Source organism: Brooklawnia cerclae (assembly GCF_011758645.1).
GTDB classification, from domain to species: Bacteria; Actinomycetota; Actinomycetes; order Propionibacteriales; family Propionibacteriaceae; genus Brooklawnia; species Brooklawnia cerclae.
Genome location: NZ_JAAMOZ010000001.1, coordinates 2,637,910 through 2,752,219, shown reverse-complemented (window position 1 = coordinate 2,752,219; position 114,310 = coordinate 2,637,910). Strand labels below are relative to the sequence as shown.

The window sequence follows — 114,310 nt, the reverse complement described above, 5'->3', positions numbered from 1 at the left end:
CCTCCGGTGAGGTTGGGCCACAGGCTGACGTCGCCGGGCACGTATGCCAGCCGGCGGTGCAACTCGGGAGCCTGCGCCCACGGGTCGCCGCCGAGAAGACGGGCTGTGCCGGAATCGGCGCGCAACAACCCGAGCAGCACCCGGATGGTCGTGGACTTCCCGGCGCCGTTGGGCCCGAGGTAGCCGTGGATGACGCCGGTCGGTACCTCCAGATCGAGGCCGTCCAGCGCGCGGACGCTGCCGAACGTCTTCACGAGGTCACCGATGAGGATGGCTGGCTCGCTCATCTATTCTCCTTGGTCGCTTTGAAGAGTCGTGTTCTTCAGGAGGGTGAGGTACTCCTCGGTGAACACCCCGTGGGTGAACAGGTCGGAGGCCACCGCGGCATAGCGCTGGACGACGTCCGGTTCCTCGAAGCTGGTCGCACCCAGCCGTTCGGCGAACTGGTCGGCGACCAGCAGGAAGCCGACCGACATCGAGACCAGGAGGGCGATCGTCGCCTCCCGGTCGTCCGGCAGGTGGGCGAATCCGAGTGCCTCGGCCTGGGCCATCAGGTCGTCGGTGAGGTCGCACAGCTTCGCGAACACGTGACCGGCGACCTCGCCGCCCTCCCGCAGTGCCTGGACGAGGTAGTCGAACACCCGGAGCATCTCCGGATGGGTGTCGAGATACGTGCGCATCCGAGGTGTCGGCGCACCGATCGTGAAGAAGAACTCCCGCTCCTGCCCGACCAGTTCCATGACGTAGGTGTCGCACGCCTCGCGCAGGCCGTCCTTGCTGCCGAAGTGGTGGATGACGAGCCCGGGGGAGACGCCCGCACGCGAGGCGACCTGGCGGATCGTCGTCCGGTCGAATCCCTGGCGGCCGAATAACTCCAGGGCAGCGATGCGGATGCGCGCCTGAGGCAGTAGATCGGCCGGGTTTGAACTCATGTATAAATTCTTGAACGTATGTTCAATCATGTCAAGCGGATGTACGAGGCGAGGCGTGACCGACGTTCGCCCACCCCGCGTTGAGCGTTCCGTCCGCGCCGAACACTCCGGACGATCCGCGGCGCCAGGAGCCGACCAGGTGGTCGTCGACCATGCCGATGGCCTGCATGGTCGCGTAGGCGGTCGTGGGCCCCACCCACTGGAAGCCGTGCCGTTTCAGTGCCTTGCTGAGCGCCATGGCTTCGGGCGATGTGGCGCGCAGGTCGGCGAGCGATTCCGGTGCCGGGGTGCGTTCGGGGAGGAACGACCACACCAGGGCGGGAAGCCCTCCCTGCTCCCGCAACCGCACCGTGGCTCGCGCGTTGCCGATCGCCGCCTCGATCTTGCGCCGATTGCGGATGATGCCGGCGTCGGCCATCAGCCGGGCGACGTCGTCGTCCCCGAAGGCGGCCACCGCATCGGGGTCGAACCCGCTGAAGGCCGCCCGGAACGCCGGGCGCTTCGCCAGGACGATCGCCCAGCTCAGGCCGCTCTGGAACCCTTCGAGGGTGAGTCGCTCGTACAGGCCGGCCTCGTCGCGGACGGGTTGGCCCCATTCATTGTCGTAATAGTCGATGTACAACGGGCTGGAGGTCGCCCAGCGAGGACGCGCTCTGCCGTCCTCGCCGATGACCAGGTCGGGGTTGTGATCTGCCATGACACCCATCATCAACGGAGCGAATGACAGTCGATCGAGTTATCCACAGGCCTGTGGTGGGTTTCCACTCCGGTTGCCGACCGCCGCAGTGAGAAATGGCTGCCAATCTGTGGGCCATGATCTCTTCTCCGACGGGTGACTGGCCATTTCGAGCCAATACCGCCGGACATGGCGGCCATCGTCCCCCATGGTGTGAACGGTGGTGATCCCAAGACGGAAAACAGCTGGTCAGGTCGTATAGGATCGCTTGACCTCCCAAGCCAGACGGACATAGGGTACGCGCCAGGACACCCGTCCTGAAGCCGAATCAACGGCTCCGGCATCGCTGCCGGGACGAGAGAAAGAGGTATCCGATGGGCACTGACGCCTATGCCACACGCCCAGCAGACGCCGTGAACGACGGCGGCGGATCGGCACCCCGGCAGTCGATACTGCCCAGGGCCCATGCCATCAGCTGGCTGACGCTCCTTGTCACCACCTTGGCCATTCTGATGACCGCCGTCGACGGCGGCATCCTGCCGGCCGTGCTGCCGGCCATCAAGGACGAGTTCGGCCTGAACGACGCTCAGGCCGGCCTGATCAACTCCGTCTTCTTCGCCGGCCTCATCGTCGGCGCGGTGCTGTTCGGATGGATCGCCGATCGCATCGGATCCGGTTACATGCGCACGTGGACCTGGATCATCGCCATGGCGCTGGGCACGATCGGAGGCCTGCTCACCTGGGGATTCTCGGGTGCGTTCGCGTCCTTCCTGCTGCTGCGCATCCCCATGGGCATCAGCCGCGGCGGCTCCGAGCCGGTCAACGTGGCGCTGGTCGGGGAGTGGTGGCCCCGCGAATACCGTGGGTTCGCCGTCGGTGTCCACCACACCGGGTTCCCCCTCGGCCAGTTCGCCACCGGTGCCCTGATCGCCCTTGTCCTCGGAGTCGGCGGCTGGCGCGAGGCGTTCCTGGTGATTCCCCTGATCGGTGTGCCGATCATGATCGCCCAGGCGTTCATCGGCACCAAGAAGCACCAGCAGACGGTCTACGACTGGATCGACGCGAACGGCCTGACGTGCCCGACCCACGAACTCAGCGTCCGCTCGCCCGGCAACCTGATCGCTCCCGTCAAGCAGGTGCTCAAGAGCGGGAACGCTCGCTGGTGCGTCATGCTGGTCTTCCTGTTCCTCTGGGCCGAGACCGGTGCGACGACCTTCCTCACCAGCCAGCTCACCGAGCGTGGTGTGTCGCTGACGGACGCGGCGCTGGTCTCCGGAGCCTCCGGCCTGACCGGCTGGATCGGTCAGGTCGGCTGGGGCTGGGCGTCCGACCGCACCGGCAGGAAGTTCGCTCTTAGGTTCCTGACCGTCGGCTGGGCAGTCGCCGTGATAGCCATGCTGGGCATCAACTCGATGACGACGGCGTGGGTGATCCTGATCCTGTGGGGCTTGGTGCGCAACGCGCCGTTCCCGGTCGTCTACGCACTGCTGATCGACTCGCTGCCGCGCTCGGCCGGCACGGCCATGGGCCTGATGATCGGCATCGCCGTCGGCGTGTCCGGCGTCATCGCGGCACCGGTGCAGGGCGCCATCATCGACCACTTCGGGTATCCGGTGCACTACATCGTCCTGACCTTCATCTGCTTGCTGGGGCTCCTCCCGCTGGCCAAGATCAGGGAGACGGTGCCGGAGGACCACGTCTGGCACGAGGCGGAGATCGATGATGCCGTCATGTGACTTCCTGGAGCCCGGCGCGGAGCTCAAGCTGCTCATCGGGGGCATGGACTGGCCCGAGGGCCCCGCGTGGCTGGACGACCGCCAGGTCGTCATCTTCAGCGACATCCACAACGACCGGATCATCCAGTACTCGGAGCGCACCGGCGAGGCGTCCTCGTTCGCGACCAACGTCGACTACACCAACGGACGGACCATCGACCTGGCCGGGGACATCATCGAGTGCAGCCATGGACGCCGTGCGGTGCAGCGGCGGCGGACGGCCGACGGTGAGGTGCAGGTGCTCGTCGACCACTTCGCCGGCGTGCGCCTGAACTCGCCGAACGACGTGGTGGTGAAGTCCGACGGGACGATCTGGTTCACCGATCCCGCCTACGGCATCGAACTGCCGCACGAGGGACATCCCGGCGTCCGGGAGTACGGGGACCGGTGGGTCTTCCGCTTCGACGAGCGCGACGGGAGCATCTGGCCCGTGGTCACCGACGTGATGGCCCCGAACGGGCTGGCCTTCTCGCCGGACGAGAGCGTGCTCTACGTGTGCGACACGTCGTCGTCCGGTGGCGAGGACGGGCCGGGACGCCACGTCCGCGCCTACGACGTGGTCGACGGCCGGCTGGCCAAACGTGGCCGGTCGCTCATCGAGATCGACTCCGAGGTGCCCGACGGCATGAGGGTGGACGACCAGGGCCGGATCTGGGCCTCGTCGGGCAACGGTGTACGCGTCCACGACCCGGATGGCACCGAGGTGGGACGCATCACCACCCCGGTGCGGGTGGCCAACCTGTGCTGGGGCGGAGCCGACGGGCACACCCTTTTCATGTGTGCCACCGACCGGCTCTACAGCATTCGCACGACAACGACGGATGCCACCTGGGCGCGGATCCACTGATCACACCCCCGGTGAAGAGGAGGGGTTCCCGGCCACACAGGCCGGGAACCCCTCCTCTTGCTTGCCGCGGTGCCGGGAGCGAGGAAATCGCGTGGGCTACGGCGTCTCGTCGCGGCCGAACCTCGGAACGCGATCTCTGTGTGTGCGTGGTTCACATGGATCTGCGAGAGAATCTGACGGGCGATGCCGCTTTGGGGCGTTTGAGGCCCCGAATCCGAATCCGCCGTCAGATTCTCTCGCGATCTGGCCTCGGCCAGGCGCGTAGAGGCGTGACTCAGTCGCTCTCGGGCCGGTTCGCGGGCTCGACGGCCTCGTCCGTGTACGCACCGGGGGCGTCGACGATGAGCACCGCTCCCTCGGCCGCGGCCACCATGTCACGAGGGGCGAGGGCGCGCGCCACGTGATAGAGGGCGATCGTGACGATGGTGCCCAGGGCGATGCCGCCGAGGGTGAAGGAGTCGCCGAACTGCAGCGAGACGTCGCCGACACCGATGATGATGCCGGCTGCGACGGGAACCAGGTTGATCGGATTGCCGAAGTCGACCTGGTTCTCCTTCCAGATCTTGGCGCCCAGCAGGCCGATCATGCCGTAGAGGACAACGGTGATGCCGCCGAGAACGCCTCCCGGGGTGGCCGAGATGATCGCCCCGAACTTCGGCGAGAAGCCGAACAGGATTGCGACGATCGAGGCGACCGCGTAGGCCGCCGTCGAGTAGACGCGTGTGGCGGCCATGACACCGATGTTCTCCGCGTAGGTGGTGGTCGGGCCGGCTCCGACGAAGGTGGCGAGCATCGAGGTCAGCCCGTCGGCACCCAGCGCACGCCCCATGTAGGGGTCGAGGTTCTTGCCGGTCATCTCGGCGACCGCCTTCACATGGCCGGTGTTCTCCGCGATGAGCGCGATGACCACGGGGATGGCGATCAGGGCGAAGCCCACGCTGAAGTGCGGAAGATGGAAACCCACCACGTTGTCGGCCGAGCCGTATTGCCAGTTGGCGAGGTCGGTCACCGGAGGCAGGCCGATCCAGTCGGCCTGGGCCACCTTCGTCCAGTCGACGCGGTACACCAGCGTGGACGATCCGTCCGCGGCCACCCGGGTCATGGGCCCGAGGACGAGGTCGGCGAGCCAGCTGAGGACGTAGCCGATGATCAGCGACAGGAAGATCGCGATGCGCCCGGCGAATCCGCGCAGTCCCACGGACAAGGCGATGACGATCACCATGACGATCAGCGCGATCCACTGGTCCTGGGGCCAGTAGGTCTGGGCCACGACGGGAGCCAGGTTGAAGCCGATCAGCATCACCACGGCGCCCGTGACGACCGGGGGGAGCACCTTGTGGATGATCCCGGAGCCGAGGTAGTGGATGACCAGACCCACGGCGACCAGCCCGACGCCACACCAGAACATGGCGCCCGACACGTCGTCCGGCTTCCCGCCCTGGGCATAGATGGCGGTGGCCACTCCGACGAAGGACGCGGAACTCCCGAGGTAGCTGGGCACCCTGTGGTGCACTAGGAAGAGGAAGATGAGGGTCGCGATGCCGCTCATCATGACGGCGAGTTGAGGGTTGAGGCCCATCAGGAGCGGGAAGACGAACGTGGCGCCGAACATGGCCACCACGTGCTGAGCCCCGAGCCCGATCGTCTTGCCCCAGGACAGGCGCTCGTCGGGGGTGACGACATCCCCGGGTGCGAGCACTCCGTTGTTGTGCAGTTTCCAGATGGCCATGCGCGTCCTTTCCAGCACGGCAGTCTAGAGGGACGCGCAGTCCGCGACCCGGCGCCGTGCCGCGATGGACGCGTCTGCCCGTCCGGGAAAGTTTGCTGTCGTGCAGCGATCGCGGCGTGTTTGTTACAGGGGATCGAGACCGTGTAACACATCGCGATCGTCGGGTAACGAGCATGTAAACCGTGCCGAAATCGGGATTTCTCGCCTCCGGAGGCTCCTAACGTGCCCCACGGGCCCCCGACGCGGGGTCGGCCAGCCCCCTGCCGGTCTCGCCTCGTCGCGGCCCTCGACAACGGACCTGTGGTCCTCAAGAGAAAGGCACGCGCATGTCGACTACCACCGACAAGGAAGGTCTCGCCGTATCGGGGGTGACGTACCAACGAGCGGACGCTGACTACTTCGACAAGCGCAAACTCCAGCGCACTGCGGGCGTCTGGGGACTGTGGGGCATCGGGGTCGCCGCCGTGATCTCCGGTGACTTCTCGGGGTGGAACTACGGCATCGGCACCGCGGGCTGGGGAGGCTTCCTGGTGGCCGCGGCGATCGTCGTCGTCATGTACGTCATGATGATCGAGTCGATCTCCGAGATGGCCTCGGCCATGCCGCACACCGGCGGTGCCTACTCGTTCGCCCGGGCCGCCATGGGGCCGTGGGGTGGGTTCGTGACCGGGCTCGCCGAGACAATCGAGTACGTCATGACCACCGCGGTGGTCATCTTCTTCTCGTCGCAGTACGCCGACGCGATCGTCGCCCAGCTCACCGGATTCAGCCTGATCGATCAGGGCCTGGCATGGGTGTGGTGGTTGGTGCTCTACGCCGTCTTCGTGGCGCTCAACACTGCGGGGGCGAGCGTCTCCTTCCGCTTCGCCGTGGTCGTCTCGATCCTGTCGGTCGGCATCCTGCTGGTCTTCGCGGTGCTCGCCCTCGCCAGCGGGCATGCGGACTTCGGCTCGTTGTGGAACATCGCCCCGGCCGACGGTGGCTCGACCTTCCTGCCGTTCGGTGTGGCACCGATCTTCTTCGCCATGCCTTTCGCGATGTGGCTGTTCCTGGGTATCGAGGAACTCCCGCTGGCCGCCGAGGAGGCGCACAACCCGGAGCGTGACATCCCGCGCGCCGGCCGGGGTGGCCTGCTGACCCTGGTCGTCACCGGCGTGATCGTGATGGTGCTGAATCCGGCCGTGCTGGGGGCGGACGCCGCGGGCTCGTCCGGCGAGCCGCTGCTGGACGCCTTCGCGGCCATCATCCCCGGCAACGTCGCAGCCGTGTTGTCGGCGTTCGCCCTGATCGGTCTGCTGGCGTCCGTGCAGGGCATCATGTTCGCCTACGGACGCAACATGTACTCCCTGTCCCGCGCCGGCTACTACCCGAAGTTCCTCTCGCTGACCGGCGAGCGGCAGACCCCCTACCTCGCGCTCGCCGTGGGTGCCGTCATCGGCTTCATCTCGCTGTTCATCGTGCAGTACGGCGGCGAGGCGGCCGGTTCGGTGGTGCTCAACATCGCGGTGTGGGGCGCGGTGCTGTCCTACCTCCTGCAGATGACGTCCTTCGTCATCCTGCGGGTGAAGTCCCCCGGCGCGGCGCGGCCGCACCCGAGCCCCTTCGGGGTTCCCGGGGCCGTCATCGCCGGGGTGATCGCGCTGGCCATCTTCATCGGCGTGCTGCTGAACCCCGACTACACGGCGGCGATCTACACCATCGTCGTGGTCTACATCGCGGCGCTGGTGCTGTTCGCGGTGTTCGGGCGCAAGAACCTCGTTCTGTCGCCCGAGGAGGAGTACGCGCTGTCCGGGGGCCTGAAGGACGGGCCGGAGCACGTGGACTGACCCAATCTGCGGGTTGTGTGGCCGGGCCTGTCGGGGTCGCCTGTATCGGCGGCTTCGGCGGGCCCGGCCGTCGTTCTTTGAGCCAGGTTGCTTGTCGTTCTTTGAGCCGGGTTGCTTGTCGGTCCTTGAGCTTGTCGAAAGGACGTTCTCGGGTGGCTTCGACAGGCTCAGCCGTCGTTCTTCCTCGGGTGGCTTCGACAGGCTCAGCCGTCGTTCTTCCTCGGTCGTGGTTCGACAGGCTCAGCCGTCGTTCTTCCTCGGTCGTGGTTCGACAGGCTCGGCTTGTCGTTCCTTGAGCCGGGTTACTTGTGACGGTCCTTGAGCTTGTCGAAAGGACGTTCTCGGGTGGCTTCGACAGGCTCAGCCGTCGTTCTTCTCGAGTGGCTTCGACAGGCTCAGCCGTCGTTCGACAGGCTCGGCCACCAACAGGCGGTCAGGAGAGTTCGGGTGCGCTCTCGACATCCTTGAGGTCCACTCCTGAGCGTCCCAGCGCACGGGCCCCGCGGACGAGCCGTGCGGCGGTCGCGGCGGCTTCGGCGTAGCCGAGCCCCTCGGGCGGGTGGATGTTCGAGATGCAGTTGCGCTCGGCGTCCGTACGGCCGGGCCGCGGATCGTGGGTGAGGTAGATGCCCAGGCTGTCGGCCACGCTCAGGCCGGGGCGTTCCCCGATCAGCGTCAGCACGGTGCGCACCCCCATCGCCTGCCCGATCCAGTCGCCGACGGCGACCCGCGCCTGGGTGACCAGCACCGGCGGCGCGAGCGAGAGATCCTCGTCCCGAAGCGCGGCCACCAGCGCCGTGAGCAGGTTGAGGGCGTGCTCGGCGACAGCTTTGGACGACAACCCGTCGCCCACCACGAGTCCCACGTCCCAGGAGCCTGTGGGCAGCAGGTCGAGGCCCTCGGGTGCCCGGCCGAGGTCGGGACGCCGCAGGTACACGCTGCGATCGGATGCCTGGCTCCGCAGCACGGTGGGCGTCCCGAGGCCGAGGGCCTCCAGCCCGGGGAGCAGCACGTCCACGTCGAGCGGCACGTGCACGGCGTCCCTGGCGGCGGCGAGCGCCGCCTGGAGTTCGAGGACGGTCGAGGTGGTCATGCCCATGCCCGCCCGGGGCAGCCCGATGCGGGCCTGGGTGGTGTGCCGCAACGGCGCCCACGGGTCGGTGCCGAGCGGCTCGGTCACCGACGGCCCGGTCACGGACGGCTCGATGGCGGGCGTCCGATCGTCCGGCTGGATCTGTGCGCTCATCGCAGACCTCCCACCAGTTCACGTAGTCCGGACTTGCCGAGTTCGGCCCCCGATATCCGGCCGGATTCCTCGGCCATCCCCTGGGCGACCAGCCAGGCCTCGAACTCGGGCGCGCAGCGCAACCCGAGCACGTTCCGGATGTAGAGGGCGTCGTGGTACGACAGGCTCTGGTAGCCCAGCATCACGTCGTCCGCGCCCGGCACCGTGATGACGAAGTTCACCCCGGCCGCGCCCAGCAGCGTGAGCAGGGTGTCCATGTCGTCGAAGTCGGCCTCGGCGTGGTTGGTGTAGCAGACGTCCACGCCCATGGGGACGCCGAGCAGCTTGCCGCAGAAATGGTCCTCCAGACCGGCGCGGATGATCTGTTTGCCGTCGTACAGGTATTCCGGTCCGATGAACCCGACCACGGTGTTCAGCAGCAGCGGCTTGAACTCGCGTGCGACGCCGTAGGCCCGGGCCTCCAGGGTCTGCTGGTCGACGGGACGGCCGCCGGTGCCCAGGTGGGCGCCGGCGCTCAGCGACGAGCCCTGGCCGGTCTCGAAGTACATCACGTTGTCGCCGACGGTTCCCCGGCCGAGCGACAGGCCGGCCTCGCGCCCCTCGCGTAGCAGGGCCAGGTTCACCCCGAAGGACGCGTTGGTCGCCTCGCTCCCGCCGATCGACTGGAACACGAGGTCGACGGGGGCGCCCGCCTCGATCAGGCCGATGGTGGTGGTGACGTGGGCCAGCACGCACGACTGCAGCGGGATCTCGTAGGCCCGCCGCACCTGGTCGACCATGCTCACCAGATCGGCGGTCACCTGGGGCGAGTCGCCGGCCGGGTTTATGCCGATGACAGCATCGCCGCAGCCGAGCAACAGGCCGTCCAGGATCGAGGCGGCGATGCCTTGGAGATCGTCAGTGGGGTGATTCGGCTGCAGGCGGGTGGCCATGCGGCCGGGAAGGCCGATCGTGGTGCGGAATCTCGTGACCACCCGGCAGGCGCGGGCGACCGCGATCAGGTCCTGGTTGCGCATGATCTTGCTCACCGCGGCCACCATCTCGGGGGTCAGGCCGGCCGCGATGCGGCTGAGGACGATGTGGGCGTCCGGACGCGCGGCCGTTTCCAGCAGCCAGTCGCGGAACCCACCCACCGTCAGATGGGAGACCTCGGCGAACGCCTCGGTGTCGTGAGTGTCGAGGATGAGCCGGGTCACCTCGTCGGTGTCGTAGGGGACGACATCCTCGGTGAGGAAGGTCCGCAACTCGACGTCGGCGAGCGCCCACTGGGCCGCCGCCCGCTCCTCCTCCGACCCGGCCGCGCATCCGGCGAGCTCGTCGCCCGACCGGAGCGGTGTCGCCCGCGCCAGCAGATCGACGAGCGAGTCGAAGCGGTAGGTGTGGCCGTTGACCGTCTGACTGGTGATCATGGTGCTCCTCTGTGCCACCATCAAGGTCTACGCGGGGATTGTTAGGGACGGGTTACCGGCGTGTTTCAGATGTGCCGGAGACCGTTCGGGCAAGGACGCCGATCGAGCCCCTCGACAACTCGTCGCTGGTCCCGGCAGCCTCCACAGGCGTGGAACCGGTGAGCTCGCGGCGTCGCGGAGCGTCCGGCAGACCCTCAGATCCAGCTGCGGAACCACATGCGTAGGCTCCACATGGTTCGGGTCATCAACTGGTCGGTGAGGATCGGGTAGATGAACCAGAAGTTCGCGACGACGATGACGACCACCGTGCCGACGATCATCGCCCCCCGGCGTCTTCGCAGCCCGCCGTCGGCGGGGCCGAGTATCTTGCCGAGCACCATGGCCAGCACGGTCGCGGTGAAGGGGATGACCATGATCGCGTAGAAGTAGAACAGCGGCCGGTCGGCGTTCGGGAACCACATCAGCCACGGCACCAGACCCGCCACCAGCGGCACGGCGAAGCGCCAGTCGCGGCCGAGGATCCACAGTCCGAGCCCGATGACGATCGCGATCGCGGCGAACCACCACAGGAACGGCGTGCCCATGCCCGAGATCACGCGCAGGCAGGTGTCGGAGCCGGTCGCGGTGCATCCGTCGACGCCGGGCTTGATGTCGTTGACGGCGTCGATGCCGATCACCCGCCCGACCACCAGCCAGCCAGCCGGATGAGCCTCGTAGACGTGTGTCTGTTCGGCGATCCAGTCGCCGGTGTGGAAGTCGAAGATCTGCTGGTGGTAGTGCACCAGGGAGCCCAAGGCGTCCCCCAGGTGGCGCACCCAGAAGTCGTCGGGGTTCTCGCGCCCGTAGTCGCGTGCCCAGCCGCCGTCGGTGGTGAGCCACGACCACCATGTGGCGACGTAGACGAGCAGCGCCGTCACGACCAGTTGGACGAAGGCCAGCGGTGCGTCGATGAACATCGACCGGAACGCCTTCGGCCCGGCCCCGGCGGTCTTGCGCGAGGCCATGTCGTAGATCAGCGACATGACGCCCACGGCCGCCAGCACGTACATGGCGTTCCACTTGCACCCGCAGGCCAGCCCGAAGAGCACGCCGGAGGCCAGACGCCACGGCCGGAACAGCAGGAGCGGGCCGAATCGTCCCCCGAGGTCGACCAGGCCGTTCTTCCGCAGATACTCCGCCAACCGGTGCCGGAACCAGTCGCGGTCGGCGACGAAGCAGGCCACGGCCATGACGGTGAAGGCCGCCTCGAAGACGTCCAGCAAGGCGGTGCGGCTCATGACGAAGGTGAGGCCGTCCATCGCGAGGAAGAACCCGGCCAGCCCGCCGACCAACGTCGAGCGCGACAGGCGCCGGGCCATGCGGACCGTCGCCATGACCAGCAGCGTGCCGAAAATCACTGAGGCGATGCGCCAGCCGAAGCTGTTCATGCCGAACACGTACTCGCCGCCCGCGATCAGCCACTTGCCCAGCTGCGGGTGGACGATGAACGATGCCGTCTGCTCCCAGCCGTTCGTGTTGCCCGCCACGATCTGGTCGTTGGCGTCCGCGGGCCAGTCCACCTCGTAACCGAAGTGGAGCAGCGTCCAGGCGTCCTTGGCGTAGTAGGTCTCGTCGAACACGAGGTTGGCGGGACGCGAGAGGTTCACGATGCGCGTGAAGAAGGTGAGGGCGCCGATCGCCACGGTGACCACCCAGGCGGCGACCCGGTCGCGGCGCAGGACGGCGGCGTCGTCCAGCCGCTCGATCGTCGGCATCAAAGGTGCCTGTGAGGTGCCCCTGATGCGCTCTGCCCACGCGACGCGGGGGAGCCGGTCGATCAGGCCGCTCAGGGTTGTGGTCACCCGGCCATAGTAGGGGGCCTGGTTGTGAGGCAGGGGGTGTAGCTGGCAGAGCGTGACCAGGTTCCTTCAAATTCGCGTAGCTGGCGCGATGTTGGAGCATCTTCCCTAGTGGGGGTTTTCGTGGACAACAATTGAAGGAACCTGGTCACGGCTGTGCCCGGCAACCGGGTTTCAGCGGGTTCGGTGAGTTGAGCCCGCGTCCGTCCGGGGGCCTACACGAGCCCGGAGCCTGCCCGGGCCCGAGGCGTTAGTCTCGTCTGCGTGAGCAGAGCGGAATTCGCCGACGGTCAGGGACGTCTTGTGCTCGCGGGCACCCCCATCGGGGACGCCGCGGACGCCTCGCCGGCCCTCGTCCGCGCCCTCACGGACGCCGATGTCATCGCCGCGGAGGACACGCGCCTGCTCCACACCCTGCTCGCCCGTCTGGGCATCGAGACGGCGGCGAGCGTCGTCAGCTACTTCGAGGGCAACGAGGCGAGCCGCACTCCCGGGCTCGTCGAGGCGATGGGTGAGGGCAAGGTCGTCGTGGTCGCCACCGACGCGGGCATGCCGTCGGTCAGCGACCCGGGATATCGCCTCGTCGTCGCGGCGATCGAGGCCGGCATCCCGGTGACCGCGGTTCCGGGGCCGTCCGCGGTGCTCACGGCCCTGGCGATCAGCGGGCTGCCTGTCGACCGGTTCTGCTTCGAGGGATTCCTGCCCCGCAAGCCCGGGGAACGCCGTCGCCGTCTGTCCGAGCTGTCGGCCGAGCCCCGGACGATGGTCTTCTTCGAGGCACCGCACCGGCTGGCGCGGTTCCTGGCCGACGCGGCGTCCGAGTTCGGGGACGATCGTCCGGCCGCCGTGTGCCGTGAGCTCACCAAGCCCTACGAACAGGTCGTGCGGGGCACCCTCGCCGAGCTCGTGACCTGGGCGGACGAGGGGGTCCGCGGCGAGGTCACCGTGGTCGTCGGCGGGGCTCCGGCCCGGTCGGGCGACTGGGACGAGGCGCTGGGACGCGTCCGCGGGATCGTGGCCTCCGGCGGGAAGCTGAGCGCGGCGGTGGCCGAGGTGGCACATGCCACCGGCGTGCGCCGCAGCGAACTCTACGAACGGGCGCTGGTGCAGCGGTCGTCCGGCACTGACGAGGGGAATCGATGACCGGAACCATGATCGAGCGCCTCGGCCTGCCGCCGTTGCCCGAGCCGCTGCCCGTTGCGACGGTCGATTCGCACACGCATCTCGACTCGACCCAGGAGAACTCGGGCCTGCGTGTGGCCGACAACCTGGCGCTGTCGGCGTCCGTCGGGATCGACAGGGTCGTGCAGATCGGCTGCGACGTGCCCAGCTCCGAGTGGGCAGCGCGGCTGGCCGCCGCCAACCCGCAGGTCGTGGCCGCGGTCGCGGTCCATCCCAACGATGCCGCGCGCATGAGTGACACTCAGGCATCCCAGGCCTGGTGCACTATCGAGGGCATCGCCGGGTCGGGGCCTCATGTGCGTGCGGTGGGGGAGACCGGTCTCGACTACTTCCGCACTCGCGAGGACGAGGGCATCGCGCGTCAGCAGTTGATGTTCCGGCGTCACATCGCCACGGCGAGGCGCCACGATCGCACGCTGGTGATCCACGATCGCGACGCACACGACGACATCGCCCGCATCCTCGACGAAGAGGGCTGGCCGCAGCGGGTCGTCTTCCACTGCTTCAGCGGGGACGCGGAGTTCGCTCGCCGCTGCCTCGACCACGGCGCCTGGCTCAGTTTCGCTGGAAATGTCACCTACAAGCCGAATCACCAGATGCGCGAAGCGCTCGCCCTCACACCCCCCGACCGGATCCTGGTCGAGACCGACGCCCCCTACCTCACTCCGGTGCCACGGCGCGGCAGACCGAACGCCCCCTATCTCGTGCCGCACACGGTGCGATTCCTCGCCGACCAGCTGCACACCGACCTGGGGGAGCTGTGTGCGCGGCTCGCGGCCAACGCCGTTTCCGCCTTCGGGGGCGAATGGGGAGTCTCGCAGCCGGGGGCGATCGATGGCTGAACTTCTCGACCCGAAGCGGGTGCGTTCCCTGGCCGGGCGCATCGGGCTTCGTCCCACCAAGTCACGCGGGCAGAACTTCGTGGTGGACGCGAACACGGTGCGCCGGATCGTCCAGAAGTCAGGTGTGGGCGCGGACGACGTCGTGCTGGAGGTCGGGCCGGGGCTGGGATCGCTGACCCTGGGCCTGTTGGAGACCGGGGCCGCCGTCACGGCGATCGAGATCGACGAGGCCCTGGCGCGGCTGCTGCCCGAAACGGTCGCGGAACTCCAACCGGGCAACGCCGAACGGCTCCGCGTGGTGGCCGCGGACGCGCTCGAGGTCACCACGCTGCCGGGGCCCGAGCCCACGGCCGTGGTCGCCAACCTGCCCTACAACGTGTCCGTGCCGGTGCTGCTGCACCTGTTCGCGACCTTCCCCGGATGGGCGAACGGGCTGGTGATGGTGCAACTGGAGGTCGCCGACCGGTTGGTCGCGGGCCCCGGCTCGAAGGTGTACGGGGTACCGAGCGCCAAACTCGCCTGGTTCGCCGGGGCCGACAGGATCGGCACGGTGTCGCCGAACGTGTTCTGGCCGGTGCCCAACGTCGATTCGGGGCTCGTGCGCATCGTCCGCCGCGACCCGCCGCCCACCACCGCGACCCGCGAACAGGTGTTCCGGGTGATCGACGCGGCCTTCGCCCAGCGCCGCAAGATGCTCCGCTCCGCCTTGTCGGGGCTCTTCGGCTCGTCCGCGGCGGCCACCGGTGCGATCGAGGCGGCCGGATGCGATCCGACCGCCCGTGGCGAGGTGCTGGCGATCGAGGATTTCGCTCGGCTCGCCGAGCAGTTGTCGACCCCCGTGTCCTGAAACTTTCGCCGGTCGGCTACCGTATCGGGGTGAGGAATCCATCATCCCCGGTCGTTTCGCAACGGATCCACGTGCGAGTGCCGGCGAAGATCAACCTGGCGCTGTGTGTCGGATCGCGCCGGGTCGATGGCTTCCACGATCTGTCCACGGTGTTCCACGCGGTGTCGCTGTGGGACGACGTCGTCGCCGTCGGCCGGCGCGACGGTCGCATCACGTTGACGATGAGCGGCGAGGGCAGCGAACTCCTGCCGTGTGACGAGACCAACCTGGCCGTTCGTGCGGCGCTGTTGTTGCGCGAGCAAGCCGGGGAGCCCGGGCTCGGCGCCGATCTCCGCATCGAGAAACGGGTGCCGCTGGCGGGGGGCATGGCCGGCGGCTCGGCCGACGCGGCGGGGGCTCTCGTGGCCTGCGCTCGTCTGTGGGGTCTCGATGTGCCCCCGGGGGAACTGCTGGCGCTCGGGGCTCAGCTGGGCAGCGACGTGCCGTTCTCCCTGCTGGGCGGAAACGCCCTCGGCCGCGGGCGCGGCGAGCGACTGCATCCGCTGGCCGGTGCCGTACCGCTGCACTGGGTGGTGGCAGCGGCCCCCGACGGGTTGTCGACCCCGGCGGTGTACCGGCGCTTCGACGAGTTGACGGCGCACGACGGGCTCGTCCCCGATTCGGGCGTGCCCACCGACCTGATCGCGGCCCTGGAATCGGGCGACCCGCGGGAGGTGGCGCCCCTGCTGCGCAACGATCTTCAGGCCGCTGCCGTCGACCTCCACCCCGGCCTCGCCGCAACGTTGGACGCTGGTCTGGCGGTCGGCGCGCTGGCCGGGATCGTGTCGGGCTCCGGGCCCACCTGCGTGTTCTTGTGCGCGGACGAGCGGCATGCCGGTGCCGTCGCCGGCGGGCTGTCATCGGCTCGTGGCGTCCGTGCGGTGCAGCGGGTCACCGGCCCGGTGCCGGGACCGTGTGCCGCGGCGTTGCCCGTGGCACGGGTGTGATGGACTGAGACATGGACCTGACATCTGCCCATGGTTGTGCGACGACCGAGCGGGACGAGGTCGACCACGTGCTCGCGGCCTGGCGGCGTGAGCGTCCCGATCTCGACACCTGCCCGATGGAGGTCTGGTCGCGGATCACCCGCTTGGCCCAGCTGCTGGACGGGGCGCGTGCCCGCGCCTATGCCGCTCATGAGCTCCAGGTCTGGGAGTTCGACGTCCTGGCCGCTCTTCGCAGGGCCGGCGATCCGCCGAGGCTGTCGCCCGGCAGACTCGTCCGTGAGACGCACGTCACGTCCGGCACCATGACCAACCGCATCGACCGGCTCGAGAGCCGCGGTCTGGTGCGCCGTTTCGCGCATCCCAGTGACGGCCGCTGCGTCCTCGTCGAGCTGACGGCCGAGGGGAGCGCTCGAGTGGACGCGTCCATGGCCGATCTGCTCGCCGCGGAGCGCTCGCTGGCGACGGGGTTGGGGGACGAGGAGTTCCGGACGCTGGGCGTTCTCCTGCGGACGCTGCTGATCAGCCAGGGGTCGTAGCGGTCGTTGTCGTGGTGGTGGTTTCGACGAGCTCAACCACCGTTTCGGTCGTTGAACTTGTTGTTTCGGTCCTTGAGCTTGTCGAAAGGACCTGCGTCAGGCGCGTTCGTCTCGACGGGCTCAACCACCGTTTCGGTCCGTGTCGTGGTGGTGGTTTCGACGAGCTCAACCGCCGTTTCGGTCGTTGAGCTTGTTGTTTCGGTCCTTGAGCTTGTCGAAAGGACCTGCGTCCGGCGCGTTCGTCTCGACGGGCTCGACGAGCGTCCGCGGTCGCTCTCACCCTTTCGTGGCCGAGCCGGGTTCGGTTTCGGCGGGGTCCTGTGTGCTATCGGTGGCCGGGGCGACCGCGGGCTCGGGCTTCGGGGCGCTACGGAGCCTCGGATGCTTCTCGAGGTTGGCCAGGCCGTTCCATGCGAGGTTCACCAGCTGGGCGGCGAGTTCCTCCTTCGGAGGCTGACGCAGATCGAGCCACGACTGACCCGCACTGGCCACGAGGCCGACGAGCCCCTGGGCGAACACGCGTCCCAGTTGGGGGTTGTATCCGCGCCGGGCCAGCGGCCACACCAGCATGTCCTCCACATGGGCGGTGATGTCGCTGAGAATGGACGCGAAGTTTCCCTTCGTCGCGGGGATCGCGGAGTCGCGCGCGATGATCCGGAAACCGTCGGGGCAGGTGTCGATGTAGTCGAGCAGCGCCAGGGTGCCGCGTTCGATGATCTCGCGATAGTTGGCGTTCGGTGTGGCCAGGGCGTCCTGGATGGCGGTTTCCAGGGCGAGCACCTCCCGGTCGACGACGACCGCGTAGAGGCCCTCCTTGCCGCCGAAGTGCTCGTAGACGACGGGCTTGCTGACCTCGGCGTGCGCGGCGATCTCCTCGACGCTGGTGCCGTCGAACCCACGCTCGGCGAACAGGCCGCGGGCGATGACGATGAGCTGCTCGCGCCTCTCGGCGCTCGTCATCCGCCGCCTGCCCCGCCGGGCACGCTGGGGTTCGTTGGTCCTCACCGGTCCAGTCTCCCACAGCCGTATGTGCATACGCGGTGGCCGACCCCGTAGAGTAGGGGAGTCACTCGCCGAAGTGACCGTTCCCCGGTTGGTCTGCCGGCAGGGCCCGCCTGACTTTGAATCAGGACTAGCGACGCAGGTTCGACTCCTGCCCGGGGAGCTCAGAGCGTGATCGGCACCTTGGAGTAAAACGCCGATGCGGAGAATCTGGAGATATCCCGACTCCGATCATGCGCATCGAAGTCGGCTCAAATTAGGCCTCGAGCAATAATCCTTCCTATAGGAGACCTCGAACGACCATGATAGCGGTTCGTACGTAGCATGCTTGGGAGTGCTCCACTTCTCGCGAAGCTGCGGCAGTGGAGGAGATTTACTGCTCAACAATCACAATGACCAATAACCCCTTTGGAAGTGGTGACGTAATGCGACTCCGTCGACTACTAATGTTCGCTGTACCTTTGCTGCTAGTGAGCGGGCTGTTCTACGCCCCGACGGCATATGCCTCGCCTGATGACACTGCGTCGGGAGCAAACCGACTGGACACCGCGATTGGTCGTGCCAATCCGGATGTGCCTCAGGAGGTGATTGACGGTCTCCCCACATCGATCCTGGACAGATCTGACATCTGGGTGGATCCGGACGTTCCTGCAGATACAGTTTGGCTCACAACGGAGGGAGAGCCGTTCAAGGGTCAGTCGCCTGAACAAGTCCAGAAAGCCGCGTCGTGTCGTTGGTCCGGGGTCTCGCCAGCCTTCACCTCTGGTCTGCGCTACAATGCTCCGTGCGGATATATCGGCACTGATTCAAGCGCGAAGATCTCGTACACTCGTACGACGGACCCGAATTCTAACGGTACTTCTTGCTGGCAGGCTCGCTACTATGCATGGCGGATCGACAATACTTGGCAGGAACGTTGGATTGGTGCTGGCTGTTATGATCGCACTATCGTCCAGACTTGGGGCCCAGTGGCCTCGACTCCCGCCGTTATTCTGAGCAACAGCACAATGACTGGCTGGGCTGGCGCTTTCGTGGTCTAGCCATCTGTCTGATGGCGGCCGGGGTGGTGTAACTATGAGTGTCATCCCGGCCGCCTCAACGTCGAGAGGAGAAGCGGTGTCGAAAAGGTCACTTTCCGCTGGTGCTGGAGCAGCATTTGTGATTGCAGTTGCCATCGATATACTGTTGCGCGCGAACCTGACATTTGCGATTTCCCCGCTTGTCATCTGGCTGCTTTCCGACGTTCGCACGGTTGCGTTGGTGGTGGTGGGTGTGCTGCTCGCCTGCGCCTGGGCGGATGGAATCCCCTCCCGTCAGCGAGTCGGTATACAGACGGGTAGACGCCTGATTATCATCGGTTTCGTGTCGCTCGCGGTGGCCATCGGTGTCGGGCTGTTGGGTCAGCTCGTCGTCCTCGACGACGGATTCGGGCAGTCGGCTTGGCCGAGCATGCTGCTGTCGCTCGTGTTGTTCACTCTCACCGTCGTTGGCGCGGTGATGGTGAGTTTCGGTGCCGTGGCATCGTCCAACCGCGATTGACAGCCGCCGGGTGCCCGGCCGCGTGCGCCCGCGATCCGGCCGTCGGTCGCTTCCAGGCTGGGCATCTGCCTGCCCAGCCGCGCGGGATGGTGGGAAGTTTCCGGCTCCCGCGCGCAAAGTCGTTTCCCGCGCGCGAGATTTCGACTGCGGGAAACGACTGAGTGCGCGGGAAGGCAGGAGGCTGCAGCTCGTCCTTCAGGCGCTCGGTGATCACGACTTAGCGGAGAACCGTTCAGAAAGCATCGGCGAGGGCGAGCACGCCCACGGCGAAGATGGCGACGGCCGATATCAGCAGGTAAACCGTTGTCGGCGAGCCGTCCTTGATCCGCTTGTCGGTCTCCGTGAAGGAGAGGTAGACCGTGGCGATCGCGATGATCATCAGGTATACCGCCTGCAGGATCCCTGCCAGGATGACAAGCTGCAGGGGCTGCTGGATCAGCGTGGCGGTCAGGCCCCAGCACAGCGGCAGGATGACCATGAGGATTCGCAGGACCAGGTTTCGTCGTTTGGCGTCGGCCCAGTCGAACAGGCCGAACACCGCGAGGGACGCGGTGAACTGCCGGGACAGGTTGGGTACGGCTGTGAACAGCGTTTTCGCCAGGGTGATGGCGGACAGCAGCAGGAACAGCGGGCCGACCCAGGGACCGAGGGTGTCGGTGAAGATATGGGAGATGGTCTCGATCAGATCGGTTCCGGTCGGGCTGATGCCCTGTTTGTACAGCACGGTCGCACCCAGGATGTAGAACGCCACGGTGGCCAGCGTGTACACGAACCACGACACCCAGGCGTCCTTCTTCATGACCGAGATCCACCCACGGGCGCGTCGCACCCAGTCATCCGAACCGTCGTTCGGGCCGGTCCAAGTGGCATAGCCCTTCTCGACGACCCAGAACGTGTAGCCGGAGATCTCGTTGGCGTTCACGCCCGTCAGGCCGAACATCGACAGCGCGATGCCCATCGCGCCGGCGGAGACCTGGAACCTCATGCCGTCGGCAAGGTCTCCCGCTGTCCAGGCGAACTGCGTCGCCTGGATGCCGAAGACCATCACGATCACCGCGATGGTGACGAGAAGGACCAGACCGGTCGAGACCGTCTCGATCAAGGAGTAGCGGTTGAGCTGGTGGATGGCGATCACGATGATGGTGAAGATCCATGCCCAGATGCCGATCGACACGGCTGAGAACGGATCACCGCCGAACGGCAGCAGCATCGACATGGCGACCGCTGCCGAGCCCACGATGCCACCCAGGTTGGCGAGGAATTGGACGAACTGGAGCAGGACGAGATAGGACGCCCAGCTGCGCTTGCCTATCTTGGGTGGCACGTGGTCATATCCGAAGATGCCGGGCTTGCCGGTGGAGATCGACCAGCGGGCGAGTTCGATCTGGACGGCCACCTTGACGATGGTGGAGACCAGAATCAGCCAGAGCAGCGTCATCCCGGCCCTGGACCCCAGCGTTGTGGTGGTGATCAGCTCGCCAGAACCGACGATTCCGGCGGTCGCGACCATTCCTGGCCCGAAGAAGCGCAGGCTTGCGGCCCAGCCCTTCGGCGGCTCCATCACCTTGGATGGATCCAATACGTAGGGATCGGCATTCTTGTTCGCAGCGATGATGTCGACCGGCGCGGATTCCGCAGCGGCTGGGGTTCTGGCGTCCATGTTGTTGTCGGGTAGGGAAGGTGGGACTATCGACATGGTTGTTCACTCCATTGTGAGCGCGAAAGTGGGACCTCTCACCTCAACGTCGAGGTGCTACCGATTGGTTGGCCCGAATGTAAGATCGGATACAACAAAAGTCAATACTTATCCAGAGTCCGTCTGCACCGGGGTGCTCTTTATGCGGAGATTCGTAGGTCAGCGTTGAGCCCCCGCACCGCGTTGCCGCCAGGGGTGTACCGCTCGCGATGGCCACCGGCATCGGGGTGTCCGGCATCTCGCGCCGCGATCCCGCCACCACCTACTGCCAGACACGCATGTGCTCACCGATCGGGGTTTTCGCGCGCACAATCATCTCCCGCGATCGAAATCTCGTGCGCGGGAGACAATAGTGCGCGCGGGAAGGTGGAGGGACCACCGAGCGACTGACACCGAGAGGGGAAATGATGTCGAGACGAGCTCTTTTCGTGGGCTGCGGAGCCGCATCCGCGATTGTTCACCGGCACCGTCGTCGGCGCGGTAATGGTGAGTTTCGGGGCCGTGGCATCGTCCGGCCGCCATTGACCGCGGCACAGATCAGCGGGACGCGCCGCTGCGTTGCCGCCTGAGCCATTCCTGGACGCCGGGCTTCGCCGTGATCGTCAGCCGGGGGCTGGCCAGCACCCGCCCGTCCACCGTCATGAAGACCGAGTCGAGTTCGGGATGTCGCAGGTCGAGCCGCATGGCCGCGTCCAGCCCCATCGCGAGATAGGCGGTCGAGAACGCCTCGCAGGCCATGCCGTCCGCACCGCAGACCACCGCTGCGCACAGGTCCGTGACGGCGGGAGCACCGGTGGCCGGGTCGAGTACGTGGCTGCGTCGGCGACCGCCCTGAATCGGGGTCCCCGGATCGGCCGAGACCGACAGTGACCCCGACGCCAGGGTGAGCGTCCCGAAGGTTTCCCATCCCTGCCAGGGGCTGGCCAGGCCGATCGCGGCGGGTTCGCCCGCGACCGCGATGGACGAGCCGCCCAGGCCGATCAGGACGTCCTCGGCGCCCAGGCCGACCGCAAGATCGCGCAATTGGTCGGCGGCGTACCCCTTGGCGATAGCGCCCAGATCGACCGACCTGGGCGGGGCGGCCACCAGCCGCGCCCGGTTGCCGTCCACCTCTATGCGTCCCGCGGCGGCGGAAGAGCCGGGTACCCCCGGCCGTGATCCGGCCGCGACCTGCTCCCAGGCCCGTGTCTGCCTGCCGAGCAGGGCTGTGAAATGCCCGTTGGTCTGCGCGCGCAGCGCTTCCGAGGCGGCCAGGACGGCAGCGGTGTCGTCCGAGACCTCCGACCAGGACGTGGACAACCCGGTGATCTCGGAGTCGTCCCGGAATCGGGTCAGCCGCCGCTCGATCCGTCCGGCCCGGTCGTGCAGCTGCCGCCCGATGTCGAGCCCGGGCGGGGTCCACGAGGCGTGCCCGAGAGTGCCCATCGTGGGAAAGGTGAGCCCGGCTCCGGCCGACCTACTGGGAGGCATTCGCGATGGCGTCCTCGACCGCGGCCTGGAACTGCCGGTACGACAGCGAGGCGCCCGCGACCTGCTCGACCTGCTCCTGATCGCCCGACTCCTCGAACTCGGCCACGTACTGTTTCTCGGCCGCGATCGCGTTCTGGGCGCGCTGGTAGAAGGTCTCGTCGACGGGCTTGCCGTCGCTGCCCAGCCCGTAGCTCTCGTCGTGCGGGGTGCCGTCCTGGTCGTAGACGACAAAGCTCGCCGCGGTGACGGCTCCGCTGCTGACCGTGAAATTCACGACCCCGTACGAGCCGTCGCTGTCTGCCTCGGACTGCCCGGTGTACTGCCCGTCCGGCAGCGAGTTGGCTGCCGGGGTGGAACCGCCGCACCCGCTGAGGACCGCCGCCCCGATCACCGCGGCCAGCATCACTGCAGCATCGCGTTTGCGCGTCATCGGATCTCCGTCCTGGTCACAGGCTTGCCCTTGGTGGGGGTGCTCAGGACGTCGGTGACCTCCCGGGCGATCCTGCCGTGCTCCAGGATGATCTGCCGTTGCCCCTGGGCGGCCACCTCGGCATCGTGGGTCACGACGATCAGGGTGGTGCCGGCATCGTGCAGCTGATGGAAGAAGTCGATGACGACCCGCTCGTTCACCTCGTCCAGGTTGCCGGTGGGTTCGTCGGCCAGGATGACGTCCGGGTGATTGATCAGCGCACGAGCGACGCAGACGCGCTGTTGTTCACCGCCCGACAGCTCGCGCGGCAGGTGGGTCGCGCGCTCGGCCATGCCTACCCGCTCGAGGGCCGCAAGGGCCTCCTTCTCGTCGGGGATCGAATGGTAGTGCTGCGCGAGCATCACGTTCTCGCACGCCGTCAGGTGTTGGACGAGGTGGAACTGCTGGAAGATCAGTCCGATCTTCTCGCGCCGCACGGTCGCCAACTCCGGCTCGCCCATCTTGTCGAGCCTGTCGCCCTCCAGCAGGACGATGCCGTCGGTCGGGCTGTCCATGCAGCCCAGGATGTTCATGAGGGTCGATTTTCCCGAACCGGACGGGCCGACGATCGACAGCCATTCGCCGCGGGTGATCTCGAGGCTCACATCGTCGAGCGCGGCCAGCTCGCCGTATCGGCGACTGACGTTGCGCACCGAGTAGATGGAGCGGTCGGTCGGCTCCGGGCCCCTTGTGGTTGACGCCTGGGTCATCGTCATTCTCCTCCCAACACATCGGCGGGTCTGATCCTCGAGATCCGGCGGGCCGGTAGCAGGCTGCCCGCCAGCGAGATGACCACCGAGAACACCAAGGTGATCGGCACCACCCACCAGTTGATATCGAGCTGCACGGCGAACGCCTTCAGCGAGATGAAATTGGCGATCCAGATTCCGGCCGCCACGCCCGCCACACCGCCTATCAGGCCGAGCAGGACAGACTCGCCGACGAACTCGTTCATGACGTCCCTCGACAGTGCGCCGAGGGCCTTCTTCAGACCGATCTCGCGTGAGCGCTCCGAGACGATCGCGTTCAGGGTGGCCGAGATCGAGATCAGGGTCAGAAGGCAGATGATGACGCTGACGATCCAGATGAGTGTCTGCAAGGTCTGGGCGATGCCGGTCTGGGTCTGACTGATCCGCCGCACCACCTCGGCGTCCATGCCCGCGTCGGTGGCGTCGATGTCGTCGACCAGGGCGCCGAGCCGCGTCTCGTCGGCGTTCACCGAGTACTCGATGATGTTGTACTCGCTCACGCCGCCGGTGAACTCCTTCAGGGTGTCGAGGCTCATGACGATCAGGTCGTCCTCCGCGCCACCGGTGCGCAGGATCCCGCTGACGGTGAGCCGCTTGGCGGTGCCGTCGGCCACGGTCGGCTCGGTCAGCCCGACGGTCTCGCCCACGTCGAACCGGTAGAGCTCGGCCACGTTCTCACCGACCAGGATCTGATCGGGCCCGCTCGGCAGCTCGCCGTCGATCTCCCAGTACGGACGCACGGCCCAGGCGTCGTCCACGATCGTGCCCATCACCTGGAGCGCCTGCTGGTTGTACAGCAGGTTCGTGTACTGGTAGGGCGCGCGGCTGAGCCGGGCGTCGCCCACGGCGTCGTCCGCGGCTGCCAGCTGTGCGTCGGTCAGGCTCTGCGAACCGTCGGACAACACGATCAGGTTGGCACCGTACGAGCGCAGTTCCTTGGACATCTGCGCGGGCACGGTGTAGGCGACCAGGCCCAGACCCGACAGTGTGGCGGCTCCCACCGCGATCGACAGGGACGCGATGATCACGCGCGACAGCCGATGCCAGAACGACTGCGTGATCATCCGCAGGTACATCTTGTGCCGGTTGTTCATCCCATCACCTCCCGTGCAGTACCTGGGCCGGCCGGAGCCTCAGCAGATATCTCATGGCGGGCAGACAGCCGATGACGACCGTGAGCAGAATCACCAGGGCCATCAGTGGTGGCACGATCGGCCGGATGGTGATGCCCGACCCGAAGACCAGGCGTCCGACCAGTTGTGCCAGACCGATGCCCACCCCGAAGCCCGCGACTCCGCCGATCAGCGCGACGACGAGTGTCTCGGTCAGGATGAGCCCGACGATCGATTTGTTGCGCGCGCCCAGCGCCTTCATCAGACCGACCTCCTTCGAGCGCTCCATGACCGAGGCGGTCACCAGGTTCGCGATGCCCAGGGAAGCCGCGACCATGGCGAAGATGGCCACCACCGACATGATCAGCTGTGTCTTGTTGAGGATCACGCCCTCGGTGTCGGCGACCTGGCGCACCGGCTTGGCGGCCACGTTGGTCATGGCCTCCTCGATCTGGTACGCGATCGAACTGACGTAGGCGGTGCAGTACCAGGTCTCCCATTCGTCCGCCGACAAGGTGGACGGGTCACGCGCCGCCCGCTCGGCCAGATCGTTGTCGGGTGTCGTGATGGCGCGCACCTCGATGCTTCCCACCTCGCCGGGACGATCGGCCAGCTGCTGGGCCACGGCCAACGGCACGAACAACTGGTTGTCCTCGTCCGAGCCGGATTGGAAGACCCCGGTGACGGTGACCTCGACCTGGGCGTTCCCCGTGCCCAGGGTCACCCGGTCGCCCGGTTCCCAGCCGAGCTGGGAGGCCAGGCGGCTGCCGGCCATCACCTCGTCCGGCGCCTGCGCCCACGATCCGGTGATCGCCCACCAGCTGCGCAGGTTGGTGATCCCGGTGCTCAGCGTCTCACCGGTGGCCGTGGTCAGCTCCTGGTCGAACCAGGTGCCGACCACCGGGACGTCCACGCCGTCCACGGCGGCCGTGGTGTCCAGGAAGGGCGCGAAGTCCTCGATGTTGTAGGCCCAGAAGATCGTCTTGAGGTTCGGCAGCTCGTCCTCGCGGATCGAGCCCGCCGAGGCACCCGAGTCGACCTCGTACATGTCGGAGACGATCGAGGCGCCCTGGGGCAGCACCTGGATGTTGGCCCCGAACGAGCCGAGCTCGGCCTGGACCTTGTCGCTGACGTCCAGCATGACGGCGAACATGGACGTCGCCAGACTGGAGCCGAGCAGGATCGTCACCGCGATCATCAGGCGCTTGCTCACCTGGCGTCGCAGGGCACGGCCGATCATTCGCCAAAAGAACATGGTCACTTCTCGAATACGTTCGCGTGGCTCTCGAGCTCTGCCACTGAGAAACTGAGTTTTTCCGCCGACATCTCGTAGGCGATGGGGATCGGGTTGCAGCCACCTTCGAAGCCGATGGTCTGGATGTTCATCATGACGCCGCAGCGTTTGCAGATGACCTTGCCCTTGTCCTCGTAGTAGCCCGAGTCGCCGCAGATCTCACAGGCGTCCAGGCCTGTGCCGAAGGCGATCTCGTTCTTCTTGATCACGATGAACCGCACCTCGACATTGCCCGTGGACCGGTAGGCGAACCGGTGCAGGTGACCGTCGCTGACCAGCTCGCGCGACACGGTGACCGAGTCGCCCTCGATCTCGGACGGCTCGATCGCCGAGAGCTCGGGCACGTATTCGGCACGGCGTTTGCCCTCGGTCAGGGCGGCCACGAAGACCACCGAGCCAGCCACCGACAGGGCGAGGAACTTGCGTCGCGAGATCTGGTCGGCCTTGCGCAGCCTGACCTGTGCGGGGTTGCCGAGCCTGCCACGTGGATGGGTCCACAGCGCCACGATGCCGGGGACGGCGATCAGGACGGCCAGCGCGAGTTGCGTGGCGGCCTCGTGTTTCTGGATCCAGAGCACCCAGTCGAAGACGAGCGCGCTGCGCGGCACGATCCGCCGGGTCGCGAACTGCTGGTAGAGCAGGATCGCCCGCGGCAGGATCATCGCCGCGAAGACGATGGTGGTGATGGCCGAACGAAGGTAGCTCGGCACCCGGGCCGCCGAGATGACGTAGCCCCACGAGGCCACGATCACCAGGACGGTGCCGAGCGCGTAGCCGGCGAGCCGGAGCAGGCTCTCGGTGTCCAGCAGGCTCGATCCCATGGGGACGATCCCGCTGATGTCGAAGAAGTAGGTGAACCCGTAGAACACCGAGGTGGTCGCCAGCCCCGCCTGGCTGGTGACGGCCAGGAAGCGGTGTCGCCGACTCTGGTCGATGTCGTGCAGATCTCGTCCGCCGAAGATCCAGACGGCCACCAGGAAGACGGTGACCGCCGCGAACATGACGGGGCCGACGTAGGCGTTGAAGGTCGGGACGTCGATGAAGGTCGTGTTGAGCCGGAGCCAGGCCACGACGGCGGCGGCAGCCAGGCCGGCACCGCCCACGGCCGTGGTGATCCGGGCCGTGGTCCGGCGTTCTTTGGGCGAGTAGGCGCGGCTGGCAAGCAGGATCGCCACCGCCAGGCATAGCGGCAGCGCACTTTGGACAGAAGTGACGAACAGTTCCAGCATGATGTGATGCTCGGCCTACCTTCGGCTATGGATCAGTGCGGGTCTGCCGGCTCGCGGGAGAACTGCTGAATGTGTGTGCCGCCGGTGGCCGAGCCCGTCGAGGGGCTCGGCCACCGCAGTTCAGCAGGTTTCCTGAGCCGTCAGATGAGCTGGCCGTCCCACTGCCAGTTGTCGAACTCGAACTTGAGCGGCTCGGTCCAGAAACGACCGGTGACGCCCGAGGAGTCCTTGCCGGTGTGCAGCATGAAGTCGTCGGCCGGGGAGGCGACGGTGATCACCACGTCGTAGTTGCCGGGGTCGAGCGAGATGTTGTTGCCGTAGTGCGGGCCGTCGGAGGCGATCATCGGCATCATCGTGCCGAGGTCGACCTCTTCACCGGTGTCGGTGTTCGTGGCGACCGCGTTGACCGTGAGGTAGGGCATGAACTGGTCGGCCTCGTAACCCCATTCGGTGGCCTTCTCGTTGGTGGCCACATCGACCTCGAAGTGCATGTCCGACTGCGACGCCGGCGGCATCGCCATGGAGCCCATCTCCAGGTCGATCGCCTGGAAGTAGACGACGTCGATGGTGAGCGCGTCGTTGGTCTGGGGGCCCGAGTCGCCGACGGGGAGCTCGTTGATGCCGGCGGTGTCCTTGGTCTCCTCGGTCGTGCTGCTGGCCGTGGCGTCGGTGGTGCCGGTGGCATCGCCGGAGCTGTCTGAGTCGCTCGAGCAGGCGCCCAGCGACAACGCCAGGGCGAGCGCAGCGATCAAGGCGAGAGGCTTGTTTTTCACCTTCGGTTTCCTTTCATTGTTCTGCGTTGGCAGCAGCGCTTTCGGTAGGTGCCTGCTGTCTTTCTGCCTTGGCCTTCCGGTATTGGAGAACACCAAGGACCACTAGGATGACGATGACGAACAGCTGTCCGACAAGGGTTTCGACCGTGGGATAGAGACCCAGCCAGGTGATCTGGGGAACCGAGTCGACCGCGTGGGCGCCGACGACGGTCGCGTCCTGGAACTCCGTGATGGCCCCGCCGGTGATCGTGACGGCCAGCAGCCCGAGCAGCACCGACGTCCACTTGAAGAACTGCTTCATCGGCAGCCGGACGCCGAACACCCAGACGAGCATGAACATGACGACCAGCAGGACGACGGCGGCGCCGGTTCCCATCCAGATCTTGGCGTGGTCTCCGCCGGTCTTGGCCGCGGCCAGGATCGGGGAGAAGAACAGGATCGTCTCCGCCCCCTCGCGCAGCACGGCGAGGAAGGCCACCGAGGCCAACGCGAAGACGCCCCCCTTGGCGACGCCTTTACCCGCGCTCTTCTCAATGTACTCCTGCCACTTGTTGCCGCTCGACTTGGACAAGATCCAGTTCGACACCCAGATCAGCATGAGTACGGCCAGCGTGCCGGTGACGCCTTCGAGCAGCTCCTGGCTCAGGCCGGTGGCCGCCGAACTGGTCAGCTTGCTGAACAGGACGGCCAACCCGATCGAGACCGCGAGCGCGGCGATGACGCCGACGATGATGCCCGTCAGCTGGTCGCGCCGCCCGGCTCTCATGGCGTAGGCGACCACGGCGGCGACCACCAGAAGAGCCTCGGTGCCCTCGCGCAGCAGCACCAGGAAGGAGGCGAAGAAGCCACTCCACCCCAGTTCTGCGCCCGAGGTCAGCTGGTCGAGTTCCGTGGCGTCCTGCGTGATCGCGTCCGCGAGTGTGTCGGCCAACTGCTCGTACTCGTCGTTCGACAGGGAGCCGTCCCGCGCGGCCTGCCGGAGCTGGGTGAACATGCTCTCCAGTTCGCTGACCCGGGCCTGCCCGATGTAGGAGATGGTGGCCTTCTCGAGGCCGTCGGCCTCGTAGTGCCCCAGGTAGGCGTCCTTGGCCGCATTCGCTGCCGCGTCCTGGTCGCCTTGGGCGAAGGAGGTCTTGGCGGTCTCGAGCTTCTCGACGATGCGGGTCGCCACGCGCGTCCACTGGTCGTTCAGCTCCGGGGTGTTCTTCAGGTCCGTGACGTCGTCACGCAGCATCTGGATCGTCGTGGTGACCGCGGTGTCGACGTCGGCCGGCGCGGCCTCCTCCCGGGTCAGATCGCGCACCGACAACAGCTGGTCGACGAAGGCGTCGCTGCGGTCGTCCCCCAGGCGATGGCTGATCTGCGCCTCGAGCCCGCTGACCTGGTAGATCTCGTAGTAGGCCTGCCGGATCGAGTGTTCGACACCCTCTTGGTCGCTGCTCCGGTACTGGCCGGGGATCTGCTCGATCGAGGCGACCACCTGGTCGGCGATCGCGTCCCAGTCCTTCTCGTCGGCATGCGCGGGCGCGCTCAGCATCGAAAGGAGCGTTACCAGACAGAACACCATCACGAGCACCCGTGTCCACGGGGACGATGGCCGATGCTGCACTGTCGTTACAGTGTTCACGTCGCCTTCCTTGGTAGCTGGCACATTGACTCAGTCAGGTTAGCCTTAGCTAACTTCGTCGGGAACGGCACCCCTGTCTTTTTGGGACATATTGCGTTGACTAGGGATGATGGTCCCGCGGAGGGCTTTTTTCGGGGGTTTGGTGCGCGTATCGGCACCCTGAGGGCCTACATCTCGATTTGATAACGATCTACACGCGATGTGGCGGGACGCCCGATCGGCTCCCCCAGCCGTAGTCCGAGGGCAGCGATGGTCCGTATCGGGTGGCGCGGTGGGCGCGTCCCGCCTAGGGTTGGTGAGTGGCTGACGGCAGAACTGGCCACGGATGGCGGGAACGGGGCGGAGGTAAACCCTGTGGGCTGTGCTCAAAACCCCGCTGACGCGGTACGATACCGACCCGGGCCGGATGGCGAGAAGCTGTGTGGCGAAACCGTGGGTCGGCGCCAGCGGCACGGGCTTGCTTTGGGCCTGTGGAGCGAAGTGGCGAAGGAGAATCCCTGGTGAACGACACTCCCACGCGCGCGCCGGTCGCGGCCGTCATCGTGCTGGCCGCAGGCGGCGGCACCCGGATGAAGTCCCGGCTGTCGAAGCTGCTCCACACGATCGCCGGACGCCCCATGCTCAGCTATGCGCTCGACGCGGCCAGGGCACTGCAGCCCGAGCGTCTCGTGGTGGTCGTCGGGCACCTGCGTGAGCAGGTCGAGGCCCATCTGGCCGAGTCGGCCCCTCAAGCGATCATCGCCGAGCAGCCGGTTCGCAACGGTACGGGCGGAGCGGTCGCCTGCGGTCTGGCGGCGCTCGGTGATCTCGACGGTGTCGTCGCGGTCACCTACGGCGACGTCCCCCTGCTGAGCGGCGAGACCCTGTCGCTGCTCGTCGACCAGCACGTCGCCGACGGCAACGCCTGCACCGTGCTGACCGCCGTCGTCCCGGACCCCACGGGGTACGGACGCATCGTCCGCGAGGGTGGCGAGGTGGCGCGCATCGTGGAGCATCGGGATGCCACCGAGGCCGAGCGGGCGATCGCCGAGATCAACTCCGGCATCTATGTGTTCGACGCGCGGGTGCTGCGCGAGGGCTTGTCGTCCCTGCAACCCGACAACGCGCAGAGCGAGTTGTACCTGACCGACGTGCTCGGCTACGCGCGGGCGCACGGCGGCCGCGTGGGCGCGGTACGCACCGACGACGCCTGGCAGACCGAGGGCGTCAACGACCGCGTGCAGTTGGCGGCGGTCAGCGCCGAGGTCAACCGCCGCCTCCTGGAGCACTGGATGCGCGAGGGAGTGACGATCGCCGACCCGTCCACCACCTGGATCGAGGCCGAGGCCGATCTGTCCGCCGACGTCACGATCCTGCCCAACACCCAACTCCTGGGAGCGACGTCGGTCGCGACAGGCGCGGTGATCGGCCCCGACACCACGCTGCGCGATTGCGAGGTGGGGGAGAACGCCCACGTGATCCGCACCCACGGTGAGCTGAGCATCATCGGCGAGGACGCCGAGGTCGGGCCGTTCGCGCGGCTGCGTCCCGGCACCGTGCTCGGCGCCAGGGGCAAGATCGGTACGTTCGTCGAGGCCAAGAACGCGCACATCGGCGACGGCAGCAAGGTGCCCCACCTGACCTACTGCGGGGACGCGTGGATCGGCGAGGGTGTCAACGTCGGCGCCGGCACGATCTTCGCCAACTACGACGGCAAGCACAAGTCGCCCACGCACCTCGGCGACAACGTGTTCATCGGCTCGAACTCGGTGCTCGTCGCTCCGGTCGACGTCGCCGACGGCGCCTTCGTCGCAGCCGGATCGGCCGTCGTGGACGACGTGCCGCCCGGGGCGCTGGCGGTGGCGCGTGGGCGCCAGCACATCTCGGACGGGTGGGTGGCCAAGCGGCGTCCCGGCAGCAAAGCCGCTCAGTCGGCCGCCGAGTCGTCGGGTCAGGTCCATCAGGCCGTGGAACAAGCGCGCGAGAAGCTCGCGCGGGAGCAGGAGGATCACCAGTGAGCGGGGTCAAGCGTCCCACCGACAAGCACCTGATGCTCTTCACGGGGCGTGCGAACCCGAAGCTGGGTGAGGAGGTGGGTGAGCTGATGGGAGTCGAGATGACCCCCAGCCGCCTGGTCACCTACGCCAACTCCGAGATCTACGTGCGCTTCGAGGAGTCCGTCCGCGGCAGCGACGCGTTCGTCATCCAGTCGCATCCCTCGCCGGTGAACGAGTGGCTGATGGAGCAGCTCATCATGGTGGACGCGCTCAAGCGTGCGTCCGCGAGGCACATCACCGTCGTCGCACCCTTCTACCCCTACGCGCGCCAGGACAAGAAGCATCTCGGCCGTGAACCGATCTCGGCACGGTTGATCGCCGATCTCTACCGGACGGCCGGCGCCGACCGGATAATGAGCGTCGACCTGCACACCGCCCAGATCCAGGGCTTCTTCGACGGGCCCCTCGACCATCTGACCGCGCTGCCCGTCCTCGCCGACTACGTCGCCGCCAAGTACGACGTGACGAAGATGACGATCGTCAGCCCGGACGCCGGGCGCGTCCGGCTCGCTGACCAGTGGTGCGACCGGCTCCATGCCCCGCTGGCCATCATCCACAAGCGTCACGACCCGACCGTCGCCAACCAGGTGGCGGTGCACGAGGTGGTCGGCGACGTGCGGGGACGTACCTGTCTGCTGGTGGACGACATGGTCGACACCGCGGGGACGATCTGCCAGGCGGCCAACGCGCTCCTGGCGCACGGAGCCGAGAAGGTGCTCTGCGCGGCGACGCATGCGGTGCTGTCGGACCCGGCGGCCGAGCGGCTCAACGAGACCCCCTTCGAGGAGGTCATCTTCACCAACACCCTGCCCATTCGCGAGGGGGTCGACGTCCCGAAGATGACGGTGCTGTCGATCGCCCCGCTGCTGGCGCAGGCTATCCACGAGATCTTCGAGGACGGCTCGGTCACCAGTCTGTTCAACGGCACTCCGCCCGCCTGATCGTTCCTCGTTCGGGGGTGCGAGGGATTTCGCGTCCCCAATGCGGGGCGGCTAGTATTGGGGGGTTGCTTGGCGAGGGGCCGGCGGTAGTGGTCCGTGATCGACTGGTTCTGATCGACTGCTGTGCGGCGTGTGCGATCACGTGAGCCGCGTCCCTCCTTCGCCGAGCTGTGTGAGCCTGTGAGAAGACGAAGTTGAGGAGAAATCGATGGCAGACACCATCAAACTGAACGCCGAGGCCCGTGACGAGTTCGGCAAGGGCGCTGCTCGCCGCATCCGGCGCCAGCACAAGATTCCGGCCGTGCTGTACGGACACGGTTCCGACCCCATCCACATCACCCTGCCCGGTCACGAGACCATGCTGGCGCTGCGTCAGGCGAACGCGCTGCTGAGCCTCGACATGCCCGGCGGCGAAGAGCAGCTGGCCCTGCCGAAGCAGGTGCAGCGTCACCCCGTGCGCGGCGAGATCGAGCACGTCGACCTGCTGATCGTCAAGCGCGGCGAGAAGGTCACCGTGCCGGTGCCCATTGTGGTCGTCGGCGAGCTGGTCGAGGACACCGTGGTCAACCAGGAGCGCAACGAGCTGCACATCACCGCCGAGGCCACGAACATCCCGGCCGACATCGAGATCTCGGTCGAAGGTCTTCCCGTGGGCACCCAGGTGTTCGCCGCCGACGTCAAGCTCCCTGAGGGCGTGGAGCTGCACGACGATCCGGAGTCGCTGGTGCTCGTGGTCAGCCCGGCCACCGCCGCCGAGGACCTTGAGGCTTCCACCGAGGCCGAGGAGCCGGAGGCCGCCGAGGCCGGTGCCGAGGACGAGGTGAAGGAAGAGGAGTGAGGCTTTCGCCTTCTCCCACGGACGTGAGGGCCGCGGTGTGAGCACGTGGCTGCTCGTCGGGCTGGGTAATCCCGGCCCGGAGTACGAGTGGACCCGGCACAACGTCGGCTTCATGACCGCGGACGAGCTCGCCCGGCGTGCACGGGCGAGCTTTTCGTCCGCCCGTGGCATGCGGGCCGGTGTCGCCGAGACCGTCATCTCGGTGACCGGGCTCGGCATTCCGCCGGGCGACAAACTGGTGATCGCCAAACCGCGCACCTACATGAACGAGTCGGGCGTGGCCGTGGGCAAGCTGGCGTCCTTCCACAAGGTGGCACCCGACCACATCGTCGTCGTCCACGATGAACTCGACCTCGACTTCGGCCAGTTGCGGCTGAAGCAGGGAGGCGGCGACAACGGGCACAACGGGCTCAAGTCGATTCGCGCCCATCTGCACACCGGTGACTATTTCCGGGTGCGTATCGGCATCGGACGCCCACCCGGTCGTCAGGATCCGGTCGACTACGTGCTCGGTACTTTCCCCGGCGCGATGCGCGAGGACCTCGCCGTCGAGATCGGCCGGGCCGCGGACGCATGCGAGGCACTGGTCACCGAAGGGCTCGCGTCTGCCCAGAACCGGTTCAACAGTTGATTGGTGTCGGCCCTTGAGTTCGTCGAAAGGATGTGGGGTTCGTTTCGACAGGCTCAACGAGCGTTTGGGGTTGGTCCTTGAGTTTGTCGGGAGGGCGTGGGGTTCGTTTCGACGGGCTCAACGAGCGTTTGGGGTTGGTCCTTGAGTTTGTCGGGAGGGCGTGGGGTTCGTTTCGACGGGCTCAACGAGCGTTTGGGGTTGGTCCTTGAGTTTGTCGGGAGGGCGTGGGGTTCGTTTCGACAGGCTCAACGAGCGTTTGGGGTTGGTCCTTGAGTTTGTCGGGAGGATGTGGGGTTCGTTTCGACAGGCTCAACGAGCGTTTGGGGTTGGTCCTTGAGTTTGTCGGGAGGGCGTGGGGTTCGTTTCGACGGGCTCAACGAGCGTTTGGGGTTGGTCCTTGAGCTTGTCGAAAGGACGTGGGCTCGTTTCGACAAGCTCAACGAGCGTCTCGACGGGCTCAACGAGCGTCTCGAGGCTCCCGGGCGTGGTGGAGGTCAATGGCGGTTTTCCCGGGGCACTAGTCTGGTGCAGTGAGCTTGTCCGGTCTGACGCAGGCACTCGCCGAGGATCCCGGCATCAGTGGGGCAATCGCCGAGGCCCGGGCCAAAGTCCCATCCCTCGATCTTGTCAGCGCCCCGGCTGCGCGCCCCGCCCTCATGGCCGCGCTCAGCGTCGCCTCCGGCCGTCCGCTGCTCGTCGTCACCTCCACCTTCCGTGAGGCCGAACAGCTGACCGTCCAGCTGGAGTCGCTCCTGGCACCCGGCGAGGTCGCGTACTACCCGGCCTGGGAGACCTTGCCGCACGAGCGTCTCAGCCCGCGTTCCGACACCGTCGGACGACGGCTCGCGGTGCTGCGCCGCGTCGCGGGCACCGACGAGCTTCCCGCCCCGTCGGTGGTGGTGGCCCCGGTGCGATCGATGCTCCAGCCGCAGGTCAAGGGGCTTGCCGAGCTCCGGCCCGTCCGGTTGCGCACAGGGGACGAGTACCCCCTCGACCGGCTCGCCGGCGACTTCGTCGCGGCGGCCTATCAGCGAGTCGATCTCGTGGAGCGGCGCGGTGAGTTCGCGGTTCGCGGCGGCATCGTCGACGTCTTCCCGCCCACCGAGGAACATCCCGTGCGGGTGGACTTCTTCGGCGACGAGATCGACTCCATCACCTATTTTCACGTGGCCGATCAGCGGTCCACCGATGTCACGGTGCCCGAGGCGGTCGCCGCGCCCTGCCGCGAGTTGCTCATCACCGACGACGTGCGCGAGCGTGCCGCAGCACTCGTCGACGACCATCCCGAGCTGGCCGAGTTGCTCGAGAAGGTGGCGCAGGGACAGGCCGCCGAGGGCATGGAGGCTCTGATTCCCGCCCTCGTGGACGAGCTCGAGCTGCTCGTCGACGTCATGCCGGACGACACCCTGGTGCTGGTGAGCGATCCCGAACTCGTCCGGACGCGCGCCGAGGACCTCGTCCGTACCAGTCAGGAGTTCCTGCACGCCGGGTGGGCGGCGGCGGCATCGGGCGGACGCGCCCCCATCGACCTCGGGGCCACCGCCTATCGCACTCTCGCCGACGTGCGGCGGGCCGCGATCGGACGCGGGCTCGGGTGGTGGCTGGCATCGCCCTTCTCCGTGGCCCCCGATGACACCACCGAACCCGAGACCGACGCGTCTATCGCAGGCGTTCCATCGCGGCGGCTCGATCTGCTCGACACCCCGAGCTGGCACGGCGACGTGTCGGGCTTCATCGATCAGATCCGCGCCGACGTGGCCACCGGCACACGGGTGGTGCTGAGCGTCGAAGGGGCGGGGCCCGCGTCCCGCATGGGCGAACTGCTGGGCGAACACGACATCGCGTCCCGCTCGGCCGAGGGGGACGCCCCCGTGCCGCCGCGGGGGAATCCCGTGGTCACCATCGTCCGCAGCGCGCTGACCCACGGCTTCCGCGCCCCGGCCATCGACCTGGTCGTCCACACCGCTAGCGACATCACAGGAGCCACCCCGGAGCGCACCGGCCGCAAGATGCCTGCGCGGAGGCGCAACCAGATCGTCCCGCTCGAGCTCAAACCGGGCGATCCGCTCGTCCACCAGCAGCACGGCGTCGGACGATATGTCGAGATGGCGACGCGCACCGTGGCCGGAGCCACCCGCGAGTACCTGGTCGTCGAGTACGCGCCGTCGAAGCGCGGGCAGCCGCGCGACCGGCTGTACGTGCCGATGGACCAGCTCGACGAGATCTCGCGGTACGTCGGTGGTGAGGCGCCGCAGCTCGATCGGCTGGGCGGCTCCGACTGGAAGCAGCGCAAGTCGCGGGCCCGCAAGGCGGTGCGCGAGGTGGCCGCCGAGCTCATCAAGCTCTACGCGGCCCGGCAGGCCACCCGCGGGCACGCGTTCGCGCCCGACACGCCGTGGCAGCGCGAGCTGGAGGACGCGTTCGCCTATACCGAGACCCCCGATCAGCTGTCGGTGATCAACGAGGTCAAACACGACATGGAACAGGTCGTCCCGATGGACCGGCTGGTCTGTGGCGACGTCGGCTACGGCAAGACCGAGATCGCCGTGCGCGCGGCCTTCAAGGCCGTCCAGGACGCCAAGCAGGTCGCGGTGCTCGTGCCGACGACGCTGCTCGTCCAGCAGCACACCCAGACCTTCGCCGACCGGTACGCGGGTTTCCCGGTGACGGTCGCGTCCATGAGCCGGTTCCAGACCGACAAGGAGATAAAGACCACTCTCGACGGGCTGGCGTCCGGGCGGGTCGACGTGGTCATCGGCACCCACCGGTTGTTCTCCGACAAGGTGAAGTTCCACGACCTCGGGCTGGTCGTCGTGGACGAGGAGCAGCGCTTCGGCGTCGAGCACAAGGAGGCGCTGAAGAAGCTGCGGGTGAACGTCGACGTGCTCTCGATGAGCGCGACCCCGATCCCCAGGACGCTGGAGATGGCGATCACCGGCATCCGCGAGATGTCGACGATCGCGACCCCTCCCGAGGAACGTCACCCCGTGCTCACGTTCGCCGGGCCGTACGACGAGGGCCAGGTGACCGCGGCGATCCGCCGCGAGCTCGCCCGCGAGGGGCAGGTGTTCTTCGTCCACAACAGGGTGACCGACATCGAGCGCATCGCTGCGCGTATCCGGGACGCTGTGCCCGAGGCCCGGGTCCTGACCGCTCACGGGCAGATGGGGGAGCGCTCGCTCGAGCAGGTGATGGTCGATTTCTGGGAGCGGCGGGCAGATGTGCTCGTCTGCACGACCATCGTCGAGGCGGGCCTCGACATCTCGACGGCGAACACCCTGATCGTCGACCGCGCCGACCAGATGGGCCTGTCGCAGCTGCATCAGCTGCGCGGCCGTGTGGGACGAGGACGCGAGCGCGGGTACGCCTACTTCCTGTACCCGGCCGACAAGCCCCTCACCGAGACCGCCCACGACCGGCTGACCGCTCTGGCGACGAACAACGACCTCGGCGCGGGCATGGCGATCGCGATGAAGGACCTGGAGATCCGAGGCGCCGGCAACCTGCTGGGGGACGAGCAGTCGGGCCACATCGCCGACGTCGGTTTCGACCTGTACATCCGCATGGTCGGAGAGGCGGTCGGGGAGTTCCGCGGCGAGGCTGCGTCCGACGAGGCGCCCGAGATGCGCATCGAGTTGCCGGTGGACGCGCACCTGCCCACCGACTATGTCGAATCGGAACGCCTGCGCCTGGAGATGTACCGGCGGCTTGCCGAGGTGCGCGGTCCAGACGACGTCGAGGCGATTCGCGCCGAGCTTCTCGACCGGTACGGGCCGGTTCCCGAGCCCACCGAGGCGCTGCTGCGCGTCGCCCGGTTCCGGTTGGCCTGCCGCGATGCCGGGCTGACCGAGGTGGTCGGCCAGGGCAACTTCATCCGGTTCGGGCCGGTGAACGGGCGCGTCCTCCCCTCGGGCGAGACCGTCGACCTGCCGGAGTCACGCATGCTCAGGCTCAACCGCCTGCATCCGGGGACGTTGATCAAGCAGGCGACCAATGTGGCGTTGGTCCCCAGGCCCAGGGCATCGGGCGTGCCGGTCACCCCGGTGGAGGGCAACCCGCTGCTCGACTGGGCGACCGAGCTGGTCGGGGCGGTGTTCGCGTCCCCGTCAGCGTTGGCGGGAGCGGGCGCGTCCTCGACGGGGCCGGGACAGTAGACTCACAACCGTTCGTCGGCGAACAGGACGCTGGGGGATCGGGCACTGCAACAGGAAGTACGAGGTCTGGAATGAAGAAGGTCCACCGTTGGGCGGTTCCGCTGGTGGGTGTCGTGCTGTTGTCCGGGTGCACGCCGTCGGGCGGAACGGCTGCCGTGGTCAACGGGGTGTCGATCCCCGACTCTCTGGTCACCGAATACGCGGAGGGGTGCTCGGCCGCATTGGCGGCGGAGCCCCAGGCCACCAGCCAGTCGGCGAACGATCTGCGCGCCGGGATGGTCTCGTGGGCCGTCGTCGGCGAGATGGCCAAGCAGGAGGCGATCCGGACGGGCAACGACTTCAGCGACGAGACGTTGACCTCGTACATCGACTCCGCCGGCCGCAGCTACCTGATGTCCGACTCGCGGTGCTCCCAGGCGCTGCTCGACGTCGCCCGTCACGACCTGCTCGTCCAGTCGATGGGCACCGCCGACGTGTCGGAGTACCTGGAGTCGCAGGACATCGTGCTCAACCCCCGCTACGGGACATGGGACTGGAACCAGCTCGGTCCGTCCGGCTCGGGTTCGCTGTCTGAGGTCGCGTCCTGACCGGCGCCGCGGGCGAGGAGACCCGGCCGGGTGACGACCAGCTCGCACGTCTGCGGCAGATCGTCCGTCGCATCCGGCGGGAGTGCCCCTGGGATGCGGAACAGACGCACCGCAGCCTCACCAAGCATCTGATCGAGGAGGCCGCCGAGGTCGTCGAGGCGATCGAGGCGGGCTCCGACGACTCCGACATCCCCGACGCCGATCTGTGCGAGGAACTGGGCGATCTGCTGCTGCAGGTGTACCTGCAGGCCGAGATCGCCGAGCAGCAGGGCCGGTTCGCTCTGGACGACGTCGCGCGCGGCATCGGCGACAAGCTGGTGCGCCGCCACCCGTGGGTTTTCGCGGGCACCGACGACCCCGATGACATGATGGGCGCCTGGGAGGCGGCCAAGCGCGCCGAGAAGCAGCGCACGAGCGCCCTCGACGGCATTCCCTCGACGCTGGCGGCGCTCTCGCGTGCGGCGAAGGTGATTGCACGCGTCCGCGATGTTCATCTGCCCGTCGAACTGGTGGACGAGCCGATCGGCGCCGACGAGGTGGGCGAGCAGATCCTCGTCCTGGTGCAGCGTGCCCAGGCGAGCGGGATCGATGCCGACCAGGCGACGCGCGACGCTTTGCGACGGTTCGAGGACGATGTGCGACGCGTCGAGACCGGCCCGGATTCCGGGGAGCAGGGTAAGAACTGAGGGACGCGGTCGCGCGCCCATGGTTGTCCGCCCCGTGCGTTGGAAGGGCACCGGGCCGTTAGAGTTACTTCCGAAGAATCAGATCCACAGGTCCGAAGAAAGGACGAACACCCGTGGCACTTATCGAGTACATCGAGGCTCGCGAGATCCTGGATTCGCGCGGCAACCCCACCGTTGAGGTCGAGGCAGTCCTGGATGACGGCTCGTACGGTCAGGCTGGCGTCCCCTCGGGTGCGTCCACCGGCGCCTTCGAGGCCGTCGAGCTGCGCGACGGAGACCCGAACCGCTTCGGCGGCAAGGGCGTTCAGCAGGCGGTCGAGAATGTCAACGAGGCCATCTACAAGGAGGTCGTCGGCTGGGATGCCAACGACCAGCGTGGCCTGGACGAGGCGATGATCGCCCTCGACGGCACCGACAACAAGGGCAAGCTCGGCGCCAACGCCATCCTGGGCGTCTCGCTCGCCGTCGCCAGGGCGGCCGCGGAGTCGGCCGAACTGCCGCTGTACAAGTACTTGGGCGGCCCGACCGCCAACATCCTGCCCGTCCCGATGATGAACATCCTCAACGGTGGCGCGCACGCCGACTCCAACGTCGACATCCAGGAGTTCATGATCGCTCCGATCGGCGCCGAGAGCTTCGCCGAGGCTCTGCGCGTCGGCTCCGAGGTGTACCAGTCGCTCAAGAAGGTGCTCAAGAGCAAGGGCCTGGCCACAGGTCTGGGCGACGAGGGTGGTTTCGCCCCCAACCTCGAGTCGAACCGTGAGGCCCTCGATCTCATCGAGGAGGCCATCAAGGCCGCCGGCTACGTGCCCGGCAAGGACGTCGCCCTCGCGCTCGACGTAGCCGCCAGCGAGTTCTTCGCCGACGACAAGTACACCTTCGAGGGCAGCGCGAAGTCGTCCGCCGAGATGATCGAGTACTACGAGAAGCTCGTGGCCGACTACCCGCTGGTCTCCATCGAGGATCCGTTGAACGAGGAGGACTGGGAAGGCTGGGCCGTCATCACCGAGCGCATCGGTGACAAGGTGCAGCTCGTCGGCGACGACTTCTTCGTCACCAACGTGACCCGTCTGCAGCGTGGTATCGACGCCGACTCGGCCAACGCCCTGCTGGTGAAGGTGAACCAGATCGGTTCGCTCACCGAGACCATCGACGCCGTCAGCCTGGCCCACCGCAGCGGTTACCGGACGATGATGAGCCACCGTTCCGGCGAGACCGAGGACACCACGATCGCCGATCTCGCCGTGGCCCTGGGCTGTGGCCAGATCAAGTCGGGAGCCCCGGCTCGTGGCGAGCGCGTCGCGAAGTACAACCAGCTGATCCGTATCGAGGAGGAGCTGGACGAGTCGGCCGTGTACGCGGGCGCTTCGGCGTTCCCCCGTTTCGACACCGAGAAGTGGAGCTGAATCGCCGTACGATGTGACCGGTGATCAACCGGTCGCGCCCGGCGTCAAGCCGATCGAGGCCGCCCCTGTCGCGTATCGCGGCGGGGCGGCTTCTTCGGTTCCAGGGTGTGCGGGCGGACGGGGAAGTGTGAGGGGGTGGCATGGCGGCGAGGGACTCGTCCCATGGTGGACGGCGTGCGAGCAGGCCGGGCGCCCGGGGAACCGACACCCCCAGCGCGCGTACGGCCTCGCGTCCGGCGGGTCGTGCCGGGCAGTCCCGGACGAAGGGGGCCGCGAAGCTCACCGCCGGGCAGGCCCCCGATCCGGGTGGTAGCACCATCGCGCCCCTGCGCCGCGGCCTGAGATTCACCCAGCGTGCCTTGATTCTGCTCGTCGTCATGGTGTTGCTGCTCGTGAGCTACGCGACGACGTTGCGCGTCTACTTCGATCAGCAGCACCGCATCGCCGAGGCGCGCCAGCAGATCGCCGAGCATGAGCAGAGCATCACCTCCCTCGAGGAGGAGATCCAGCGCTGGAACGATCCCGAATACGTCAAGATCCAGGCTCGTGAACGCCTGGGGTGGGTGCTGCCCGGCGAGACAGGGTTCCGTGTGGTCGGCGCGGACGGCGAGCCGTATGCGGGTGGGCAGGAGATCGGGTCGGGGCAGCTGCCCGAGGGCGAGCACGCGGCCACCTGGTGGGAGACGATGTGGGCCAGCGTTCGCACCGCGGACGACCCGACCGCCGACGAGGAAGCGGACGAGCAGGCCAACCAGCCTGTCGGGCCCGACACGGCAGCCTCAGCCTCGTCGGATGCGTCGCCGGACGACTCGTCCACCGAGGGACCCTGATGCGACGTGGGAGAATAGACCCCATGCCGCGACTCCAACCGTTCACCGACGACGACCGCGTCATCGCTGAGGCGCAGCTGGGGCGTCCCGTCCGCGGCGTCGCCGGAGTCGCATGGCGCTGCCCGTGCGGGCGGCCGGGGGTTTTGGCGACCCGTCCGCGATTGCCCAACGGCAGCCCGTTCCCGACCACCTACTACCTCACGTGCCCACGCGCGGTCGCGGTGTGTTCGCGGCTGGAGGCGTCCGGGATCATGGCCGAGATGACCGAGCGAATCGTGCACGACCCCGGGTTGGCGGAGCGCTACCGGGCGGCTCACGAGGCCTACCTGGTCGATCGCGCGGAACTGGCCGATCCCGGGGACGAGGTGCCGGAGATCGCCGGCTTCAGCGCGGGTGGGATGCCCGCGCGGGTGAAGTGCCTGCACGCGCTGGTTGGTCACGCGTTGGCGGCCGGGCCCGGAGCCAACCCGATCGGGGACGAGGCACTCGCGATGATGGGGGAGTTCTGGCACGGGCCGTGCTCGCCCACGGATGGGGATGACGATCAGGAGGGATCTCGTGGGTGAGGTCGTGGCTGCCCTGGACGCGGGCACCAACACGCTGCGGTTGCTGGTCGTCGAGCAGGACGCCGACGGGCGGCTGGTCGAACTCGATCGGCAGTTGCGTTTCGTCGGGCTCGGCCAGGGTGTCGACGCCACGAGACGGTTCAGCGACGAGGCGGTTCAGCGGGCCTGGGCCGCGGTCGACGAGTACGTCCCTGTTCTGCGGCGGCTCGGGGCGAGGCGGGCGAGGTTCGTGGCGACGTCGGCGTCCCGTGACGCCTCGAACCGGGACGAGTTCTTCGACGGGGTGGCGCGGCGGCTGGGCGTCGTCCCCGAACTGATCAGCGGGGACGAGGAGGCCGCGCTCTCGTTCACCGGGGCGCTGGCAGGTGCGCGGATCGACGGTGAACCGGTGCTCGTCATGGATTCGGGCGGCGGTTCGACCGAGCTGGTGCGGGGCAGCGCGTCCGGCGTGATCGATGGGGCGGAGAGCCTCGATGTCGGCTCGCGGCGGATACGGGAGCGATATCTGCTGTCCGATCCTCCGGAGCCGGGCCAGATCGCCGAGGCCCGCGCCGAAGTCGGACGGCTGCTGGACGGGCTCGGTGTCGACCTCGGGGGCATCACGACATTCGTCGGAGTCGCGGGAACGGTGACGACGATGGCCGCTCTTAACCTGGGTTTGACAAGCTATGACAGATCGCTGGTGCATGGTTCGTCCATGAGCGTGGACGAGGTCGTCGCGCTTGCCGAGCGGCTGCTGGCGATGTCGGTGGACGAGGTGATCGCCCTCGGGCCGGTGCAACCGGAACGGGCGAAGGTATTGTGCGCCGGGGCATTGGTGGTCGCGGAGGTGGTCGAACGCGTCGGGGTCGAACTGCAGGCCAGCGAGTCGGACATCCTGGACGGGATCGCGCTGTCGATGCTGCGGGATGGGAAGGGACAGGTGTTGCCCGGCTGAGTTGTTTGCGATACGGCGACCGCGTGTGGTCGCGCCCCCGTAGCCCAATGGGTAGAGGCAGGCGGCTTAAACCCGCTCCAGTACGGGTTCGAGTCCCGTCGGGGGTACAACGATCTGCGGTTCGTCTACCGCAGCGGTTAGTTGGGAGTGCTGCTCAGGGCAGTAGTGCCCCTAGGCATGGCCCGAGCAGTTGTCGACGGCCGGTGTCCCGTCGATGCGGTCCTGCGTCCACGCGACGAGGTCATGGGGAAGCCCGGAGACTTCGTCGAGGACTCCCATGTGGGTATATCCGGGATACTCCTGGTACTCGAGCGCCTGGCCGGATGAACAGAGCTCGGCGACATAGTCGTGCTGCAGGGACGCGGGGATGACCTCGTCAGCGGAACCCCATGCGACGAATACCGGGACGTCGAACGGCCCGGTGGCCTCGTTCTCGCGCAGGCGTCGCCCGGCTGCGTCGTCGATGAGGCTGGACACGTAGAGGGGCTGGTCCTGGGACAGTGCCATCGAGCTGAGCACCGAGACCAGGAGGCTCGTGTTCTTCACGCACCGGGAGGCGTACTCGTAGACGAGTCCTCGGCCGGCCGGCGCGACGTAGTCGGTGACCCGCACGTCCGAGTACGTCTGGCTGTACGGGACGAGGACCCAGGACACGATCACGCCGAGCGCTCCCTGCACCCCTTTCTCCTGGATGACGTTCGCGAGCGCCCATGGATCTGCGGCCGGTGAGAGAGCGGCGACGCCCAGGATGTTGAGTTCCGGCGCGTAGGTCGGGGCGAGCTTCGCCGTCCATAGCGCGGCATGGCCGCCCTGCGAGTGCCCCCAGATCACGGTGTCCGCGGAGAGGTTCGCCCCCTGGAGCTGCTGGGCGGCACGCACCGCGTCGAGTGCCGAGCGTCCTTCGCCCTCGCCGATGAGGTAAGGGAAGTCACCCTCAGTGCCTTGGCCGGTGTAGTCGGTGGCGACGATCGCCCAACCGTTCGCAATGGCCGCATCGACCGCAGGAATCCCCTGAATCTGGAACATGTCGGTCATCAGGCTCGGCGCACACGACCGTGCGACGCCCGTGGTGCCGTGGTCCCACGCGATCACGGTCCGCGGAGTGGCCTGGGGTTGGTCAGGAAGGACCACGATCGCACTCGCAACCGCGGGGGCGCCATTGGAGTCGGTGGTGGTGTAGAGGATGCGTGTCACGGTCGCTCCGTCCGGCGCCGTACCGGGCCACGCCGAGGATCGCAGCAGCTGACCCGGCTCATCCGGAAGATCTGAAGGCGTTGCATAGAACGCGTCGAGCACCGGCTCGCCGCTGCGCAACTCGTGGCTGACGACACTTGCCCCGGCGGCGAGACCGAGCACGACCACGGCCGTGACCCAACGAACCACGTCAGCGCCTCGGCCATCCCGCCGAGCCTGGGCGGCTTGGATCGGCTGATGACGGGTAGCGAGCATCCGGATTCCACGCCAGAGCAACGAGACGCCGAACGCGATCGTCCGCAGCCCGAAGAACACCGCGACCACCGGGATCGCGAGATCACCCGGACGCTGATCACGCCGGCATCGCCGCTCTACGACCGTGCGGTCAGGCAGGGCCGTCGGCGCTCCAGCTCGTTCCGAGGTGACGTCGTGCTCGATGGCCGGTCACAGTTCTTCCGGTTCGTCTTCGAACACCTTCTCAGCCGGCCGGACGATGTGGTGATCGTGGACAGGGCACTGGACGTGATCGACGGCATCTATCCGGTGATCGGGAACCGTCGCATCTACTCGATCGTGCACGCGGAACACTTCGACCTCAAACAGATCGAGGACAGCGTCCTCCTCTGGAACAACCACTACGAGAACGTGTTCACCCGTCCGGACATGGTCGACGGTTTTGTGGTCTCGACTCACCGACAGAGAGAAGTCCTGGAGGGTCAGCTCGCCTCGCGATTCCCGGTCGGCGACTTCACCGTGGAGTGCATCCCGGTCGGATTCGTCACCGAACCCGCGGCGCACGAGCAGTACGATCCCCTCGCCGTCGTCACCGCGAGCCGCCTGGCGGACGAGAAGCACATCGACATCCTGATCCGCGCGATCAGCGCGGCCCGCAAGGCACTGCCCGGGCTTCGCCTCGACATCTATGGCGAAGGGGCCCGTGATCGCCTGCTCGCCGTCATCCGGGAGACGCAGGCCCAGGACTACGTGCGACTCATGGGGCATCAGAAGCTGAACGGGGTGCTGGGCTCGTACGGACTGTACGTGTCGGCCTCCACGTCCGAGGGCTTCGGGTTGTCTCTGCTCGAGGCGATGGCAGAGGGCCTGCCGATCGTCGGATTCGACGTCGACTACGGGAACAGGGAGATGGTCGAGTCGGGCGTCAACGGCCGCCTTGTGCCCTGGACGTCCAGCGACCGCGATGTCGTCCGGATGGCCGACGCCGTCGTCGAGGTGCTGACCTCGGAATCGCTCGACGACATGCGGAACCAGAGCCTGCGCAAGGCCGGAGCGTACACCGCCGCGAACGTCGGGAAGCTCTGGGAACGTCTCCTCCGCGAGGGGGAGACGTGCTAGCGCTGTTCAACACTTTCGACGACGCCACGGAGGAGCTCATGCGGTCGCTGGCTGCGGCGGACGTGGCCATCACGCCGGTCGTCATCCAGTACGACGGCGACCTGCCGGACGCGGCGCTGTGCCCTTTCGTGACGTACACGGGGATCGAGCGCAAGGGCGATCCCCTGTTCTTCGACGAGGTGCCCGTCCCCGCGTGGTGTGAGATCCGGCAGGGACGGAACATCTACGGTGAGATACGCCGCGACGGATACGTGATCGGCCGGATCAACTACGAGGCGAACTCGTTCCGTCAGGTGGAGAGCGTCGACTGGCTCCTGCCGGACCAGACGCTCGGTCACACGGATCATTACGACCGGTACGGCAACCACTACTCCACGACGTATTACAGCAGCGGCGTCGCCTACCAAACCGTCTACCGGGGGCCGGGGGAGTGGGAGATCGAGGTCAACCATGTCTCCCGGGTCGTCACGATGCGGTCGCGGCACGGCCTGCTGACCTTCCAGACGCTGACGGACTTCGTCTCGCATTTCCTCGACGACCAGCAGCTCGCGGACGACCGCGTCCTGATCAACTCCCTGTCGTACCCGTTGTTCGTGATGCGCAAACGCGCGGCGGAGCCCGACGTCACCCTGTTCTGGCAGGAGGCGATGCCGGGTGATGTGCCGGGCAACATGGCAATGGAGCTGGAGCGGCCCAGGGCCCTGGGGCGCGTCGTCTTCTTCGACGAACGGCTACAGCGGAAGGTCGCGGCGCGATATCCCCACACCGCCCTGGACATCACCTACCTCTCGCACCTCGGCCAGTTCGCCGACAAGCACGGCTATGACCCCAGGCGCACCTTCACACTGACCAACACCGACGAGATCCCAGGACTCGTGGAACTGCTCGAAGCGTTCCCGGACGTGACGTTCTCGGTCGCGGCCCTGACACTGATGAGCGAGAAACTGCACGACTCAGCGCGGAAGTACGCGAACCTGACGCTGAGCCCCGCCATCAACCACAAGCGGATCCGCGAGGAGCTGGACAAGGCGTCGATATACCTCGACATCAACGCCGGCGCCCATGTCCTCGACGTCGTGAAGGCCGCGTACTACCTCAACCTCGTCGTCCTGGCGCCCACTGCGTACGCGAAAGCCCCGGATCACTCCCGGACGTTCTCGACGACCGACGAGCTGAAGGCGTACCTGTCCGCTGTGGTCGCGAGCCCGCAGGGCAGGACGAGGGCCCTCGACGAACTGCACAGGCAGCACGGCCCGCTGTCGACCCCGGCGGATTACCGGCGGCTCTTCGCGTAGCGGCGGCGACGGTGGGATCCGCGTTCCCGCGGGTGCCGTGGCCTCGCGCGGGTGCTGTGGAGCCCGCGGGAAGCGACAGCGTCCGCGTGAAGTCAGGCGGCCCGCGTGGACGAAGCTGACACGGAGCTACGCGGCTTGCGCGTCCGGGCGCTACGGTTGGGCAGTGCCATCAGAAGAAGACACCACATCCACAGCCACCGAGATACCCGCCTTCGCCGAGCTCGGCGTGACCGGCCCCGTGCTCGCGGCGATCCGCGATCTCGGCTACGAGACCCCCTCCCCGATCCAGGTGGCGACGATCCCGGTACTGCTGGGCGGACGCGATGTCGTCGGCACGGCACAAACCGGCACCGGGAAGACCGCGGCGTTCGCACTGCCCATCCTCGAACACCTCGACATCGACCAGAAGAGCCCGCAGGCACTCGTCCTGGCCCCCACTCGTGAACTCGCGCTCCAGGTGTGCGAGGCGTTCGAGTCGTACGCGGCACAGATGCGCGGCGTCCACGTGCTGCCGGTGTACGGGGGACAGGGTTACGGCGTCCAGTTGTCGGCGTTGCGGCGCGGCGTCCACGTGGTCGTCGGGACGCCGGGGCGCATCCTGGACCACCTCGCGAAAGGCACGCTCGATCTTTCCGGGCTGAAGCACCTCGTGCTCGACGAGGCCGACGAGATGCTCGCGATGGGATTCGTCGAGGACGTCGAGCAGATTCTCGCCCAGACGCCACCCGACAAGCAGACCGCGCTGTTCTCGGCGACGATGCCGACCCAGATCCGCAGGCTCGCGCAGCAGTATCTGCACGACCCGCAAGAGGTCATGATCACGTCGAGGACGACGACCGCTACGAACATCAGGCAGCGCTACCTGGTCGTCGCCCATCCGCAGAAGGTCGACGCGCTCACCCGCATCCTTGAGGTCGAGCCGTTCGAGGGCGTCATCGTCTTCGTCCGCACGAAGAACGAGACCGAGGCCATCGCGGAGAAGCTGCGTGCTCGCGGGTACTCCGCGGCGGCGATCAACGGCGACGTGGCACAGCCCATGCGGGAACGAACCATCGGTCAGCTCAAGGACGGCGAACTGGATGTCCTCGTCGCCACCGACGTCGCCGCCCGCGGCCTTGACGTCGATCGGATCAGCCATGTCATCAACTTCGACATCCCGACCGACACCGAGTCATATGTGCACCGAATCGGGCGCACGGGGCGCGCCGGCCGCACCGGGGATGCGATCAGCCTGATCACTCCGCGCGAGCGCTACATGCTCAAGCACATCGAGCGTGCCACGTGCCAACAGCCCGAACAGATGCAGCTACCCACCATCGAGGACGTGAACAGCACACGCCTGGCCCGCTTCGACGACGCGATCACCAGCGCGCTCACCGAGACATCGCGGATCGAGGCGTTCCGCGACATCATCGCCCACTACGTCCGCCATCACGACGTGCCGGAGGCCGACGTCGCGGCCGCGCTCGCGGTCGTCGCACAAGGTGAGACGCCGCTTCTGCTCGACCCGGGGAACGACCCGCTCGCTCATTCGGCGGACGCGGGGCGCGGGCCGCGCGCGGACGACCGGCCGCGGAAGTCCCGCGCCCGCGGCGACTTCGCTCCCTACCGCATCGAGGTCGGACGCCGCCATCGCGTGCAACCCGGGCAGATCATCGGCGCGCTGGCCAACGAGGGCGGCCTGGTGCGCGACGATTTCGGCGCGATCACCATCCGCCCCGATTTCTCCATCGTCGAGTTGCCGGCCGATCTCGACCAGACGGTGCTCGATCGGCTCCGCCACACGCGGATCTCGGGCCACCCGATCGAGATCAAGCCCGATCGCGGCCTGCCGAACCATCGCAAGGATCCGAAGCGGGGAGCCCGTGGTCCCCGTGTGTCGGACACGGCTCGGCCGTTCGAGGCGTCCAGAGGTGAGCGTCCCTACCGGAAGCCTCGTCGCAAGGGGTGATGGCGACCGCGCGGCGGTTTCGTCAGCGCGGCGGAATCGTTGTTCGGGGCCGGTCGTCTGCTGATGGCAGAACTCCGGGCGCGGTGCCGTGATGGCGTCCTACGATCGGGGCGTGGCAGAGAGATCCTTGGCGGTGGTCGGGCCCGCGAGCCCCGGTACCACGGTGCCCATCAGCAAACCGGCCGACGCCACCCCGCCCGAGCCCCTGTGGCGCAGACTCGTGGGTGATCAGCTGCGCGGCACCCGCCGCGAGCGGGGCGAGACCCTCGACGACGTCGCCGACCGAGCCGGGGTCTCCCCGCAGTACCTGTCGGAGATCGAGCGGGGCCTGAAGGAGCCGTCCAGCGAGGTCATCGCGGCTGTGACCGGCGCTTTGGGCCTCACCTTGCTCGACCTGACGCTCGCGGTCGCCGACACACTCACGATCAGTGGGGCTCGGTCCGTCACTGGGCCCGCCTGCTTCGTCGGCCTCGCCCTGGCGGCCTAGAGCGATCGCTGTTCGATCACCTGGTCGATGAGACCGTAGTCGCGGGCGGATGCGGCGGTGAACACCCGATCGTGGTCGGTGTCGGCCCGCAGCGTCTCGATGCTGCGTCCGGTGTGCTCCGAGAGCGCGGCCTCGATGTCCGACCGGATGCGCACCACCTCGTCCGCCTGGAGGATCAGATCCGGAATGGGGCCTTGTCCCTGGGCTGCGGGCTGATGCAGGACGATGCGTGCGTGCGGCAACGCCGCGCGTTTGCCCTCCGCTCCGGCGGCCAGCAGAACCGCGCCGACAGCGACCGCCTGCCCGACGCACGTGGTGGCCACCTGGGGCTGGACGAACCTCATGGTGTCGTAGATCGCGAGCATCGCGCTGGGATCACCGCCATCGCAGTTTATGTACAGCTGGATGTCACGATCGGGGTCGTTGGACTCCAGGTAGAGGAGTTGCGCGATCAGGGCATTGGCCACTCCGGCGTCGACGGCCGTGCCGAGATAGACGATACGTTCGGTCAGCAGGTGCGAATAGACGTCCATGATCCGTTCGCCGCCGCGATGCTGGGCGATCACGTTCGGAATGGTGTAGGTGCTCATCGGCCGACCGCCTCTCGTGTGTTGCCGAACCCGGCGACCAGGCGTCGCGACGGGCGGATCTGGTCGAACGAGTCGACGACCGCATCGACGAAGCCGTAGTCGCGGGCCTCTTCGGCGGTGTACCAGTGGTCGTGGAGGGAGTCCTCGAAGACCCGCTCGACGGGCTGCCCGGTGTCCTCGGCGATCAGCCGCAGGACGGTGTCGCGGGTGTGACGCAGGTCGTCCGCCTGCAGCTCGATGTCGACAGCTGTGCCGCCGATTCCCGCGGAGCCTTGGTGCATGAGCACCCGGGAATGGGGCAAAGCCTTGCGCTTCCCGTGGGTGCCCGCGGAGAGGAGGAACTGGGCCGCGCTGCAGGCGATGCCCAGCACGAGTGTCGACACGTCGTTGGGGATCGTGTGCATGAGGTCGCGGATCGCGAGCATCGCGGGAACCGACCCGCCGGGCGAATGTATCCACAGCGCGATCTCGGATGCGGGATCGTCACTCGACAGTGCGATCAACTGCGTCGCGAGCAGCGTCCCGTTGTCGTCGTCGAGCGGCCCGTCGAGGACGAGCACCCGGCGTTCGTAGAACTCCCGTCGTACCTTGTCGTTGAACAGTGGTTGGTTCGGTGAATCGGCCATGCCTCAACAGTGCACGGGACGTGGCCCTCGACGGGCATCATCTGCTGTGGGCAGGGCAGCTGTCGGCAGAGGCCTGTCAGCCATCCGGTGGGAGGCGCTTACCGCGAGCCGACTGGATCGACTGCGCGGTGAGTGACACCCGCCGGTCCGGGTCGCCGGCGAGTCGCGTCAGGGCCCGTTCGGCTGCGTGACCGGGTATCTCCGCGAGTGCCTGGACGATCCGCAGCCGTACGGTCGTCCCGGCGTCGTCGAGCCCGCGGGTCAGCATCGCGACGATCCGGTCGTCCATGCGTAAGCGATCGGCCAAGCCGCCCAGCACTTCGGCCGCTTCCACGTCGCGGACCCCCTCGACGACCATGCCGACCAGGGCGGGTACCGCCTCGATCCGGCCCCGGCGGCCGAGTGCCAGACCCGCATGCCGGCTCACCTCGGCCTCCTGATCGTCGAGGGCGGGCAGGAGCAGCGTGGTCGCATCGTCGTCCGATATCTCGGCGATGGCCAGGACGGCACGTAGCCGTCGCTGCGGATCGGGCGACTCCAACCCGGCGGCGAGCGGGGGCAACGCCTGGGCGCCGGCCTCGGCCAGTGCCCAGCGGAGAGTCCCGGCGACGTTCGGCTCCGCCTCGGAGAGAACCGCTCGCGCCAGCGCGCCGGGCGACAATCGTCCCCGCGCGGAGAGGACGGCTTCCTGGCGATCGGTGGCCTCCTCGGACGCCAGGCCGCGAAGCAGCCGGACGATGTGCAGGACGCCGTCCCAGTCGGCGGGTTCGGCGGCCTTGATCTGGTGAAGACGCGCGAGCAGCTCCCGCTCGCGGGCCATCCGCTGCCGGGATTGCTCGATCAGGTCGGTGATCAGGACCGACGGGGTGAAACCGGGGTCGTCGAGCGCGAGGTGGATCTCTCGCAGGGACAGGCCCAGCGACCGGAGGCTCTCGACCTCGAGAAGACGTCGCAGGTCGTCTGCGGAGTACTCGCGATAGCCGGCTGCCGTCCGATCCGACGGGCTGACCAGACCCATCGAGTCGTAGTGCCGCAGCATCCGGGAGCTGACGCCCGAACGGCGGGAGACCTCACCGATCAGCATCGGACTCGCCCTCAGTGCCCACGATGGTGACGCGCCTGGCCTCTTGGAGGGCCCAGGAGAACTCGCGGTCGGGGTCGGCGCGCAGCAACTCGGTCGCCCTCGCATGAGCCTGGATCTCGGGATCGTCGCTCGTCAGTGCCCTGCGCATCGCGGGGGCGGACGAGTCCCCGAGGGCGATCAGGGCTCGGCTCAGGCTCAGGCGGACCTCCGGGCCGCCCCGGCCGAGTTCCTCGGCGAGTTGTGCGGCGAGGCCGGCCCTGCCGTCGTCGGGGACGAGGGCGACGGCGGCACGCCAGGCGCTGCGGGCGACGTCCTCGTCCGCGTCGTGCACCACGGACGTGGAAATCCCCGCCCAGGAGCCACGATCCCCGATCTTGGACAGGGTGTGCAGCGATTGGCTCCTGGCCCGCGGGTTCGGTGATCGGAGCTCACTCAGCAGGTGTGGGACGACCTGGTCGGCTGCTTGCCTGGTGAGAGCCCAGGTGAGCATGTCGCGGACGAAGAAGTCCGGTTCGACGCCGCACCGTTCGACGAGCAGCGGGACGATGCCGGGACAGGGACGCGTGCCGGCCGCCATCGCCGCGTGCAGGCGTACCGAAGGCTGTGGAGCAGACAGGGCGGCGATCAGGCCGCCGTTGTCCCGCCCCGTGTCGTCGAGGTGTTGTGATGATGTGTCCATGGTTGCCCTCCTTGGTCACAGTCCAAACCTTCTCACCGTGTCAAGGTCAAGAGGCGCGTTCGAGGTGTTCAGCGCTTGATCCACCAACACACTTGAAACTGAAAATAACTGTAAGTTATGATCCATAACATGAGTGAGATCGAGTACGTCAGTCGCGGCACCGGCCGCATCGCTGTGGAGGTCAGCGGCGAAGGCCCGCTCGTCCTGTGCATCCCCGGCATCGGGGATCTCCGCTCGTCGTTCCGTCACATCGTCCCCGGGCTCGTCGCGTCCGGATACCGTGTCGCGGCCATGGACCTTCGTGGCCACGGCGACAGCTCCGCCGACTTCGACGCCTACGACGGGGCATCGACCGCGGGTGACGCGCTCGCTGTCGTTCAGCATCTCGGTGCGGACACGGCCGTCATCGTCGGCAACTCGATGGGTGCGGACGCCGCCGTGGTCGCGGCCGCCCAGTCGCCCTCGGCCGTTGCGGGGTTGGTGCTCATCGGCCCGTTCGTACGCGACGCGGGTGGCACGTTCAGTCGTGTCGCGTTCCGTCTCGCACTCGCGAGGCCGTGGGGTAGATCGGTCTGGCGATCGTACTTCGCGAAGTTGTTCGTCACCGATCCTGTCGATCTCGCTCAGCACAAGGCCGCGGTCGAGGCCTCGCTCGCGCGGCCGGGACGATGGAGGGCGTTCCAGCGCACCGCGACCGCGTCCCACGCGGGTGCGGAGGCCGCGACGCCGCAGGTGCGCGCGGACGTCCTCGTCGTCATGGGTGAGCGCGACCCCGATTGGAAGGACGCGGCCGCGGAAGCGCGGTGGGTCGCGAACCGCCTCGACGGGAGCGTGCGCATGATTCCCGACGCCGGTCACTACCCGCAGGCGGAACGCCCGGGCCTCGTGCTCGATGCCGTGATCCCGTTCCTCGCGCAGAACGTGCCCGCGGCGGAGCGGGGGCGTTGAGGGCCGGTGCCTTCGTGGCACGATGGCGTCGACGGCCCGGCCGCGTCGGGATGGAAGAGGAGATTCATGGCTGAGCGCTTGACCCGCACAGCTGTCGTCGAGCGTGCCGCCGACCTGAGCGACGAGATCGGCCTCGGCGAGGTGACGATCACGCGAGTCGGCCAGGCGGTCGGGATCGCGCCGCCCGGTGTCTATCGCCACGTCGTCGACGTCGTCGACCTGCGCGGTGCGATCGCCGACCTCGCGGCTACGGAGGTCGCTCGCGAGCTGGCGCGGGCGAGCGCCGGGCTGGCCGGCCGCGCCGCGCTCGCGGCGCTCGCTGACCGGCTTCGCGCCTGGGCGCACGAGCACCCGGGACGCTACGCCGCGCTGCAGGTCGCTCCCGATCCGGACGACGAGGCCGGCCTCGCCAGGGCAGGAACGCTGCTTGAGGTCTTCGGTGCCGCGCTGCGCGCCTACGACCTGACCGGGGACGCGTTCACCGACGGGGTGCGGCTCGTCCGGAGCGCCATCCACGGTTTCGTCGACCTCGAGCAGCACGGAGGCTTCAAGCAGCCACGCAGCCGCGACGAGACGTTCGAGCGGATCATCGACGCCCTCGACACGGTGCTGTGCGCGTGGGGCGGCGAGCAGGGGCGAGAATAGGGCACAGTTGTCAGCCATGAGCGTCGTCACCAAGGCATTCGTCGAACTCACGCCGCGTGAGCTCTACGCCTTCCTCAAATTGCGCAGCGACGTCTTCATGCTGGAGCAGAGGGTCGACGACGTGGAACTCGACGGACGCGACCTGGAACCCGGCACGCGGCATCTCTGGATCACCGACGAGTGGGGGTGTGCCGCCTACCTGCGCGTCCTGGAGAACCCCCGACCCGAGTACCGCGACGCGCACCTGGTGATCGGCCGCGTGGTCGTGCGCGCCGATCGCCGCGGTGCCGGCCTTGCCCGCGAACTCATGGAGGCGGCGCTGGAGGTCGTCGGTGACGAGGCTTCCGTGCTCCATGCGCAGTCCCACGTCGTGGGGCTCTATACCCGGTTCGGCTATGAGCCCTATGGCGAGGAGTACGTCGAGGCCGGCATGCCGCATCGGGGGATGTACCGGGCAGCGCCGGGGAAGCCGTAGCGAGCGACCACGGTTTCGACGACGCGGTGACCCGCTCGGCGTCGCAATTCTTCTGTTTCTCGCCCCGTATTTCGCCCGGATAAGCGATACGTGGGAAAAATGGTGAGTGCACTCCGTGCCCGCTGTTAGGCTCCCGGGCAGCGTCCGATCTGGGCGTCCTCGTCTTGTTTCGGAGTTAAAAATGCCTGTAGACCTGCCATCCGTCGATCACCGCGAACTCCAGGATCAAACGACAGAATTGCTGCAGCGGCTGATCGCGAATGCATGTGTCAATACCGGAGAACCAGAATCGGGTCAAGAAATCCGGAACGTGCGGACGCTGGAAGACCTGTTCGCCGGAATCGGTCTGTCGTACGAGATCGTCGAGCCGTCCCCGGGCCGGGCCTCGATAATCGCCCGCATTCCGGGTAGCGACAATTCTGCCCCGTCGTTGGGGCTCTTCGGCCACCTCGACGTGGTTCCCGTCGAAGCCGAGGGCTGGACGCAGGACCCGTTCGGAGGCGAGATCATCGACGGTTGGGTCTGGGGCCGCGGCGCGATCGACATGCTGGGTCTCACCGCTTCCTTCGCCGTGGTCACCAGGGAGTTGGCCGAACGGGGCATCCCGCTCAAGGGCGATCTCGTGTTCGGTGGGGTGGCTGACGAGGAGAACGGGAGCGCCTGGGGGGTCGACTGGCTCACCAGCAACCGGTGGGATCTCGTCCGGGCCGACAGCGTCCTCACCGAATCCGGCGGTGTCCCGGTGGGGCCGGGGCGGCGCCGTACCCTCGGCGTCGGAGAAAAGGGTGGTGCCGGAAGGACGCTACGGGTCATCGGGCGCCCGGCGCACGGTTCGAGGCCCTGGGGAAGCCAGAACGCGATCGTGCTCGCCGCCGAGGCCGTGCGACGGATCAGCGCCTACCGGGGTCCGGTCACGATCAGCCCGGAATGGGCCGATTATGTGGACGCGCTGGGTCTGGCGGGCTCGTTGCGCGACGCGCTCCTGGACCCGCTGCGGATCGACGATGCCCTGCCCGACCTCGGTGACGAGGCCGGCGTGGCCCACGCCACGACACATGACACTTTCGCCCCCACCGTCGTTCGGGCCGGGCAGAAGCAGAACGTCATTCCGGGGGAGGCCGAGGTCACGATCGACATCCGGGTGCTTCCCGGTACCGCGCCGCAGACGGTGGACGAACTCTTGTACGAGGCCATCGGCGACCTTCGTGAGCACGTGCAGATCGTCGGTGATCGTTTCGGGGAGCCGACGGTCTCACCGGCACAGACCCCGCTGACCGGCATCATCGATCGCACGTTCCGGGAGCGCGGCCAGGGCGGAGGGATACTGCCGATCCTGCATACCGGTGGCACCGACGCCCGCTTCTTCCGCCGACGGGGAGTGCCCGCCTACGGCTTCGGCCTGTTCAGCGACGTGTGGAAGCCCGGTGAGTTCCGAGGCCTGTTCCACGGACATGACGAGAGGATCGACATCGCTTCCCTGGGACTCACCGCGAGCGCGACGTGGGACGTCGCGACGCGGTACCTCGCGGATGTGAGCTGAGGACCGGTCATGACTGCAATCAGATGAAAAGGCTGTCATTGCTGATTCGAGGAGGCGATGATGGCGGTTCTGACAGTGCGAAACGTTCCTGACGAAGTGCACCGTGCTTTGCGGGTGCAAGCGGCCGAGCATGGACGCAGCACCGAGGCGGAGGTGCGGGAGATATGCGGAGATGGCTGTCGCCGCTCGTGCCGCAGGGCGGCCTCTGCCGACGGCGGACGGATAGATCGCGGCTAGCGCGGCCTCTCGTGGCTTCGCGGTCGCGACCCGGCGTCTCACGCCCTGACCGCGCGATTGGATGAGGTCGTTTATTTAGGTTAGCCTAACCTCAAGTTCGAACTTCACATCGAGTGGGGCCTGCTCGCCATGTCCAGCGCGGCGCACGTGGTCGGGAACGTGGGCAGCGTCCCGATAGGATCGCGCCGCGGAAGTCGTGACGTACCCACGAAGGAGAGAGCATGACCGCTGAGGTCACAGACCGCGTCTCGCTTGGCCGTGAGGACCCCTGGGAGGGCTTCGAGCCGGGTGCCTGGGTGGATCGGATAGATGTCCGGGACTTCATTCTGCGAAACTTCACCCCGTACGACGGGGACGCGTCGTTCCTGGCCGGGCCGACCGACAAGACCCTGGAGGTCTGGCAGACCCTTCAGCGTGACTACCTGTCGGTTGAGCGCGAGCGCCGGGTCTACGACGTCGAGACCCACATCCCGGCCGATGTGGACGCCTTCGACCCCGGCTACATCTGCGAGGCGGACGACGTCGTCGTCGGCCTGCAGACCGACGTGCCGCTGAAGCGTCCCATGATGCCGGCGGGTGGCTGGCGGATGGTCGAGACCGCGACCCGTGAGGCCGGGATGGAACCCGATGCCCGGGTCAAGGAGATCTACACCAAGTACCGCAAGACCCACAACGAGGCGGTCTTCGACATCTACACCCCGCGCATCCGCGCGGCGCGCAGTGCGCACGTCGTCACCGGTTTGCCCGATGCCTACGGCCGCGGTCGCATCATCGGTGACTACCGCCGGGTGGCGCTCTACGGCGTCGACCGGCTGATCGCCGACAAGCGCCGCGAGATGGACGCGGTCGTCGACCAGCCGTTCAGCGAGAACTGGGCACGCTACCGGGAGGAGCACGCCGAGCAGATCAAGGCGCTCGGCAAGCTGAAGAACCTGGGCGAGCAGTACGGCTACGACCTGTCGCGCCCGGCCGCCGACTTCGTCGAGGCAGTGCAGTGGACCTACTTCGCCTACCTCGCGTCCGTGAAGAGTCAGGACGGCGCCGCGATGAGCATCGGGCGGCTGTCGGGTTTCTTCGACGTCTACGCCGAGCGCGACCTCGCCGCCGGGCTGATCACCGAGTCCGAGGCCCAGGAGGTCGTCGATGCGCTGGTGACCAAGCTGCGTATCGTCCGCTTCCTGCGCACCGTCGACTACGACCAGATCTTCTCCGGCGACCCCTACTGGGCCACCTGGTCGGACGGCGGTTTCGCCGACGACGGGCGCACCCTGGTCACCAAGACGTCCTTCAGGCTGCTCCAGACCCTGCGCAACCTCGGCCCAGCACCCGAGCCCAACATCACGATCTACTGGGACGCCGGCCTGCCTGCCGGTTACAAGGAGTTCTGCGCCCAGATCTCGATCGAGACCTCGGCGATCCAGTACGAGTCGGACGCGGAGATCCGCAGCCACTGGGGCGACGACACCGCGATCGCCTGCTGCGTGTCCCCGATGGCGGTCGGCAAGCAGATGCAGTTCTTCGGCGCCCGGCTCAACGCCGCCAAGACCCTGCTGTACGCGATCAACGGCGGCCGCGACGAGATGAGCGGCAAGCAGATCGCCCAGGGCTTCGAGCCGGTCACCGGTGACGGCCCGCTCGACTTCGACACCGTGTGGGCGGCATACGACCGGATGCTGACCTGGGCCGTCGAGACCTACGTCGAGGCCCTCAACATCATCCACTACTGCCACGACAAGTACGCGTACGAGGCCGTGGAGATGGCCCTTCACGACGACGAGATCGTCCGGACGATGGGTTGCGGCATCGCGGGCCTGTCGATCGTGGCCGACTCGCTGTCCGCGATCAAGTACGCCCAGGTCACGCCGGTTCGCGACGCCAGTGGGCTGGTCGTCGAGTACGAGACCACCGGGGAGTTCCCCCTCTACGGCAACGACGACGACCGCGCCGACGAGATCGCGCGACTGGTCGTGAGCACCGTCATGGACAAGATCCGGTCGATCAAGCTGTACCGCGACGCTGTCCCGACCCAGTCGGTGCTGACCATCACCTCGAACGTGGTCTACGGCAAGGCGACCGGGGCGTTCCCCTGCGGCCACGAGGCGGGCACGCCGTTCGCACCCGGTGCGAACCCGGAGAACGGTCGCGACACCCACGGCATGCTGGCGTCCATGATGAGCGTCGGCAAGCTCGACTACGACGACGCGCTGGACGGCATCTCGCTGACCAACACGATCACCCCACCGGCACTGGGGCGGACCGGCGAGGAGCGGATCACCAACCTGGTCGGCATCCTCGACGCCGGTATGGGGGAGGGGCTCTACCACGCCAACATCAACGTGCTGAACCGCCAGACCCTGCTCGATGCCATGGAGCACCCGGAGAACTACCCGCAGCTCACCATCCGGGTCTCCGGGTACGCGGTGAACTTCGTCAAGCTCACCCGGGAGCAACAACTCGACGTACTCTCGCGAACCTTCCACGAGTCCGTCTGACGTGAGCGTCGCGCTACCCGTCCGACCGAACCGGGCTGACCCCGCCTCCCCCGAGGTCCGGCTGGGCGGGGTCCCGGTTGCCGGCGAGTTGACGCGCACAGAGGCGCTGCTCGCCCGGCATACCGGTGAGATCGGCATGGTGCATTCCTGGGAGTTGGTGACCGCCGTCGACGGCCCGGGCACCCGCATGACGACCTTTCTCGCGGGCTGCCCGTTGCGGTGCCTGTACTGTCACAACCCCGACACCATGTCTGCCGCCCGAGGGCTGCCGGTGCGGGCCGACGACCTGCTCGCACGGATCCGTCGCTACCGCGGGGTGTTCACCGCCACCGACGGGGGCATCACGCTGTCGGGCGGCGAGGTGCTGGCCCAGCCGGCCTTCGCCCGGCGGGTGCTGCGCGGCGCCGCGGCCATGGGCATCCACACCGCGCTCGACACCTCCGGTTTCCTCGGGCGCAATGCGGACGAGGCCATGCTGGCCGACGTCGACCTGGTGCTGCTCGACGTGAAGGCCGGGGACGAGGACACCTACCGCAGGGTCACCGGACGGGCGCTGGCTCCCACCCTCGACTTCGGGCGCCGCCTGTCCGCCGCCGGGATCGAGATCTGGATCCGGTTCGTCCTGGTGCCCGGCCTCACCGACGACCCGGCGACCATCGAGCCGATCGCCGACTACGCCGCCGGGCTCGACATGGTGAGCCGCGTCGAGGTGCTGCCCTTCCACCAGCTCGGCAGGTCCAAATGGGCCGAACTCGGTCTGCACTATGCCCTGCAGGACACCCCGGTGCCCTCCGGCGAACTCGTGGAGCACACCCGGGCCATCTTCCGCTCCCGCGGTCTCACCACGTACTGAGGACGGCCGGGCGCGGCTCAGGCGGGTTGCGCGCTCCCGGAGCACCGTGAGGCCCTCGGCGCGACGGGATCACCTGCGGGATCAGACGGTGAGCCATTCGGAGACGCGCTTGCCGGGAATGGCGTCGACAAGCTCCTTCGTGTACTCCTCCTGGGGATGCCGGAGCACATCGAGGGTCGCGCCGGTCTCGACGATCCGTCCCGACTTCAGCACGAGCACTCGGTCGCTGATCCGTTCGACGACGGCGAGATCGTGCGAGATGAAGAGATACGCGAGCCCGTACGCGCGCTGGATCTCGGCCAGCAGTTCGAGGATCTGGCTCTGCACCGAGACGTCGAGCGCCGACACCGCCTCGTCGAGCACGACGACGTCGGGGCTCAGCGCGAGCGCGCGTGCGATGGCGACGCGCTGTCGCTGCCCCCCGGACAGCTCCGCGGGCCGCCTGTGAGACAGACTGCCCGGCAACCCGACCCGCTCGAGCAACTCGGCCGCCCGATCGCGTCGCTCGGACCGGTTCCCGACGCGGAAGGCACGTAATGGCTCGGCGACGATCTCCTCGAGCGTGAAGCGCGGGTTCAGCGAGGCGTACGGGCTCTGGTAGACGAGCTGGAAGCGGCGCCGGAGCGGCTTGAGCGCACGATCGTGAAGGCCGGTGATGTCGGTGCCGTCGAAGACGATCGCCCCGCTGTCGGGCTTTTCGAGGCGCAGTGCGAGCCGTGCGGTCGTGCTCTTGCCCGACCCGGACTCGCCGACGAGCGCGAGTGTCTCGCCACGGTGGAGTTCGAACCCCACGCCGTCGACCGCGCGGAAACGGCGGCGTCGTCCCTGGCCATGGCCTGCTACCTGGCCTGCGGGTATGGGGAACTCCTTGACCAGGTCGCGCACCGAGAGAAGAGGGGTGCCCGGCGCTCCGTTCGCGGGGTCGAGGCCGGTTTTCGAGGCGTCGATGGCGGCCCGCACCGCGACGACACGCTCGGCGTGGGTGTTTGCGGCGGGCCCGGGCCTCCCGGTACGCGCGCCGGTGACGATCGCCGAGGCAGCGCTGACGATCTCCGGGACCGCTCCGAGGCTCGGTGCGGCGGCGATCAGGCCTTTCGTGTACGGATGGCGTGGGCTGGTGAGCACCTGCCGAGCCGTTCCGCGTTCCACGATGTTGCCACGCTGCATGACCAGGATGCGATCGGCGCGGTCCGCGGCGACCCCGAGATCGTGGGTGATGAGGAGCACGGCCGTGCCGAGCGCGCGTGTGCGTTCGGCGATGTCGTCGAGGATCTGCCGCTGCACGGTGACGTCGAGGGCGCTCGTCGGCTCGTCGGCGATCACGAGCTTGGGGTTGGCGGCGAGCGCGGCGGCGATCAGCACGCGCTGGCGCATCCCTCCCGAGAACTCGTGTGGATACTGTCTCGCACGCGATTCGGCCGGTTCGACGCCCGCCGCTGCCAGAAGCTTCACGGCCTGCTCATGGGCGGCCACACGGTCGGCGATGCGGTGGATGCGCAGAACTTCCGCGACCTGTTTGCCCACGGTCTGCAGCGGGTCGAGGGAGACGGTCGGATCCTGCGGGATGAGCGAGATGAACCGGCCTCGTACGCCCTCCCATTCCTCGGGCGTCAGGTCGGCCAGGTCGGAACCGTCGAACCGCACGGCGCCTCGCGCGACCCGTGCGTTGGGGGCCAGGAGGTTGATGATCGTGTGGGCGACCGTGGTCTTGCCCGAACCCGACTCTCCCACGATCGCGACCACCTCACCCTCGTGGACGGTGAAGGACGCATCCTGCACGGCGGTCACGTGTCGTCGTCCGCCTGCGATCGAGTACTCGACATCGAGGCCCTCGACCCGCAGCAGGGGCTCGGGCTCGGCGTCTCTTGCCGCAGTGGGCGCCGCCTTGTCGGTGAACTCCGCCATGGTCAGTCTGCTCCTCGCTCGAGGCTTCGGGAGATGTAGTTCGCCGCGAGCACGGTGAGCGCGATGACGAGCCCGGGAAACGTGACGAGCCACCAGGCGGTGGCGATGAAATCGCGGCCACCGGCGACAAGCGAACCCCATTCAGGGGCGGGCGGCGGGGCGCCGAAGCCGAGAAAGCTCAGCGCCGAGATCGCGAGCACGGCCTGCCCGAACTCGAGTGCCGACAACGCGATCACCGGGCCCGTCGCATTCGGCAGTACGTGACGTGCGAGGACGCCGACCCAGCTCACGCCGGACGCTCGGGCGGCCTCGACGTATTCGGCGTTGCTCACCCGTAGCACCTCGGCGCGCATGATCCTCGCGAAGCTCGCCACCGACGCGAGCCCGACGGCGATGGCGACGTTCACCGTGCCGAACCCCAGCGCGGTGATCAGTGCGAGCGAGAGCAGCAGTGACGGGATCGAGAGCAACACGTCGACCATCCGCATGATCAGGTCGTCCACCCAGCCGCGCAGGAACCCCGCCAGGAGCCCGAAGAACGCCCCGAGCACGAGCCCCACCAGCACCGCGCCGCCGGTCGCCGCCAGCGACTGGGCCGCCCCGTAGACCAGGCGTGCGTAGAGGTCGCGTCCGAGTTGATCAGTGCCGAACCAGTGATCGAGACTCGGCGGTTGGAGCTTGTCGGCCGGGACGCCGTCGATGCCACTCCAGCTCGTGAAGAAGCTTGGGAAGAGCGCCCACGAGATCACCAGCAACAGCACCAGCCAGGCGAGGACGACGCCGGGGTGATGCAACGCGTGGCGTCCGACCGCCCTCCAGCGACCCTCCTTGAACTCTTCCGGCCCGTGGGGACGATCACCCAGGAGCCGGGCGTGCCCGGTGGCCTGGGGGGTCGAGGCGGGAGCCTCGGGCAGAACTCCGTTGAGGGTGTCGGTCATGAAACCGCTCCAATCGCGATGGTCACGTTCACTTTGGCTCACGGCCGGCCGACACCCGGATGCGCGGGTCGACGAGCGGATACAAGAGATCGACGACGAGGTTCACGACCACGAAGACTGCCGCGACGAAGAGCACGAGCACCTGCACGAGCGGGATGTCCCGGTCGTTCACCGCCGTGACGGTGAGCCGTCCGATGCCGACGCGCGAGAACACGGTCTCGCTCACCGTCGCACCCGCGAGCAGGTTCCCGACGAGGATTCCGAGCATCGTCAGCGTGGGCAGCGTCGCGTTGCGCAGGGCGTGACCGAAGTTGACCCGCCAGCGTCCGGCACCTTTGGAACGGACTATCTGGATGTAGGGCTCGCCGAGTGTCTGCCGCAGGCTCTTCGAGAGCAGCTGCGCGATGATCGCCCCGGTGGGGATCGCAAGCGTCACCGCAGGCAGCACGAGCGAGGCGAATCCCTCGTTGCCGAGCGCCGGGAAGGCCCTCAGACGGAAGGAGAACAGCTGAAGCAGCATCAGGCCTACCCAGAACGTCGGCACGGCAACACCGAGGGCGGGCAGTGAGGAGATGAACCGGCGTACCCAGCGGCGCCGGCTGAAGACACTGCCGAGCGCGAGCGCGACACCGAACACGATCGCGATCGGCAGGGCGAGGGCGGCGAGTCTCAGCGTCTCGGGCAGAACCGAACCCACGAGTTCGACGGCCGGGCGACCGTCACGGAAGGAGTCACCGAAGTCCAGCGTGACGGCCTTGCCGAGCGCGACCACGTACTGCACGTAGAGGGGGCGGTCGAGGCCGAATTCGTGCCGCAGCGCCTCGATCTGTTCGGCGCTCGTCTCGGAATCCAGGCCGCCGGCCATCACCTGTGCGGCGTCGCCGGGAAGGAGGAAGAGAATGAGGAAGGTCACCGTGTACGCCGCCCAGAGCACGAAGACTCCCTGGCCGATACGAGTCGCGATGTAGCGGAACATGCACTCGCCTCCACTTCCGGTTCGTAAGTTGTCGGTTCGTTGCGGACGGGTTCGCCGCGCCCCGGGTCTCCCCGAGGCGCGGCGGCGGTGCTACTGCTCGATCCAGGCGTCGTAGAAGTCGAGTCGTGAGGACGCCTCGAACTTCAGGTCGTGTACCTTCTCGCTCGCCGAGATGGTCGTCGAGAGCTCATGGGTCGGGATCGAGTGCGCGTCGCTGAGGAGCAACTCCTGGGCCTTGTCGACAGCCTCCTGACGAGCGCCCTGGTCGGTGACCGACGCCGCTTCGGCGAGCCACTCGTCGACCTCGCTCGTCTCGCGCTGGTTGTAGTTGCCGGGTCCGTCGGCGGCGAGCACGGAGCGGATGATGTCGGGATCGGCCCTGGTGAGGTTGCCGTAGAAGAGCTCGTAAGTGTGTTCCCCACTGGCGTCGTTGACCTCCGTGGCCTCGGCGATCGAGGTGTACTTGAGCTGCAGGTCGACACCGATCTCGCGCCACTGCTGCTGGACGAGCTCGAGGAGTTCCTTGGGCGGCTGCCAATAGGTCACGACGAACGACAGCTTGGTCCCGTCCTTCTCCCGGATGCCGTCGGCACCGAGAGTCCATCCGGCCTCGTCGAGCAGGGCCTCCGCGCCGTCCGGGTCGTAGGTCAGCAGGTCGCTGAAGTCGGTGTAGTACGGCGTGGTGGAGGCGAGCACGCCCGTCGCCGGTTTGTCGTTGGCGCCGAGCACCGTGTCGACGAGCTCCTGACGGTTGATCGCCTTCGACAGTGCCTGGCGGACGCGCTTGTCGCTGAGCTTCGGCGACGACTCGTTCGGGTACAGGTTGTAGACGACCCCGGGGTTCGACCGCGTGATGTTGGTGAAGCCGTTGCCGTCGAAGAGCGGGAGGTCGGTCGACGAGATGCCCGCGGTCGCGTCGATCTGGCCCGACTGGAGCGAGCCGGTGCGGTTGCCCGACTCGGGTATGACCTTGACGGTGATCGTGTCGAGGTATGCCTCACCGGTGTGGTCGTTGGTGGAGGGCCCCCAGTCGTAACCGGGAACCTTCTTGAGGACGATCTCCGAGTCGAACGTGTACGACTCGACGCTGAACGGGCCGGAGCCCACGAAGTCGCCCGTGCAACGCTCTTCGGGCGAGATCTCGGCGCTCGCAGGCGAGAGCAGCCCGAGGGAGAACGTCGACGTGGCCTGCAGGAACTGCGCGTTCGACTGGCTGAACTTCACCACGACGGTTCGCTCGTCGGGGGTCTCGATCGCCGAGACGTCCTTGAGGTAGGTGCCGCCGAGTGTGGCCTTGCCGGCGGCTCCGAGTTCCTGGATGTGTTCGAAGTTCGTCTTGACCGAAGCCGCGTCGATGGCAGTGCCGTCGGCGTAGGTGGGGCCGTCCTCGAGCGTGAACGTGAACTCGGTGGCGTCCGCGTTCTGCTCGTAGGCGGCCAGCCACGGGACGATCTCGCCGGTGTCGGGGTCCTGGGCGGTGAGCGAGGCCACCGTCTGGCGAGCGGAGGCGATCGCGTCGTTGTTGCCGACCTGCTGGGGGTCGACGCAGTGCGCGTCGCTGGAAATGGCGTACGTCAGGTTGCCCCCGGCCGTCGGGGACGCGGAGGCCTGGCCCTCGTTGTCCGTGGTCCCACTCGCGCAGCCGGTGAGCGCTGTCAGGGAGATCGCGGTGGTGGTGCTCAGCGCCAGCAGTGCCAGGCGCCGCCTTCTGGATCGGCTCATGCTCGTCCTCGGTCTTCGTTTCTTTATCGGAATGGTGCTCTGGGACGCGTCGTCTGGAAGGAGGTTAGGTGCCAGTGCGTCAACGGTGCAATCGAGTTCTCGGCGCTTCCTGATGCGCGAGAAAAGGATCACCTAACGGGCCAATGATGCGAATAGGGGAATCGTCGTCCGCCGGACGAAAATTGCTTGTGTCGCGTCCGATGGCGCGATGATTGTGGTCGCGACTCCGGCGGGTACGACCGGGATGGGACGGATTGCGAAAAGGGTTGGAAGGGGAAACTCTGCCATTACCACAGGATCGCCGCGCCATTTATTTTCATGCGGATTCTTGATCCACGAAAATGAATGGAATCCGGCGCCGCGCGCCTCTTACGATCGCGTTGGCGGTTTTCGGTCTGTCCCGTGTGGACGGCGAAAACCACGGACACGACCGAAAGGGGTCTGATGCCGTCGACGGAACTGAGTCTCGGGCTCGACATCGGCTCGACGACGATCAAGGCTGTCCTCCTGGATGCGGACGACGCCGTGGTCTTCTCGAGCTACGACCGGCACTACGCCGATGTCCGTGGCGCCACCGCGCGGGTGTTGGAGGCGATCGCCCGCGAGGTGCCGGCCGACACGCCCCTGCTGATCAGGATCTCGGGCTCGGCGGGTATGGGACTGGCCGAGGCGCTCGACGTTCCCTTCACCCAGGAGGTGATCGCCGGAACGGAGGCGATCGAGCGCCGTCTCCAGGGGATCGACGTGGCCATCGAACTCGGGGGCGAGGACGCGAAGATCACCTTCTTCGGCCAGAGCGTCGAGCAGAGGATGAACGGCATGTGCGCCGGCGGCACCGGCGCCTTCATCGACCAGATGGCACTGCTGCTCGACACCGACGCCGCCGGTGTCGACGCGTTGGCGGCCCGGGCGACGACGATCTATCCGATCGCGTCGCGGTGCGGGGTGTTCGCGAAGGCCGACGTCCAGCCGCTCATCAACGAAGGCGCCCGTCGGGAGGACATCGCGGCGAGCGTCCTGCAGGCGGTGGTCAACCAATCGATCGCCAGTCTCGCCGCGGGGCATCACATCGCCGGACGGGTGGCGTTCCTCGGCGGACCGCTGTACTTCATGGACCAGCTCCGTCTCCGTTTCGTGCGGACACTCGGTCTGTCGGACGACCAGGCCGTCTGCCCCGAGGACGGTCTGCTGTTCGTCGCCCTCGGCGCCGCCTGGACGAGCGTGGCGCGTGCGGCTCGCGGCGCGTCGGTCAAGGTCACCACTCTGGGCGACGTTCAGCGGTTGCTGGTCGCCCACCCGGCCGGGCCCATGGCCATCGGGGCGCTACCGCCGTTGTTCGCGGACGAGAGCGACCTTCGTGCCTTCGAGGCCCGGCACAGTGCGGCCGCGCCGCCGCGCCGAGACCTCGCCGCGCACCACGGGCCTGCCTTCCTCGGGATCGATGCGGGGTCGACGACGACCAAGTCGGTCCTCATCGACGCTGACGGCGCTCTGCTCGCGAGCAGCTACGAGCCGAATCGCGGTGACGGGCTCCAGGCCGTCGTCCGGCAGGTCGGAAACCTCCTCGCGCAATTGCCGGCTTCGGCGTACATCGCGCGGGCGGCGGTCACCGGCTACGGGGAGAACCTGGTGCGCAGTGCCCTTCGTGTCGACGAGGGAATCGTGGAGACGATGGCCCACTACCGGGCTGCACGGTATTTCGTGCCGGACGTCGACTTCATCCTCGACATCGGTGGCCAGGACATGAAAGCCATGACGATCCGCAACGGGCAGTTGCATGCGATCCAGCTGAACGAGGCGTGCTCGTCGGGCTGTGGCTCGTTCATCGAGGGCTTCGCGCAGTCGCTCAAGCGCTCCGCACCCGAGTTCGCCGCCGAGGGCTTGCGCTCGCGCCACCCGGCCGACCTCGGTTCGCGATGCACCGTGTTCATGAGTTCCAAGGTCAAGCAGGTGCAGAAGGAAGGGTTCGACGTCGGTGACATCTCCGCCGGCCTGGCCTACTCGGTGGTCAAGAACGCGCTGTTCAAGGTGATCAAGGCTCGCCACCCCGAGGCGCTCGGTTCCCATATCCTGTGCCAGGGCGGCACCTTCGACAACTCTTGCGTCCTGCGTGCCTTCGAGCTGATCAGCGGCAGGCAGGTGACGCGTCCGGCGATCGCCGCCCTCATGGGGGCCTTCGGGGCGGCCGTCACGGCGCGCGACACCGCCCAGCCCGGCTCGCGCAGCACTCTGCTCGACCGCGCCGAACTCGCGGAGTTCTCCGTCGACAGCGAGTTCGCCCGTTGCGGTATCTGCGAGAACGACTGCCTCCTGACGATCTCGCGGTTCCCCGACGGTAGGCAGTTCGTCACCGGAAACAGGTGTGAGCGTGGCCTGCGCGTCCCGATCGATCCCCATCAGCGCAAGATCGACCTCGTCGAATACCGGTATCAGCGGCTCTTCCGCTATCGCCCGCTCGCCGCGGGCGCACCGCGCGGCGACATCGGTATCCCGCGGGCCCTCAACATGTACGAGAACTATCCGCTGTGGTTCACGGTGTTCACCGATCTCGGTTTCCGGGTTCGGCTCTCGCCGCGGTCGACCCGCGAGGTCTTCGACAGCGGGCTGGAGACCCTGCCCAGCGACTCGATCTGCTTCCCGGCAAAGCTCTCGCACGGGCATGTGCAGTGGCTCGTCCGCGACGGCGTTCGGCGCATCTTCTTCCCGTGCGTGGTCTACGAGGAGTCCGAGCATCCGGAGGCACCGAACAACATCAACTGCATGATCGTCCAGGGATACCCGAACGTGTTGAGGCACACCATCGATGCCGTCCTCGACGGTTCGGTCGACTACCACGCACCCGTCCTCGACCTCGCCGATCCCGAGTCCATGGCCGTCACGCTCCACGACGACTTCGCGGGTTCGGGTGACATCGGGCTGGACGAATGGCGGGCCGCCGTCGCGCACGGCCTCGAGGAGCTTCACTCGTTCAAACGTCAGATCCGCCGACAGGGCGAGCAACTGCTCGTGCGCATGCGCGAACGAGGCGAGCGTGGCGTCGTCCTGGCCTCTCGGCCCTACCACGGCGACCCCGAGATCAACCACGGCATAGCGAAGCTGATCTGCCAGGAGGGCTTCAACGTCTTCACCGAGGACAGCATCTGCCATCTCGGTGACGCGAGCGATCTGGAGGTCTTGTCCAACTGGGAGTTCGCCTCTCGGGTGTTCGCCGCGGCGAAGGTCGTGGCACGGGACGATCACCTCGACCTGGTCCAGCTCAGTTCCTTCGGTTGCGCGCTGGATTCGGTGACGACCGACGAACTGCAGTCCATCCTCGCGCCGACGGGAAAGATCTGCACGGTTCTGAAGATCGACGAGGGCGCGAACCTCGGGGCGGTGAGGATACGGATCCGCTCCCTCAAGGAGGCCGTGCGCATGCGCGGTGGGGGCGTCGTCCGGGCGGTGGACCTTCCGGGCGGCGTTCCGCGGCACCTCGGTGGCCGGGACGCGGAATTCGCCCGAGTGGCCGAGGTACCGCACGGATACCCCACCGCAACGGCCTCGGTGTGCACGGGTTCCAAGGGAGGCGATGAGTGATGAGTGCGACAAGGACGACACAGGTGGGCGCGAGCCCGCATCTCGCGCGCCGGACGGTGATCATCCCGTCGACGGCCCCGGTACGGCAACACGGCCTGCTCGATGTGGCCCTCGCGGCCGAGGGATACGACGTCGAGATCCTGCCGGCCGATGATCGCCGGGCGCTCGACGTGGGGACGCGCTACGTCAACAACGACTATTGCCACCCGCCGATCGACTACGTAGGGCAGATCGTCGAGGCACTCGCCAGCGGACGCTACGACCTTCGGCACACCGCGATCATGATGAGCGACCCGGGCACCGCGTGCAGTTGCCGGGGCGGGAACTTCATGACCGTCATGCGCAAGGCCATCGTGGACGCCGGCTTCGGGCAGGTCCCCGTGATATCGCAACCCTTCGATTTCAAGGACTACACCACGCAGGCGGTGCCCGGGACGCTCCCGCTGACGGCCGGGCTCCTGGTGAGGCTGGCACTGGCGAGCACCTACGGGGATCTCTTCGAGAAGGTGGTCTATCCCACCAGGCCCTACGAGCAGGAACCCGGGAGCACCGACCGCTTGCACGCGCAGTGGCTGTCGCGGGTGGCGTCCAACATTCGTGACGCCTCGTTCGACCGGTTCCGCGTGAACGCGCGTGCCATCGTCCGCGACTTCGATGCCCTGCCGCGGGTCGAGGTCGTCAAGCCGCGCATCGGCATCGTCGGGGATCCGCAGTTGGTCATCAACTTCACCCCCCGGAGCCCCAACATCGTGCGGCTCCTGGAGGAGGAGGGAGCCGAGGCGGTGGTACCGGGCATGGGATTCATGTCGACGTACAACATCCTCGACATGGGGCACGGCCACGACCGTGCCCTGGGGATCGACGCCCAAGCGCTCGGCCATGAGTACCACGACACCTGTGAGAAACCGCTCGACGACGCGCTGCGCGCCTCCGAGCACTTCACGCCGTTCTCCTCGATCTTCGACATGGTCGACACCGCCGACGAGCTGGCCCCGTTCGCCCATTCCTTCGGGCACTTCTTCTTCATGACCGGAGGCAAGCTGCGCGAACTGCTCAAGCAGGGTGTCACCAGCATCGTGTTGTTCCAGGCGTTCAACTGCGCGGTCAACTACGTGGTGGGGGCCGGCATGGTGAAGAAGCTCAAGCTCATGTACCCCGCCGCCGACGTCCTCAGCGTCGACTACGACCCGGGGATGTCGATGACGAACCAGATCAATCGGATCCGCCTGCTCATCGCCGCGCAGGAGCGCGCGAGGGACAAGGCGGACCAGGACGCGCGGGTCGCGTCATGACCCGCGGCGACGGCTCCGGCCCTCGTACACGTACACACCGCGGCAACCGCCCGAGTCCGCGTCAGCCCCACGACTCGTTCGGCAACGCGTCAGAACTGCAGAAGGGAAGCCGATCATGGCAACAACGGTGATCACGGGTGCGCAGGTCCTGGTGGACGGTGAACACGCCCCGGAGGGTGTCTCGGGGATCGTCGTCGTCGACGGGCGGATCGTCGAGACCGGCCCCGGCGCCGAACTGCTCGACCGCTGGGCAGAGCGGGACCACGTGGATGTCGATCACTTCGAAGGAGCGTTTCTCCTGCCGGGCCTGGTCGACGCCCACGTGCACCTGACGTTCGACGCCACCCCGGGCGTGGACGCGGCAACCGATCTCACGGAGTCGTCGGCCGAGACGCTCGCGGCCCGGGCCCGTGTGAACGCACGAGCAGCGCTCGCGGCCGGAGTGACCACCGTCCGGGATCTCGGAGACCGGTCCGGCATCGTGCGTGGCCTCAGGGACGAGATACACGCGGGCGGGACGACAGGCCCGCGCATCCTGACCTCAGGGGTCCCGCTGACGGTTCCCGGTGGCCATCTCCACTTCCTGGGGGGAGCCGTCGAAAGCGACGAGGAGATCCGCGCGGCGGTGCGCCAGCGCAAGGACGAAGGCGATGACGTCATCAAGGTGGCGGTCTCCGGGGGGCACATCACCGCAGGGTCCCCGCCCACCTGGCGTTCACAGTTCACCGAGCATCAGATCCAGGTGCTGGCGCAGGCGGCGCGGGAGGCGGGGCTGCCGACGGCCGCGCACGCCCATGCGGTCGAAGCCATCGAGTTCGCGGCGCGCGCCGGTCTGACGACGATCGAGCACTGCTCGGCGGAGGTTGCACCCGACCCGCACGCCGGCGAGGCCGCCCCGCGGACAATCAGCTTCACAGACGAACTCGTCGGCCTGATCCATGCGTCCGGGGCGGCGGTCGATCCGACTCTCACCTCCGGTTGGATCGACAAAGCCCCCCAGGACGTGGGGTTCAAGCTCATCGATCGAATCCGGCGTCTGTACGCGGCCGGCGTCCCCCTGATCGTCGGAACCGACGGAGGCGTGGCGGGGAGCCCGTTCGGAAGCTATGCCGAGTCGTTGCTCGTGTGGCTGCGTGCGGGGCTGTCGAACACCGAGGTGCTGCGGCTGGCGACCGCCGAGACCGCTGATCGGATCGGCTTGAAAGGGACAACCGGCCGGTTGCAGGAGGGGTACGCGGCCGACGTGCTGATCGTGCAGTCCGACCCGCGTCGCGACCTGCGCACAGTGTTGCGTCCGGTCGCGGTCTTCGCCCGGGGTGAACTCGCCGGTGGACGCGTCCCCGCCTGAACCCTGACCCGAACTCAGGCAGCGGCGGCGAGAGCCACCTTGTCGGCGTGGGTGTGGACGGCCTTGAGCCAGTTCAGCAGGAACTCGGCGGTCGACTCGTTGGTGACCTCGCCCTCGTCCGTGATCAACCCGGGGACGGTCTGGATGTAGGCCTCGGGCTGGCTGAGCTCCGGTGAGTTCAGGAACGACAGGATGCTGCGCAGGTGCTGCTGGGCGACCGCGGTGCCGATCGCGCCGATCGAGGTGCCGATGACTGCGGAAGGCTTCCCGGCAAGGGAGTTCGACCCCCACGGCCTGCTCGCCCAGTCCAGGGCGTTCTTCAGTGCGCCGGGGATCGAGCGGTTGTATTCCGGGGTGATGAGGATGACCGCGTCGGACGCCTCGATCGCGGCCTTGAATGCCGTGACCTCCTCCGGGAGTGCGGAGTCGAGGTCGCGGTTGTACATCGGCAGATCACGGATGGGCACCTCCGCCAGGCGGAGATCCGCCGAGGGGGCGAGGCGCGCGAGCGCGGTGAACAGGCGCCTGTTGATGGAGTCCTTCGACAGGCTGCCGATCAGGACGCCGACGTTGTAGGTGGTCATGCTGGTTCCCTTCGTTGCGCGGGGCAAGGTGGTGGCCGGGACGCGTTCGTCCCCCTGCCAAAACGGTTCCGTGGAGGGGCGGGCCGACCCAGGTCTTATCTGTACATGCAGCATCTGTAACTACAGCGATTTGGGGATTATTCCTGCCCGGAACGAGGTTGAGGGGGGACGAACGGCAGCGTCGGGCATGCCGGGGGCCACGTGGCGTACTGAGGGGGAGCGATGTCCGAGACGGAGAGACCGGGCGCCGAGATCTGGCGCCACCTGGTGTACGCGCAGCGTTCGCTGACCAGCCAGTTCGCCGGCCGGCTGAGACGTGAGTTCGGGCTGACCATGTCCCAGTTCGAGGCGCTCCTCGCTTTGTGGGAGGCCCCGGGCCACTTCCTCCACGTCTCCCAGCTGGCACGCACCCTGCTCTACAGTTCGGGCTCGACCACCCATCTCGTCGACCGGCTGAAGAGCCTTGGCCTGGTCGGGCGCTGTTCCTGCACCGCGGACGCCCGCATGTCCGAGATCCGGTTGACCGAGCGGGGCGAGGACGTGATCCGGCGCGCGACCCAGGCGTACGTGGCGACCATGGAGGAGATGTTCGAGGCCCACATCGAGCCCGGTGAGATCGACACGCTGCTGCGTTTCGCCCGCCGCCTGGCGGCGGGACAGCGCAGCCCCGAACCTGCGACGGAAACCACCTGAGCCACCGGACGATCCCCCGGCGCGTCCGCGTCGTCCGCGAAGTGCCATGGCCGCGTCCACGGTGCGAGTTCCCTCGTGCCGCACGCGGCTGCCGGGCGACAATGGCGCGATGACCTACATCGCCGACGACGACAAGTCCCGCCTCGACCGTGACTGGATCTGGCGGATGCTGTCCACCGAGGCGTACTGGGGCTTGTGGCGCAAACCCGCGGACGTCGACGTGCAGATCGGGACGGCCTGGCGCGTCGTCGGGATCTACGAGGAGGAGACCGGGGCACAGGTCGGCTTCTGCCGGGCCGTCTCCGACGGGCTGTCCTTCGCCTACCTCGCCGACGTCATCATCGACCCTGGCCATCGCGGTCGTGGACTCGGCAAACGACTCGTCCGGGCGATGATCGACGACGGCCCCGGTGCCGCGTTCCGGTGGATGCTGTTCACGCAGGACGCCCATGGTCTCTACGAGCAATTCGGGTTCGGCCCGGCCGACCGGAGCGCGATGATCAGGGCCTCCACGTTCTGAGCGGGAGCCGGAGTGCCCGGGCGCGACTGTTCAGGAATCGGCGCCCCGTGCATCTTCGGCCGGCTCCCGAACGGTGAGGACGATCTTCCCCTGCGTCATCCCGCCCGCGCTGTCGGCCAGGGCATGCGCCGCCTCGGCGAGCGGACGCGTCCGGACGTTCGGCACATGAAGGGCACCCCGGTCGATCAGATCCGCGATGTCGTGGAGTTCGCCCGCGTCGGGCTGTGCGAACAGGAATCTGCCGCCGAGATCGCGTACCCCGTCGTCGGCGAGAGAGACGATTCGCTTGTGGCCCCGCGTCGGCCGGAGGAGGTCTGCGTGAAGGCGAACAGCGCTGCCGCCGTACATGTCGAGGACGGCGTCGACCCCGCCGGGGACCGCGCGGCGCAGTTCGGCGGCGAGGTCGCCGTGACGGTCGACGGGGATCACCCCGGCTGCGGCGAGTGTCTCGTGGTTGGCCGGGGACGCGGTACCGACCACGCGTGCTCCGAGGTGGCGGGCGATCTGGGTGGCGAAGCTTCCCACCCCTCCGGCGGCGGCCTGGACGAGCACGGTGTCGCCCGGGTGCACGTCGAGGACGTCGACGAGGGCCTGCCATGCGGTGAGCGCCGCGATCGGGGTCGCGGCGGCGCGCGTCCAGTCGAGGGTGGCCGGCTTGTGCGCCACCGCACGTTCCGGAACGGCGATGCGCTCCGCGTAGGTTCCGTGGTGGACGATGTCCTGCCGCGCATAGCCGAACACCGCGTCGCCGGGGGCGAACCGCGTCACGTTCGGGCCGACCCGGACGACCGTTCCCGCGAAGTCCCAGCCCGGGACGACGGGGAACAGCACGTCGAAACGGGTGTCCAGGTGCCCGGCCATCGTCTGCCAGTCGACGGGGTTGACGCCGGCGGCTGCGACCGCGACCAGGACGGACTCCGGCCCGACCTTCGGCTCGGGAACCTCGGCCGGCTCCAGCACGTCGCGGGGTTCCCCGTAGCGCCGGTAGACCATCGCCTTCATCGGATCACTTCGGAGCTGGCGGCTTCGGTCGCTCGCGGGGTGAGGGCAGTCGGAACGCTCATCCGGTCATGCTTCCACATCCGGAGCCACGGGATCCGGGAGGTCCGTTCGCGACCCTCGCCTCGCGGGACGGAACCGATGCGCCAAGGGTTGCGTCTAGATAGTATGTAACACATAATAAATAGGTGTCCGAACCTGCTCCGCGTGCGATCGCAGCCATTCGAGCCTGGTATCGGCTCGATCGTGCCTTCGTGGCGGCGAATGGTTGGCTGCGGCGTGAACACGGCGTCACGGGGGAGCAGGTCGGCATAGCCCGGATAGTGGGTGAGCGGGAGTCCTGGCCGATGTCGCAGCTGCGGGCACGGCTGTCGATGCATCCGGCGACCCTCGGGCAGGTGCTGGCCCGGTTGGAGGAGCGAGGGCTGGTGCGGACCAGCCCCGACGGGGACGACGGCCGCCGCCGCAACGTCGCCCTCACCGCGCGGGGCCGCGACCTGTTGGCCGCGATCCCACTGGTGGGACCGGTCCGGTTGCGCACGGCTCACGCAGATCCCGCCGAACTCGAAGCTCTGACAAGGGGCTTCGAGTTGGCTGTCGAACTGTTCGGGTTGGCCCGGTTCGCCGACGATCCCGACTTCATCGACGTCCGACCCATCGACACGAAGTCGACCGACACACAGGAGCAGAGATGACCGCATCAGTCAGCAACGGATTCGCGCTGTTCGCCCAGGAATGGCCGAAGACCGCTCAGGCGCACATGGCCTTCGTCCAGGCCAAGGCGGCCGAGTCGGCCCTCGACGCCAAGACCAACCACCTTGCCTACCTGGCGGTCCTGTCGGCCGCCGGGCTCACCGGGGGAATCGCCTTCCATGTGGGCCTGGCCGAGCAGGCGGGGGCCACGCCCGAGGAGATCAGGTCTGCCGCGCTGGTCGGCCTGCAGGCCGTCGGGTTGTGTGTTCTCGACGGGTACGCCGCAGTCTCGGCCGCCCTCGGCGAAGCCGACTGACCCGTCCGGCCTTATGTTCGGCCGGCAGCCGGCGGGTGGGATACCGATCTCCTTCGAGTTGTCCCGGGAGTACGCGGGACAACTCGAAGGAGATCCGTCCAGGGCGCAGGCGTACGTGTCCCACCGGGTTGCGTGAGCCGCTCGTATGGGCGAGGTGCGACGAGGGACTATGAGTTTCGACGGCTGTCGCGAGGCAGGATGCCCCGCTCCATGGCCAGCGTGACGGCCCGGGTGCGGTCGTTGACGCCGAGCTTCTCGAACAGCCGCAGCAGGTGGGTCTTCACGGTGGCCTCGGTGATGAACAGCCGCCTTCCGATCTGGGCGTTGCTGAGCCCGTCCGCCACGAGGCCGAGCACCTCGATCTCGCGCGGGGTGAGTCGCGCCGGTTCGGGTGCCTGCACCCGTGAGACGAGTGCCGCCGCGACCGACGGCGCCAGGGCGACCTGTCCGTTCGCCGCGGCGCGCACCCCGGCGATCAGTTCCTCCTTGGGGGCAGCCTTGAGCAGGTAGCCCGTCGCTCCCGCCTCGATGGCCGAGAGGATGTCCTCGTCCGTCTCGTAGGTGGTCAGGACGACCACCGTGACCTCGGGATGCTCGGCGTGGATATGTGCGGTCGCGCTCACCCCGTCCATGACGGGCATCCGCAGGTCCATGAGGACGATGTCGGGCCGCAGCGCGGCGAACTGTGTGATCGCCTCGGCGCCGTTGGCGGCCTGCCCGACGACCTCGAGGTCGGGGGCGGACGCGACGATCGCGACGATGCCCTCCCGGACGATCGGGTGGTCGTCCACGACCAGTACGCGTATCGCGCTGTTCGCCTTCACGGTTGCCGGCCTTCCTGCGACGACGATGCTTGTGGCCTGCCCGTCGCGGCGGGCAGGTGGATGCTGACTCGGGTGCCGTCGGATCCTGTCGTGATGGTCAGGCTGCCGTTCGCGAGCGCGAGCCGGCTCGACATCCCGGACAGACCGTAGCCCCGCGCGGCGGCGGCCTCCACGTCGTCGGGGAACCCGACCCCGTCGTCGGTGACCGCGAGCAGGGTGCCGTCAGGCCCGGTGTTCAGCTCGACGGTGACGGCGGACGCCCGGGCATGCTTGCGGACGTTGGCGAGCGTCTCCTGCAGGCATCGCAGCACCACCACCTGGTCGGCGCGGTCGAGCGCGTCCAACGGACCTGCCATCTCGGTGCGCACCTGCACCCCGGTCTCCTCACCGAACCGGGTGCACAGCCTGTCGATACGCGCGGCCAGGCCGTCGGCGCCGATCTGCGTCCCCCGCCCCTCCGCGATGAGGGAACGGGTCTCGGCGAGGGCCTGCCGGGCGGTGCGCTCGGCGATCCCGATGGTGGACGCGGCCGCCTCCGGGTCGGCGCCCAGCTGATCGCCGGCCCGCTCGGTGAGCATGACCACGGCGGTCAGCGTCTGGGTGAGCGTGTCATGCACTTCGTGGGCGAAGCGCTCCCGCTCCGCGGCTGCGCCCGCCTCGCGGTGGGCCTGTGCCAGTTCCTCGCTCATCGCGTCCAGCCGGGCCTGCAGAACCGCGCGGGTGGCGGCCTGCCGTGCGATCGACGAGATCCAGGTACCCATCGCGAAGCTGAAGGTCAGGGATGCCGCACCGGTGGCCAGGCCCGACCAGAACCAGTCCAGGAGCCCGCCGCCCCCGAGCCACCCATGGGCCGTGAACCCGATCACGACGGCGACCGCGATGCCGCAGTTCGCGGCGACGATACGAATCCGCTTGTCGGAGGCGGACCATGCATAGGGATAGGCGAGCACCTGCACGCTCGCCATGGCGGGGTTGAGCGAACACAGGAGGGCGGTCGCGAGGATGATCACCACGGTCACGGGAAGGCTGAGCGGCCCGTCGTCGACCGCTCGGGCCCCCACGGCGAACCAGCCGAGGCCGAGCAGCGCCAGGGTCGCGTACCCGATCCATGCCTGGCCGAGCGGGACGCCGGAGGCGGCCAGGATCACGGCGAGCAGCCCGGAGACGGTGGGGAAGATCAATCCCCACCATCCACCGGGCAGCCGTGAGACGAAGCGCACGACCTAATCCTTGCGGATCCAGCGGAACGTCAGGCGGGCGACGACGAAGCCTACGACCAGCCATCCGGCCAACGAGAGCGCGACCCCCGTCAGGTTCCAGTTCCCGCCCTGCTCCATCGCCGCCAGCGAGTCGGGCAGGAACACGTACCGCATGCCCTGGGCCATCCACTTGAGCGGGAAGACGCTGGCGAGGTTCTGCAGCCACTCGGGCAGCATGCTGAATTGCAGGTAGACCCCCGAGATGAACTGCAACACGAGGACGACCGGCGTGATGACGGCCCCGGCGCTCTTGGCGCTACGGGGTAGTTGCGCGATGGCGATACCGATCAGGGCGCTCGTGGCCAGGCCGAGGAGCAGCACCCACGCGAAGACGAGCCAGCGGCCGGCGTCGTCGGGAAGGTCCACGCCGAAGACGACGTGCCCGATAGCGATCAGCAGCGCGGCCTGGGTCACGCCGGTGGCGAGCACCTGGCCGATCTTGCCGATGAAGTACGACGCGGGTGACAGGGGTGTTCCGGCGAGCCGCTTGAGGGTCCCGTCGTGGCGCTCGGTGGCGATGTCGATGCCGAGGTTCTGCAGGCCGCTGGTGAGGATGCCCGCCGCCAGCATGGCGGGCAGGTAATAGCTGGCTGCCGTGAGATCGGGCCCGAGGTCGAGGCCGCTGAACGCTGTGGAGAAGATGGCGAGCATGACGATCGGGAACAGGAAGGTGAAGAACATCTGGTCGCCGCGGCGGAAATAGCCACGGATCTCGAACACGGCCCGGCTCAGGCCCAGTGCGACGGTGGACGGCTCGGCGGGCGCTGTGGTGGGTGAGGCGATCGCGGACATGGGTATCGGCTCCTGGGTTGTGGTCAGTGGGCGGACGCGAGCGCGGGGGCCCGGTCGCCGTGGGGCTCGGGCCGTTCACGACCGGCCTGGACGATGCCGAGGTAGATGTCCTCGAGACTGGGACGGATGACCTGGAGGTTCGCGGCCTCGCCCTGCTCGGCGTGCAGGCGTGAGACGAATGCCGCGGGCTCGGGGGTGCGTACTTCGTGGTCGCCGGCGGCATCGCGCCAGTGGACGACGGGCATGCGGGCCTGCGCGCCACCGAGAGCGTCGATGGCCCCCTCGGCGACGATGCGGCCGCCGGCGATGACGACTGCGCGGTCGCTCAGGTGGGCTGCCTCGTCCAGGTAGTGGGTGGTGAGCAGCACGGTGGTGCCCTCGTCGCGGAGCCCCTCGATGAGGGTCCAGAACTCGCGCCTCGCGGCGGGATCGAAGCCGGTGGTCGGCTCGTCCAGGAACAGGAGATCGGGTCTGCCGATGATGCCGAGGGCGACGTCCACCCGGCGTTTCTGCCCACCGGAGAGCGTGGAGACGCGGGATCGTGCCTTCTCGGTGAGGCCGACAGCCGCGATGGTCTGGTCGGCGTCACGCGGGGCGGGGTAGAAGGCCGCGAAGTGGCGGACGAGTTCGCGCACGGTCATCTCCTCGGGCATCCCGCTCGATTGCAGGACGATGCCGAGCCGCGCCCGCCAGGCTCGTCCCGCGGTGGCGGGGTCCTGCCCGAGGACGCGTACGGTGCCGGAGGTGCGGTTGCGGTATCCCTCGAGGATCTCGATAGTCGTGCTCTTCCCGGCACCGTTGGGGCCGAGCAGGGAGAGCACCTCTCCGCGCCGGATGTCGAAGGTGACATCGGTGAGTGCGGCGAAGCTGCCGTAGGTCTTGCCCAGGCCGTTGACCTCGGCGATCACGTCTGTGGAGTTCATGCTTCCATGCTTGTGGACGCCGCCTCGTGACACGAGCGGGAGTCCGGTGGGGTCGGGTGTCCACCGATCGGTGGACGCGGGCTCGCGGATCCCGCCGGCCGTTCCCGCGGCCAGGGTCTCGCGAACTCGCCGCGCGGCCCGGCCGGTCGGGCTGGACTTCGAGCGCACTCGAAGTCCTACGGTGATCCCATGACCGGGCACGAGGGATCCGAAGGACTGACGGTGGCGCAGATGGCCGAGGCCGCGGGCGTGTCGGCCCACACGCTGCGGTACTACGAGCGGGCGGGCCTGATCCGGGCCGTGCCGCGCAACGGCGGGAACCAGCGCCGGTACCAACCCGGCGACGTGGAATGGGTCGGGTTCCTGCTACGGCTCCGGGAGACCGGCATGCCGGTCTCCCGGATGCGCGAGTACGCCTCGCTGCGTGCGCAGGGGGACGCGTCCCTGCGCGCCCGCCTGGAGCTGCTGGTCGAGCATCAGGAGCGCCTGCGCCGGCAGATCGCCGCGCTCCAGGCGCACGAGCAGGCACTCGCGGCCAAGGTGCGGGTCTACGCCCGGCTGCTCGACGACCACGGCGGGCACGAGGAACTCGGCCACGAGTGATGTGCCCGTGAACGGCACGACCGACACGAGGAACGAGGAAAGACGGATGAACGACAGCGACATCACGAGGGACGAGCGGTTCGCGAGGGGCAAGCAGGTACTCGACTCCATCGACGGCGAGGCGGGTGGCCGGGTGATCGAGTCGCTGGCCGACATCGCGCCGGAGTTGGGCCACCAGATCGTCGCCTGGGGTTTCGGCGACATCTACGCCCGGCCGGATCTGGAGCCCCAGCAGCGCCAGCTCGTCACCCTTGGCATGCTCACCGCCCTCGGCGGATGCGAGCCCCAGTTGGAGGTGCACATCGGCGCCTCCCTGAACGTGGGCCTCACCCCGCGCCAGATCGTCGAGGCATTCCTGCACGCGTCGGTCTACTGTGGTTTTCCCCGCGCCCTCAACGCGGTCGGCGTGGCGCGCAGGGTCTTCGCGAGCAGGGGACTGCTACCGGTCGCCTGAGAACAAGGACGCCGTGTCTCCGGGGGAGAGCGCCCCGGGGTCAGGCTTCCTGCTCTCCCACCTCGTCCCGTCTGCACAGTGCGACGAATGCCACCCCCGCCAGAATCGCTGATCCCGCCATCACCAGGGTCATCGAAACGGCACTGGCACTGCCGGTTATCGACACCATCTGTGCGATCAGGCCCGCGAGAGCGGACTGGATCGCTCCCATGACTGCCGCTGCCATGCCCGCGTTACGGGCGTGGCGCTGGAGTCCCAGCGTCGTGGTGTTGGCCATGATCGGGGCGTTGCACAGCGAGGCGATCCAGATCAGCGGGAGCAGCACCCACAGCGGGGGCTCGGAGGTGACGAGCGTGACGGTCGCTGTCGCGGCGGATGCGATGATGCTCGCGATCAGACCGATCCGCAGGAGGCTGGTGGGGCGGTAGCGGCCGAGGAAGCGGGTGTTGAACACGCCGCCGAGGATCAGCGCGAGCGCGTTGAGCGCGAACAACAGCGCGTAGGTCGTCGACCCGAGCCCGTACTCGTTCTGCAGCACGAAGGACGAGCCCGATATGAAGGAGAACAGGATGCCGATGCCGAAGCTCTGGGTGAGCGTGTACCCGACGAACGGCAGATCGGTGAGCACGTCGCCGGCGCTACGGACGATGTCTCGCAGCCCACCCGGCTGGCGTCGTCCCGGAGGAAGGGACTCCGGGACCATCGTGAACGAACTCACCAGCATGAGCACCGCGATCACGGCCACGACCCACAGGATCCCGCGCCATCCGATCGGGTCGGCGAGCAGGCCGCCGAGCACGGGCGCGACGATGGGGGCGAGGCTCGTGATGATCCCGAGCAGGCTGAACGCCCTGGCGAGGGCGAGGCCGCTCGCGAGGTCACGGGCCACGGCTCTGCCGAGCACCGGGCCGACGGCGCCGGTGAAGCCCTGCAGGAAGCGCATCGCGACGAGCATGCCGATCGACGTCGACATGGGGGCCACCACGCTGGCGGCGACGAAGAGCGCGCATGCCCACAGGAGCAGGCCGCGCCGGCCGCGCCGGTCGGAGATCGGGCCCCAGAACAGTTGCCCCAGCCCCATGCCGATCATGAACAGGGTCAGGGTCAGTTGGACGGACGACTCGGATGCGTGCAGGTCGGAGGCGACCTGCGGGAAGCTGGGCAGATAGGTGTCGGTGGCCAGCGGCGCGACAGCGCCGAGAAGGGCGAGTGTGGCCAGGACCGCGGGCGTCAGGTGTGGAGGTGCGGACGCTTCGGATCTTCTTTCGTCTCGGGATTGGTGCACCGACGTTTCTCCGATTCTGCGAGGGGATGACTGGAAAGATAACTATCAAAGCATAGCTATGTGAAGATAGTAATCTCCATCGTGACCATCCACACTCGAAGGGAGTCCGCATGGACAGCGACGATCACGGGCCGGAACCGGACCGTGGCGACGACCTGGGCGCGCTGGCCGACCTCACCGTGCGGATCGCGAGGAAGCTCGCGGCGCACCGGTTCCAGGATCCCGAGATCATGCCCCTGAGCGATCTCGACGGCATGGTGCTGCGTCACATCGACGACCATCCCGGCATCAGCCCGTCGCAACTCGCCGCGGACCTCGTCCTCCAGACCAGCAACGCCAGCGCGAGCCTGCGGTCACTCGAGGCGAAGGGATTCCTGACGCGGGTGCCCGACCCGAGTGACGGGCGGTGCGTCCAACTGTTCCCGACCGACGCGGCCCGGCGAAGCTCCGAGCGGGTTCGCGCCGAGTGGGGCCGTCTGCTCGATCCGCTCGTCCCGCCTGAGGCCGACGTGCCCGCGACGGTCGTGCTGTTGCGGGCGCTCGACTCGTCGTTGAGTTGAGACGCCGAGAGCGTGGACGGGGCCGGGAGGACGAACCGTGCCAGCCGCGCGACGTCTCGTCGAGAGATTCGCATCTGCGGATGTATCGAGCATGTATCACCGCATCTGCGGATGTATCAGCCGGAAGTCACCGTAGTTACGGATGTGTAAGCCTTGCTGGGACGACCCCCCACTCTCGTCCTCGCGGATGCTAGGTTCCTTCACAAGTCGTTGGGAGAGGGGATCAGACCTCAGGTGAGGCGCCCTTCCCAAAGACTACGCAGGACTCTGCGCCACCCCGATTCGTGAGTGGCGGGATCAATCGCCCGGCTGGTGCACGGCCGGGCCCAGGGCCTTCGGATGCACGGGACCCGATCGTGCCGAGGTCTGGGATCGCTTCTGGCGATCCTCGAAGAAATCATCGTCACAACACTGCGCAGCGGCTAACGAACCCTTGTCTCCCAGCACTCCGGGATCGTAGCCAGCAGGTGAATCGACATAACCCCCAGCCGTGCCGCCGCAACGCGGTACGGAATCAAGCGACGCCCATCGACCAGGCCCGATCGTCCCCGCAACCCCGCGGAGCCGGTCTCACGGGGCCGGCCGGTGCTGTTCGCGCACCCGGAATCGGAAGGAATTGGCTATGACCCGAAAGATCGCCTTCTACGGCAAAGGTGGAATCGGAAAGTCCACGACCCAGCAGAACACCGCTGCGGCGATGACCCACTTCTACGATCAGAAGGTCTTCATCCATGGTTGCGACCCGAAGGCGGACTCGACCCGCCTGATCCTGAACGGAAAGCCGCAGGAGACCCTCATGGACGTCCTGCGGCAGGAGGGCGCCGAGAAGGTCACCAACGCGAAGGTCATCAAGCAGGGGTACTCCGGCATCCAGTGCGTCGAGTCCGGTGGCCCCGAGCCGGGCGTCGGCTGCGCCGGCCGTGGCGTCATCACCGCCATCGACCTGATGGAGAAGAACAACGCCTACACCGACGATCTGGACTTCGTCTTCTTCGACGTCCTGGGCGACGTCGTGTGTGGCGGGTTCGCGATGCCGATCCGCGATGGCAAGGCGCAGGAGGTCTACATCGTGGCCTCGGGCGAGATGATGGCCATCTACGCGGCGAACAACATCTGCAAGGGCCTGCTCAAGTACGCCAAGCAGAGCGGCGTGCGGCTCGGCGGCGTCGTGTGCAACAGCCGGCGCGTCGACCGGGAGCAGGAGTTCATCGAGGAGTTCACCGCCGCGATCGGCACGAAGATGATCCACTTCGTCCCGCGCGACAACATCGTTCAGAAGGCGGAGTTCAACAAGAAGACCGTCGTGGAGTACCACGCCGAGGAGAACCAGGCACACGAGTACGCCGAGCTGGCCCGGAAGATCATCGAGAACGAGGACTTCGTCGTCCCATCGCCGCTGAGCATGGACGAGCTCGAGAAGATGGTCGTCAAGTACGGCATCGGCGACTAGGAAGAAAGGCACCGACAATGCCGTATCACCTGTTCAAGTGCAGCGAATCGATCCCTGAGAGGGAGAAGCACGCAGTCATCAAGGGCGAGGGGGAGGATCTCTCCGACGCGCTCCCGCTGGGCTACCTCAACACCATCCCCGGCACCTTGTCCGAGCGGGGCTGCGCCTACTGCGGCGCCAAGCACGTCATCGGCACCCCGATGAAGGACGTCATCCACCTGAGCCACGGCCCGGTCGGATGCACGTACGACACCTGGCAGACCAAGCGCTACATCAGCGACAACGACAACTTCCAGCTGAAGTACACCTTCGCGACCGACATGAAGGAACAGCACGTCGTCTTCGGCGCCGAGGAGCAGTTGCGCAAGAGCATCAAGGAGGCATTCGCGGCCTTCCCCGACATCAAGCGCATGACGATCTACCAGACCTGCGCGTCCGCCCTGATCGGTGACGACATCGAGGCCCTGGCGAACGAGATCATGGACGAGATGCCCGATGTGGACATCTTCGTCTGCAACTCGCCTGGTTTCGGGGGCCCCAGCCAGTCCGGCGGTCACCACAAGATCAACATCGCCTGGGTCAACCAGAAGGTCGGCACGGTCGAGCCGGAGATCAAGAGCGACTACGTCATCAACTACGTCGGGGAATACAACATCCAGGGTGACCAGGAAGTCATGAACGACTTCTTCAGGAGGATGGGCATCCAGGTGCTGTCGACCTTCACCGGCAACGGCTCCTACGACGATCTGCGGGGCATGCACAAGGCCCAGCTGAACGTCCTGGAGTGCGCACGGTCGGCGGAGTACATCTGCAACGAGTTGCGGGTGCGGTACGGCATCCCCCGGCTGGACATCGACGGCTTCGGGTTCGAGCCGCTGTCGGCGTCCCTGCGAAAGGTCGCCACGTTCTTCGGGATCGAGGATCGTGCAGAGGCCATCATCTCGGAGGAGACCGCCCGCTGGAAGCCGGAACTCGAATGGTACAAGGCACGACTGCAGGGCAAGAAGGTCTGCCTGTGGCCAGGCGGGTCGAAGCTGTGGCACTGGGCCAACGCGATCCACGAGGAGATGGGCGTCGAGGTCGTCTCCGTGTACACGAAGTTCGGTCACCAGGGTGACATGGAGAAAGGCATCTCCCGCTGCGAGGTGGGTGCGCTGGCCATCGACGACCCGAACGAACTCGAGGGCATGGAGGCCATGGAGACACTCAAGCCCGACTGCATCTTCACCGGGAAGCGTCCCGGAGAGGTGGCCAAGAAGGTCCGGGTGCCCTACCTCAACGCTCACGCCTACCACAACGGACCCTGGAAGGGGTACGAGGGCTGGGTGCGCTTCGCCCGCGACATCTACGACGCGGTCTACTCGCCCATCCACGAGTTGTCCCTGCTCGACATCAGCAAGGACGAGATCCCCACAGACAAGGGATTCGTCACGCGGCAGATGCTGTCGGACGTGAACCTGCCCGCCGAGGTGCGCGACGACCCGAACCTGCGGGAGTACACGGGCGCCATCGACTCGGTCGCCAGACTGCGCGAGCGCGAGTACCCCGAGTTCGTCCTCACCGAGACCGGCGAGGCGGACGCGGACGCGTCGCTCAAGATCGGCGCCTGAGGAGGTATCCGCGATGACCGAAGAAAAGCAGAGCGAGTACATGGAACTGCTGCTGGACCACATCATGAAGAAATGCCTGTGGCAGTTCCACTCCCGTGCCTGGGACCGGGAACGGCAGAACGAGCACATCCTCGGCATGACCTGTGACCTGTTGTGCGGGGAGGAGATCGTGCCCTCCACGCCGGAGGACAAGTGCTACTACGCGGATGCTCTTGACCTCTCGCGCGCCTACCGGAACAAGTTCGGCTGGCTCGACGACCTCAGCGCCCAGGAGATCCGGCAGGTGATGCAGGCCCTGCGGGAGAAGCTGGACTACCTGACCATCACGGGGTCTTTGAACGAAGAGCTGACGGACACCCATTACTAGGCCCTCGCGGCGCGGAATGCGGATCGCGAAACGTAGATGAGGAGGACACGCATGGACACGTGTCAGTTGAAGGAGAAGGAACGGGCGGGGACGATCAACCCCATTTTCACCTGCCAGCCGTGCGGGGCCCAATACGCGAGCATCGGCATCAAGGACTGCATCGGGATCGTCCACGGCGGTCAGGGTTGCGTGATGTTCGTCCGGCTGCTCTTCTCCCAGCATTTCAAGGAGAGCTTCGAGATCGCCTCGTCCTCGCTCCACGAGGACGGCGCGGTGTTCGGTGCACTCAACCGCGTCGAGGAGGCGGTCGACGTGCTCCTGACTCGGTACCCCGATGTCAAGGTGGTGCCCATCATCTCGACCTGCTCCACCGAGGTGATCGGTGACGACATCGACGGGGTCGTGACGAAGCTCGAGAACGGCCTGCTCAAGGAGAAGTTCCCCGGTCGCGAGGTGCACCTGATCCCCATCCACACGCCCAGCTTCGTGGGGAGCATGATCAGCGGCTACGACCTCGCGGTGAAGGAGTTCGTCAGCCATTTCGCCGAGAAGGGTGAGCCGAACGGGAAGATCAACTTCATCACCGGATGGGTCAACCCCGGGGATGTGACGGCCTTGAAGCACCTGCTGGCCGAGATGGACATCGACGCCACCGTGCTGTTCGAGACCGAGACCTTCGACGCGCCCCTGATGCCCTCGGGCAACCACGTCGCGCACGGCGAGACGACGGTGGAAGACATCGCCGGGACGGCCAACGCCATCGGGACCATCGCGCTCAACCGCTACGAGGGAGGTCAGGCCGCGGCGTTCCTCTCCGACAAGTTCGGCGTCCCCGCGATCGTCGGCCCCTCGCCCATCGGCATCCGCAACACGGACACCCTGCTGAAGAACCTGAGCACCATGACGGGCAAGCCGATTCCGGAGTCCCTGGTGCGGGAGCGGGGCATCGCCCTCGACGCCATCACGGATCTGACCCACATGTTCTTCGCGGACAAGAAGGTGGCCATCTACGGCAATCCGGATCTAGTGGTCGGCCTGGCCGAGTTCTGCCTGGACCTGGAGATGAAGCCGGTGCTCCTGCTCCTGGGTGACGACAACAGTCACTACGACCGGGATCCGCGCATCCAGGCGTTGCAGGCCAACATCACGCACGGCATGGAGATCGTCACGAACGCCGACCTGTGGGACCTGGAGGGCCGCATAAAGGACGAGGGTCTGGAGTTGGACCTGATCCTGGGGCATTCGAAGGGACGATTCATCTCCATCGACCACAAGGTGCCGATGGTGCGGGTCGGCTTCCCCGTCTACGACCGGGCCGGGAAATACCGCCATCCGGTCATGGGCTACGCGGGGGCGATCCACCTGGCCGAGGAGATGGCCAACGCCCTGTTCACCGACATGGAATACAAGAAGAGCAAGGAATGGGTGCTGAACGTCTGGTAGCACCAGCACGCGGGTCGGCGGCGGGGACGGCATGGGCGAGCGCCCTGCGGATCCGCCGTCGTCCCGGCCCATCCCGACCCCGAACGACGAGACGATGCCGCCGAGGAGCGTTGTGACCGAGATCGCCTACACGGAACGAGTGTGTGAGGACAGCGAGGAGATATCGCGTTTCCTGGAGACCCAGAGGGTGGGGATCCTCGGGCTGCCGGCGGACGACTATCCCTATGCGGTGCCGGTGAACTACGTCTACCTCGACGGCAGCGTGTACTTCCACGGCATGGGGTCGGGCCGGAAGGTCGGCATGCTCGAGGCGGAACCCAAGGTGTGCTTCACCGTCTACGAGGAGTACGGGACGGTGACTGCGCCGATGGCCTGTCATGCGGACACGGCCTACATGAGCGTGATGGTCTTCGGGACGGCGCATCGGGTCGACGACTCCGGGGAGGCCGCCCGGGCACTGCAGGCGCTCGTGGACAAGCTGCTGCCCGGCTACTACCGCGCGCCGATCGCCGACGGCCTGGTCGAACGGTATCGGTCGTCCAAGGACGGCAACGCCGTCGCCGTGTTCCGGGTGACCCCGGACAGGTTGACCGCCAAGGCGAATCGCGCGGACCCAGAAGAGCTTTTCACTTCGCAGGCCTGAGGCCGCGGGGAAGGACATCGGCATGCCGACCATTGCGTTGGATCTCCAGGGGATCTCCAGCTACACCACATACGCCTCGGGCGGGATGCGGGAATGTCACGTGGATCAGCCGAACGTGGTGCACACGAGTTGCGGCGATCTTGTGCCCCGCTATTCGCGGCCCGACGTTCGCAGCAAGGACATGAAGTCCCTGTCGTTCTGCGAGAGCGGAGCGATTCGCAGCATCTGCCTGGACGCGCAGACCATGGTGGACACACCGCTGGGCGCGTTTCCCGCCGAACTGGTGACGTTCTTCGAGGACGGTGTCCTCGACAGCGTTTTCCCGCTCAACGGCCAGATCGGGTTCTCCTGGTCACAGGACGACGAGAAGGCTCTCGCTGACGACTTCACCTTCGAGTTCGGTTTCGGGTCCATCACGGCGAAGATCATCGGAGTCCGCTTCTATCCCAGCGGGAAGGTGAAGAGCGTCATCCTGTGGCCCGGCGAGGTCGTCCCCGTGGCCACGCCGCTCGGCGTCTTCCAGGGCAGGGCCGGCGTCCGCGTGTTCGAGACCGGAGAGCTCGAGTCGTTCGAGCCCGCCGCACCCGTCAGCCTGACCACCCCCATCGGGCCGGTCATGGCCTACGACGTGGACGCCCTGGAGATGGACGCCGACGAGAACTCGGTGCGATTCGACGCCACGGGCAACCTCGTCCGCGTCGCCACCTCCGGCGATGTCATCGCGAACAGCCCGGCCGTCGGTCACAAGCGGTTCTCGTCCAGGACGCGGATGGCGCTGTCGAAGGACGTGCCCGTGAAGTTGCCCATCAGCATCACGTTCGGCAACGACACCGTGACGATCTCCAACGACCGGCAGACCGAGGCGTTCGTCATCTCCCAGAGCCGGTTCCTGGTGCTCCCGGACATCGACGTGATGGGGCTGTGCGCCGACGGGTGCGACACATGCGCCCTCGGCTGCGTCTCGTGAGCCCACACCATCCCCGGTGGACGGCTGACCCCCGGCGAGCCGACCGAACGAACCGAAGGACAGTTTCATGAAGATCGCGGCGTTGCTCGACCAGTCGGGTCGTGCGGCCAGCCCCAAGAGGGGCGGCACCATCTACGTGTACGAGCGTGAGGGCGATACGTGGTCGTCCTCACAGCGGCTCGAGTTCTTCGCGGGTGAGTGCGACTCGATGGACGACCTGCGAGCCTATTTCGCGACCGTGACCGAGTGGCTGGGCGACTGCCAGGTGCTGGCCGCCAGGGCTGCGAACGGCTACTACCGGGTCGCCTTCGGCAGCCTCGGCGTCGTCCTGTGGGAGGTCAACGGCTACCCGGAGCAGTTCGTCCAGGAGATCGAGCGTTTCTACGCCCAGGCCAGGGCGGCGGCACCAGCGGAGACGATCGAGCCGATCGCCGTGATCGAGCCGGTGCCCGAGAGGGCGGGTCACTACCGCGTCGACCTGCGTGAGGCGATGGCGGTCAAGGGCGCCCACAATTCCCGGCAGGTGCTCCTGCCGTTCTTCCGCGAGGCCAACTTCCTGCGGTTGGACATCATCTGCGACCACGTCCCGCGCTGGTTCTCCGACGAACTGCCCACTCTCGGTCTCCGGGCGGACGTGGAGTCGCACTCGGATCTGACGCGCGTCCACGTCCATCCGGTCAAGTCGTCCGGATAGTCCCCGCCCGGGGCGACATCCTGCGCACGGGGATCGCGAGAACCGTGCGCATCGGGCATGCCCGCGCCGCGTCCCGATGCGACCGCTGGTGGTCAGTCGGCCGTCAGGATCGCGGAGAGCAGACCGGGGAAGCGGGCGTCCAGGTCGTCGATGCGCAGCGAGTTGTGGATCGAGGTGCCGCGGTACTCCTGCCGGATGATGCCGGCCTCGCGCAGGACGCGGAAGTGATGGGTCTTCGTCGAGTTCGTCACGGGTAGGTCGAAGGCACTGCAGACCATGTCGTGATTCCCCGCGGCGAGTTCGGTGACGATGCTGCGGCGCACGGGGTCGGCGAGCGCGGCGAGCACCGCATCGATGCGGATGTCGTCGATCTCCGGGTGTTCCAGTTCTCGCACTCTGAGGCCCCCTTTCCGGTGACGTTCTTGTGCAGTATATGGTGCGTTGTACGACATCGATCGTATTACGATGTCTGCCGTATCAGCGGACCGCGGGCTACCGCCCCATCCTGGAAGGAAACCGAGCATGCCAAGGATCCCGGACGCTCGGCAGCCCGCAGGCGTCGCGCCGATTCCCCCAGCGAACCGATTCCGAGGAGCAAACCAATGAGTCACGCACTGTTCGAGCCCATCACCCTGCGCGGGCTCGAGATCCGCAACCGCCTGTGGGTGCCCCCGATGTGCCAGTACGTCGTCGAGGCACGCGACGGAGTTCCCGTCCCGTGGCATCTGATGCACTACGGCTCGCTGGCGCGCGGCGGCGCCGGGGCGATCATCGTGGAGGCGACCGGTGTCGTTCCCGAGGGACGCATCAGCGCCAACGACCTCGGTCTGTGGAACGACGCCCAGCGCGACGGTTTCCGTCCGGTCGTCGACCTCGTCCACGGCCTCGGTGCGAAGATCGGCATCCAACTGGCCCACGCCGGCCGCAAGGCATCGGTCTACAGGGAATGGGGTGTGCCGCGGAGCGGCGCGATGTCGCCCGAGGACGGCGCGTGGCAGACGGTCGCACCCTCCGCGGTGGCCTTCCCCGGCCTGGCCGAGCCCGTCGCGCTCGACGAGGCCGGGATCGCCGGAGTCGTGGACGCGTTCGCCGCCGCCGCTCGCCGGGCGGTGGACGCGGGCTTCGACTTCCTGGAGATCCACTCCGCGCACGGATACCTGTTGCACGAGTTCTTGTCACCTCTGAGCAATTTGCGCACCGACGAGTACGGCGGGTCGCTGGAGAACCGCGCCCGGTTGCTGCTGAGGGTCGTGGACGCGGTCCGCGGTGTGATCGAGGACTCCGTACCGCTCAGCGTGCGGCTGTCGGCGACCGAGTGGGTGGACGGGGGCGTCACCGTCGAGGAGACCTCCCAGGTCGTGACCTGGCTCGGCCAGCATGGGGTCGACCTGGCCGACATCTCGTCGGGCGGCAACGTCGCCCAGGCTCCGATCCCGGTCGGCCCCGGCTACCAGGTGCCCCTGGCAACGGCGGTCAAGCAGGCCACCGGGCTCACGGTGGCTGCTGTCGGCATGATCGACGAGCCCTTCCAGGCCGAGCAGATCGTCGCCACAGGGCTCGCCGACATCGTCCTGGTGGGCCGGGAATTCCTGCGCGACACCAGCTTCGGCCTGCATGCCGCGGAGCGCCTCAAGGTGCAACTGCCCTACGTGCCGTACCCCTACCAACGGGCTTTCCGGCGCTGAGGCTGTCTGCGACACGAGCGCGAGGAAGAGGTTCCATGCCGGAGTCGATGAGTGCGCTGCTGCTGGACGAGCCGGGCGAGCCGGCAGGCCTGCGCCTGGGCCGGGTCGCGGTGCCCGAACCCGGGCGGGGTGAGATCCGGGTACGGGTCGAAGCCTGCGGCTTGAACCCGGTCGACGTCCACCTGGTCCGGGGCGGGCATCCGGCGTGGAACTGGCCTCATGTGCCGGGGATCGATGTCGTGGGGGTCGTCGACGCGGTCGGTGAGGGCGTCGACCGGGTGCTGACCGGCGATCGTGTCGCCTACCACGGAGACCTGCGTCGTCCAGGAGGCCTGGCAGACTACGCCGTGACGGACGCCAGTGCTGTCGCCGTGGTGCCCGCGGGCGTCGACCCGGGCGCGGCGGCCGCGCTGCCGTGCGCGGGCATGACGGCGTACCTGGCAGTGGTGCGCCGCTTGCGCGTCACGGAGGACTACACGCTCCTGGTCACGGCGGCAGCAGGCGGGGTGGGCGGGTTCAGCGTTCAGCTCGCGGCAGCGGCGGGAGCCCGGGTGATCGCGACGGCGTCCGCCGCGAACGCCGACCACGTGAAGCGACTGGGCGCCCACGAGGTCATCGACTATCGCACGGAAGATGTCGCCGCCCGGGTACGCGAGCTGACGAGGGGCCGCGGAGTCGATGGTGTGGTCGACACGCTCGATCGGGAATCGGCCACGGCCAACCTCGGCCTGCTGGCGTACGGCGGTGGGCTCGCCGCGGTCGGGGCGCGTCCGGATCTCGACGCTGTGCCCGCGTTCACGATCGCGCCCTCGGTGCACGAGATCGCGCTCGGTGCGGCCTATGGTCATGCCGACCCGCGCCCGCGCACAGACCTGTCGGTGATGCTGGGAACGTTGCTGGGGCTGGTCGACGCGAGAAGGCTCGATCCCATGGTCTCCCGCGTCCTGTCTCTCGACGAGGTGCCGGACGCCTTGACCGCGCTCGCCGGCCGGCACGTGCGCGGAAAGCTCGTCTACCGGGCGCGTTGACGTCCGGTAGCACCGCGCGAGATCGCCGGCCTCGGTCAGTGGGCCCCCGAGGCCCGCTCGACCAGGACGGCGACCTGCACCCGGGTGGTGGCGTCCAGCTTCGCCATGATGTGACTGAGGTGGGTCTTCACCGTGGCCTCGCTGCAGCCCAGCCGCCGGCTGATCTGCGCGTTGGAGAAGTTGTCGTGCACCAGTTCGGCGATCTCGCGCTCACGGCCGCTCAGCGACGCGAGGCTGCGCGCGGCCTCGGCGATGCGCTCGTGATCGGACGACCGGGCGAACTGCTCGATGACGTGGCGGGTGCTGCGAGGGGAGAGGATGGCGTTGCCCTGGATGACGACACGGATGGCCGATCGCAGGTCCTCGGGTGAGGTGTCCTTCAGCAGGAACCCGCTGGCTCCGGCGTCCAGGGCCTCGTAGACGTAGCGGCCCAGGTCGAAGGACGTCAGTGCGATGACCTTCGGGGGATTGACCTCCCGTTGCAGCCGGGCGATGGCCTGGATGCCGTGCATGCGCTCCATCCGGATGTCCATGAGAACCGCGTCCGGGTGGTGCACCTGGACAGCCCTCAGCACCTCGTCCCCGTCGGATGCCTCTCCGACCACCACGAGCCCCGGGTCGTGACCGAGGATGGCGCGGAGTCCCGTGCGGACCATGGCGTCGTCGTCGACGACCAGGACGCGGATGGGGCGAGCGGGGACAGTGGTGCGTGTGCTCACGAACAGCACTGTAGATCGCACGTCCGACAGGTTTGCTCGCATGTGGTCGCCGCGCCGGTGAACCTCAGCGCCGGGGTGTGCTGCGGCTCGACCACGGGATCCGGGCGTCGACGACGAAGCCGCCACGGCCGTCGGGGGCGGCCCGTACGACCCCGCCCAGCCTGCTCGCCCGTTCCTGCATGCCGATGATGCCGGCCATCGCCCCGGGGAGCCCGCTGTCGACGCCGTTGAGCAGGTTCGCGACCACGAGGTGAACACCCGTGGCCGGAGAGGCGCGGAGATCGAACCTGACCGGGCAGCCCGGGGCATGCTTGACCGCGTTGGTCAGTGCCTCCTGAGCGATCCGGTAGACGCCACGATCGAGCAGGTCGCTGGCAGATCCGGCGTCCTGCACCAGCACGGTGACGTCGACGGGGACGCCGGCGGCGCGGGCGGAGTCGATCAGGTCGGGTAGTGCACCGAAGCCGATCGACGGCTCGTGGTCCGGGGCCTCGGGGACGGCCGGATGAGTGCCCTCCGTCGGCTCGCGCAACGCCGAGACGAGGTCTCGAAGATCTTCGAGCGAGCGATGGGCGTTGTCGCGGAGTACATGGGCGGCCTGTGAGACGGCCGGGTCGCTGCTGGCGGCGGCGTCCTCCAGCGCCCCGGAATGCAACGAGATGAGTGACAGCCGGTGGGCCAGTGCATCGTGCACCTCCCTGGCCAGGCGCTCGCGCTCGTCCTGGCGCGAGACGGTCTCCTCGAGGCGATCCCCGCGGTGTTCGGCTGCGGCCCTGGCTTCCCGCGTTGCCGACAGATCGCCGCGGAAGCGGACGAACCACGCGGCGCCGAGCACGACCGCTCCGGTGAGCACCGCGATCCCGACGCTGATGCCCAACTGGAGCATCTGGTCGGCCTCGCCGTATTCCAGCGGGTCGGGATCGATGTACACCGCCCAGGCCGTCTGCAGCCATGGCCGGAATCCGTCGCGGACGCCCGCCCAGATCGTGATGAGGCCGGCGATCACGCTGGCGACCTGTGCTTCCGCACGATCGCGATGGACCACCACGGCGCCTGCGCCGAGCAGGAGCAGCAGGCTGTCCAGCCGCAGCACGGACGTGAGCAGGGCGCCTCCCGCGACCGCGATCCACGGTTCGCGCCGCCGCATGAGCAGGGCGGGAAGCGACGCGAGCACCGCCAGCATCGCCAGCACCCCCACGTCGGTGAGCTCGCCCTGTGGATCACCCGAAACCATGTAGACGTCCTCCGCGGAGATCGCGGCCACCCCGGAGACGAGGCACGCCGCGGCGCCCAGGAGCGCCCCTACGACGAGCCAGACGACGCTTGCGATGCGTCTCACTGTGGGGGACGGATGAATGGCCGGCATGTCTTCGAGCGTAGGGACGAGCACTGACAAGGTAATCGCCCGATCATCGACGAGCCCCATCGAACGATCGGCCGAAAGGATGACCCCCGCGACGCGGATCGGGCGATGTGGCCGGAGGGCATCCGGCGGTCTCATGGACTCGCGAACCGACAGACAGGAGTCCCCGACCATGAGCCAGCCCCCTTACCCTCAGCAGCCCGGCGTCCCGCAGGGCCAGCAGTACGCACCCACCTACCCGTACGTCCCCCAGCAGCCCACCACCAAGCCGAAGAAGCCCTGGTACAAGCGGTGGTGGGTCTGGGTGATCGGCGTCATCGTCCTGATCTCCTTCATCTCCCAGTTGGGTGGTGGTGGGGACGACGCGGCGACGACCCAGCCGGCCGGGACGACGACCCAGGCGGTCGACGGCGTCGTCACCGAGGCCCCCGTGGCTGATCCGACCACCGCGGAGCCGGTCACCGAGGCCCCGGCCGTCGGCATCGGGGGCACGCTCACGGTGGGCGAGGTGCAGTACACGCTGCTCGACTACACCCCCGGTGTCACGAGCCTGGGCAACGAGTACTTCAACACCACTCCCCAGGGCCAGTTCGTGATCGTCACGCTCACGGTCAAGAACATCGGGCAGGACGCGATCACCGTCATCGGCGACATGGTGGCGCTGCGCAGCCCCGATGGAACCGAGTACAGCGCGTCCGACGAGGCATGGGCCTACCTCGACGACAGCCCGCTGGCGAAGGACATTAACCCGGGCAACTCCCTCGACGCGAAGTTCGTCTTCGACATCCCGGTGGACGCGCAGCCCACCGTCGTGGAGGTGTCCGAGGGGTTCTGGGGCATGAACACCGCGGAGTTCACCCTCGGGTGAGCATGAGCCTCCGCCGACGAGGGGGCGGCGGAACGGAGGACGGCACGCGCACTCCCGTCGCGCGTGCCGTCCGCGCGTTTCCCGAACGGTTGTGCGGGGGCCGAGCCGTGCGGTCGGCGAGCGTGTGGGTCAGCCCCGGCGCAGACCGGCGACGAAGGGTTCCAGCCGGGCGAAGGCCTCCCGGAGTTCCTCCCGGGACGCGGCGTACGAGAGCCGGACGAACCTGTCGGCGGTGGCGGGGCCGAAGTCCTTCCCCGGGGTCAGGGCCACGTGGGCCTCGTCCAGGGCGCGCTGGCAGAACTCCCATGCGTCCAGTCCCGTGCCCGAGACGTCGCAGTACACGTAGAACGCGCCGTCGGGGGGCACCGGCACGGGCAGGCCGAGCTCCGCCAGACCGTCGAGCACGATTATGCGGCGCTCCACGAGGTCGTTCCGGCGTTCCTCGCACACGGCCAGCGACTCCGGGGTGAAGCAGGCGAGCGCCGCCATCTGCGCGGGCGAGGACGCACACAGGAAAAAGTTCATCGCCAGGCGCTCGGCCGCACCGACGAGTTCGGTGGGCAGGACGCACCAGCCGAGCCGCCAGCCTGTCATGCCGAAGTACTTGGAGAAGCTGTCGATGACGATCGCGTCGGGGTCGCAGGTCAGGACGCTGCGCGGAGCCGATCCGCCGGGGCCACGGTCGGCCAGGCCCAGGTAGATCTCGTCGACGATGCGCCAGGCGTCGCGGTCGCGTGCCAGGCCGCAGATGGCGTCGAGGTCGTCGAAGGGGATCGTCGTGCCCGTCGGGTTGGAGGGGCTCGCGATCATCACCGCCGCGGTCCGGTCGGTCCACGCCCGCTCCACTAAGGACGCGTCCAGCTGAAACCGGGTCTCGGGGCTCGTCTCGACCATGACCAGTCGTCCCCCGAAGGTTTTCACGAGTTCGCGATTGCAGGGGTAGGAGGGGTCGGCGATGATCACCTCGTCACCCGGGTCGATCGTGGCCGCGGTGGCCAGCAGCAGCGAGCCGGAGGCTCCCGAGGTGACCGCGATGCGGGCCGGGTCGATCGTGACGCCGTGCCGGTCCTGGTAGAAGCCCGCGATCGCGTCTCTCAGCTCGGGCAGGCCGAACGCGAGCGTGTAGGGCAGCGGGCGCCCGTCCATGACCTCGCGCATCGCCGCGCGGGTGGCCGGGGGAGCACCGAAGTCGGGCTCGCCGACGTTGAGCTTGATCACGCTGTGCCCGTCGGCCTCCAGGGCGGCGGCCTGTTTGCCGAACGCCATCGCGTAGAACGGCTCGCTCAGCGCCGCACGTTGTGAGAGCTTCATTCGTGGCTCTCCGGCCCGATGGCGGCCAGCAGAGCGAGAACCAACCGGTTCACCGGCACTTCGACACCGTGGCGTTCGGCCGCGCGGACGACGGCCCCGGTCAGCGCGTCGTACTCCAGCGGACGCCCGGCGAGCCGGTCCTGCAGCATGGACGTCGTGGCGCCGGGGGGTGCGTCCTGCAGCCACCCCAGGGTCTCGTCGACCTGGTCGGCGGTGAGAGCGACACCGTCGGCGCGTGCTGCCGCAGCGGCCTCGTCCATGATCTGCCTGGCCAGACGCGCGATGGAGGGCTCGCGCAGCACCTCGACCCGCCGTCCGGTCAGTGCGGTGAGCGGGTTCGCGGTGATGTTGGCGAGCAGTTTCGTCCAGGCCGCGACGTCGAAGTCGTGCTCGAACGCCACCCGCATGTGCCCTGTCACGAGGTCGGACGCCAGCGAGCGGGCGGCATCGTCGTCCGGGAGTGCGAGGTCGTGGTCGCCGACCCTGCGGAGGATCGCCCGGCCCGGGGCGGTGCGCTCGACGTTCAGGTAGAGGACGGCGGGGACGGTGTGAGCGTCCCCGGTGAACGGCGTGACACGCTCACGCTGTTCGATGCCGTTCTGTGCGAGGAGCACGGTCACCCCAGGTCTGGCCAGTACGTGCAACCAGTCCGCGACATCGGCGGTCTGGTGGGCCTTGACGGCCAGGATCGCGGTGTCGACGCCGACCAGGTCTGTGGGGGTCGTCGTATGGCGGACCGGCCACGACTCGGTGGTCCTCTCCTCGGTGATCTCGATCCGGTCGATGGGCGTCCGTCCGCAGACGAGAACGGACCGTCCGGCCCGGGCCATCGCGGAGGCCAGCGACAGGCCGATCGCTCCCGCGCCGATGACAGCCACCGGCCGCTCGTCCGTCGTCACACCCATGCCGAGATCGCCTCCATCCGCCGTGCACGGTGAGTCTACTCGCGGCAGGCCGCGTGCCCGCCGCTCGTTCCGCGGTGTTCACCGGTGTCGGCGGCGGGCGGACGCGGGCGTGACGGCCGGTAGGGGGACGGCCAGGGATCCGATTTCGTCCAGTACTTGACTTTCTGGAACTCCCGACGCACAATAAGTCTAGTACTTGACCGATTCGGGCAGGAGGCCCGAGTTGAACCGAAAGGATCAGAACATGAGTGACATCGAACCAGACATGAGTGATATCGAAGAAGAAGTGCTGGGCCGGCTCGCCAGGCTGCAGCGGCTGCTCCATCGTCAACAGGCCAGGCGTGGCAGATTCGCGGGCCGGCGGGGAAACCCGCGCCGCGGGCAGGGACGCGTGCTGTCGGCGCTGGCGCTGAAGCCCCAGACCAGTCAGCGGGAGCTGATGTACCTGCTGGACATGTCCAAGCAGGGGCTCGCCGAACTGCTCGGCAAGCTGGAGACCGACGGGCTGGTCACACGCGAGCCCTCGGAGCAGGATCGCCGGGTGCTCCTGGTGAGGCTGACCGAGGCCGGCCGTGCAGCCGCCGAGGAACTGGCGGTTCCGGACGATCCCGAGGCGGGGTTCCTGGACGCGCTGACCGCGGACGAACTCCGGATGCTCAACGGGTTCCTGGCCCGGTTGATCGAGAGCCTGGACGACGAACTGTCGGAATACGGTCCCGAGCCTCGTCCCGGACGTGGCCCCAGGGGCGGGCATCACGGTCCGCGCGGGGCTCACGGATTCCCCGGCGAGTTCGGGCCGTACGGCGGGCGCTGGCCGGAAGATGAGCCTGAGGACGAGGCCGGCCCGGGCGCCGAGGGGGGATTCGACCCGGACGACGAGCCCGGTACCGGTCCCCGTGGGCGCGGGGGATTCCCCGGCGGGCCCCACGGACGGCACGGGCGGCACCACCACGAGCGCGGCTGAGGTCTGTGTGGCGTGACGTTATATTTGATGAGAGGCGTTCTCTGACACCATCTCCGGAGGGAGACCACAGCATGCCCCCAACCACGCTCCGGCCGACGCGAGCCACGGCCCAGAAGGAGGCCATCCGTCGTGCCCTGCAGGCGGCGCCCGGGTTCGTCTCGGCCCAGCAGCTGCACCAGCTCATGAGCGAAGAGGGCACCCCGGTCGGCCTGGCGACCGTCTACCGGCAACTGAACACCCTGGCCGCCAACGGGCAGGCCGACACGATCTCGGTCGCCAGCGGGCAGTTGTTCCGCGCCTGCAAGCCCGGTGCTCACCATCACCACCTGGTGTGCGAGAACTGCGGCAAGGCCGTCGAGGTCGGGCCGCCCGATGAGGACTGGTATCAGGCTGTCGCCCACGAGCACGGCTTCACGGTTACTCATCACGTCCTGGAGATCTTCGGGCTGTGCCCGTCCTGCTCCTCAGCGAAGCAGGACGAGGTGCACGGCTGAGAATCGATCAACCCGCATTGACCTATCTGCAACCCCCCGCGTAACCTCGCGGGGGGTTGTTTCATCCTGTTCGGCAGTGAGAGGCGGTGAGGTGCGATGCGAAGTCACAGTCGTCGCGCCGCCGAGTCGTCCTCGCTGATCTGCTGCCACCTGCGCTGAATCCGCGAAGAAGTTCGGTGGCGTCCGTCGCGTGCTGTCCAGGCGCGCGGTCATCGGAGCCCCCGTGACGGGGCGCCATTCGGATCGAGCAGACGAGGTGAACAATGATGGCCCTGATCGACAACGCCGTTTACGTCCAGGGATTCCGCACCGCCGACCCGGCGGATCTGGCCGAGACCTATCGGGTCATGCGAGGTCGCGGCGGCATGGCCTGGATCGGCCTCTACCGGCCGACCGACGAGGAAGTCCGCTCGATCGCCGAGGAGTTCTCCCTTCACCCGCTCGCCGTCGAGGACGCGCTCAAGGGGCATCAACGGGCCAAGCTCGAACGCTACGGCGAGACGCTGGTCGTCGTCCTGCGTCCGGCCCAGTACGTGGACGACGCGGAACGCGTGGACTTCGGCGAGCTCCACGTCTTCATCGGCAGAGACTTCGTCGTCACCATCCGCCACGCCGAGTCGCCCGACCTGGCCGGCGTCCGGCGTCGTCTCGAAGCTTCACCGGAGCTGCTGGCCATGGGGCCGGAGGCGGTGCTCTACGCCATCCTCGACGAGGTGGTCGACCAGTACGGACCGGTGGTCGCCGGGCTGGAGAACGACATCGACGAGATCGAGGACCAGCTGTTCGACGGCACCGAGACGGTCTCCCGCCGCATCTACGAACTCGCGCGCGAGGTGATCGGCTTCCAGCGGGCCACCCAGCCGTTGATCGGCATGCTGGAAGGGCTCCTGCGTGGGTCTGAGAAGTACGAGGTCGACGACGAGTTGCAGCGCTACCTGCGCGATGTGCTCGACCACGCGCTCCGGATCGCCGACCGCACGGGGGTCTTCCGCTCCGTCCTCGAGAACGCGCTGACCGTCGAGGCGACGCTGGTGGCCCAGCGCCAGAACGACGAGATGCGCCGGATGACCGAGCTCAACCTCGCGCAGAACGAGGAGGTCAAGAAGATCTCCTCGTGGGCCGCGATCCTGTTCGCGCCCACGCTCGTCAGCGGGATCTACGGGATGAACTTCGCCCGCATGCCCGAACTCGGATGGTCTGCCGGCTACCCCCTGTCGTTGGCGCTCATGGTCGCCGTCTGTGCGGTGCTCTGGGGCGTCTTCAGGCGCAAGCGCTGGTTGTGAGCCCTTGCCGGGTGGGTGCCGACCCCGGCCCCGGCGTCGCGCGGCGGAATCGCGCGGAAATCGCCCTCGCGGGTGCCGCGCCGGCCTGGCGGGCCCGGCGCCCGAGGTGTCCGTTGGCCGATCCGTGACTCAGTTCCTTCATTTTGTCTGCAACATCCGCCGCATGCTGAGTTTTCCCTAGCCACAGGCTGGTGCCGATGGAGCGCGGGGCAGTTTGAAGGAACTGAGTCACGCAGGGGCGGAGGCACCGGGCTGAGCCGTGCGTTGCGGGGAGGTTACGGCTTTGACGGAGGCGTCTTCCGTCGTGCAAGAAGCTTGCGCCCGGAGGAACATCCCTGCGATGTTGATGCTCATGACAGGTATTGCGCTGGCGGTTCGTCACGTCGCTTTCGAGGACCTCGGCATCCTCGGTCCGCTGCTCGAAGGACGCGGTTACGCGGTGGAGTATCTGGACGCGGGGGTGGACCCGATCGTCGCGGACGCTGTGGTGGGCGCCGACGTCGTGGTGGTGCTCGGTGGGCCCATCGGCGTCTACGAGACGGACGCCTATCCCTTCCTGGTGGACGAGTTGGAGGCGATCGGGAAACGCCTGGACGCCGGGCGTCCCACTCTCGGGGTCTGCCTCGGGGCACAACTGATGGCCCGCGCCCTGGGTGCGGAGGTGGCCCCGACCGGCCGCAAGGAGATCGGCTACTCGCCGCTCACCCTGACTCCAGCGGGGCGCAGCTCGGTCCTCGCCCCGCTGGACGAGACGCCCGTCCTGCACTGGCATGGTGACCAATTCGGGATTCCCGAGGGTGCGGTCCGGCTCGCCGAGACACCCGGTTTCCCCAACCAGGCGTTCAATCTCGGGGACGCGGCGCTCGGCCTGCAGTTCCATCTGGAGGCGGACTGGTCGCGCATCGAGCAGTGGCTCGTCGGGCACGCCGTCGAGTTGGCCGGAGCGGGGGTCGACCCGAATCGCATTCGGGTCGATGCCGCAGCTTTCGGCCCGCGGCTCGCAGATATAGGCGCTCGAATCCTCGGTGGCTGGCTGGATTCCTGCGAAGGCACGTTGCGAAGCTGATCGCGGCGCGTCCCGGGGAACGGTCCCCCGGAAGGAAGTGTTTGATTGTTGGAGTATTGTGTCCTCTGTGGCACGGCGCTCCAACGGCGGTCTAGCTGGGGGCGGCCGAGCGACCGCCTCCTTCGGAGGCTGCCTTGAGTAGTTCTCTGGTCTTCAGCACGGGTTCCCGGCGCTTTCCTTTTCCTGCAGATGATGTGTGGGGTGCGCTGGTCGGAATGGCCGCCATTGCGGGCACACTCGTGATCTCCGTCGGCGGGGCGATAGTCCTGTGGGGGATGCGCGATCAGTTCTCGGCGATGGCGAGCGGACAGGTCGGCCAGGCGAACGGGTATTCCCCGCTCGGCACTTCCCTGATCATCGGCACACTCATCACCACGTTGATCCCCACGTTCTTGATCGCCATGGGCATCGTCACGAGCCAGAACCGCCGGACGACGCCGATCGGGACGGGCGTCGCGTTCTTTCTCTTCTGCCTGGTGTTCGGCTCGATCTGGCAGCAGCGCGGGCTGTCGGAAGTGGATCACTCCGGTTCCGTGGGTGTGCCGTTGCTGATCGGCATGGTCGGGGGCGTCGGCATCGGTCTGATCCTGGCGTGGGTGATGCGGCGTCTTCCGGGACCCGCGGACTTCGAACCGGGGCTTCCGTCCACCGGATCGAACACGGCCACCGACGCGGTTGCGAGGCGCCGCATTCCGCTCACGTGGGCGGGACGTACGCGCTATCACCGTGGGGTCCTCACCAATGGTCTTGTCGCGGTGCTCGCCCTGGTGGGGGGCAGCGTGCCCGTGGTCGTCCATGGCGTGTGGCCGCTGTTCGTCGTGAACGCGACGCTGACGCTCGTTGTCCTCGCCCTCGTCCTGGCAAGCCCCCTCGAGGTGGAGATCAACCCGGAGGGGGTCGTCGTGCACAGGGGCGAGGACACCTGGGTCGAACTCCCGCTGTGCGAGGTGGAGCGGGCAGATGTCGTCCCGCTCGATCCCCAGGTCGACTTCGGCGGCTGGGGGCTGCGTCATGCCGCCGACGGTCGTGACGGAATCACGACCGCGCCCGGCCCGGCCCTCCGCATCGAACGCGCCGGTGCGCGTCCCCTCTGCATCACCCTGACCAACCCCGACACCGCTGCCGAGACGTTGAACGGCCTGGTCGAGCGCGGTATCGATCCCTGGCGCGACCTCTGAGGCCGCACGCCGTCGCCGGATGACCGGACTCCGGCCGCAGACCCTCGTCCGTCGGACGATGTGGGCTCCTGCGATTGGTCGGGGGCGCGCGATCCTGCGGCGGGTCGCTGGATCAACCTGGGTTACGGTTTGTGTGCGCCCTAGTGATCTCAGAACAACGGAATGATCGAGCTTTGAAGCGGTTGTCGAGTGGCGGCCGTCGCTCTGAACACGTTCGTGGAACGGAGAAGCCATGTCGACGACGACAGGTTCTGAACCGCCCACCGATTCCCCGGCGGCGGTTCCTGCGCCGACGAGTCGGGTCGCGGTCGCCGTGTACTGCGTGATCGCCTACGGGCTCGCCTGGCTCGTCTGCCTTCCGCTGTGGCTCGGTGACGGCCTCAGCAGCCCGTTGTTCTTCCCGATCTCCATCGCGATGATGCTGACGCCGACGGTCGCGTCTCTGGTGGTCGTCCGGTTCGTCGAGCGGCGACCGATCGTCCGCACCCTGGGGCTGCGCCCGCCCGATGCCGGACGAACAGCGCTGTGGCTGGGCATCGCCTTGGCGTCGGTGCTGGTGGTCGTGGTGCTCGGACTGGCCTCCAGCGCGCTGCTGGGGACGTTCCGTTTCGACATCGGCGGCATGTCGGCCTTCCGCGAACTGCTGACCACCCAACTCGGGGCCACCGGCCGGACGCCGGACGACCTCGGCATGCCGCTGCGCGTCCTGTGGGCCCTACAGCTCGTCAACGTGGCCGTGGCCTCCGTGATCAACACGCTGCCGGCGCTCGGCGAGGAGATCGGCTGGCGCGGGTACTTGTTCCCGCGACTCCGTGACCTGCTCGGGCCGGTGCCCGCGGTGCTCGTCTCGGGCGTGATCTGGGGTCTGTGGCATGCGCCGCTGATCCTGCTGGGCTACAACTATCCGGGCGATCCCGTGCTCGGGACGTTCGCGATGTGCGTGCCCACCATCGGGCTCGGCGCCCTGCTCGCGTGGGTGAGCCAGCGCGGCGGGTCGGTCTGGCCCGCCGCGCTCGGCCACGGGACCTTCAACGCGGCAGTGGGGTCGTTCCTGGTGATGTTCGGGGACGCGGATTTCGACGTCGACATGCTCGGCGGAACGGTGATGGGCTGGGGCGGCTGGCCCGTGTGGGTGCTGGTGGTGGCGGCGATCCTCGTCGTCAAGGGCCTTCGTCCCTACGACGGACGCGGACGCAGTCCGGCAGCGCCGGTGGTGCCGCTGCGTCCGCCCCCGCCGCCCGACATCATCGCGTGAGAATCTCGACCCAGTTGGCACCCTCGCCCACCGGGTGGGTCACCCGCAGGCCGAGCGTCCCGTTCGCGTCCACGTCGTAGACCCCCACCTCGGGGGTGATCTCCGAGGCGACCAGCAGCGCGCCGTCCGGGAGCACCGCGAAGCTCCGGGGCTGCGGGACGACGGCCGAGTGCGCGACGGCCGTTCCCAGCGACCCGTCCTCGGCGACGGGCAGCGCGGAGATGGTGCCCTCGTTGCGTTCCGAGCAGAACAGGACGCGTCCCGCGGCGTCGAGGTGCAGATCGGCGCCCCAGATCAGATGTTCCTCGCGCGGATCGGCCCCGAAGCGGCTGTGCCCGAGCCCACGGTCGGCCGGGACGCACGGAGTCGCCCCTGCGAACCAGAGCAGCCCCGAGTCGGGGTCGCGCCGGAAATGCAGCGCTTCGCCGGAGTACTCGGTGTTCACGTACACCGAGGTCTCGTCCGCGTCGAGGATGATGTGGCGCGGTCCCGAACCGGCGGGCGCGTCCACCTGCGGCGGATCGAGCGGGATGAGCTCGCCCGTCGGCGCCAGCCGGTACTGCAGCACCGCGTCGTCCCGCAGCGTGACGAAGTAGGCGAACTGACCGTCGGCGCTCACGGCGACGCTGTGCAGGTTGGGACGATGGATGGGTTCGCCCGCGGGGGTGGGCAGGCCGTCGTCGCCGATCTGCCAGACCTCTCCGACACCCTGGTGGTAGGACGCACTGAGCAGCAGGCGGCCGTCGGGTGACAGCGCCAGATAGGTGGGCGCCCCCTCGGCGTCGATGCGACCCAGCCGTTCGAGGCGCCCGCTGGCGCGGTCGAGCTTCAGGGTCACGACGCCGTTGGGATCCTTGACGCCCGCGTGGACGAGGCCGCGGTCGGCGTCGACCGCGAACGGGAGCCCTGCCTGGCCGACGTCGCTGGTTGCCAGGGGAGTGAGGTCGCCTCCCGCATACTCGAAGGTGCTGATGGAACCGTCCCGGGAGTTCGCCACCAGGACAAGGTGAGTGCTCATGGCCCCAGAGTAGGGGTCGCCGAGCGGTGGTGTCGTCCATCCGGCCGGGTCTTGCCCTCGGGCCGGTCGACGGGCTTGATCTTGAGGGGGCTCCTTGAGCTTGTCGGTGGTGGACGTCCCTTGAGTTTGTCGAGATGTCCCTTGAGCTTGTCGGTGGTGGACGCCCCTTGAGTTTGTCGAGACGCTCCTTGATCTTGTCGGTAGTGAACGCCCTTTGAGCTTGTTGGTGGCGAACGTCCCTTGAGCTTGTCGAAAGGGTAGGGACCGGCTTTCGACAGACTCAGCGTCCCTCCGGGTCGAGCGACAGCCGCCCGTCGGCGACCGCGGCCCGCAGCGCCGCGTGATCGGCCTCGGTCTGGTCGGCGTACGCCTGAGCGAACCGGACGAGGGCCGTGGCGGCGGCGTCCGATCGTCCCAGATAGCCCGAGATGCGGGAGGCGCCCGAGGTGCGCGCGTGCGACTTCGCCAGAAGCAGCCCGAGCACCCCCGCGTAGTCGGCGAGCGCGCCCGAGTCGAGGCCGTCGAGAGCGACGGCCCCCTTCATGTTGCGGAACTGCCGCACGTACACCTGCACGTCGGGTACGTGGTAGCTGCGCGTCTGGCCCGGGAAGGGACGCATCGTGGTCGGCGTCTCCAGTCCGGGAAGGTCGGCCCAGCCGAGCAGCGGGTCGCTGACCGTCTGCAGCGCCTGCTGGTATTCGACGACCCGCTGGCCCTGGTGGGCGTGCCGGGCACGGTCGCCGTGCACGTGGCGGGCCAGCACCGAGCGGCGGGCCTCCTTGAGTTGCAGGAACAGCACGTCGTCGGGGCTCGACCCGCCGAGCAACGCGATGAATGCCCGAAGCCCCACAGATCCCACCCCGACCACCTTGTGGGCGACGTCGAGCAGCGTGTAGCTGCCGATGACGCGGCGCCACTGCAGCGGAAGGGTGTGCAGGTAGGCGTCCAGGCAGGTGCCGACCTGGTCGAAGCGCTCCGGCGACACACGCATGACCAGCGGGGGAGCCTCGATGATGCGATACGAGCCGCCGCTCCAGTCCGTCAGCTCCGGCAGCGCGCGATCGGAGGTGCGCAGGCGCGCTTTGGTGACCGCACGCTCGACCTCGTCGCGCAGCGTGGGCTCGCTCACGGTCTCGTTGAGGCGGTTGACGTCGACCTTCATGAACGAACGGGCCAGCAGCGGGGTCTCCGACAGCAGGGCCAACTCGTCCTGATAGGCGCGGACGCATGTGTATGCGGCGTCGCCACACTGCTGCTCGGTCAGGCGGTTCTGGCGTCCGGCCACCCATACGCTCGCCACCAGGCGCCTTAGGTCCCATTCCCAGGCTCCGGGATGCGCCTCGTCGAAGTCGTTCAGGTCGAGGACGAGCTCGCCCTCGGGCGAGCCGTAGAAACCGAAGTTGCCCAGGTGTGCGTCCCCGCAGATGATCGCCGTGATGCCCGTCGACGGCAGGGACGCGCAGTCGAACGCGCAGACGTTGGCCGAGCCGCGCAGAAACCCGTACGGGGACGCCAGCATGCGCTCCAACCGCACCGGGACGAGGTAGGGAATCCGGTCGGCGTGCGAGGCGCGGATCATGTCGACGGGATCGGGCCGGTCGTCCGCGGGCCGCCAGTCACCCAGCGAGAGACGCGGGACCGTGCGGCGCAGCGACTTGCCGTACTCCCGTCGTTCCCGGCGTGAGGGGATCGGTCGGCGAACGGTCTGGAAGGGCTCGTCGTCCGGGGACGGATTCGTCGCCATGGCGCTGATGATGCCACGGTCTCGGTTTCGTCGCCGCTGCTCCGGGAAAACCCTCATTGGGTCAGTGAACACCCTCTCGTAGAATTGCCGCATCGGCCCCACGCGGGCTGCAAACCCCGATCAGGAGGATGATGTCGGTGCGTACGAACAACCCGATCCTTTCCCGCGCGGACGCTTTCACCCCCGGCTACACGACAACCTACGCGCCCAACCAGGGCTACGCCCAAGCGCCTTACGGATACGGTGCCCAGGGCCCCTATGGCGCGCAGAGCGGGCCCAACATGCCCCAGCAGGTCACCGGCCGCATGACTATCGACGACGTCATCACGAAGACCGCGACGCTCATGCTCGTCATCGTCGCGGGCGCCGGGCTCGTGTGGTTGCTGCTGCCCGCCCAGTTGCTCGCGCCGGTCGCGGTCATCGGCTCCATCGTGACGGCGATCACCGTGTGGATGGTGGCCCTGCGACGTGAGCTCCCGGTGGCAGGCGTCTTCGTCTACGCCGGTGTCGAAGGCCTCGTCCTGGGCGCGTTCAGCAAGCTCTTCGAATACATGTACCCCGGAATCGTGCTCCAGGCCGTGGTGGGGACGGTCATCTCGGCGTTCGTCGTGCTCGGCGCCTACAAGTACCTCAACGCACGTGTGCGTGGGCGCCTGGCCCAGATCGTCACCGTGTCGATCATCGCCTATGCGGTCTTTGCTCTGCTCAGCCTCGTTCTCACGCTGTTCGGAGTGAACACCGGTGCGTTCGCGATCGGCGCCGGCGCCGGGCCGTTCGCCTGGCTGATGGCAGGCATCGGCGTCGTCCTGTCGGCCGCCAGCCTGCTGATGGACTTCGACGCGATCGAGAACGGCGTCCGCATGGGCGCTCCCGAGAAGGAGTCCTGGCGCGGGGCCTTCGGCCTCATCACCTCGCTGGTGTGGATGTACACCCAGCTGTTGCGGATCCTGAGCTTCTTCCGCAACTAGAAACCTCGGCACTCACCCCGAAGACAGCCCCGGCCCGGAGTCACCCCCGGGCCGGTGTTGTGTCCGGGCACAGAAATATTGGGGTTGATCGTGGGTCGAGTATGACCCACGATCAACCCCAATATGTTCCTCAGAGGACGGGAACGTGCCCGAGGTGGCGGTCGAGCAGTGACCGTGCCCCCGACGTCCACCGCAGCGAACGCCAGCGGCGCAACGGCACCCAGCTCGCAGACATGGTCGTCCCACCGATGTCGAGCACCTGCGGCTGGGTGGGCTCATCGCAGACCGCGGTGTAGATGATGCGCAGGGCCTGGAAGTCCTCCAGGACGCCGGTGGGGGAGCGGCCGATCCAGTGGTCCGACTGGAGGTCGATGAGCCGGTCTATGCGTACGCGCTGGGCCGTCTCCTCGGTGATCTCGCGGACGACGCCCTCGCTCGGTGTCTCGCCGGACTCGAGGCCGCCACCGGGCAGTTGCCACAGCCCCGGGATCGCGGTGAGGTCGGAGCACTGCGTCCCCAGTACACCCCGCCGCGAGCGCACGATCGCATACGCCGCGACGCGCTGACGGGGCTCGGGCACCTCACCCTCGGACGTGGTGAGGTCGGCGTCTGTTCCCCTCACCTTCACCCGCGGGGGGCGTGAGGAGTGCTGGCGCGGTGTCACTTGCGTGGTGAGGACGACCTCGCCCTCGTCGAGATGGGCGCTCAGCAGGCGGGTGAGAACCCAGCCGCGGCGCCAGAACATCATGCGGGGGTCGTCCCCGTGCTCCACCTCGCCCTCGACGCAGATGCTGGCACCAGGGGCCAACACTCCGACGATGCGCATATGCCCATCCTCCCACGGCGGGCAACCGGTTTCCCGGTGGCGAAGCCCGGGCCGACCGCGACCGGTCAGGACTCGCTGACCGGTGAGCCCTGCAGGTCGGTGACGAGCTGATCACCGTCCACATCGATGTAGATACGCGGCTCGCTGGCGTCCTTCGGCTGCTGGACGGTGATGGTGACCTGATCGGCGGACGGTTTGCCGAGGATCCCCGGCGCGGTGCGGACCAGCCGTGCGAGCACGGACATGTCGATGACCGAGGGATCGAACTGGTGGGCGCTGGTGGTCTCGTGCCGCTGGGTCAGGTACATGGGCACTTTCGAGCCCCGGATGCGACGCTCCATGACCCCGGGGCTCGCGACGACGTCGGCCCAGATCTGGTCGGCGTCCTTGACCCCGATGGCCACGACGAACAGGCGGTCGACCATCACGTCGGCCAGCCCCTGGGCGAGGTCGTCCTCGTCCTTGAGATCGAGCCGTGGGATGAGATCACCCTGGGCGGTGAAGAACACGGTCGTCGATTCCGGCGTGGTGGTGATGGTGATGAGCGTCTGACCGTGGTCGTACTCGCTGATCTGGAGTTCCTGCTTGCCCGAGGAGCCCGAGATCTGCTTGGCCTGGTCGAAGAGAGAGGCCACGTCGTCGAGGTCGAAGTCGGACGGGTCGAAACTGGCCGCTGCCACGAGGTCGTTCCCGTCGTCGCTCGGGGTGATCTCACCGGCGGACCAGACGAACGACTGCGGTCGATCACCCTGGTCGACGTAGGTGAGACGGGCCTGCGTCCGGTCGAGGACGAGGCGGACGACCGGCCGTCCGTTCGCGGCCGCGGTCAACGCGTCCACGACCTCCCTGGCCCGGCCGGGGACGAACAGGTCGTACTCGGGGGAGATGCTCGACGCCGAGGACGACTCGTCCGCTCCGGGTGTGGCCGAGTCGGCGGAGGTGGATGCGGGGGTGCTGGTGGAGGCGGCGGGGCCGATGGGCTCGCCGCAGGAGACGCCGAGCAGCGCGAGGGCAGTCAGCGTCGCGACCCATCCGGCGCGCGCCAAGCCCGCGAGGCGTCGGCAGCCGCGCACACGTGCATCGCTCTTGGTGACCACATGGGAAGGCTACCTTCGCTCTGGGCGAAACCGGACCACGCGCCGTCCGGGCCAATCGCTCCGGAACGCTCCCTTTCGGTTCGGCGGCGCATTACTGTGACAGCAAGCCGGGCCGACGGCGGCTCGGTGAAGCACAACTCCACCAGCGAAAAGAGGTCCCCATGGAACTGTTGAGCGAGGCCACTGGAGAGACCACGGGCACCGCCGTCATCGTCGGCCGGACGGTGCCCAACTCGATCAGGAACGTCTGGAACGTCCTGCTGACGGCCGAGGGCTCGGAGGCTCTGCTCGGCCCCGGCGCCCAACTCGGCAACAAGGGAGAAACCTGGCAGTCGCACGACGGACGCGAGGGAGTCGTCCGCAGCTTCCATCCCTTCGAGCAGATCCGGTTCTCCTGGCGTCTCAATCAGGATTGCGCACCGTCGATGGTGGCGGTGAACCTGAGGTCCGAGGGCACCGACGCCACCCGGATCGAGATCCAGCACTCCAACCTGCCGGAGTCCGCGAACCGTGAACGCGTCGAGGACCGGTGGTCGGCCGCCCTCGAGCGCATTGAGAGCGAGTGCCTCTGACGGGATCTGCCCGTCACCTACACCGGCCCGGTTCGCGGATGACCGCGAGAACCGGGCCGGAGCATGCCCTGGGCATTAGGCTCAAGCCATGATGAAGTTCTCCAAGACGCTGATGATGATCCTCGGTGTCGTCGCCCTGCTGGCGTTCGTCGGCGTGATGATCTACAACGTCATCGAGATCAACCAGATGCACGCGGTGGCCATCGCCAACCGCAGCACCGGTTTCCCGAACCCACGCAACTGGGTGCTGATCGGCGCCGCACTGGGTCTTCTGGCCGGTCTGCTGCTGGGCATCGCTCTCATCCTGCCGAACAAGACCTTCAAGGCCCGCTATGCCGAGGTGCGCAAGGCCGAGCAGATCGCCGAAGCCCGTGCGGCCGGATTCACCGGTTCGTCCAGCGCTCCCACCGATCGCCATGTCACCGACCCCAAGCCGGAGAACGCCCCGAACGGCGAGTGAGGGCTCAGGAAACCGCTGATCAATGCGGGCGACGCTGGTCGAGCCTGTCGAGGCCTGTTGCCGGACGGCGGTTCCGCGTGACCCTTCGACAGGCTCAGGGATCGTTGAGACAGGCTTAGGGATCGTTGTGACGAGCTCAGGGGTCGTTGAAGACAGGCTCAGGGATCGTTGAGACAGGCTTCAGGGATCGTTGAGACGGGCTCTAGGGATCGGTGATCAGCGTATCCCTAGCAGGCCCGGCGCAGGTCAGGCGGCGGGCTGGGCCGCACCGTCGAGGGTCACCGCACCGTTGCCGTTTCCGTTGTTGTTACCGGGCTGCCAAGGGTTGTTCCCGGGGTAGTCGAGCGTGACCGTCGGGATGTTCCACGAGAAGGTGATCGCGGCGGTCGCGGTGTCGGTGGTCTCGCTGTTGCCGCGTCCCTGATCGTTCGCGGTGGTCGTGCTGGACGTCGCGCTCGGCGTCGGGGTGGAGGCCTCGTACGACGGGGCGTGCTGGGTGACGCCGGTGACGATCGGCTGAGGGGTGTAGCGGACGCCGGTCTGCGGCGGGGACGAGTAGGTGGTCGGCACGGCGGCCGAGGCACTCGCGCTGGAGGCCACCGGGGTCGTACCCGCGATAGCGCTCTGCGGTGAGCGTCCGATCGCCACGGTCAGTGCCATGAGGGCGATCACCAGTGCGACGGCGCCGACGATGAGTGCACCGACGAAACCGCGGCTCTCGTCCGAGTCGGAGGAGTTGCGCCCCAGGAAACCGAGCAGCGAGGCTCGCGTCGGTGCGGTGGCGGGCTCGGGGTTGGGGGACGACGGGGACTGCACAGGGATGATCATGGTGTCGTCCGGCTTCGGGGGCAGGGCATCTGCGGCGTTGTCTTCGTCTGCCATCTCGCCCCTCCCGAGTGGACCATGTGTGCGGACCATTTGAAAGACCTGAGCGATCCTCAGGTAACTATACGTTCTTCGATCGATCGGGGCCAGCCTCGTTGACAGCGGGCGACCGGGCGCAGTTGGCTGGAGTCATGACCTCAGCCAGCGTCGGCCGTCCTCGACTCATCGCGCTCGATTGGGGCACCACGCACGCCCGCGCCTATCTTCTGGGCGGATCTGCCGATGGCCCGGTCGTCCGCGACCAGTCGTCCGGGGAGGGAATCTTGTCGGTCGCGGCAGACGATCCCGACCGTGACGGGGCGTTCGCGGCGATCCTCGAGAGGATGGTCGGCGGCTTCCTCGACGAGTATCCGGGGCTGCCGATGATCGCCTGCGGCATGATCGGTGCTTCCCAGGGTTGGCGCACGGCGCAGTACCGCACGCTGCCGACCGAGCTCGCAGGGGCTGGCGGCCTGGTCGTCATCGACACGCCACGCGGGCCGCTGCCGGTCATCGCCGGAGTCAAGAAGAGTGCCCCGGAGCCCGACGTCATACGGGGCGAGGAGACCCAACTGGCCGGGCTCGCCCCGGGCCTGCCCGAGGGACAGGCCTCGACTGTCCTCTTGCCGGGGACCCACAGCAAGTGGGCGCTCGTCCGCGACGGACGGCTGCTCGACTTCCACACGGCCATGACCGGCGAGGTGTTCGCGCTCCTGAGCGGTGACAGCATGGTCGCACGCGTCGCCGAACCCCCCGCTCCCGGCCACGACTGGCGGATCGGTTTCGATCGCGGCCTTGAGCTGGCCACCGGGGGAGTGCCGGGTGACGTCCTGTTCAAGGCTTTCACCATCCGCAGTGCGGTGCTGGACGAGCAACTGCCGCCTACTCAGGTGATCGACTGTCTCTCGGGTCTGCTGATCGGCTCCGAGGTCGCCACGAGGTCGGTGGCGCAGACGTTCGAGGGCCCAATCCTCGTGTGTGGCGGCGAGGCGCTGGTCGAGCGATACCGGCGCGCGCTCGACCGCGCCGGGCTGGCCAGCCGGCCGGCTCCCGCGGACGCCACGGTCCGTGGCCTGTGGCATTCGGCGCTCGGCGCCGGACTGATCAAGGAGGAACAATGGCTGACCAGCTTGGCCTGATCGCGATCCTGCGCGGCATCACCCCGGCGGAGGCGACGAAGATAGCCGACGCGATCGTCGCCGCCGGGATCTCGACCCTCGAGGTGCCCCTGAACTCACCCGATCCCTTCACGTCCATCTCGCGGCTCCGCGAGCGCCTGGGGAGCAGCGCTGTCGTCGGGGCCGGGACGGTGCTCAGCGTCGAGGACGTGCGCAAGTGCCATGAGGCCGACGCGCAGATCGTTGTGGCACCCACCATCGACACCGAGGTCGTCACCGCCGCGCTCGAACTCGGCATGACTCCGATCCCGGGGGTCGCGACTGCGACCGAGGCGTTTCAGGCATACCGGGCGGGGGCCCGGCAACTCAAGATTTTCCCGGCCAACGTGCTGGGCGTCGCGACGATGAAGGCCTGGCGCGACGTCCTGCCGCGGGACGTGTCTCTTCTACCCGTGGGCGGAGTGGACGCGTCCACCATCGGCACGTGGGCCGTCAACGGTGCGGACGGGGCGGGCATCGGGGGCGCCTTGTACCGGCCGGGGCGAGGTGCCGACGTGGTCGGTCAGCGCGCCCATGACCTGGTCGCCGCCTGGACCGGGAAGCGCACGATGTAGTGCGACGATCCCCATCGGCTGAGGCACCGGAACGGTCGTTGAGCTTGTCGAAATGACATTCGCTGGCCCTTCGACAGGCTCAGGAGCCCTTCAACACAGGCCTAGAGGACGGTCGTTGAGCTTGTCGAAACGACCGTTGCTTGAGGTTCCAACCCTTCGACAGGCTCAGGGACCCTTCACCACAGGCTCAGAGGACGGTCGTTGAGCTTGTCAAAACGACCTTTGCTGGAGGTTCCAACCCTTCGACAGGCTCAGGGGCCCTTCACCACAGGCTCAGAGGACGGTCGTTGAGCTTGTCGAAACGACCTTTGCTGGCCCTTCGACAGGCTCAGGGGCCCTTCGGCAGACTCAGGGGTCGTCTGCATCCGTGGCAATCGGGTGTGGCTCACGACGTGCGGCACCGCTAGCATTGGCGGTGCCATTCAGCGAAACGCCCGTTTCAGAAGAGCCGCAGATTCGTCCAAGCAGCAGAGGAGCCGTGATGGAGAACCGCCACACCGTCAGCAAGGAACAGGTCTCACGGATGACCACCGATGAGCTGCGCGCCAACTTCCTCGTCCCCGGCCTCTTCCAGCCGGGAAAGGTCACGCTGGTCCACAGCCACGAGGACCGTGTGGTGCTGGGTGGCGTCGCGCCGTCCACCGAGCCGGTCGCGCTCGAGGCTCCGGACGAGTTGCGCGCCGAGTACTTCCTGCAGCGTCGCGAGGCGGGCATCATCGTCATCCAGGGGTCGGGCGTCGTGACCGCCGACGGCACCGCGTATGCGATGCCGAAGGGGGCCTGCCTCTACCTGGGCCGCGGGGTGCGCGACGTCACCTTCGCGTCCGACGAGGGGCAGGACGCCCGGTTCTACCTGTTCAGCGCCCCGGCCCACGCGTCGTACCCGAGTGCTCTGGTCCTTCCGGGCGAAGGAGACATCCGCGAGCTGGGCGACCAGCAGCACGCCAACCGGCGGACGCTCAACCGCTACATCCACGCGGACGGCATCCAGTCGTGCCAGATCGCCATGGGCCACACGGTGCTCCACGAGGGCAGCATGTGGAACACGATGCCCGCCCACACCCACGATCGCCGGATGGAGGCCTACCTCTACCTCGACGTGCCGGACGATGCTCGCGTCGTCCATCTGCTGGGTGACCCGGAGCAGACCCGGCATCTGATCGTGGCCAACCACGAGGCGATCATCTCCCCGAGCTGGTCGATCCACTCGGGCGTCGGCACGCAGGCGTACTCGTTCGTCTGGGCGATGGCCGGCGAGAACCAGGACTTCGACGACATGGACCACCAGCCGATCGACACCCTGCTCTGAGGCGGAGGTTTCGGGCGTCGGTGCTCGTTTCGACAGGCTCAACGAGCACTATTGGTCCCTGAGCCTGTCGAAGGGCTCGTTTCGACAGGCTCAACGAGCATTGTTGGTCCCTGAGCCTGTCGAAGGGACGTTTCGACGGGCTCAACGAGCGTGTTGAGGCACAGGCTCCGGGTGTTGTGTTCGTTTCGACGGGCTCAACGAGCATTGTTGGTCCCTGAGCCTGTCGAAGGGACATTTCGACGGGATCAACGAGCAGTAATTGGTCCCTGAGCTTGTCGAAGGGCTCGTTCCGACAGGCTCAACGAGCGTGGGCAGACCGGGTCAGCGCTGCGCGCGTCCGGAACGCCACACGTAGACGCTGAGCACGCCTGTCGCGGCTGCCAGGCCCAGCGCCCACCAGGGGAATCCGGGGACATCGGGAGACTTGCCGGCATCGGCGACGGCTTCGGGCGGGGTCGGATCGACCCGCTCGC

Annotated in this window: 107 protein-coding genes and 2 tRNA genes (2 of these 109 running past the window's edge); 65 read left to right on the top strand and 44 right to left on the bottom strand. The window is 67.7% G+C overall.

Annotated elements, in window-relative coordinates:
• The 3 genes in view from FB473_RS12695 to FB473_RS12685 are tightly spaced (at most 31 nt apart) and all read right to left on the bottom strand, a layout consistent with a single transcriptional unit that may run on beyond the window.
• Positions 1–287 carry the start of an ABC transporter ATP-binding protein gene (locus FB473_RS12695; RefSeq protein WP_167168337.1) on the bottom strand. The gene continues 625 nt to the left of window position 1, outside the view, so the window shows 287 of its 912 coding nt (coding positions 1–287); the start codon lies at positions 285–287; the stop codon falls past the left edge of the window.
• A complete protein-coding gene (locus FB473_RS12690) occupies positions 288–932 on the bottom strand; it encodes a TetR/AcrR family transcriptional regulator (protein ID WP_167168334.1) in 645 nt (214 codons plus the stop codon).
• Positions 933–963: 31 nt separating this feature from the next.
• Complete coding sequence (locus FB473_RS12685) at positions 964–1,629, bottom strand: DNA-3-methyladenine glycosylase I (protein ID WP_167168331.1); 666 nt, start codon at positions 1,627–1,629, stop codon at positions 964–966.
• 353 nt (positions 1,630–1,982) lie between these two features.
• Here FB473_RS12685 and FB473_RS12680 point away from each other — a divergent pair, with 353 nt between their 5' ends.
• Positions 1,983–3,344: an MFS transporter gene (locus FB473_RS12680; RefSeq protein ID WP_167168328.1), complete on the top strand. Its 1,362-nt coding sequence runs from the start codon at positions 1,983–1,985 to the stop codon at positions 3,342–3,344.
• The gene (locus tag FB473_RS12675) at positions 3,328–4,230 is read left to right on the top strand and encodes an SMP-30/gluconolactonase/LRE family protein (protein ID WP_208390556.1); all 903 of its coding nucleotides are present in this window, start codon (positions 3,328–3,330) and stop codon (positions 4,228–4,230) included. Before FB473_RS12680 ends, FB473_RS12675 begins: the two co-directional genes overlap by 17 nt.
• A 274-nt stretch (positions 4,231–4,504) precedes the next feature.
• Here the strand turns inward: FB473_RS12675 and FB473_RS12670 are convergent, their stop codons facing one another.
• A complete protein-coding gene (locus tag FB473_RS12670; protein WP_167168325.1) occupies positions 4,505–5,959 on the bottom strand; it encodes a uracil-xanthine permease family protein in 1,455 nt (484 codons plus the stop codon).
• A gap of 326 nt (positions 5,960–6,285) precedes the next feature.
• Here FB473_RS12670 and FB473_RS12665 point away from each other — a divergent pair, with 326 nt between their 5' ends.
• On the top strand, positions 6,286–7,785 hold the full coding sequence (locus FB473_RS12665; RefSeq protein ID WP_167168322.1) for an amino acid permease: 1,500 nt from the start codon (positions 6,286–6,288) through the stop codon (positions 7,783–7,785).
• 433 nt (positions 7,786–8,218) lie between these two features.
• Here the strand turns inward: FB473_RS12665 and eutC are convergent, their stop codons facing one another.
• The 3 genes from eutC to FB473_RS12650 form a co-directional block, all read right to left on the bottom strand.
• Positions 8,219–9,031 (bottom strand): ethanolamine ammonia-lyase subunit EutC, encoded by an 813-nt coding sequence (gene eutC / locus FB473_RS12660; protein WP_208390555.1) that lies wholly within the window; start codon positions 9,029–9,031, stop codon positions 8,219–8,221.
• On the bottom strand, positions 9,028–10,440 hold the full coding sequence (locus FB473_RS12655; protein ID WP_167168319.1) for an ethanolamine ammonia-lyase subunit EutB: 1,413 nt from the start codon (positions 10,438–10,440) through the stop codon (positions 9,028–9,030). The genes eutC and FB473_RS12655 overlap by 4 nt, the downstream gene beginning before the upstream one ends.
• A gap of 194 nt (positions 10,441–10,634) precedes the next feature.
• Positions 10,635–12,194 (bottom strand): dolichyl-phosphate-mannose--protein mannosyltransferase, encoded by a 1,560-nt coding sequence (locus tag FB473_RS12650; protein WP_167169614.1) that lies wholly within the window; start codon positions 12,192–12,194, stop codon positions 10,635–10,637.
• A gap of 348 nt (positions 12,195–12,542) precedes the next feature.
• Between FB473_RS12650 and rsmI the strand changes: the two genes are divergently transcribed.
• From rsmI to FB473_RS12625, 5 genes are read left to right on the top strand one after another with little or no spacing between them, the layout of a single operon-like run.
• Positions 12,543–13,421 (top strand): 16S rRNA (cytidine(1402)-2'-O)-methyltransferase, encoded by an 879-nt coding sequence (rsmI, locus tag FB473_RS12645; protein WP_167168315.1) that lies wholly within the window; start codon positions 12,543–12,545, stop codon positions 13,419–13,421.
• Positions 13,418–14,302, top strand: coding sequence for a TatD family hydrolase (locus FB473_RS12640; RefSeq protein WP_167168312.1), 885 nt, complete (start codon positions 13,418–13,420; stop codon positions 14,300–14,302). The genes rsmI and FB473_RS12640 overlap by 4 nt, the downstream gene beginning before the upstream one ends.
• Entirely contained in the window at positions 14,295–15,149 is an 855-nt protein-coding gene (gene rsmA / locus FB473_RS12635; RefSeq protein ID WP_167168309.1) for a 16S rRNA (adenine(1518)-N(6)/adenine(1519)-N(6))-dimethyltransferase RsmA, read from the top strand. Before FB473_RS12640 ends, rsmA begins: the two co-directional genes overlap by 8 nt.
• 23 nt (positions 15,150–15,172) lie before the next feature.
• On the top strand, positions 15,173–16,135 hold the full coding sequence (locus FB473_RS12630; protein WP_424945229.1) for a 4-(cytidine 5'-diphospho)-2-C-methyl-D-erythritol kinase: 963 nt from the start codon (positions 15,173–15,175) through the stop codon (positions 16,133–16,135).
• An 11-nt stretch (positions 16,136–16,146) separates the two neighbouring features.
• Positions 16,147–16,671, top strand: a complete 525-nt coding sequence (locus tag FB473_RS12625; protein ID WP_167168302.1) for a MarR family winged helix-turn-helix transcriptional regulator — start codon at positions 16,147–16,149, stop codon at positions 16,669–16,671.
• Between the two features lie 276 nt (positions 16,672–16,947).
• Here FB473_RS12625 and FB473_RS12620 read toward each other — a convergent pair whose 3' ends face one another.
• Positions 16,948–17,706 carry a TetR family transcriptional regulator gene (locus tag FB473_RS12620; RefSeq protein WP_208390554.1) on the bottom strand — a complete coding sequence of 253 codons (759 nt, stop codon included), beginning with the start codon at positions 17,704–17,706 and terminating at the stop codon, positions 16,948–16,950.
• A gap of 51 nt (positions 17,707–17,757) precedes the next feature.
• Between FB473_RS12620 and FB473_RS12615 the strand changes: the two genes are divergently transcribed.
• A tRNA-Gln gene (locus FB473_RS12615) sits at positions 17,758–17,836 on the top strand.
• 911 nt (positions 17,837–18,747) lie between these two features.
• Positions 18,748–19,212, top strand: coding sequence for a hypothetical protein (locus FB473_RS12610; RefSeq protein WP_167168298.1), 465 nt, complete (start codon positions 18,748–18,750; stop codon positions 19,210–19,212).
• 232 nt (positions 19,213–19,444) lie between these two features.
• On the opposite strand, the gene FB473_RS12605 is transcribed toward FB473_RS12610, so the two are convergent.
• The 9 genes from FB473_RS12605 to FB473_RS12565 form a co-directional block, all read right to left on the bottom strand.
• Entirely contained in the window at positions 19,445–20,908 is a 1,464-nt protein-coding gene (locus FB473_RS12605; RefSeq protein ID WP_208390553.1) for an Nramp family divalent metal transporter, read from the bottom strand.
• A gap of 537 nt (positions 20,909–21,445) precedes the next feature.
• Positions 21,446–22,378: an FAD:protein FMN transferase gene (locus FB473_RS12600; protein WP_167168295.1), complete on the bottom strand. Its 933-nt coding sequence runs from the start codon at positions 22,376–22,378 to the stop codon at positions 21,446–21,448.
• Positions 22,365–22,808 (bottom strand): FMN-binding protein, encoded by a 444-nt coding sequence (locus FB473_RS12595; RefSeq protein ID WP_167168292.1) that lies wholly within the window; start codon positions 22,806–22,808, stop codon positions 22,365–22,367. The genes FB473_RS12600 and FB473_RS12595 overlap by 14 nt, the downstream gene beginning before the upstream one ends.
• Positions 22,805–23,557, bottom strand: coding sequence for an ABC transporter ATP-binding protein (locus tag FB473_RS12590; protein ID WP_167168289.1), 753 nt, complete (start codon positions 23,555–23,557; stop codon positions 22,805–22,807). Before FB473_RS12590 ends, FB473_RS12595 begins: the two co-directional genes overlap by 4 nt.
• A 2-nt stretch (positions 23,558–23,559) precedes the next feature.
• The gene (locus FB473_RS12585; RefSeq protein ID WP_208390551.1) at positions 23,560–24,690 is read right to left on the bottom strand and encodes an ABC transporter permease; all 1,131 of its coding nucleotides are present in this window, start codon (positions 24,688–24,690) and stop codon (positions 23,560–23,562) included.
• A 4-nt stretch (positions 24,691–24,694) separates the two neighbouring features.
• Positions 24,695–25,963 (bottom strand): ABC transporter permease, encoded by a 1,269-nt coding sequence (locus tag FB473_RS12580; RefSeq protein ID WP_167168286.1) that lies wholly within the window; start codon positions 25,961–25,963, stop codon positions 24,695–24,697.
• Positions 25,964–25,965: 2 nt separating this feature from the next.
• Positions 25,966–27,231: a DUF2318 domain-containing protein gene (locus tag FB473_RS12575; RefSeq protein WP_167168283.1), complete on the bottom strand. Its 1,266-nt coding sequence runs from the start codon at positions 27,229–27,231 to the stop codon at positions 25,966–25,968.
• Between the two features lie 140 nt (positions 27,232–27,371).
• Positions 27,372–28,004, bottom strand: a complete 633-nt coding sequence (locus tag FB473_RS12570; RefSeq protein ID WP_167168280.1) for an iron transporter — start codon at positions 28,002–28,004, stop codon at positions 27,372–27,374.
• A gap of 13 nt (positions 28,005–28,017) precedes the next feature.
• The gene (locus FB473_RS12565) at positions 28,018–29,631 is read right to left on the bottom strand and encodes an FTR1 family iron permease (RefSeq protein ID WP_341770117.1); all 1,614 of its coding nucleotides are present in this window, start codon (positions 29,629–29,631) and stop codon (positions 28,018–28,020) included.
• Between the two features lie 569 nt (positions 29,632–30,200).
• On the opposite strand from FB473_RS12565, the gene glmU reads away from it, so the two are divergent.
• The 12 genes from glmU to FB473_RS12505 all read left to right on the top strand — a co-directional run bounded on the left by glmU (position 30,201) and on the right by FB473_RS12505 (position 43,350).
• Positions 30,201–31,628 (top strand): bifunctional UDP-N-acetylglucosamine diphosphorylase/glucosamine-1-phosphate N-acetyltransferase GlmU, encoded by a 1,428-nt coding sequence (gene glmU, locus FB473_RS12560; protein WP_208390783.1) that lies wholly within the window; start codon positions 30,201–30,203, stop codon positions 31,626–31,628.
• Positions 31,625–32,608, top strand: coding sequence for a ribose-phosphate diphosphokinase (locus tag FB473_RS12555; RefSeq protein WP_167168274.1), 984 nt, complete (start codon positions 31,625–31,627; stop codon positions 32,606–32,608). Before glmU ends, FB473_RS12555 begins: the two co-directional genes overlap by 4 nt.
• Positions 32,609–32,816: 208 nt before the next feature.
• Positions 32,817–33,446, top strand: coding sequence for a 50S ribosomal protein L25/general stress protein Ctc (locus FB473_RS12550; protein ID WP_167168271.1), 630 nt, complete (start codon positions 32,817–32,819; stop codon positions 33,444–33,446).
• 37 nt (positions 33,447–33,483) lie between these two features.
• A complete protein-coding gene (pth, locus tag FB473_RS12545; protein ID WP_167168268.1) occupies positions 33,484–34,077 on the top strand; it encodes an aminoacyl-tRNA hydrolase in 594 nt (197 codons plus the stop codon).
• Between the two features lie 530 nt (positions 34,078–34,607).
• A complete protein-coding gene (gene mfd / locus FB473_RS12540; RefSeq protein WP_167168265.1) occupies positions 34,608–38,231 on the top strand; it encodes a transcription-repair coupling factor in 3,624 nt (1,207 codons plus the stop codon).
• Positions 38,232–38,302: 71 nt separating this feature from the next.
• Entirely contained in the window at positions 38,303–38,818 is a 516-nt protein-coding gene (locus FB473_RS12535) for a hypothetical protein (protein ID WP_167168262.1), read from the top strand.
• Entirely contained in the window at positions 38,815–39,504 is a 690-nt protein-coding gene (locus FB473_RS12530) for a nucleoside triphosphate pyrophosphohydrolase (RefSeq protein WP_167169597.1), read from the top strand. Before FB473_RS12535 ends, FB473_RS12530 begins: the two co-directional genes overlap by 4 nt.
• A 113-nt stretch (positions 39,505–39,617) precedes the next feature.
• Complete coding sequence (gene eno, locus FB473_RS12525) at positions 39,618–40,910, top strand: phosphopyruvate hydratase (RefSeq protein ID WP_167168259.1); 1,293 nt, start codon at positions 39,618–39,620, stop codon at positions 40,908–40,910.
• Positions 40,911–41,050: 140 nt separating this feature from the next.
• Positions 41,051–41,740, top strand: coding sequence for an FtsB family cell division protein (locus FB473_RS12520; protein WP_167168256.1), 690 nt, complete (start codon positions 41,051–41,053; stop codon positions 41,738–41,740).
• A 23-nt stretch (positions 41,741–41,763) separates the two neighbouring features.
• Positions 41,764–42,306 carry a DUF501 domain-containing protein gene (locus FB473_RS12515; RefSeq protein WP_167168254.1) on the top strand — a complete coding sequence of 181 codons (543 nt, stop codon included), beginning with the start codon at positions 41,764–41,766 and terminating at the stop codon, positions 42,304–42,306.
• Positions 42,299–43,243: a Ppx/GppA phosphatase family protein gene (locus FB473_RS12510; RefSeq protein WP_376837231.1), complete on the top strand. Its 945-nt coding sequence runs from the start codon at positions 42,299–42,301 to the stop codon at positions 43,241–43,243. Before FB473_RS12515 ends, FB473_RS12510 begins: the two co-directional genes overlap by 8 nt.
• A 33-nt stretch (positions 43,244–43,276) precedes the next feature.
• A tRNA-Leu gene (locus tag FB473_RS12505) sits at positions 43,277–43,350 on the top strand.
• A gap of 64 nt (positions 43,351–43,414) precedes the next feature.
• Here FB473_RS12505 and FB473_RS12500 read toward each other — a convergent pair.
• Positions 43,415–44,626, bottom strand: a complete 1,212-nt coding sequence (locus FB473_RS12500) for an alpha/beta fold hydrolase (RefSeq protein ID WP_167168248.1) — start codon at positions 44,624–44,626, stop codon at positions 43,415–43,417.
• Between the two features lie 48 nt (positions 44,627–44,674).
• Between FB473_RS12500 and FB473_RS12495 the strand changes: the two genes are divergently transcribed.
• The 4 genes from FB473_RS12495 to FB473_RS12480 all read left to right on the top strand — a co-directional run bounded on the left by FB473_RS12495 (position 44,675) and on the right by FB473_RS12480 (position 49,523).
• On the top strand, positions 44,675–45,790 hold the full coding sequence (locus FB473_RS12495) for a glycosyltransferase (RefSeq protein WP_167168245.1): 1,116 nt from the start codon (positions 44,675–44,677) through the stop codon (positions 45,788–45,790).
• Positions 45,784–47,085 (top strand): glycosyltransferase family protein, encoded by a 1,302-nt coding sequence (locus FB473_RS12490; RefSeq protein WP_167168242.1) that lies wholly within the window; start codon positions 45,784–45,786, stop codon positions 47,083–47,085. Before FB473_RS12495 ends, FB473_RS12490 begins: the two co-directional genes overlap by 7 nt.
• A 163-nt stretch (positions 47,086–47,248) precedes the next feature.
• A complete protein-coding gene (locus FB473_RS12485) occupies positions 47,249–49,036 on the top strand; it encodes a DEAD/DEAH box helicase (protein ID WP_167168240.1) in 1,788 nt (595 codons plus the stop codon).
• Positions 49,037–49,148: 112 nt separating this feature from the next.
• Positions 49,149–49,523 (top strand): helix-turn-helix domain-containing protein, encoded by a 375-nt coding sequence (locus FB473_RS12480; protein ID WP_341770116.1) that lies wholly within the window; start codon positions 49,149–49,151, stop codon positions 49,521–49,523.
• Here the strand turns inward: FB473_RS12480 and FB473_RS12475 are convergent.
• The 4 genes from FB473_RS12475 to FB473_RS12460 form a co-directional block, all read right to left on the bottom strand.
• The gene (locus FB473_RS12475) at positions 49,520–50,113 is read right to left on the bottom strand and encodes a ClpP family protease (RefSeq protein WP_167168234.1); all 594 of its coding nucleotides are present in this window, start codon (positions 50,111–50,113) and stop codon (positions 49,520–49,522) included. The genes FB473_RS12480 and FB473_RS12475 overlap by 4 nt on opposite strands.
• Positions 50,110–50,739 (bottom strand): ClpP family protease, encoded by a 630-nt coding sequence (locus FB473_RS12470; RefSeq protein ID WP_167168231.1) that lies wholly within the window; start codon positions 50,737–50,739, stop codon positions 50,110–50,112. Before FB473_RS12470 ends, FB473_RS12475 begins: the two co-directional genes overlap by 4 nt.
• Positions 50,740–50,815: 76 nt before the next feature.
• On the bottom strand, positions 50,816–51,823 hold the full coding sequence (locus tag FB473_RS12465) for a MerR family transcriptional regulator (protein ID WP_167168228.1): 1,008 nt from the start codon (positions 51,821–51,823) through the stop codon (positions 50,816–50,818).
• Positions 51,810–52,502, bottom strand: a complete 693-nt coding sequence (locus FB473_RS12460; protein ID WP_167168225.1) for a HEAT repeat domain-containing protein — start codon at positions 52,500–52,502, stop codon at positions 51,810–51,812. The genes FB473_RS12465 and FB473_RS12460 overlap by 14 nt, the downstream gene beginning before the upstream one ends.
• Positions 52,503–52,631: 129 nt before the next feature.
• Here FB473_RS12460 and FB473_RS12455 point away from each other — a divergent pair, with 129 nt between their 5' ends.
• The 7 genes from FB473_RS12455 (at position 52,632) to pflA (ending at position 59,692) form a co-directional block, all read left to right on the top strand.
• The gene (locus FB473_RS12455) at positions 52,632–53,450 is read left to right on the top strand and encodes an alpha/beta fold hydrolase (RefSeq protein WP_167168221.1); all 819 of its coding nucleotides are present in this window, start codon (positions 52,632–52,634) and stop codon (positions 53,448–53,450) included.
• A 66-nt stretch (positions 53,451–53,516) separates the two neighbouring features.
• Complete coding sequence (locus tag FB473_RS12450; protein ID WP_167168218.1) at positions 53,517–54,095, top strand: TetR/AcrR family transcriptional regulator; 579 nt, start codon at positions 53,517–53,519, stop codon at positions 54,093–54,095.
• A 16-nt stretch (positions 54,096–54,111) separates the two neighbouring features.
• Positions 54,112–54,570 carry a GNAT family N-acetyltransferase gene (locus FB473_RS12445; RefSeq protein WP_167168215.1) on the top strand — a complete coding sequence of 153 codons (459 nt, stop codon included), beginning with the start codon at positions 54,112–54,114 and terminating at the stop codon, positions 54,568–54,570.
• A gap of 310 nt (positions 54,571–54,880) precedes the next feature.
• Positions 54,881–56,110: a M20/M25/M40 family metallo-hydrolase gene (locus FB473_RS12440; RefSeq protein ID WP_167168212.1), complete on the top strand. Its 1,230-nt coding sequence runs from the start codon at positions 54,881–54,883 to the stop codon at positions 56,108–56,110.
• Positions 56,111–56,167: 57 nt separating this feature from the next.
• On the top strand, positions 56,168–56,347 hold the full coding sequence (locus tag FB473_RS18615; RefSeq protein WP_424945227.1) for a FitA-like ribbon-helix-helix domain-containing protein: 180 nt from the start codon (positions 56,168–56,170) through the stop codon (positions 56,345–56,347).
• 221 nt (positions 56,348–56,568) lie between these two features.
• Positions 56,569–58,839 (top strand): formate C-acetyltransferase, encoded by a 2,271-nt coding sequence (pflB, locus tag FB473_RS12430; RefSeq protein ID WP_167168209.1) that lies wholly within the window; start codon positions 56,569–56,571, stop codon positions 58,837–58,839.
• Between the two features lies 1 nt (position 58,840).
• Entirely contained in the window at positions 58,841–59,692 is an 852-nt protein-coding gene (pflA, locus tag FB473_RS12425; protein ID WP_376837233.1) for a pyruvate formate-lyase-activating protein, read from the top strand.
• An 81-nt stretch (positions 59,693–59,773) separates the two neighbouring features.
• On the opposite strand, the gene FB473_RS12420 is transcribed toward pflA, so the two are convergent.
• The 4 genes from FB473_RS12420 to FB473_RS12405 form a co-directional block, all read right to left on the bottom strand.
• Entirely contained in the window at positions 59,774–61,597 is a 1,824-nt protein-coding gene (locus tag FB473_RS12420) for a dipeptide ABC transporter ATP-binding protein (RefSeq protein WP_167168206.1), read from the bottom strand.
• Between the two features lie 2 nt (positions 61,598–61,599).
• Complete coding sequence (locus FB473_RS12415; protein ID WP_167168204.1) at positions 61,600–62,535, bottom strand: ABC transporter permease; 936 nt, start codon at positions 62,533–62,535, stop codon at positions 61,600–61,602.
• A gap of 28 nt (positions 62,536–62,563) precedes the next feature.
• Positions 62,564–63,511, bottom strand: coding sequence for an ABC transporter permease (locus FB473_RS12410; RefSeq protein WP_167168201.1), 948 nt, complete (start codon positions 63,509–63,511; stop codon positions 62,564–62,566).
• A gap of 90 nt (positions 63,512–63,601) precedes the next feature.
• Entirely contained in the window at positions 63,602–65,233 is a 1,632-nt protein-coding gene (locus tag FB473_RS12405; RefSeq protein ID WP_167168197.1) for an ABC transporter substrate-binding protein, read from the bottom strand.
• Positions 65,234–65,677: 444 nt separating this feature from the next.
• Here FB473_RS12405 and FB473_RS12400 point away from each other — a divergent pair, with 444 nt between their 5' ends.
• The 3 genes from FB473_RS12400 (at position 65,678) to FB473_RS12390 (ending at position 71,449) form a co-directional block, all read left to right on the top strand.
• Entirely contained in the window at positions 65,678–68,809 is a 3,132-nt protein-coding gene (locus tag FB473_RS12400) for an acyl-CoA dehydratase activase-related protein (RefSeq protein WP_167168194.1), read from the top strand.
• Positions 68,809–70,101 carry a 2-hydroxyacyl-CoA dehydratase gene (locus tag FB473_RS12395; protein WP_167168191.1) on the top strand — a complete coding sequence of 431 codons (1,293 nt, stop codon included), beginning with the start codon at positions 68,809–68,811 and terminating at the stop codon, positions 70,099–70,101. The genes FB473_RS12400 and FB473_RS12395 overlap by 1 nt, the downstream gene beginning before the upstream one ends.
• Before the next feature lie 115 nt (positions 70,102–70,216).
• Positions 70,217–71,449, top strand: coding sequence for an amidohydrolase family protein (locus FB473_RS12390; protein WP_167168188.1), 1,233 nt, complete (start codon positions 70,217–70,219; stop codon positions 71,447–71,449).
• A 14-nt stretch (positions 71,450–71,463) separates the two neighbouring features.
• On the opposite strand, the gene FB473_RS12385 is transcribed toward FB473_RS12390, so the two are convergent.
• Positions 71,464–72,033, bottom strand: a complete 570-nt coding sequence (locus FB473_RS12385; RefSeq protein WP_167168185.1) for an NADPH-dependent FMN reductase — start codon at positions 72,031–72,033, stop codon at positions 71,464–71,466.
• Between the two features lie 222 nt (positions 72,034–72,255).
• Between FB473_RS12385 and FB473_RS12380 the strand changes: the two genes are divergently transcribed.
• Complete coding sequence (locus FB473_RS12380) at positions 72,256–72,726, top strand: MarR family winged helix-turn-helix transcriptional regulator (RefSeq protein ID WP_167168182.1); 471 nt, start codon at positions 72,256–72,258, stop codon at positions 72,724–72,726.
• A 109-nt stretch (positions 72,727–72,835) separates the two neighbouring features.
• A complete protein-coding gene (locus tag FB473_RS12375) occupies positions 72,836–73,246 on the top strand; it encodes a GNAT family N-acetyltransferase (RefSeq protein WP_167168179.1) in 411 nt (136 codons plus the stop codon).
• A gap of 30 nt (positions 73,247–73,276) precedes the next feature.
• Here the strand turns inward: FB473_RS12375 and FB473_RS12370 are convergent, their stop codons facing one another.
• On the bottom strand, positions 73,277–74,248 hold the full coding sequence (locus FB473_RS12370; protein ID WP_167168176.1) for an NADP-dependent oxidoreductase: 972 nt from the start codon (positions 74,246–74,248) through the stop codon (positions 73,277–73,279).
• Between the two features lie 185 nt (positions 74,249–74,433).
• On the opposite strand from FB473_RS12370, the gene FB473_RS12365 reads away from it, so the two are divergent.
• A complete protein-coding gene (locus FB473_RS12365; RefSeq protein WP_167168173.1) occupies positions 74,434–74,940 on the top strand; it encodes a MarR family transcriptional regulator in 507 nt (168 codons plus the stop codon).
• Positions 74,937–75,254, top strand: a complete 318-nt coding sequence (locus tag FB473_RS12360; RefSeq protein ID WP_167168170.1) for a carboxymuconolactone decarboxylase family protein — start codon at positions 74,937–74,939, stop codon at positions 75,252–75,254. The genes FB473_RS12365 and FB473_RS12360 overlap by 4 nt, the downstream gene beginning before the upstream one ends.
• Before the next feature lie 167 nt (positions 75,255–75,421).
• Here FB473_RS12360 and FB473_RS12355 read toward each other — a convergent pair whose 3' ends face one another.
• Genes FB473_RS12355 through FB473_RS12340 form a run of 4 tightly spaced genes read right to left on the bottom strand, consistent with a single transcriptional unit; the run spans position 75,422 to position 79,052 of the window.
• Positions 75,422–76,078 (bottom strand): response regulator, encoded by a 657-nt coding sequence (locus tag FB473_RS12355; protein ID WP_167168166.1) that lies wholly within the window; start codon positions 76,076–76,078, stop codon positions 75,422–75,424.
• Entirely contained in the window at positions 76,075–77,298 is a 1,224-nt protein-coding gene (locus FB473_RS18500; RefSeq protein WP_167168163.1) for a histidine kinase, read from the bottom strand. The genes FB473_RS12355 and FB473_RS18500 overlap by 4 nt, the downstream gene beginning before the upstream one ends.
• A gap of 3 nt (positions 77,299–77,301) precedes the next feature.
• Positions 77,302–78,129 (bottom strand): ABC transporter permease, encoded by an 828-nt coding sequence (locus tag FB473_RS12345; protein WP_167168160.1) that lies wholly within the window; start codon positions 78,127–78,129, stop codon positions 77,302–77,304.
• A gap of 23 nt (positions 78,130–78,152) precedes the next feature.
• Positions 78,153–79,052 (bottom strand): ABC transporter ATP-binding protein, encoded by a 900-nt coding sequence (locus FB473_RS12340; RefSeq protein ID WP_167168157.1) that lies wholly within the window; start codon positions 79,050–79,052, stop codon positions 78,153–78,155.
• Between the two features lie 189 nt (positions 79,053–79,241).
• On the opposite strand from FB473_RS12340, the gene FB473_RS12335 reads away from it, so the two are divergent.
• Positions 79,242–79,655: a MerR family transcriptional regulator gene (locus FB473_RS12335; protein WP_167168154.1), complete on the top strand. Its 414-nt coding sequence runs from the start codon at positions 79,242–79,244 to the stop codon at positions 79,653–79,655.
• A 46-nt stretch (positions 79,656–79,701) separates the two neighbouring features.
• Positions 79,702–80,109, top strand: a complete 408-nt coding sequence (locus FB473_RS12330) for a carboxymuconolactone decarboxylase family protein (RefSeq protein WP_167168151.1) — start codon at positions 79,702–79,704, stop codon at positions 80,107–80,109.
• A gap of 40 nt (positions 80,110–80,149) precedes the next feature.
• Here the strand turns inward: FB473_RS12330 and FB473_RS12325 are convergent, their stop codons facing one another.
• Entirely contained in the window at positions 80,150–81,394 is a 1,245-nt protein-coding gene (locus FB473_RS12325; protein WP_167168148.1) for a Bcr/CflA family efflux MFS transporter, read from the bottom strand.
• A gap of 110 nt (positions 81,395–81,504) precedes the next feature.
• Between FB473_RS12325 and FB473_RS12320 the strand changes: the two genes are divergently transcribed.
• The 8 genes from FB473_RS12320 to FB473_RS12285 all read left to right on the top strand — a co-directional run bounded on the left by FB473_RS12320 (position 81,505) and on the right by FB473_RS12285 (position 89,128).
• Positions 81,505–81,954 (top strand): MarR family winged helix-turn-helix transcriptional regulator, encoded by a 450-nt coding sequence (locus FB473_RS12320; RefSeq protein WP_167168145.1) that lies wholly within the window; start codon positions 81,505–81,507, stop codon positions 81,952–81,954.
• A 622-nt stretch (positions 81,955–82,576) separates the two neighbouring features.
• On the top strand, positions 82,577–83,404 hold the full coding sequence (gene nifH, locus FB473_RS12315) for a nitrogenase iron protein (protein ID WP_167168142.1): 828 nt from the start codon (positions 82,577–82,579) through the stop codon (positions 83,402–83,404).
• 17 nt (positions 83,405–83,421) lie between these two features.
• Positions 83,422–85,014, top strand: coding sequence for a nitrogenase iron-iron protein, alpha chain (gene anfD, locus FB473_RS12310; RefSeq protein WP_167168140.1), 1,593 nt, complete (start codon positions 83,422–83,424; stop codon positions 85,012–85,014).
• A gap of 13 nt (positions 85,015–85,027) precedes the next feature.
• Complete coding sequence (gene anfG, locus FB473_RS12305; protein WP_167168137.1) at positions 85,028–85,381, top strand: Fe-only nitrogenase subunit delta; 354 nt, start codon at positions 85,028–85,030, stop codon at positions 85,379–85,381.
• Positions 85,382–85,432: 51 nt separating this feature from the next.
• Positions 85,433–86,824, top strand: a complete 1,392-nt coding sequence (gene anfK, locus FB473_RS12300) for a Fe-only nitrogenase subunit beta (RefSeq protein WP_167168134.1) — start codon at positions 85,433–85,435, stop codon at positions 86,822–86,824.
• A gap of 112 nt (positions 86,825–86,936) precedes the next feature.
• Complete coding sequence (locus FB473_RS12295) at positions 86,937–87,467, top strand: pyridoxamine 5'-phosphate oxidase family protein (protein ID WP_167168131.1); 531 nt, start codon at positions 86,937–86,939, stop codon at positions 87,465–87,467.
• Positions 87,468–87,489: 22 nt separating this feature from the next.
• On the top strand, positions 87,490–88,434 hold the full coding sequence (locus FB473_RS12290; protein WP_167168128.1) for a membrane-binding protein: 945 nt from the start codon (positions 87,490–87,492) through the stop codon (positions 88,432–88,434).
• 67 nt (positions 88,435–88,501) lie between these two features.
• Complete coding sequence (locus FB473_RS12285; RefSeq protein ID WP_167168124.1) at positions 88,502–89,128, top strand: Fe-only nitrogenase accessory AnfO family protein; 627 nt, start codon at positions 88,502–88,504, stop codon at positions 89,126–89,128.
• Positions 89,129–89,220: 92 nt separating this feature from the next.
• Here FB473_RS12285 and FB473_RS12280 read toward each other — a convergent pair whose 3' ends face one another.
• Positions 89,221–89,523: a helix-turn-helix domain-containing protein gene (locus tag FB473_RS12280; RefSeq protein ID WP_167168121.1), complete on the bottom strand. Its 303-nt coding sequence runs from the start codon at positions 89,521–89,523 to the stop codon at positions 89,221–89,223.
• A 207-nt stretch (positions 89,524–89,730) separates the two neighbouring features.
• Here FB473_RS12280 and FB473_RS12275 point away from each other — a divergent pair, with 207 nt between their 5' ends.
• Both FB473_RS12275 and FB473_RS12270 read left to right on the top strand, forming a co-directional pair.
• Entirely contained in the window at positions 89,731–90,813 is a 1,083-nt protein-coding gene (locus tag FB473_RS12275; RefSeq protein WP_167168118.1) for an NADH:flavin oxidoreductase/NADH oxidase, read from the top strand.
• Between the two features lie 35 nt (positions 90,814–90,848).
• Positions 90,849–91,841 (top strand): zinc-binding dehydrogenase, encoded by a 993-nt coding sequence (locus FB473_RS12270; RefSeq protein ID WP_208390549.1) that lies wholly within the window; start codon positions 90,849–90,851, stop codon positions 91,839–91,841.
• A 35-nt stretch (positions 91,842–91,876) separates the two neighbouring features.
• On the opposite strand, the gene FB473_RS12265 is transcribed toward FB473_RS12270, so the two are convergent.
• On the bottom strand, positions 91,877–92,560 hold the full coding sequence (locus FB473_RS12265) for a response regulator (RefSeq protein WP_341770115.1): 684 nt from the start codon (positions 92,558–92,560) through the stop codon (positions 91,877–91,879).
• Between the two features lie 64 nt (positions 92,561–92,624).
• The gene (locus tag FB473_RS12260) at positions 92,625–93,926 is read right to left on the bottom strand and encodes a sensor histidine kinase (RefSeq protein ID WP_167168111.1); all 1,302 of its coding nucleotides are present in this window, start codon (positions 93,924–93,926) and stop codon (positions 92,625–92,627) included.
• Positions 93,927–94,095: 169 nt separating this feature from the next.
• On the opposite strand from FB473_RS12260, the gene FB473_RS12255 reads away from it, so the two are divergent.
• A complete protein-coding gene (locus FB473_RS12255) occupies positions 94,096–94,791 on the top strand; it encodes a DUF4352 domain-containing protein (protein ID WP_167168108.1) in 696 nt (231 codons plus the stop codon).
• A gap of 129 nt (positions 94,792–94,920) precedes the next feature.
• On the opposite strand, the gene FB473_RS12250 is transcribed toward FB473_RS12255, so the two are convergent.
• Together FB473_RS12250 and FB473_RS12245 are read right to left on the bottom strand one after the other, a co-directional pair.
• Entirely contained in the window at positions 94,921–96,102 is a 1,182-nt protein-coding gene (locus FB473_RS12250) for an aminotransferase class I/II-fold pyridoxal phosphate-dependent enzyme (RefSeq protein ID WP_167168105.1), read from the bottom strand.
• A complete protein-coding gene (locus FB473_RS12245; protein WP_167168102.1) occupies positions 96,099–97,007 on the bottom strand; it encodes a 2-dehydropantoate 2-reductase in 909 nt (302 codons plus the stop codon). The genes FB473_RS12250 and FB473_RS12245 overlap by 4 nt, the downstream gene beginning before the upstream one ends.
• Positions 97,008–97,251: 244 nt before the next feature.
• Between FB473_RS12245 and FB473_RS12240 the strand changes: the two genes are divergently transcribed.
• The 6 genes from FB473_RS12240 to FB473_RS12215 all read left to right on the top strand — a co-directional run bounded on the left by FB473_RS12240 (position 97,252) and on the right by FB473_RS12215 (position 103,247).
• Positions 97,252–97,971 carry a MarR family winged helix-turn-helix transcriptional regulator gene (locus FB473_RS12240; RefSeq protein WP_167168099.1) on the top strand — a complete coding sequence of 240 codons (720 nt, stop codon included), beginning with the start codon at positions 97,252–97,254 and terminating at the stop codon, positions 97,969–97,971.
• 71 nt (positions 97,972–98,042) lie between these two features.
• A complete protein-coding gene (locus FB473_RS12235) occupies positions 98,043–98,465 on the top strand; it encodes a Fur family transcriptional regulator (RefSeq protein ID WP_167168096.1) in 423 nt (140 codons plus the stop codon).
• 266 nt (positions 98,466–98,731) lie between these two features.
• Positions 98,732–99,748, top strand: a complete 1,017-nt coding sequence (locus tag FB473_RS12230; protein WP_167168094.1) for a magnesium and cobalt transport protein CorA — start codon at positions 98,732–98,734, stop codon at positions 99,746–99,748.
• 352 nt (positions 99,749–100,100) lie between these two features.
• Entirely contained in the window at positions 100,101–100,814 is a 714-nt protein-coding gene (locus tag FB473_RS12225) for a glutamine amidotransferase (protein ID WP_167168090.1), read from the top strand.
• Between the two features lie 215 nt (positions 100,815–101,029).
• Positions 101,030–101,992, top strand: coding sequence for a hypothetical protein (locus FB473_RS12220; protein ID WP_167168087.1), 963 nt, complete (start codon positions 101,030–101,032; stop codon positions 101,990–101,992).
• Positions 101,993–102,224: 232 nt separating this feature from the next.
• Positions 102,225–103,247 (top strand): CPBP family intramembrane glutamic endopeptidase, encoded by a 1,023-nt coding sequence (locus tag FB473_RS12215; protein ID WP_167168084.1) that lies wholly within the window; start codon positions 102,225–102,227, stop codon positions 103,245–103,247.
• Here the strand turns inward: FB473_RS12215 and FB473_RS12210 are convergent.
• Positions 103,237–104,265 (bottom strand): lactonase family protein, encoded by a 1,029-nt coding sequence (locus tag FB473_RS12210; RefSeq protein WP_167168081.1) that lies wholly within the window; start codon positions 104,263–104,265, stop codon positions 103,237–103,239. The two genes, FB473_RS12215 and FB473_RS12210, sit on opposite strands and share 11 nt — an antisense overlap.
• 280 nt (positions 104,266–104,545) lie before the next feature.
• Positions 104,546–106,009 (bottom strand): DUF2252 domain-containing protein, encoded by a 1,464-nt coding sequence (locus tag FB473_RS12205; RefSeq protein ID WP_167168078.1) that lies wholly within the window; start codon positions 106,007–106,009, stop codon positions 104,546–104,548.
• 137 nt (positions 106,010–106,146) lie between these two features.
• On the opposite strand from FB473_RS12205, the gene FB473_RS12200 reads away from it, so the two are divergent.
• Positions 106,147–106,977: a Bax inhibitor-1/YccA family membrane protein gene (locus tag FB473_RS12200; RefSeq protein ID WP_167168075.1), complete on the top strand. Its 831-nt coding sequence runs from the start codon at positions 106,147–106,149 to the stop codon at positions 106,975–106,977.
• Between the two features lie 130 nt (positions 106,978–107,107).
• On the opposite strand, the gene FB473_RS12195 is transcribed toward FB473_RS12200, so the two are convergent.
• Positions 107,108–107,803 carry an NUDIX hydrolase gene (locus tag FB473_RS12195; RefSeq protein ID WP_167168073.1) on the bottom strand — a complete coding sequence of 232 codons (696 nt, stop codon included), beginning with the start codon at positions 107,801–107,803 and terminating at the stop codon, positions 107,108–107,110.
• Positions 107,804–107,868: 65 nt separating this feature from the next.
• Positions 107,869–108,900, bottom strand: a complete 1,032-nt coding sequence (locus FB473_RS12190; protein WP_167168069.1) for a hypothetical protein — start codon at positions 108,898–108,900, stop codon at positions 107,869–107,871.
• A gap of 161 nt (positions 108,901–109,061) precedes the next feature.
• Between FB473_RS12190 and FB473_RS12185 the strand changes: the two genes are divergently transcribed.
• Both FB473_RS12185 and FB473_RS17695 read left to right on the top strand, forming a co-directional pair.
• Complete coding sequence (locus FB473_RS12185; protein WP_167168066.1) at positions 109,062–109,472, top strand: SRPBCC domain-containing protein; 411 nt, start codon at positions 109,062–109,064, stop codon at positions 109,470–109,472.
• Between the two features lie 88 nt (positions 109,473–109,560).
• Positions 109,561–109,932, top strand: coding sequence for a hypothetical protein (locus tag FB473_RS17695; protein ID WP_208390548.1), 372 nt, complete (start codon positions 109,561–109,563; stop codon positions 109,930–109,932).
• Positions 109,933–110,178: 246 nt separating this feature from the next.
• Here FB473_RS17695 and FB473_RS12175 read toward each other — a convergent pair whose 3' ends face one another.
• Positions 110,179–110,814 (bottom strand): hypothetical protein, encoded by a 636-nt coding sequence (locus FB473_RS12175; protein WP_167168063.1) that lies wholly within the window; start codon positions 110,812–110,814, stop codon positions 110,179–110,181.
• 134 nt (positions 110,815–110,948) lie between these two features.
• Between FB473_RS12175 and FB473_RS12170 the strand changes: the two genes are divergently transcribed.
• The 3 genes from FB473_RS12170 to kduI all read left to right on the top strand — a co-directional run bounded on the left by FB473_RS12170 (position 110,949) and on the right by kduI (position 113,837).
• A complete protein-coding gene (locus tag FB473_RS12170) occupies positions 110,949–111,935 on the top strand; it encodes a 2-dehydro-3-deoxygalactonokinase (protein ID WP_167168060.1) in 987 nt (328 codons plus the stop codon).
• Complete coding sequence (locus FB473_RS12165; protein WP_167168057.1) at positions 111,914–112,528, top strand: 2-dehydro-3-deoxy-6-phosphogalactonate aldolase; 615 nt, start codon at positions 111,914–111,916, stop codon at positions 112,526–112,528. The genes FB473_RS12170 and FB473_RS12165 overlap by 22 nt, the downstream gene beginning before the upstream one ends.
• Before the next feature lie 481 nt (positions 112,529–113,009).
• Positions 113,010–113,837, top strand: a complete 828-nt coding sequence (kduI, locus tag FB473_RS12155; protein WP_167168054.1) for a 5-dehydro-4-deoxy-D-glucuronate isomerase — start codon at positions 113,010–113,012, stop codon at positions 113,835–113,837.
• Positions 113,838–114,158: 321 nt separating this feature from the next.
• Here the strand turns inward: kduI and FB473_RS12150 are convergent, their stop codons facing one another.
• Positions 114,159–114,310, bottom strand: partial view of a class C sortase gene (locus FB473_RS12150; RefSeq protein WP_167168051.1) — the final stretch only. Its footprint extends 760 nt past the window's final position; the window shows 152 of its 912 coding nt (coding positions 761–912); the start codon falls outside the window, past its right edge; it ends in the stop codon at positions 114,159–114,161.

Bases quoted from the DNA above. Each gene is read 5' to 3' on its own strand.
- FB473_RS12690 (WP_167168334.1), bottom strand. From the start codon at position 932: ATGAGTTCAAACCCGGCCGATCTACTGCCTCAGGCGCGCATCCGCATC.
- FB473_RS12685 (WP_167168331.1), bottom strand. From the start codon at position 1,629: ATGGCAGATCACAACCCCGACCTGGTCATCGGCGAGGACGGCAGAGCG.
- FB473_RS12680 (WP_167168328.1), top strand. From the start codon at position 1,983: ATGGGCACTGACGCCTATGCCACACGCCCAGCAGACGCCGTGAACGAC.
- FB473_RS12675 (WP_208390556.1), top strand. From the start codon at position 3,328: ATGATGCCGTCATGTGACTTCCTGGAGCCCGGCGCGGAGCTCAAGCTG.
- FB473_RS12670 (WP_167168325.1), bottom strand. From the start codon at position 5,959: ATGGCCATCTGGAAACTGCACAACAACGGAGTGCTCGCACCCGGGGAT.
- FB473_RS12665 (WP_167168322.1), top strand. From the start codon at position 6,286: ATGTCGACTACCACCGACAAGGAAGGTCTCGCCGTATCGGGGGTGACG.
- eutC (WP_208390555.1), bottom strand. From the start codon at position 9,031: ATGAGCGCACAGATCCAGCCGGACGATCGGACGCCCGCCATCGAGCCG.
- FB473_RS12655 (WP_167168319.1), bottom strand. From the start codon at position 10,440: ATGATCACCAGTCAGACGGTCAACGGCCACACCTACCGCTTCGACTCG.
- FB473_RS12650 (WP_167169614.1), bottom strand. From the start codon at position 12,194: ATGCCGACGATCGAGCGGCTGGACGACGCCGCCGTCCTGCGCCGCGAC.
- FB473_RS12640 (WP_167168312.1), top strand. From the start codon at position 13,418: ATGACCGGAACCATGATCGAGCGCCTCGGCCTGCCGCCGTTGCCCGAG.
- rsmA (WP_167168309.1), top strand. From the start codon at position 14,295: ATGGCTGAACTTCTCGACCCGAAGCGGGTGCGTTCCCTGGCCGGGCGC.
- FB473_RS12625 (WP_167168302.1), top strand. From the start codon at position 16,147: ATGGACCTGACATCTGCCCATGGTTGTGCGACGACCGAGCGGGACGAG.
- FB473_RS12620 (WP_208390554.1), bottom strand. From the start codon at position 17,706: ATGCACATACGGCTGTGGGAGACTGGACCGGTGAGGACCAACGAACCC.
- FB473_RS12610 (WP_167168298.1), top strand. From the start codon at position 18,748: ATGAGTGTCATCCCGGCCGCCTCAACGTCGAGAGGAGAAGCGGTGTCG.
- FB473_RS12605 (WP_208390553.1), bottom strand. From the start codon at position 20,908: ATGTCGATAGTCCCACCTTCCCTACCCGACAACAACATGGACGCCAGA.
- FB473_RS12600 (WP_167168295.1), bottom strand. From the start codon at position 22,378: ATGCCTCCCAGTAGGTCGGCCGGAGCCGGGCTCACCTTTCCCACGATG.
- FB473_RS12595 (WP_167168292.1), bottom strand. From the start codon at position 22,808: ATGACGCGCAAACGCGATGCTGCAGTGATGCTGGCCGCGGTGATCGGG.
- FB473_RS12590 (WP_167168289.1), bottom strand. From the start codon at position 23,557: ATGACCCAGGCGTCAACCACAAGGGGCCCGGAGCCGACCGACCGCTCC.
- FB473_RS12585 (WP_208390551.1), bottom strand. From the start codon at position 24,690: ATGAACAACCGGCACAAGATGTACCTGCGGATGATCACGCAGTCGTTC.
- FB473_RS12580 (WP_167168286.1), bottom strand. From the start codon at position 25,963: ATGTTCTTTTGGCGAATGATCGGCCGTGCCCTGCGACGCCAGGTGAGC.
- FB473_RS12575 (WP_167168283.1), bottom strand. From the start codon at position 27,231: ATGCTGGAACTGTTCGTCACTTCTGTCCAAAGTGCGCTGCCGCTATGC.
- glmU (WP_208390783.1), top strand. From the start codon at position 30,201: ATGAAGTCCCGGCTGTCGAAGCTGCTCCACACGATCGCCGGACGCCCC.
- FB473_RS12550 (WP_167168271.1), top strand. From the start codon at position 32,817: ATGGCAGACACCATCAAACTGAACGCCGAGGCCCGTGACGAGTTCGGC.
- FB473_RS12535 (WP_167168262.1), top strand. From the start codon at position 38,303: ATGAAGAAGGTCCACCGTTGGGCGGTTCCGCTGGTGGGTGTCGTGCTG.
- FB473_RS12520 (WP_167168256.1), top strand. From the start codon at position 41,051: ATGGCGGCGAGGGACTCGTCCCATGGTGGACGGCGTGCGAGCAGGCCG.
- FB473_RS12515 (WP_167168254.1), top strand. From the start codon at position 41,764: ATGCCGCGACTCCAACCGTTCACCGACGACGACCGCGTCATCGCTGAG.
- FB473_RS12495 (WP_167168245.1), top strand. From the start codon at position 44,675: ATGACGGGTAGCGAGCATCCGGATTCCACGCCAGAGCAACGAGACGCC.
- FB473_RS12475 (WP_167168234.1), bottom strand. From the start codon at position 50,113: ATGAGCACCTACACCATTCCGAACGTGATCGCCCAGCATCGCGGCGGC.
- FB473_RS12470 (WP_167168231.1), bottom strand. From the start codon at position 50,739: ATGGCCGATTCACCGAACCAACCACTGTTCAACGACAAGGTACGACGG.
- FB473_RS12465 (WP_167168228.1), bottom strand. From the start codon at position 51,823: ATGCTGATCGGTGAGGTCTCCCGCCGTTCGGGCGTCAGCTCCCGGATG.
- FB473_RS12460 (WP_167168225.1), bottom strand. From the start codon at position 52,502: ATGGACACATCATCACAACACCTCGACGACACGGGGCGGGACAACGGC.
- FB473_RS12455 (WP_167168221.1), top strand. From the start codon at position 52,632: ATGAGTGAGATCGAGTACGTCAGTCGCGGCACCGGCCGCATCGCTGTG.
- FB473_RS12450 (WP_167168218.1), top strand. From the start codon at position 53,517: ATGGCTGAGCGCTTGACCCGCACAGCTGTCGTCGAGCGTGCCGCCGAC.
- FB473_RS12445 (WP_167168215.1), top strand. From the start codon at position 54,112: ATGAGCGTCGTCACCAAGGCATTCGTCGAACTCACGCCGCGTGAGCTC.
- FB473_RS18615 (WP_424945227.1), top strand. From the start codon at position 56,168: ATGATGGCGGTTCTGACAGTGCGAAACGTTCCTGACGAAGTGCACCGT.
- pflB (WP_167168209.1), top strand. From the start codon at position 56,569: ATGACCGCTGAGGTCACAGACCGCGTCTCGCTTGGCCGTGAGGACCCC.
- FB473_RS12420 (WP_167168206.1), bottom strand. From the start codon at position 61,597: ATGGCGGAGTTCACCGACAAGGCGGCGCCCACTGCGGCAAGAGACGCC.
- FB473_RS12415 (WP_167168204.1), bottom strand. From the start codon at position 62,535: ATGACCGACACCCTCAACGGAGTTCTGCCCGAGGCTCCCGCCTCGACC.
- FB473_RS12410 (WP_167168201.1), bottom strand. From the start codon at position 63,511: ATGTTCCGCTACATCGCGACTCGTATCGGCCAGGGAGTCTTCGTGCTC.
- FB473_RS12405 (WP_167168197.1), bottom strand. From the start codon at position 65,233: ATGAGCCGATCCAGAAGGCGGCGCCTGGCACTGCTGGCGCTGAGCACC.
- FB473_RS12400 (WP_167168194.1), top strand. From the start codon at position 65,678: ATGCCGTCGACGGAACTGAGTCTCGGGCTCGACATCGGCTCGACGACG.
- FB473_RS12395 (WP_167168191.1), top strand. From the start codon at position 68,809: ATGAGTGCGACAAGGACGACACAGGTGGGCGCGAGCCCGCATCTCGCG.
- FB473_RS12390 (WP_167168188.1), top strand. From the start codon at position 70,217: ATGGCAACAACGGTGATCACGGGTGCGCAGGTCCTGGTGGACGGTGAA.
- FB473_RS12385 (WP_167168185.1), bottom strand. From the start codon at position 72,033: ATGACCACCTACAACGTCGGCGTCCTGATCGGCAGCCTGTCGAAGGAC.
- FB473_RS12380 (WP_167168182.1), top strand. From the start codon at position 72,256: ATGTCCGAGACGGAGAGACCGGGCGCCGAGATCTGGCGCCACCTGGTG.
- FB473_RS12375 (WP_167168179.1), top strand. From the start codon at position 72,836: ATGACCTACATCGCCGACGACGACAAGTCCCGCCTCGACCGTGACTGG.
- FB473_RS12370 (WP_167168176.1), bottom strand. From the start codon at position 74,248: ATGAAGGCGATGGTCTACCGGCGCTACGGGGAACCCCGCGACGTGCTG.
- FB473_RS12360 (WP_167168170.1), top strand. From the start codon at position 74,937: ATGACCGCATCAGTCAGCAACGGATTCGCGCTGTTCGCCCAGGAATGG.
- FB473_RS12345 (WP_167168160.1), bottom strand. From the start codon at position 78,129: ATGTCCGCGATCGCCTCACCCACCACAGCGCCCGCCGAGCCGTCCACC.
- FB473_RS12340 (WP_167168157.1), bottom strand. From the start codon at position 79,052: ATGAACTCCACAGACGTGATCGCCGAGGTCAACGGCCTGGGCAAGACC.
- FB473_RS12335 (WP_167168154.1), top strand. From the start codon at position 79,242: ATGACCGGGCACGAGGGATCCGAAGGACTGACGGTGGCGCAGATGGCC.
- FB473_RS12330 (WP_167168151.1), top strand. From the start codon at position 79,702: ATGAACGACAGCGACATCACGAGGGACGAGCGGTTCGCGAGGGGCAAG.
- FB473_RS12320 (WP_167168145.1), top strand. From the start codon at position 81,505: ATGGACAGCGACGATCACGGGCCGGAACCGGACCGTGGCGACGACCTG.
- nifH (WP_167168142.1), top strand. From the start codon at position 82,577: ATGACCCGAAAGATCGCCTTCTACGGCAAAGGTGGAATCGGAAAGTCC.
- anfD (WP_167168140.1), top strand. From the start codon at position 83,422: ATGCCGTATCACCTGTTCAAGTGCAGCGAATCGATCCCTGAGAGGGAG.
- anfG (WP_167168137.1), top strand. From the start codon at position 85,028: ATGACCGAAGAAAAGCAGAGCGAGTACATGGAACTGCTGCTGGACCAC.
- anfK (WP_167168134.1), top strand. From the start codon at position 85,433: ATGGACACGTGTCAGTTGAAGGAGAAGGAACGGGCGGGGACGATCAAC.
- FB473_RS12290 (WP_167168128.1), top strand. From the start codon at position 87,490: ATGCCGACCATTGCGTTGGATCTCCAGGGGATCTCCAGCTACACCACA.
- FB473_RS12285 (WP_167168124.1), top strand. From the start codon at position 88,502: ATGAAGATCGCGGCGTTGCTCGACCAGTCGGGTCGTGCGGCCAGCCCC.
- FB473_RS12275 (WP_167168118.1), top strand. From the start codon at position 89,731: ATGAGTCACGCACTGTTCGAGCCCATCACCCTGCGCGGGCTCGAGATC.
- FB473_RS12270 (WP_208390549.1), top strand. From the start codon at position 90,849: ATGCCGGAGTCGATGAGTGCGCTGCTGCTGGACGAGCCGGGCGAGCCG.
- FB473_RS12260 (WP_167168111.1), bottom strand. From the start codon at position 93,926: ATGCCGGCCATTCATCCGTCCCCCACAGTGAGACGCATCGCAAGCGTC.
- FB473_RS12255 (WP_167168108.1), top strand. From the start codon at position 94,096: ATGAGCCAGCCCCCTTACCCTCAGCAGCCCGGCGTCCCGCAGGGCCAG.
- FB473_RS12250 (WP_167168105.1), bottom strand. From the start codon at position 96,102: ATGAAGCTCTCACAACGTGCGGCGCTGAGCGAGCCGTTCTACGCGATG.
- FB473_RS12245 (WP_167168102.1), bottom strand. From the start codon at position 97,007: ATGGGTGTGACGACGGACGAGCGGCCGGTGGCTGTCATCGGCGCGGGA.
- FB473_RS12240 (WP_167168099.1), top strand. From the start codon at position 97,252: ATGAGTGACATCGAACCAGACATGAGTGATATCGAAGAAGAAGTGCTG.
- FB473_RS12235 (WP_167168096.1), top strand. From the start codon at position 98,043: ATGCCCCCAACCACGCTCCGGCCGACGCGAGCCACGGCCCAGAAGGAG.
- FB473_RS12230 (WP_167168094.1), top strand. From the start codon at position 98,732: ATGGCCCTGATCGACAACGCCGTTTACGTCCAGGGATTCCGCACCGCC.
- FB473_RS12225 (WP_167168090.1), top strand. From the start codon at position 100,101: ATGACAGGTATTGCGCTGGCGGTTCGTCACGTCGCTTTCGAGGACCTC.
- FB473_RS12220 (WP_167168087.1), top strand. From the start codon at position 101,030: ATGGCCGCCATTGCGGGCACACTCGTGATCTCCGTCGGCGGGGCGATA.
- FB473_RS12215 (WP_167168084.1), top strand. From the start codon at position 102,225: ATGTCGACGACGACAGGTTCTGAACCGCCCACCGATTCCCCGGCGGCG.
- FB473_RS12210 (WP_167168081.1), bottom strand. From the start codon at position 104,265: ATGAGCACTCACCTTGTCCTGGTGGCGAACTCCCGGGACGGTTCCATC.
- FB473_RS12205 (WP_167168078.1), bottom strand. From the start codon at position 106,009: ATGGCGACGAATCCGTCCCCGGACGACGAGCCCTTCCAGACCGTTCGC.
- FB473_RS12195 (WP_167168073.1), bottom strand. From the start codon at position 107,803: ATGCGCATCGTCGGAGTGTTGGCCCCTGGTGCCAGCATCTGCGTCGAG.
- FB473_RS12185 (WP_167168066.1), top strand. From the start codon at position 109,062: ATGGAACTGTTGAGCGAGGCCACTGGAGAGACCACGGGCACCGCCGTC.
- FB473_RS17695 (WP_208390548.1), top strand. From the start codon at position 109,561: ATGATGAAGTTCTCCAAGACGCTGATGATGATCCTCGGTGTCGTCGCC.
- FB473_RS12175 (WP_167168063.1), bottom strand. From the start codon at position 110,814: ATGGCAGACGAAGACAACGCCGCAGATGCCCTGCCCCCGAAGCCGGAC.
- FB473_RS12170 (WP_167168060.1), top strand. From the start codon at position 110,949: ATGACCTCAGCCAGCGTCGGCCGTCCTCGACTCATCGCGCTCGATTGG.
- FB473_RS12165 (WP_167168057.1), top strand. From the start codon at position 111,914: ATGGCTGACCAGCTTGGCCTGATCGCGATCCTGCGCGGCATCACCCCG.
- kduI (WP_167168054.1), top strand. From the start codon at position 113,010: ATGGAGAACCGCCACACCGTCAGCAAGGAACAGGTCTCACGGATGACC.